Source organism: Streptomyces sp. NBC_00328, assembly GCF_036139655.1.
In the GTDB taxonomy this organism is placed as follows: domain Bacteria; phylum Actinomycetota; class Actinomycetes; order Streptomycetales; family Streptomycetaceae; genus Streptomyces.
The window spans coordinates 5,568,950-5,683,734 of the sequence record NZ_CP108013.1 but is presented as its reverse complement, the minus strand read 5'-3'; the positions used below and the strand labels follow the sequence as shown (position 1 = coordinate 5,683,734).

General features: G+C 70.2%; 100 protein-coding genes, 3 rRNA genes and 1 pseudogene (2 of these 104 running past the window's edge). 40 read left to right on the top strand and 64 right to left on the bottom strand.

The genetic code is table 11. The annotated features are described in order from the left end of the window. Both OG485_RS24925 and OG485_RS24920 read left to right on the top strand, forming a co-directional pair. Positions 1-119, top strand: partial view of an RNA polymerase sigma factor gene (locus OG485_RS24925; RefSeq protein WP_328670778.1) — the end only. Its footprint begins 580 nt before the window's first position; only the last 119 of its 699 coding nucleotides appear in the window; its start codon lies beyond the left edge, outside the window; its stop codon occupies positions 117-119. Beyond that, positions 116-1,213, top strand: a complete 1,098-nt coding sequence (locus tag OG485_RS24920; RefSeq protein ID WP_328670777.1) for a CU044_5270 family protein — start codon at positions 116-118, stop codon at positions 1,211-1,213. The genes OG485_RS24925 and OG485_RS24920 overlap by 4 nt, the downstream gene beginning before the upstream one ends. A gap of 160 nt (positions 1,214-1,373) precedes the next feature. Here OG485_RS24920 and OG485_RS24915 read toward each other — a convergent pair whose 3' ends face one another. After that, positions 1,374-3,221, bottom strand: coding sequence for a serine/threonine-protein kinase (locus OG485_RS24915; protein ID WP_328674616.1), 1,848 nt, complete (start codon positions 3,219-3,221; stop codon positions 1,374-1,376). Positions 3,222-3,305: 84 nt separating this feature from the next. Continuing rightward, positions 3,306-4,154 carry a menaquinone biosynthetic enzyme MqnA/MqnD family protein gene (locus OG485_RS24910; protein ID WP_328449533.1) on the bottom strand — a complete coding sequence of 283 codons (849 nt, stop codon included), beginning with the start codon at positions 4,152-4,154 and terminating at the stop codon, positions 3,306-3,308. Between the two features lie 343 nt (positions 4,155-4,497). On the opposite strand from OG485_RS24910, the gene OG485_RS24905 reads away from it, so the two are divergent. After that, complete coding sequence (locus OG485_RS24905; protein ID WP_037627265.1) at positions 4,498-4,701, top strand: cold-shock protein; 204 nt, start codon at positions 4,498-4,500, stop codon at positions 4,699-4,701. 147 nt (positions 4,702-4,848) lie between these two features. Here the strand turns inward: OG485_RS24905 and OG485_RS24900 are convergent, their stop codons facing one another. Continuing rightward, the gene (locus tag OG485_RS24900) at positions 4,849-6,753 is read right to left on the bottom strand and encodes an AMP-dependent synthetase/ligase (RefSeq protein WP_328670776.1); all 1,905 of its coding nucleotides are present in this window, start codon (positions 6,751-6,753) and stop codon (positions 4,849-4,851) included. 494 nt (positions 6,754-7,247) lie between these two features. On the opposite strand from OG485_RS24900, the gene OG485_RS24895 reads away from it, so the two are divergent. Together OG485_RS24895 and OG485_RS24890 are read left to right on the top strand one after the other, a co-directional pair. After that, positions 7,248-8,453, top strand: coding sequence for a MaoC/PaaZ C-terminal domain-containing protein (locus OG485_RS24895; protein WP_328670775.1), 1,206 nt, complete (start codon positions 7,248-7,250; stop codon positions 8,451-8,453). Between the two features lie 216 nt (positions 8,454-8,669). Continuing rightward, entirely contained in the window at positions 8,670-9,962 is a 1,293-nt protein-coding gene (locus tag OG485_RS24890; RefSeq protein WP_328670774.1) for a DUF6716 putative glycosyltransferase, read from the top strand. A gap of 39 nt (positions 9,963-10,001) precedes the next feature. On the opposite strand, the gene OG485_RS24885 is transcribed toward OG485_RS24890, so the two are convergent. The 8 genes and pseudogenes from OG485_RS24885 to OG485_RS24850 form a co-directional block, all read right to left on the bottom strand. After that, positions 10,002-10,676, bottom strand: a complete 675-nt coding sequence (locus OG485_RS24885) for a TetR/AcrR family transcriptional regulator (RefSeq protein ID WP_328670773.1) — start codon at positions 10,674-10,676, stop codon at positions 10,002-10,004. Positions 10,677-10,723: 47 nt separating this feature from the next. Then, positions 10,724-11,029: a DUF4229 domain-containing protein gene (locus OG485_RS24880; RefSeq protein WP_328670772.1), complete on the bottom strand. Its 306-nt coding sequence runs from the start codon at positions 11,027-11,029 to the stop codon at positions 10,724-10,726. Positions 11,030-11,150: 121 nt separating this feature from the next. Beyond that, positions 11,151-11,669, bottom strand: a pseudogene (locus tag OG485_RS24875) (GNAT family N-acetyltransferase); the annotation flags it as partial. A gap of 1 nt (position 11,670) precedes the next feature. Beyond that, positions 11,671-12,834 carry an aminofutalosine synthase MqnE gene (gene mqnE, locus OG485_RS24870; RefSeq protein ID WP_326786220.1) on the bottom strand — a complete coding sequence of 388 codons (1,164 nt, stop codon included), beginning with the start codon at positions 12,832-12,834 and terminating at the stop codon, positions 11,671-11,673. Positions 12,835-12,918: 84 nt separating this feature from the next. Then, positions 12,919-13,374: an Lrp/AsnC family transcriptional regulator gene (locus tag OG485_RS24865; protein WP_266761447.1), complete on the bottom strand. Its 456-nt coding sequence runs from the start codon at positions 13,372-13,374 to the stop codon at positions 12,919-12,921. Between the two features lie 96 nt (positions 13,375-13,470). Continuing rightward, positions 13,471-14,160 carry a UbiX family flavin prenyltransferase gene (locus OG485_RS24860; RefSeq protein WP_328670771.1) on the bottom strand — a complete coding sequence of 230 codons (690 nt, stop codon included), beginning with the start codon at positions 14,158-14,160 and terminating at the stop codon, positions 13,471-13,473. A gap of 31 nt (positions 14,161-14,191) precedes the next feature. Next, positions 14,192-15,094: a menaquinone biosynthesis prenyltransferase MqnP gene (mqnP, locus tag OG485_RS24855; RefSeq protein ID WP_328670770.1), complete on the bottom strand. Its 903-nt coding sequence runs from the start codon at positions 15,092-15,094 to the stop codon at positions 14,192-14,194. Then, entirely contained in the window at positions 15,091-16,542 is a 1,452-nt protein-coding gene (locus tag OG485_RS24850; protein WP_328670769.1) for a menaquinone biosynthesis decarboxylase, read from the bottom strand. Before OG485_RS24850 ends, mqnP begins: the two co-directional genes overlap by 4 nt. Before the next feature lie 89 nt (positions 16,543-16,631). Between OG485_RS24850 and OG485_RS24845 the strand changes: the two genes are divergently transcribed. Together OG485_RS24845 and OG485_RS24840 are read left to right on the top strand one after the other, a co-directional pair. After that, on the top strand, positions 16,632-17,030 hold the full coding sequence (locus OG485_RS24845; protein WP_328670768.1) for a PLD nuclease N-terminal domain-containing protein: 399 nt from the start codon (positions 16,632-16,634) through the stop codon (positions 17,028-17,030). Between the two features lies 1 nt (position 17,031). Further along, positions 17,032-17,937, top strand: coding sequence for a LysR family transcriptional regulator (locus OG485_RS24840; RefSeq protein WP_328670767.1), 906 nt, complete (start codon positions 17,032-17,034; stop codon positions 17,935-17,937). Here the strand turns inward: OG485_RS24840 and OG485_RS24835 are convergent. Next, positions 17,822-18,862 (bottom strand): DMT family transporter, encoded by a 1,041-nt coding sequence (locus tag OG485_RS24835; protein WP_328670766.1) that lies wholly within the window; start codon positions 18,860-18,862, stop codon positions 17,822-17,824. The two genes, OG485_RS24840 and OG485_RS24835, sit on opposite strands and share 116 nt — an antisense overlap. Before the next feature lie 98 nt (positions 18,863-18,960). Continuing rightward, on the bottom strand, positions 18,961-19,608 hold the full coding sequence (locus OG485_RS24830; protein ID WP_328674615.1) for a TetR/AcrR family transcriptional regulator: 648 nt from the start codon (positions 19,606-19,608) through the stop codon (positions 18,961-18,963). A gap of 180 nt (positions 19,609-19,788) precedes the next feature. On the opposite strand from OG485_RS24830, the gene OG485_RS24825 reads away from it, so the two are divergent. Next, the gene (locus OG485_RS24825; protein ID WP_328670765.1) at positions 19,789-21,246 is read left to right on the top strand and encodes an MFS transporter; all 1,458 of its coding nucleotides are present in this window, start codon (positions 19,789-19,791) and stop codon (positions 21,244-21,246) included. A 61-nt stretch (positions 21,247-21,307) separates the two neighbouring features. Here OG485_RS24825 and OG485_RS24820 read toward each other — a convergent pair whose 3' ends face one another. Further along, positions 21,308-21,643 (bottom strand): ArsR/SmtB family transcription factor, encoded by a 336-nt coding sequence (locus tag OG485_RS24820; RefSeq protein ID WP_328670764.1) that lies wholly within the window; start codon positions 21,641-21,643, stop codon positions 21,308-21,310. Between the two features lie 134 nt (positions 21,644-21,777). On the opposite strand from OG485_RS24820, the gene OG485_RS24815 reads away from it, so the two are divergent. The 5 genes from OG485_RS24815 (at position 21,778) to OG485_RS24795 (ending at position 28,260) form a co-directional block, all read left to right on the top strand. Then, on the top strand, positions 21,778-22,764 hold the full coding sequence (locus tag OG485_RS24815) for a quinone oxidoreductase family protein (RefSeq protein ID WP_328670763.1): 987 nt from the start codon (positions 21,778-21,780) through the stop codon (positions 22,762-22,764). 149 nt (positions 22,765-22,913) lie between these two features. Continuing rightward, positions 22,914-23,372: a nucleoside deaminase gene (locus tag OG485_RS24810; RefSeq protein ID WP_328670762.1), complete on the top strand. Its 459-nt coding sequence runs from the start codon at positions 22,914-22,916 to the stop codon at positions 23,370-23,372. A gap of 91 nt (positions 23,373-23,463) precedes the next feature. Then, positions 23,464-24,459, top strand: coding sequence for an isopenicillin N synthase family dioxygenase (locus OG485_RS24805; protein ID WP_328674614.1), 996 nt, complete (start codon positions 23,464-23,466; stop codon positions 24,457-24,459). A 136-nt stretch (positions 24,460-24,595) separates the two neighbouring features. Beyond that, positions 24,596-26,716: a hypothetical protein gene (locus OG485_RS24800; RefSeq protein WP_328670761.1), complete on the top strand. Its 2,121-nt coding sequence runs from the start codon at positions 24,596-24,598 to the stop codon at positions 26,714-26,716. Then, a complete protein-coding gene (locus tag OG485_RS24795; protein ID WP_328670760.1) occupies positions 26,716-28,260 on the top strand; it encodes an ABC transporter substrate-binding protein in 1,545 nt (514 codons plus the stop codon). The genes OG485_RS24800 and OG485_RS24795 overlap by 1 nt, the downstream gene beginning before the upstream one ends. Here OG485_RS24795 and ccsB read toward each other — a convergent pair. The 7 genes from ccsB to hemL all read right to left on the bottom strand — a co-directional run bounded on the left by ccsB (position 28,257) and on the right by hemL (position 36,105). After that, a complete protein-coding gene (gene ccsB / locus OG485_RS24790; RefSeq protein WP_328670759.1) occupies positions 28,257-29,378 on the bottom strand; it encodes a c-type cytochrome biogenesis protein CcsB in 1,122 nt (373 codons plus the stop codon). The two genes, OG485_RS24795 and ccsB, sit on opposite strands and share 4 nt — an antisense overlap. Further along, complete coding sequence (gene resB / locus OG485_RS24785) at positions 29,375-31,201, bottom strand: cytochrome c biogenesis protein ResB (RefSeq protein WP_328670758.1); 1,827 nt, start codon at positions 31,199-31,201, stop codon at positions 29,375-29,377. The genes ccsB and resB overlap by 4 nt, the downstream gene beginning before the upstream one ends. 3 nt (positions 31,202-31,204) lie before the next feature. Continuing rightward, positions 31,205-31,942 (bottom strand): cytochrome c biogenesis CcdA family protein, encoded by a 738-nt coding sequence (locus tag OG485_RS24780; protein WP_328674613.1) that lies wholly within the window; start codon positions 31,940-31,942, stop codon positions 31,205-31,207. A 50-nt stretch (positions 31,943-31,992) separates the two neighbouring features. Continuing rightward, a complete protein-coding gene (locus OG485_RS24775; protein WP_328670757.1) occupies positions 31,993-32,610 on the bottom strand; it encodes a TlpA family protein disulfide reductase in 618 nt (205 codons plus the stop codon). A 66-nt stretch (positions 32,611-32,676) separates the two neighbouring features. Beyond that, entirely contained in the window at positions 32,677-33,939 is a 1,263-nt protein-coding gene (locus OG485_RS24770) for a hypothetical protein (protein ID WP_328670756.1), read from the bottom strand. A gap of 151 nt (positions 33,940-34,090) precedes the next feature. Further along, positions 34,091-34,792, bottom strand: a complete 702-nt coding sequence (locus tag OG485_RS24765) for a histidine phosphatase family protein (RefSeq protein ID WP_326786237.1) — start codon at positions 34,790-34,792, stop codon at positions 34,091-34,093. Then, positions 34,789-36,105 (bottom strand): glutamate-1-semialdehyde 2,1-aminomutase, encoded by a 1,317-nt coding sequence (gene hemL, locus OG485_RS24760; protein WP_326786238.1) that lies wholly within the window; start codon positions 36,103-36,105, stop codon positions 34,789-34,791. Before hemL ends, OG485_RS24765 begins: the two co-directional genes overlap by 4 nt. A 578-nt stretch (positions 36,106-36,683) precedes the next feature. Here hemL and OG485_RS24755 point away from each other — a divergent pair. Beyond that, positions 36,684-37,121, top strand: a complete 438-nt coding sequence (locus OG485_RS24755; protein WP_326790851.1) for a hypothetical protein — start codon at positions 36,684-36,686, stop codon at positions 37,119-37,121. Between the two features lie 164 nt (positions 37,122-37,285). On the opposite strand, the gene OG485_RS24750 is transcribed toward OG485_RS24755, so the two are convergent. After that, positions 37,286-38,023 carry an SDR family NAD(P)-dependent oxidoreductase gene (locus tag OG485_RS24750; protein ID WP_328670755.1) on the bottom strand — a complete coding sequence of 246 codons (738 nt, stop codon included), beginning with the start codon at positions 38,021-38,023 and terminating at the stop codon, positions 37,286-37,288. A gap of 463 nt (positions 38,024-38,486) precedes the next feature. Here OG485_RS24750 and OG485_RS24745 point away from each other — a divergent pair, with 463 nt between their 5' ends. From OG485_RS24745 to OG485_RS24725, 5 genes are all read left to right on the top strand, one after another. Further along, complete coding sequence (locus tag OG485_RS24745; protein WP_328670754.1) at positions 38,487-39,113, top strand: hypothetical protein; 627 nt, start codon at positions 38,487-38,489, stop codon at positions 39,111-39,113. A 317-nt stretch (positions 39,114-39,430) separates the two neighbouring features. Beyond that, on the top strand, positions 39,431-40,153 hold the full coding sequence (locus OG485_RS24740; RefSeq protein ID WP_328670753.1) for a class F sortase: 723 nt from the start codon (positions 39,431-39,433) through the stop codon (positions 40,151-40,153). 212 nt (positions 40,154-40,365) lie between these two features. Continuing rightward, positions 40,366-42,327 carry an amino acid transporter gene (locus OG485_RS24735; RefSeq protein ID WP_328670752.1) on the top strand — a complete coding sequence of 654 codons (1,962 nt, stop codon included), beginning with the start codon at positions 40,366-40,368 and terminating at the stop codon, positions 42,325-42,327. A 138-nt stretch (positions 42,328-42,465) separates the two neighbouring features. Further along, a complete protein-coding gene (locus OG485_RS24730) occupies positions 42,466-43,191 on the top strand; it encodes a response regulator transcription factor (RefSeq protein ID WP_328670751.1) in 726 nt (241 codons plus the stop codon). Continuing rightward, positions 43,192-44,685, top strand: a complete 1,494-nt coding sequence (locus OG485_RS24725) for a sensor histidine kinase (RefSeq protein WP_328670750.1) — start codon at positions 43,192-43,194, stop codon at positions 44,683-44,685. A 168-nt stretch (positions 44,686-44,853) separates the two neighbouring features. Here the strand turns inward: OG485_RS24725 and OG485_RS24720 are convergent, their stop codons facing one another. Both OG485_RS24720 and OG485_RS24715 read right to left on the bottom strand, forming a co-directional pair. Then, positions 44,854-45,513 carry an FMN reductase gene (locus tag OG485_RS24720; RefSeq protein ID WP_328670749.1) on the bottom strand — a complete coding sequence of 220 codons (660 nt, stop codon included), beginning with the start codon at positions 45,511-45,513 and terminating at the stop codon, positions 44,854-44,856. Then, positions 45,510-46,601: an LLM class flavin-dependent oxidoreductase gene (locus tag OG485_RS24715; RefSeq protein ID WP_328674612.1), complete on the bottom strand. Its 1,092-nt coding sequence runs from the start codon at positions 46,599-46,601 to the stop codon at positions 45,510-45,512. Before OG485_RS24715 ends, OG485_RS24720 begins: the two co-directional genes overlap by 4 nt. A gap of 264 nt (positions 46,602-46,865) precedes the next feature. Between OG485_RS24715 and OG485_RS24710 the strand changes: the two genes are divergently transcribed. After that, a complete protein-coding gene (locus tag OG485_RS24710) occupies positions 46,866-48,287 on the top strand; it encodes an MFS transporter (protein ID WP_328670748.1) in 1,422 nt (473 codons plus the stop codon). A 30-nt stretch (positions 48,288-48,317) separates the two neighbouring features. Here OG485_RS24710 and OG485_RS24705 read toward each other — a convergent pair whose 3' ends face one another. Further along, positions 48,318-49,208, bottom strand: a complete 891-nt coding sequence (locus tag OG485_RS24705) for an NADP-dependent oxidoreductase (RefSeq protein WP_328670747.1) — start codon at positions 49,206-49,208, stop codon at positions 48,318-48,320. Between the two features lie 122 nt (positions 49,209-49,330). On the opposite strand from OG485_RS24705, the gene OG485_RS24700 reads away from it, so the two are divergent. Further along, positions 49,331-49,744: a winged helix-turn-helix transcriptional regulator gene (locus OG485_RS24700; protein WP_328670746.1), complete on the top strand. Its 414-nt coding sequence runs from the start codon at positions 49,331-49,333 to the stop codon at positions 49,742-49,744. Here the strand turns inward: OG485_RS24700 and OG485_RS24695 are convergent. Then, the gene (locus tag OG485_RS24695) at positions 49,741-50,220 is read right to left on the bottom strand and encodes a MarR family winged helix-turn-helix transcriptional regulator (RefSeq protein WP_328670745.1); all 480 of its coding nucleotides are present in this window, start codon (positions 50,218-50,220) and stop codon (positions 49,741-49,743) included. The two genes, OG485_RS24700 and OG485_RS24695, sit on opposite strands and share 4 nt — an antisense overlap. Before the next feature lie 396 nt (positions 50,221-50,616). Between OG485_RS24695 and OG485_RS24690 the strand changes: the two genes are divergently transcribed. From OG485_RS24690 to OG485_RS24680, 3 genes are all read left to right on the top strand, one after another. Beyond that, positions 50,617-50,955 (top strand): YnfA family protein, encoded by a 339-nt coding sequence (locus OG485_RS24690; protein ID WP_328670744.1) that lies wholly within the window; start codon positions 50,617-50,619, stop codon positions 50,953-50,955. 78 nt (positions 50,956-51,033) lie between these two features. Then, complete coding sequence (locus OG485_RS24685) at positions 51,034-51,801, top strand: SDR family oxidoreductase (RefSeq protein ID WP_326786252.1); 768 nt, start codon at positions 51,034-51,036, stop codon at positions 51,799-51,801. Further along, complete coding sequence (locus tag OG485_RS24680; RefSeq protein ID WP_328670743.1) at positions 51,798-51,980, top strand: hypothetical protein; 183 nt, start codon at positions 51,798-51,800, stop codon at positions 51,978-51,980. The genes OG485_RS24685 and OG485_RS24680 overlap by 4 nt, the downstream gene beginning before the upstream one ends. Before the next feature lie 79 nt (positions 51,981-52,059). On the opposite strand, the gene OG485_RS24675 is transcribed toward OG485_RS24680, so the two are convergent. After that, a complete protein-coding gene (locus OG485_RS24675) occupies positions 52,060-53,253 on the bottom strand; it encodes an RtcB family protein (protein ID WP_328670742.1) in 1,194 nt (397 codons plus the stop codon). 202 nt (positions 53,254-53,455) lie between these two features. Here OG485_RS24675 and OG485_RS24670 point away from each other — a divergent pair, with 202 nt between their 5' ends. The 3 genes from OG485_RS24670 (at position 53,456) to OG485_RS24660 (ending at position 56,933) form a co-directional block, all read left to right on the top strand. After that, positions 53,456-54,307 carry a DUF3558 domain-containing protein gene (locus tag OG485_RS24670; protein WP_328670741.1) on the top strand — a complete coding sequence of 284 codons (852 nt, stop codon included), beginning with the start codon at positions 53,456-53,458 and terminating at the stop codon, positions 54,305-54,307. A 147-nt stretch (positions 54,308-54,454) separates the two neighbouring features. Continuing rightward, on the top strand, positions 54,455-55,360 hold the full coding sequence (locus tag OG485_RS24665; RefSeq protein ID WP_328670740.1) for a DUF3558 domain-containing protein: 906 nt from the start codon (positions 54,455-54,457) through the stop codon (positions 55,358-55,360). 163 nt (positions 55,361-55,523) lie between these two features. Beyond that, a complete protein-coding gene (locus OG485_RS24660) occupies positions 55,524-56,933 on the top strand; it encodes a DUF2637 domain-containing protein (protein WP_328670739.1) in 1,410 nt (469 codons plus the stop codon). Positions 56,934-57,045: 112 nt separating this feature from the next. On the opposite strand, the gene lysS is transcribed toward OG485_RS24660, so the two are convergent. Beyond that, positions 57,046-58,812 (bottom strand): lysine--tRNA ligase, encoded by a 1,767-nt coding sequence (gene lysS, locus OG485_RS24655; protein WP_328670738.1) that lies wholly within the window; start codon positions 58,810-58,812, stop codon positions 57,046-57,048. Positions 58,813-58,973: 161 nt separating this feature from the next. Between lysS and argS the strand changes: the two genes are divergently transcribed. Next, positions 58,974-60,743 (top strand): arginine--tRNA ligase, encoded by a 1,770-nt coding sequence (gene argS / locus OG485_RS24650; RefSeq protein WP_328670737.1) that lies wholly within the window; start codon positions 58,974-58,976, stop codon positions 60,741-60,743. Between the two features lie 63 nt (positions 60,744-60,806). Here argS and OG485_RS24645 read toward each other — a convergent pair whose 3' ends face one another. Then, positions 60,807-62,999, bottom strand: coding sequence for a hypothetical protein (locus OG485_RS24645; protein ID WP_328670736.1), 2,193 nt, complete (start codon positions 62,997-62,999; stop codon positions 60,807-60,809). A 142-nt stretch (positions 63,000-63,141) separates the two neighbouring features. Here OG485_RS24645 and OG485_RS24640 point away from each other — a divergent pair, with 142 nt between their 5' ends. The 3 genes from OG485_RS24640 (at position 63,142) to OG485_RS24630 (ending at position 65,985) form a co-directional block, all read left to right on the top strand. Beyond that, positions 63,142-64,020 (top strand): DUF4253 domain-containing protein, encoded by an 879-nt coding sequence (locus OG485_RS24640; RefSeq protein ID WP_328670735.1) that lies wholly within the window; start codon positions 63,142-63,144, stop codon positions 64,018-64,020. A gap of 167 nt (positions 64,021-64,187) precedes the next feature. Then, on the top strand, positions 64,188-64,835 hold the full coding sequence (locus OG485_RS24635) for an RNA polymerase sigma factor (RefSeq protein ID WP_443048754.1): 648 nt from the start codon (positions 64,188-64,190) through the stop codon (positions 64,833-64,835). Beyond that, positions 64,828-65,985, top strand: coding sequence for a CU044_5270 family protein (locus OG485_RS24630; protein ID WP_328670733.1), 1,158 nt, complete (start codon positions 64,828-64,830; stop codon positions 65,983-65,985). Before OG485_RS24635 ends, OG485_RS24630 begins: the two co-directional genes overlap by 8 nt. Here OG485_RS24630 and OG485_RS24625 read toward each other — a convergent pair. The 3 genes from OG485_RS24625 to OG485_RS24615 form a co-directional block, all read right to left on the bottom strand. Then, positions 65,936-67,150, bottom strand: coding sequence for an aminotransferase-like domain-containing protein (locus OG485_RS24625; RefSeq protein WP_328670732.1), 1,215 nt, complete (start codon positions 67,148-67,150; stop codon positions 65,936-65,938). The two genes, OG485_RS24630 and OG485_RS24625, sit on opposite strands and share 50 nt — an antisense overlap. A 202-nt stretch (positions 67,151-67,352) precedes the next feature. Beyond that, entirely contained in the window at positions 67,353-68,255 is a 903-nt protein-coding gene (locus OG485_RS24620; protein WP_328670731.1) for an SAM-dependent methyltransferase, read from the bottom strand. 73 nt (positions 68,256-68,328) lie between these two features. Continuing rightward, the gene (locus tag OG485_RS24615; RefSeq protein ID WP_328670730.1) at positions 68,329-69,693 is read right to left on the bottom strand and encodes a helix-turn-helix domain-containing protein; all 1,365 of its coding nucleotides are present in this window, start codon (positions 69,691-69,693) and stop codon (positions 68,329-68,331) included. A gap of 209 nt (positions 69,694-69,902) precedes the next feature. Between OG485_RS24615 and OG485_RS24610 the strand changes: the two genes are divergently transcribed. After that, positions 69,903-70,664 carry a DUF4232 domain-containing protein gene (locus OG485_RS24610; RefSeq protein ID WP_328670729.1) on the top strand — a complete coding sequence of 254 codons (762 nt, stop codon included), beginning with the start codon at positions 69,903-69,905 and terminating at the stop codon, positions 70,662-70,664. Between the two features lie 47 nt (positions 70,665-70,711). Here OG485_RS24610 and hemB read toward each other — a convergent pair whose 3' ends face one another. The 5 genes from hemB to OG485_RS24585 form a co-directional block, all read right to left on the bottom strand. Further along, positions 70,712-71,704 (bottom strand): porphobilinogen synthase, encoded by a 993-nt coding sequence (hemB, locus tag OG485_RS24605; RefSeq protein WP_328670728.1) that lies wholly within the window; start codon positions 71,702-71,704, stop codon positions 70,712-70,714. Between the two features lie 99 nt (positions 71,705-71,803). Then, positions 71,804-72,553, bottom strand: a complete 750-nt coding sequence (locus OG485_RS24600) for a hypothetical protein (protein ID WP_328670727.1) — start codon at positions 72,551-72,553, stop codon at positions 71,804-71,806. Positions 72,554-72,566: 13 nt separating this feature from the next. Continuing rightward, positions 72,567-73,451 (bottom strand): DNA-processing protein DprA, encoded by an 885-nt coding sequence (dprA, locus tag OG485_RS24595; protein WP_328670726.1) that lies wholly within the window; start codon positions 73,449-73,451, stop codon positions 72,567-72,569. Between the two features lie 134 nt (positions 73,452-73,585). Continuing rightward, positions 73,586-74,638 carry a helix-turn-helix domain-containing protein gene (locus OG485_RS24590; RefSeq protein WP_328670725.1) on the bottom strand — a complete coding sequence of 351 codons (1,053 nt, stop codon included), beginning with the start codon at positions 74,636-74,638 and terminating at the stop codon, positions 73,586-73,588. Between the two features lie 288 nt (positions 74,639-74,926). Beyond that, positions 74,927-75,361: an ATP-binding protein gene (locus OG485_RS24585; RefSeq protein WP_443048939.1), complete on the bottom strand. Its 435-nt coding sequence runs from the start codon at positions 75,359-75,361 to the stop codon at positions 74,927-74,929. Positions 75,362-75,521: 160 nt separating this feature from the next. On the opposite strand from OG485_RS24585, the gene OG485_RS24580 reads away from it, so the two are divergent. Both OG485_RS24580 and OG485_RS24575 read left to right on the top strand, forming a co-directional pair. Beyond that, a complete protein-coding gene (locus OG485_RS24580) occupies positions 75,522-76,364 on the top strand; it encodes a helix-turn-helix domain-containing protein (RefSeq protein ID WP_328670723.1) in 843 nt (280 codons plus the stop codon). Further along, a complete protein-coding gene (locus OG485_RS24575; protein ID WP_328670722.1) occupies positions 76,355-76,552 on the top strand; it encodes a DUF397 domain-containing protein in 198 nt (65 codons plus the stop codon). The genes OG485_RS24580 and OG485_RS24575 overlap by 10 nt, the downstream gene beginning before the upstream one ends. A 64-nt stretch (positions 76,553-76,616) precedes the next feature. Here OG485_RS24575 and OG485_RS24570 read toward each other — a convergent pair whose 3' ends face one another. The 5 genes from OG485_RS24570 to OG485_RS24550 form a co-directional block, all read right to left on the bottom strand. After that, positions 76,617-78,320: a bifunctional uroporphyrinogen-III C-methyltransferase/uroporphyrinogen-III synthase gene (locus OG485_RS24570; RefSeq protein ID WP_328670721.1), complete on the bottom strand. Its 1,704-nt coding sequence runs from the start codon at positions 78,318-78,320 to the stop codon at positions 76,617-76,619. Beyond that, positions 78,317-79,276 carry a hydroxymethylbilane synthase gene (gene hemC, locus OG485_RS24565; protein ID WP_328670720.1) on the bottom strand — a complete coding sequence of 320 codons (960 nt, stop codon included), beginning with the start codon at positions 79,274-79,276 and terminating at the stop codon, positions 78,317-78,319. Before hemC ends, OG485_RS24570 begins: the two co-directional genes overlap by 4 nt. Beyond that, positions 79,273-80,988, bottom strand: coding sequence for a glutamyl-tRNA reductase (locus tag OG485_RS24560; RefSeq protein WP_328670719.1), 1,716 nt, complete (start codon positions 80,986-80,988; stop codon positions 79,273-79,275). The genes hemC and OG485_RS24560 overlap by 4 nt, the downstream gene beginning before the upstream one ends. Further along, positions 80,985-81,743, bottom strand: coding sequence for a redox-sensing transcriptional repressor Rex (locus OG485_RS24555; protein ID WP_328670718.1), 759 nt, complete (start codon positions 81,741-81,743; stop codon positions 80,985-80,987). Before OG485_RS24555 ends, OG485_RS24560 begins: the two co-directional genes overlap by 4 nt. 342 nt (positions 81,744-82,085) lie before the next feature. Continuing rightward, complete coding sequence (locus tag OG485_RS24550; RefSeq protein WP_328449656.1) at positions 82,086-82,385, bottom strand: glutaredoxin family protein; 300 nt, start codon at positions 82,383-82,385, stop codon at positions 82,086-82,088. A gap of 184 nt (positions 82,386-82,569) precedes the next feature. On the opposite strand from OG485_RS24550, the gene OG485_RS24545 reads away from it, so the two are divergent. The 3 genes from OG485_RS24545 to OG485_RS24535 all read left to right on the top strand — a co-directional run bounded on the left by OG485_RS24545 (position 82,570) and on the right by OG485_RS24535 (position 86,387). Next, positions 82,570-83,511 (top strand): HAD family hydrolase, encoded by a 942-nt coding sequence (locus OG485_RS24545; RefSeq protein WP_326786274.1) that lies wholly within the window; start codon positions 82,570-82,572, stop codon positions 83,509-83,511. 621 nt (positions 83,512-84,132) lie between these two features. Further along, positions 84,133-84,903, top strand: coding sequence for an ECF subfamily RNA polymerase sigma factor, BldN family (locus OG485_RS24540; protein ID WP_326786275.1), 771 nt, complete (start codon positions 84,133-84,135; stop codon positions 84,901-84,903). 254 nt (positions 84,904-85,157) lie between these two features. Then, positions 85,158-86,387, top strand: coding sequence for a DUF5667 domain-containing protein (locus OG485_RS24535; protein ID WP_328670717.1), 1,230 nt, complete (start codon positions 85,158-85,160; stop codon positions 86,385-86,387). A gap of 107 nt (positions 86,388-86,494) precedes the next feature. On the opposite strand, the gene OG485_RS24530 is transcribed toward OG485_RS24535, so the two are convergent. The 12 genes from OG485_RS24530 to OG485_RS24475 form a co-directional block, all read right to left on the bottom strand. Then, positions 86,495-87,553, bottom strand: coding sequence for a lysophospholipid acyltransferase family protein (locus OG485_RS24530; protein ID WP_328670716.1), 1,059 nt, complete (start codon positions 87,551-87,553; stop codon positions 86,495-86,497). A gap of 14 nt (positions 87,554-87,567) precedes the next feature. After that, entirely contained in the window at positions 87,568-88,629 is a 1,062-nt protein-coding gene (locus tag OG485_RS24525; protein ID WP_328670715.1) for an NAD-dependent epimerase/dehydratase family protein, read from the bottom strand. 399 nt (positions 88,630-89,028) lie between these two features. Then, positions 89,029-89,127, bottom strand: coding sequence for a 30S ribosomal protein bS22 (locus OG485_RS24520; protein WP_003948845.1), 99 nt, complete (start codon positions 89,125-89,127; stop codon positions 89,029-89,031). Between the two features lie 142 nt (positions 89,128-89,269). Further along, a complete protein-coding gene (locus OG485_RS24515) occupies positions 89,270-89,479 on the bottom strand; it encodes a helix-turn-helix domain-containing protein (RefSeq protein ID WP_093781815.1) in 210 nt (69 codons plus the stop codon). Between the two features lie 129 nt (positions 89,480-89,608). Beyond that, complete coding sequence (locus OG485_RS24510) at positions 89,609-90,424, bottom strand: phosphatase (RefSeq protein ID WP_328674611.1); 816 nt, start codon at positions 90,422-90,424, stop codon at positions 89,609-89,611. Positions 90,425-90,577: 153 nt separating this feature from the next. Next, on the bottom strand, positions 90,578-91,750 hold the full coding sequence (locus tag OG485_RS24505) for an acetoin utilization protein AcuC (RefSeq protein WP_328670714.1): 1,173 nt from the start codon (positions 91,748-91,750) through the stop codon (positions 90,578-90,580). Further along, positions 91,701-92,930 carry an MFS transporter gene (locus OG485_RS24500; RefSeq protein ID WP_328670713.1) on the bottom strand — a complete coding sequence of 410 codons (1,230 nt, stop codon included), beginning with the start codon at positions 92,928-92,930 and terminating at the stop codon, positions 91,701-91,703. The genes OG485_RS24505 and OG485_RS24500 overlap by 50 nt, the downstream gene beginning before the upstream one ends. A 129-nt stretch (positions 92,931-93,059) precedes the next feature. Continuing rightward, positions 93,060-93,791, bottom strand: a complete 732-nt coding sequence (locus tag OG485_RS24495; RefSeq protein ID WP_328670712.1) for a VC0807 family protein — start codon at positions 93,789-93,791, stop codon at positions 93,060-93,062. 134 nt (positions 93,792-93,925) lie between these two features. After that, entirely contained in the window at positions 93,926-94,570 is a 645-nt protein-coding gene (locus OG485_RS24490) for an HAD family hydrolase (protein WP_328670711.1), read from the bottom strand. A gap of 85 nt (positions 94,571-94,655) precedes the next feature. Then, a 5S ribosomal RNA gene (gene rrf, locus OG485_RS24485) occupies positions 94,656-94,772 on the bottom strand. Positions 94,773-94,861: 89 nt separating this feature from the next. Continuing rightward, a 23S ribosomal RNA gene (locus tag OG485_RS24480) occupies positions 94,862-97,983 on the bottom strand. A gap of 309 nt (positions 97,984-98,292) precedes the next feature. Further along, a 16S ribosomal RNA gene (locus OG485_RS24475) occupies positions 98,293-99,818 on the bottom strand. The 16S, 23S and 5S rRNA genes sit together here, the layout of an rRNA operon. An 840-nt stretch (positions 99,819-100,658) precedes the next feature. Between OG485_RS24475 and trpS the strand changes: the two genes are divergently transcribed. Beyond that, a complete protein-coding gene (trpS, locus tag OG485_RS24470) occupies positions 100,659-101,663 on the top strand; it encodes a tryptophan--tRNA ligase (protein WP_328670710.1) in 1,005 nt (334 codons plus the stop codon). Between the two features lie 91 nt (positions 101,664-101,754). Here trpS and proC read toward each other — a convergent pair whose 3' ends face one another. The 3 genes from proC to OG485_RS24455 form a co-directional block, all read right to left on the bottom strand. Beyond that, on the bottom strand, positions 101,755-102,564 hold the full coding sequence (proC, locus tag OG485_RS24465) for a pyrroline-5-carboxylate reductase (protein ID WP_328449681.1): 810 nt from the start codon (positions 102,562-102,564) through the stop codon (positions 101,755-101,757). A gap of 186 nt (positions 102,565-102,750) precedes the next feature. Further along, the gene (locus OG485_RS24460; protein WP_328670709.1) at positions 102,751-103,584 is read right to left on the bottom strand and encodes an ABC transporter permease; all 834 of its coding nucleotides are present in this window, start codon (positions 103,582-103,584) and stop codon (positions 102,751-102,753) included. Next, a complete protein-coding gene (locus OG485_RS24455) occupies positions 103,581-104,447 on the bottom strand; it encodes an ABC transporter ATP-binding protein (protein ID WP_328670708.1) in 867 nt (288 codons plus the stop codon). The genes OG485_RS24460 and OG485_RS24455 overlap by 4 nt, the downstream gene beginning before the upstream one ends. A 328-nt stretch (positions 104,448-104,775) precedes the next feature. Here OG485_RS24455 and OG485_RS24450 point away from each other — a divergent pair, with 328 nt between their 5' ends. Then, a complete protein-coding gene (locus OG485_RS24450) occupies positions 104,776-106,197 on the top strand; it encodes a SulP family inorganic anion transporter (RefSeq protein ID WP_328670707.1) in 1,422 nt (473 codons plus the stop codon). Here the strand turns inward: OG485_RS24450 and OG485_RS24445 are convergent. From OG485_RS24445 to OG485_RS24435, 3 genes are all read right to left on the bottom strand, one after another. Beyond that, positions 106,161-106,991: a class I SAM-dependent methyltransferase gene (locus OG485_RS24445; protein ID WP_328670706.1), complete on the bottom strand. Its 831-nt coding sequence runs from the start codon at positions 106,989-106,991 to the stop codon at positions 106,161-106,163. The genes OG485_RS24450 and OG485_RS24445 overlap by 37 nt on opposite strands. Before the next feature lie 255 nt (positions 106,992-107,246). Continuing rightward, complete coding sequence (locus OG485_RS24440) at positions 107,247-107,762, bottom strand: EamA/RhaT family transporter (protein ID WP_328670705.1); 516 nt, start codon at positions 107,760-107,762, stop codon at positions 107,247-107,249. Between the two features lie 67 nt (positions 107,763-107,829). Further along, positions 107,830-108,150 carry a peptidase gene (locus OG485_RS24435; RefSeq protein ID WP_328670704.1) on the bottom strand — a complete coding sequence of 107 codons (321 nt, stop codon included), beginning with the start codon at positions 108,148-108,150 and terminating at the stop codon, positions 107,830-107,832. 134 nt (positions 108,151-108,284) lie between these two features. Between OG485_RS24435 and OG485_RS24430 the strand changes: the two genes are divergently transcribed. Next, positions 108,285-110,444, top strand: a complete 2,160-nt coding sequence (locus OG485_RS24430) for a serine/threonine-protein kinase (protein ID WP_328670703.1) — start codon at positions 108,285-108,287, stop codon at positions 110,442-110,444. A 70-nt stretch (positions 110,445-110,514) separates the two neighbouring features. On the opposite strand, the gene ilvD is transcribed toward OG485_RS24430, so the two are convergent. The 4 genes from ilvD to OG485_RS24410 form a co-directional block, all read right to left on the bottom strand. Then, complete coding sequence (gene ilvD / locus OG485_RS24425) at positions 110,515-112,368, bottom strand: dihydroxy-acid dehydratase (RefSeq protein WP_328670702.1); 1,854 nt, start codon at positions 112,366-112,368, stop codon at positions 110,515-110,517. Between the two features lie 192 nt (positions 112,369-112,560). Then, positions 112,561-113,178: a TetR/AcrR family transcriptional regulator gene (locus tag OG485_RS24420; protein WP_328670701.1), complete on the bottom strand. Its 618-nt coding sequence runs from the start codon at positions 113,176-113,178 to the stop codon at positions 112,561-112,563. After that, positions 113,175-113,999 carry a sugar phosphate isomerase/epimerase family protein gene (locus OG485_RS24415; RefSeq protein WP_261704640.1) on the bottom strand — a complete coding sequence of 275 codons (825 nt, stop codon included), beginning with the start codon at positions 113,997-113,999 and terminating at the stop codon, positions 113,175-113,177. The genes OG485_RS24420 and OG485_RS24415 overlap by 4 nt, the downstream gene beginning before the upstream one ends. A 620-nt stretch (positions 114,000-114,619) precedes the next feature. Then, positions 114,620-114,785: the 3' portion of a Ppx/GppA phosphatase family protein gene (locus tag OG485_RS24410; protein ID WP_328670700.1), read on the bottom strand. The gene runs 767 nt beyond the window's last position; only the last 166 of its 933 coding nucleotides appear in the window; the start codon falls outside the window, past its right edge; the stop codon is at positions 114,620-114,622.

The following is a 114,785-nucleotide window of genomic DNA, read 5'->3' as shown; positions in this document are numbered from 1 at the left end:
ACGCCGAAGAACGCGCGGGAAAACCCGTACGAGGAAATCGGGAACTCGGCCGGCCGGATCGACAGACAAGAGGAGAACACATCCACTCGATCCGGCCCGTATCGGAAGGAAATCGATGAAAGCGACCCAGTCCCGGCAGAGTCCGGCCGAGTGGGAGGAGAGCGCGCCTCTCCTCCCGCAGACTGCGCGCGATCTCCCGGCGGGCCGTCACCAGTTCCACAAGGAGCGTTTGATGGCCCACATCCAGCAGGACACCCAGCGGGACGCGAACACCACCATGGCCGCCCCCGCCCTGCCGAAGCCCCGAGGGCTGCGCCTGCTGCGCCCGGCTTTCGTGCTGCCCGCGATGGCACTGACCGCCGCGGTCGTGGCCGGAACGCTGCTGATCGACAGCGGCGTGCACAACGATGGTCTCGCCACCGGACCCGCGGCGGTCATCCCCGTCGGCGCCACGACCACCAAGGGCCTGCCGCAGCTGATCGACCAGGTCTCACTGGCGGCGGCCGAGGAGACCCACCCCACGGTCAAGCCCGGTCAGTACGTCTACGTCGAGTCCCAGGATTCCGGCACCTTCGTGAAGACGGACGGCGACGACAGCAGCCTCGCCAGCTACGCGCTGCACCGGCGACAGATCTGGCGGTCCGCCGACGGCACCAAGGGCTGGCTGATCGACGCGGCCGTCAACGACAGCGCCGAGGGCGAGACGCTGAGCCTGCCCGACGAGCAGGGCAACACTCCCGAGGCCGGCCTGAACCACCCGTCGTACGACCTCCTGGCCGGGCTGACCACGGACCCCGACGAGCTGCTGAAGCTGATCTACAAGGAGACCGCGACGCAGGGCAACACCCCCGACCAGGAGGCGTTCACCACGATCGGTGACCTGCTCGTCGAGAGCTACCCGCCCGCGAAGCTCTATTCGGCCCTGTTCAAGGCCGCCGCGAAGATCCCGGGCGTGGTCGTGGTGAACGACGCCAAGGACGCGCTCGGCCGCTCGGGCGTCGCGGTGGCGCGGCTGGACGAGACCAGCGGCGAACGCGAGGAGTGGATCTTCGACAAGAAGACCCACGTCTTCCTCGGCGAGCGGACCGTGCAGGTCAAGTCGGTCACGCAGGACGGGGTCGTCATCAAGCCCGGCACCGTCCGCGGCATCAGCGCCATCACCAAGCGCGCGGTCGTCGACGGCATGAAGCAGACGCCCGGGCAGAAGGGCTGAGACCCCGCCGCCGCAGGCTGAGGCCCACCGCCGGCCATCCGTTCCGTGGCCGCCGTCCCAGGACGGCGGCCACGGGGCGGTGCAGCCTCGGTAGTTGTCGTGCCCCGCCACTGGTCCTTCCTCGCGCGGCGCACTGCGAGGGGACCGCCGAGGCGGGGCGTCAGCCGACCTTCGTCATCCGGGCCACCGGGTCCCCCGCCTCGGCGTTGTCCGTGTCGTAGGTGAGGACGCTGCCGGCGGGAGTCAGCCGGACCTCGTGCCGGCCCTTGGTGCAGACGTCCCGATTGGACTCCGACGCCACGCTCGTGGCGACGAGCTGCTTCTTCGTGACCTTCTTGAGGACGAGGACGTCGTCGCAGATGCCGCCGATCTGGTCGGTCTGCCGGAAGGTGCCCAACTCCTCGCCCACGGCCGCCTGGTGGAGGGTGACACGGAACGTGCCCATGGGGAGGGTGCCGCCGAGGGCGAGGCCGTCGCCCTCCCAGGTGCCGAGGTAGGAGGCCGGGATCGCGGACTGCTGCCCGCCGGGGTCGGGCGCGCTCGCCGTGGGCCCCGGTCCGGAGGCGCTCGTCGACGGACGCGTGCCGGAAGGGGGCCGGCTCGCCGTGGCCGTCGGGCTGCTGCCCGAAGCGCTGCTCCGGTCGCCGCCGCCCGGCAGCAGGTCGAAGAGGAACGCCGAGCCCACGGTCACCGCCGCCAGCGCGCCCGCGACCGCCAGCGCGACCGTGCAACTCATCCTGCGCCCCCGCCCGTCGGCCCCGGGCGCGGAGGTCGCCGCCACGCTGACGGAGACCTTGCCCGGCCGGTCGTACGGCTGCTGTCGCGGTGCCCCCTCGCGGTGGACGGCGTCCTGGGGCCCGGCGGCCCGGCTCTCGCGCTGACCGGGTACGTACGTGGGCATCTGAGGCGGTGGCCCGAAGCCCTGCGGCGGCGGCCCGAAACCCCCGCCCGTCCCCGGCACCCCGGCCGCCTCACCGAAGGCGGCATCCCCGGACGTCACCTCGCCGGACGTGCCCGGTCCTGCTCCGGCCCCGCTCCCGGCGCCCCGCCCGTCCTCCACCGACGGACTGCTGAACCCCACCGGCCCGGACGGCACGGCCTCCGCGGCCCCCGTCGCCTCAAGGTTCAGCAGTTGTACGGCACTTCGGCTCACCCGTTCGACCAGGGCGCCCGGCAGCCAGCCCGCCGACACCAGCCGGGCGGCGCCCTGCGGCGCGAGCCGGACGGCCACCTCTCCCGGAGTGGGCCGCGCCGCGGGCGACTTGGCCAGGCAGGCCGCCACCAGCTCGCGCAACTCGCCCTCCAGGGAGCCGAGTCGCGGTTCCTCGTGGACCACCTTGTAGAGGAGGGAGGCGGAGGAGTCGCCGGGGAAGGGAGGTTCGCCGGTGGCCGCGTACGCGAGGACCGCACCGAGCGAGAAGACGTCCGCGGCTCCGGTGACGCCCTTGCCGAGGATCTGCTCGGGGGACATGTAGCCGGGCGAGCCGACCGAGACCCCCGTCGAGGTCAGGGAGGCGGTGCCGTCCGTGGCCCGTGCGATGCCGAAGTCGATGAGGAGCGGGCCGTCGAGGGTGAGCAGCACGTTGGAGGGTTTGACGTCGCGGTGGACGAGGCCCAGCGCGTGGACCGCGGTGAGCGCCTCGGCGAGACCGGCGCCGAGGACGCGCGCGGAGTGGACCGGGAGCGGTCCGCCGTCCGCGACGGCGGCCGTCAGTGAGGGACCGGCCGCGTAGCCGGTGGCGACCCAGGGGACCGGCGCCTCCGGGTCCGCGTCCAGGACGGGGGCCGTCCACGCGCCGCCCACCCGCCGTGCGGCCTCGACCTCGCGGCGGAAGCGGGCGCGGAACTCCTCGTCGAGCGCGAAGTGCGGATGCACGATCTTGACCGCGACCGTACGTCCGCCGGCGCTGCGTCCCAGGTACACACGCCCCATGCCGCCGGACCCCAGCCGGCCGAGCAGCCGGTAGGGCCCCACGACCGTGGGTTCGTCGGCTCCGAGCGGCTGCATGGCACTCACGGTTCCCCCTCCCCCGTACACACTGCCCAGCAGCGTAGTGCCGTGCGCGCCCGGAGCCGCCCGACTATCGGCGCCTCACGGCTGGAGGAGCCGTACGCTCACGTCCTCCGGGAACCCGGTGGTCGAGCCGACCCGGCGCGCGAACTCCCGTACGGCCTCCAGCTGCGGGCCGCCGAAGCGGAAGTCGAGCGTAGTGAAGTACTGCTCCAGGACGGACTGGTCGAACGCCTCCCACCGGGCCGCCTGCTCGGCGACCTTGGAGACCTCGTCGAGGGAGAGGTCGCGGGAGGAGAGGAATGCCTGGTGCACCTTGCGGGTGACGAGCGGTTCGCGCTCCAGGTAGTCGCGCCGGGCCGCCCACACGGCGAAGACGAACGGCAGGCCCGTCCATTCCTTCCACAGCGCGCCGAGGTCGTGCACCTGGAGCCCGAACTTCGGTCCGTCGAGCAGGTTGGCGCGCAGCGCCGCGTCGCCGATGAGGACGGCGGCGTCGGCCTCCTGCATCATCAGGCTCAGATCGGGCGGGCACGTGTAGTACGAGGGCTGGACCCCGACCTTCTCGGCCAGCAGGAGCTGGGCGAGCCGCACGGAGGTGCGCGAGGTCGAGCCGAGGGCGACGCGGGCACCGTCGAGCTGGTCGAGGGGAACCTGCGAGACGATCACGCAGGACATCACGGGGCCGTCGCAGCCGACCGCGATGTCCGGAAAGGCGACAAGGTCGTCGGCGTGCTTGAGGAACTCGACGAGCGTGATGGGCCCGATGTCGAGATCCCCTCGCACCAGCTTCTCGCTGAGCTTCTCGGGGGTGTCCTTGGTGAGCTCGAAGTCGAGGAGCGTGCCCGTTCTCGCGAGCCCCCAGTACAGGGGCAGGCAGTTCAGGAACTGGATGTGGCCGACGCGCGGCCGGGTGCGAGAATTGTCCACATCGTGAGGCTAGACCCCATGCGTCGGCGCGCAGGTCTCAGGGTCGGCGTGTGCTGGTGGAAACCATCCCGACTCCCCGTGTCAACTGTTGTGACACCTCGAAGTCAACGCACGTCAGGCCCCTGACCCCATGTGGACACCCGTCCGGATGACGTGATCTTTCCCTCTATTGCTTTCGGCTGCCTGCGTGCTAGGCTCGCCGCAAGTTGCAGTTTGGTTTCCCTTGCAGTACAGAGCCTGCGGAGCATGTGACCGCGGGCTCTCGTCGTTTTCAGACGTATGCAGTTGTTTACACAATCGCAGGTTCTGGAGCAGGGCAACCCTTTGGGCCCAAGGAGGGCTTATGGCTACCGGAACCGTGAAGTGGTTCAACGCCGAAAAGGGCTTTGGTTTCATTGCCCAGGAAGGCGGCGGCCCGGACGTCTTCGTCCACTACTCCGCGATCAACGCGAACGGTTTCCGTTCGCTCGAAGAGAACCAGTCGGTTTCCTTCGACGTCACGCAGGGTCCGAAGGGCCCGCAGGCGGAGAACGTCACTCCGCTCTAAGCCTTCGGCTCCATGAGCCCAATGCTTTGATCCGGAACGGATAGCAGTACCCAAGGAGCCCCGCGCCAGCCGGTCGCGGGGCTCCTGCCTTTTCCGCCCGGGGACCACGCCGTCCCCGCCCGGGGATTCCGCCGGCCCGCCCGGGGACTACGTCGCGTACAGGGCCTCTATCTCCCTGCTGAAGTCCTTCTCGATCGCCGTGCGCCGCAGCTTCATCGAGGGGGTGAGGTGGCCGGCCTCCTCGGTGAAGTCGACGGGCAGGACGATGAAGCGGCGGATGGATTCGGGGCGCGAGACGAGCCGGTTGGCCTCGTCGACGGCGCGCTGCAGGATGGCCAGCAGCTCCGGGTCGTCCATGACGAGTTCCGGGGGAACCGGGTGCTTGCCGTTCATCCGGCGCCAGTGGGCGATGCCCTCGGGGTCGAGGGTGATGAGGGCGGAGACGAACGGGCGGCGGTCCCCCAGGACGATGCACTGGGCGATCAGCGGATGGGCGCGCAGCCAGTCCTGAAGGGGCGCCGGGGCGACGTTCTTGCCGCCCGCGGTGATCAGGATCTCCTTCTTGCGGCCGGTGATGGCGAGGTAGCCGCCGTCGTCCAGTTCGCCGATGTCGCCGGTCGCGAACCAGCCGTCCGGGGCCGCGTCGACGACACCGCCCGCGTGCGGGTCCCAGTAGCCGCGGAAGACCTGCGCGCCGCACAGCAGCACCTCCCCGTCGGCGGCGATCCGTACCCGGGTGCCCGGCAGGGGCCGGCCCACCGTGCCGAGGCGCGGTTTCTGCGGAGGTGTGACGGTCGCGGCGGCCGTGGTCTCCGTGAGGCCGTACCCCTCGAAGATCTCGATGCCTGCTCCCGCGTAGAAGGCGGCGAGCCGGCGGCCGAGCGGGGACCCGCCGCAGATGGCGTGCCGGACCCTGCCGCCGAGGGCGTTGCGGATACGCCGGTAGACCAGGGGGTCGTAGAGGGCCCGGGCCGCGCGCAGGCCCCGGCCCGGGCCAGGACCGGTGCCGTGCTGTTCGGCCTCGACGGCCTCGCCGTACTTCTGGGCGATCCGGGCCGCCCGGTCGAAGGACGAACCGCGGCCCATCCGTTCCGCCGTGGCGCGGCCGGTGTTGAAGACCTTCTCCAGGACGTACGGGATGGCGAGCAGGAAGGTCGGCTTGAACGAGGCCAGGTCCGCGAGGAGTTCCTCGGTCTGGAGGCTCGGGGCGTGGCCGAGTCTGACCCGCGCGCGCAGACAGGCCACGGCCACCATGCGGCCGAAGACGTGCGAGAGGGGGAGGAAGAGAAGGGTGGAGGCGGGATCCCGGGTGCGGGCCTTGAAGATCGGGTAGAGCAGTTCGACGGCGTTGTCGACCTCGGCGAAGAAGTTGCCGTGGGTCAGGACGCAGCCCTTGGGGCGGCCGGTGGTGCCCGAGGTGTAGATGAGGGTGGCGAGCGTGTCCGGGCCCAGCACCCCGCGCCGTACGGCCACTTCCTGGTCCGGGACATCGCGGCCGAGCTCCGCGAGACGCTCCACATGGCCCTTCTCGAAGATCCACATGTGCCGCAGGTCGGGGATGTGTCCGCGCTCGGGGCCGAGCGCGGCGGCCTGCGCCACGGACTCCACGGCGAGCGCGACGGCTCCCGAGTCCTGGAGGATCCAGCGGGTCTGGAAGACGGAGGAGGTCGGGTACACCGGCACGGTGACCAGGCCCGCGGCCCAGGCGGCGAAGTCGAGGAGCGTCCACTCGTACGTCGTCCGGGCCATGATGGCGATCCGGTCGCCCGGCACCAGCCCCTCCGCGATCAGCCCCTTGGCCACCGCCAGGACCTGCTCGGCGAACTCGGCGGCGGTCACGTCCGTCCAGCCCTCGCCGTCCGGGGTCTTCCGGCTGAGGACCGGCTCCAGCGGGGCGGCGGCCGCGTTGTCGAACGGGATGTCCGCGAGGGAGCCGTGCGTCACCTGGCCCGCGATCGGCGGCACCGAGACCTCGCGCACGACACCGTCCAGCCGCCTGATCTCGGGCTCCGGGAGCGGCGGGGCGGAGTCGGGGGAGTACGGGCTGGACACGGGGCGGCTCCTTGTCGGCCGGAGGCCGGGGCGGGTGCAAGGCGTGTGCGGGCTCGGAGGAGCGCGGGGCGCGAATCCTCGTACGGCCGTGGGGAGTGGGGCTCAGGGGTCTCTGCTACCCGGTGAGACGGGGATCCTACGGCGCCGAAGTGTGGGGTTTGTGACGCTTTGCCGCAGGCCAGGTGCGGGTTACCCGGGGTAGCTGTGCCCTTTTCGGCCCCGCGGCCGACGACGCCGAACGCCCTGGTGACCTCGGCGCCGGAGCACCCGGCGGCGATACGCCGAAGCCTTCGCGGCCCGCCCCCGAACGCCCCGCCTCCAGGAGGCCGCCGCAGTCCACTCGACCCCCGCCCCCTCCCCGACATAGCCTTACCCTCGGTAACTTACTCCAGAGTCACCTCATGCCCGCCCCCACGCCGGACAATCCCGCTCGCCGAACCCCGCGCCGCCCCGCCCGCCGAGAGCCGCACCTTTCCGCCCGCCTGGAGACTCCGATGCGCGTTCAGCCTCCCGTCCGCCCCGAGCCGGGGACCCGCACCCTCGCCGCTCCCCCCTCGCTCGTCCCGCTGCTGGCCCGCGGCGCCCTGCTCTCCCCCTTCAAGCGGCCCCGCCCGGACGCTCCCGTCCCCGCCACCCGGTTCGTCCTCCCCGGCGTGCGGATCGACCTCGCCCACCTCGCCGCGTACGAGCGGGTGTGCGGGTTCCCGACCGGCGCCGACGCCCTTCCGGTCACGTATCCGCATGTGCTCGCCTTTCCGCTGGCCATGCGGATCCTCGCGGGGCGCGCGTTCCCGCTTCCGCTGCTCGGGCTCGTGCACACCTCGATCGAGATCACCGCACGCCAGGAGTGCGCCCCGAGCGCGGAGTACGAACTCGCGGTGCTGGTGGAGAAGCTGGCGCCGCACCGCAGGGGCACGGAGGCGACCGTGCTGACCGAGGCGAGGGTCCACGGCCGGCTCGTATGGGAGTCGAGGAGCACCTACCTCGCCCGGCACACACCCCGAAACCCGGACAAGAACCCCGACCGGAACCACGGGCACGACCGGGACCTGAACCTGGACCTGGACCGGAACCGGGGCCTGGACCTGGACCGGGAGCGGGGCCTGGGTCGGGACCGGGAGCGAGAGCGGGGCGAGGATCGGGACCTAGAGCGGGAGCGGGACCAGGACCGGGACCAGGACTGGGAGCGGGAGCGGGAGCGGGACCGGGACCTAGAGCGGGAGCGGGACGGGGAGCGGGACTGGGACGAGGAGCGGAAGCGGGGCGAGGATCGGGACCTGGACCGGGACCTGGACCGGGGCGGGGACCTGGGCGGGGGCCGGGGCGGGGGCCGGGAGCGGCCCGAGGGGCTGGGGGGCCGACAGGGCTCCGAGCCGCTGCCCGCCCTCGCCGAGTGGCGCCTCGCCCCGGACGTCGGCCGCCGCTACGGCGCCGTCTCCGGCGACCGCAACCCCATCCACCTGCACCCTCTCACCGCCCGCCTCTTCGGCTTCCCCCGTGCCATCGCGCACGGCATGTGGACGGTAGCCCGCTGCCTCGCCGAGTACGGGCCGGGGCAACCGGCTGAGGTGCGGGCCGAGTTCAGGGCGCCGGTACTGCTGCCCGGGGCGGTGACGTACGCCGCGCGAGGGACGTCGTTCGAGCTCCGCTCGGGCGGGCGGCTGCATCTGACCGGCGACGTACGGCCACCGCGCGCGTGAGACGGAATGAACTTCGGGCGAACACCGCATGACGGAAGACACCCGCCGCGCACTCCCGCCGCCGACAACTCCCAGGTGGGACAGCTTTGCCGAGAAAGCTCTCACAGTGTTCACCCAGCGCGCCAAGGCGCCGTCAAGCAGCCCCTCATCCCGTCCTCAGACAGCGTTCCTAGCCTCGGTCCACCCCCGGCCGCCGCCAGGAAAGGCTCCCGAACCATGCCCCCCAGACGTATCGCCGTCATCGCCGACTCCGACACCCGCTGGAAGTGGGGCGCGTCCGTCGCCCGGCAGATCGCCCCCGGGCACGCCCTCGACGCGCTCTTCCTGCGCACCCGGGCCACCCCGACGGAGCGCCAGCTCACGGAGATCGGGATCGTGCCGGACACCCGGCGCGACGTCACGGTCGCCGAACTGGTCGACGACCAGGAGCTCGCCGCCGCCGACGTGCTCGTCCTGGCCACCGCGGGAGGAACGACCCTCGCGCTCACCCACGGCCTGGGCATCGCCTGGCAGGGGCGGGAGCGGCGGCCGGTCACGGTCACGGGATATGTCGGGGTCGTGTACGAGAAGATGGTCGACGGGCTGATGACCCGGGCCGGCACCGACCTCGTCCTCGCCAACAGCGGGTACGACGCCGACCGTTTCCGTGCCGCGTTCGCGAGCGTCGGCGTCGACCCCGGCTCGGTCGTGGAGTGCGCCCTGCCCTTCCTCGGCGGGGAGCCGTACGCGCCGTCCGCGGAACGGCCCTTCACGCTCACCTTCGCCGTCCAGCCGTCGGTGCCCAAGGGCCGGGCGTCCCGGCTCCAGCTGCTGGAGCGGGCGGCGGCCCACGCGCGACGGCATCCCGACCGGCTGGTGCTGATGAAGCTGCGCAGTCTGCCGGGCGAGCACACCACGCACGTCGAGGCCGATCCGTACCAGCTCCTCGTCGAGAAGATGGCCGGGCCGGCCCCGGCCAACCTGCGTCTCGTCTACGGCAACATGGGCGAAGTCCTGGACCGCACCGACCTGTTGGTGACGGTCAGCTCCACGGCCGCCCTGGAGTCGATGCACCGCGGCATCCCGACCGCGATCCTCACCGACTTCGGGGTCCGCGAGGCACACGGCAACCACTACTTCGTGCACTCGGGCTGCCTCGCCTCCTGGGACGACCTGGACGCGGGCGCGGCGCCCCGTGTCGACCCGGCCTGGGCGGCACGGCAGGGCGTCGGCATGAGCGATCCGTACGCCGCCGCCCGTGCCCGCGTCGCCGCGCTGGAAGCGGCGGGGCGGCTGCCGACGCTGCGGCCGTACTACTCGCCGCAGCGGGCGGGGGCGTATCTCGGCGGCATCCTGGAGCGCAACGGCCTCGACGACAAGGGCAGGCCGTCGGCGCTCGCGCCGGCCGGGAGCGAAGCGGGACCGCTGCGGACGGTGATCCGCCGGGCCGCGCGCGGCAGCGCCAAGTCGCTCTACCGCGTGGGCCGGGAGCGGGTCGCCCCCGCGCTGCGCCGCTGGGGCCAGAGCTGACCCCGCCCGGCACGGACGGGTACCGCCCGGCCCGGGGTGTCAGGTCTCCGCGGCGGTCTGGGACGGGATCCCCGTGGCCGGCGGGGACCAGGGCCGGCCCTGCATGAGGGTGCCGAGTCCCGTCCAGGCGAAGTTCATCAGGGTGGCGGCGGCCTGCCGGGCCGAGACGCCGGGGGTGGCGTTGGCCCACGCGGCCATCGACTCGGCGGCGCCGACCAGTGCCTCCGCGAGCCCGGCGACCTCGCGTGCGGGCAGCGACGGGTCACGGTGTGCCTCGCGTGCGGCGACGACGATCAACTGCGTGACGAAGTGGACCAGTTCCTCGCGCATCGCGAAGACCTCGGCGGCGAAGGGCTCGCCGTGCGTACGTGCCTGGAGGTGCAGGACCGCCCAGCCGTCCGGGTTCTCGGCGGTGTGGGTGAAGAACGCCCGCAGCCCTTCCCAGAGTTGCCGGTCGGCGGGCAGTTCGGGACGGACTCCGGCGCGGACCGCCACCGTCAGCGCCTTGGCCTCACGCCGGATGCACGCGGTGAACAGGTCTTCCTTCGAGTTCAGGTACAGGTACACCAACGGCTTGGACACGCCCGCCAGTTCGGCGATCTCGTCCATCGACGCGGCGCGGTACCCACGCTGCCCGAAGGTCCGTACAGCCGCGTCCAGCATCTGCTGTTCGCGTACCGCACGCGGCATCCGCTTGCTCTTCACAGCACCCATGCGCCCAGCCTACGAGGGACCGCCGGGCAGCCGGACGCACAGAGGTTTCAGGACGCCTGGTTCGGGGTGCCCTGGGCGGTCTCGTCCAGGAGGGCGTCCTCCTGGCTGCGGTTGCGGTCCAGGTTCGCCCGGGCGCGGTCCACGCGCGCGACGACCTCGGCCGAGGCGCGGTCGCGCGCGCCGCGCAGGACGACGAAGCTGATCGGCGCGGAGATCACCAGGGCCAGCAGGACGACCCACATGTAGTTGGAGTCGCCGAGGCCGCGCGGGGCGATGCCCGAGTAGACGAGGCCCCAGACGACCACGAGGCAGCCCACGAAGATACCGAGGCGCATCAGTGTGTAGCGGAGCATCTCAATCCACTCTTCCGTTCCGAACGTTCCCAAAGGACCCTGTCCAGTGAAGCACGCCGGAACAGCGATCTTGCAGGGGGTCCTCGGTCACGGAGCGGGAGGGTGGCCAGGCGCGGCGCGGGAGGGGAAGCAGCATCGTGATGTCGTCCCGTTCGTCGCCGGGCGCGACGCGGATCGCGGCCGGCACCCGCCCGACCTCCTTGTAACCGCAGGAGGAGTAGAAGCGTTCGAGGCCCTCGCCGCCCCGGCAGGTCAGCCGTATCGCCTCGATGCCGTCGAGGCGGCCCGCGGCCTCCTCGGCGGCGGCGAGCAGGTCCCGGCCGTAGCCCTTGCCCTGGTGCCGCGGGTGCACCATCACGGTGTACAGCCAGACCCAGTGCCGCATCAGCCGGTGGGTGTTGTGCGTGAGGAAGGCGGTCGCGGCGACGCCGCCCTCCTCGTCCCGGCCGACCAGCAGCCGGGTGCGGCCCTCCGCCATGGCGACGAAGTGCTTCACGAGTTCGGGGCGTACGTCGCCGGCGGCCACCGGCGGGACGAAGCCGACGGAGCCGCCCGCGTTCGAGACGTCCACCCACAGGGCGACCACCCCGTCCCGCAGGGCAGGGGTGACCGCCGGGTCCAGTTCGAAGACCAGCGCCACGTCAGACCCGCATGGCCTGCGGCGACTCGCGGCGCTCCGCGTCCGGTCCCTCGTACTCGCGGATGATCTCGTAGCGCGTGTTGCGCTCCACCGGGCGGAAGCCCGCGTCCCGGATGAGGTCCAGCAGGTCCTCGCGGGTGAGCTTGTTCGGCGTGCCGTAGTTGTCCGCGTCGTGCGTGATCTTGTACTCGACGACCGAGCCGTCCATGTCGTCGGCGCCGTGCTGGAGCGCGAGCTGGGCGGTCTGGACTCCGTGCATGACCCAGAAGACCTTGACGTGCGGGACGTTGTCGAAGAGCAGCCGGGAGACGGCGAAGGTCTTCAGCGCCTCGGCGCCGGTCGCCATCTGGGTGCGCGCCTGGAGGCGGTTCCTGACCTTGCCGTCCTTCATGTCCACGAAGTCGTGCTGGTAGCGCAGCGGGATGAAGACCTGGAAGCCGCCGGTCTCGTCCTGGAGCTCACGCAGCCTGAGCACGTGGTCGACCCGGTGACGGGGCTCCTCGATGTGCCCGTAGAGCATCGTGCACGGGGTCTTGAGACCCTTCTCGTGCGCGAGGCGGTGGATGCGCGACCAGTCCTCCCAGTGGGTGCGGTGGTCGACGATGTGCTGGCGGACCTCCCAGTCGAAGATCTCCGCGCCGCCGCCGGTCAGCGACTCCAGACCGGCCTCGATCAGCTCGTCGAGGATCTCCGAGGCCGACAGCCCGGAGATGGTCTCGAAGTGGTGGATCTCGGTGGCCGTGAACGCCTTCAGCGAGACGTCCGGCAGGGCCTTCTTCAGTTCGCTGAGCGAGCGCGGGTAGTAGCGCCAGGGCAGGCTCGGGTGCAGGCCGTTGACGATGTGCAGCTCGGTGAGGTTCTCGCCCTCCATCGACTTGGCGAGGCGGACGGCCTCCTCGATGCGCATCGTGTACGCGTCCTTCTCGCCCGGCTTGCGCTGGAACGAGCAGTACGCGCAGGACGCGGTGCACACGTTCGTCATGTTGAGGTGACGGTTGACGTTGAAGTGGACGACGTCGCCGTTCTTCCGCGTGCGCACCTCGTGCGCGAGCCCTCCGAGCCAGGCCAGGTCGTCCGACTCGTACAGCGCGATGCCGTCCTCGCGGCTGAGCCGCTCACCGGCCCGGACCTTGTCCTCCAGCTCGCGCTTGAGCCCGACATCCATGCGATTACCTCTCCCTGTGACGAAACGCTGCCAACCGTACTCCCCCGCCTTTCCGGCGAAGGGCCCCCACCAGGGGGTTCGCGCCTACTCCTCCTCGGGCAGCTCTCCGACCCGGTTCTCCCACTTCGTGGAGAGCACGATCGTCGTACGGGTGCGGGAGACGCCCTTGGTCCCGGACAGCCGCCGGATGGTCTTCTCCAGTCCGTCGACGTCGCTGGAGCGCACCTTGAGCATGAACGAGTCGTCGCCCGCGATGAACCAGCAGTCCTCGATCTCGCTGAGGTCGCGCAGCCGCCGGGCCACGTCCTCGTGGTCGGCGGCGTCGGAGAGCGAGATGCCGATCAGGGCGGTGACGCCGAGACCGAGCGAGGCCGAGTCGACCGTCGCGCGGTATCCGGTGATGACGCCGGCCGCCTCCAGCCGGTTGATGCGGTCGGTGACACTGGGTCCCGACAGTCCGACGAGACGCCCCAGCTCCGCGTAGGAGGCCCGGCCGTTCTCCCTCAGGGCCTGGATGAGCTGCCTGTCCACCGCGTCCATGCGATCGAAGCCTTCCGCTGAAAAGGTCTGAGAAGTCGTGAGAGTTCGGTCGTGAGAGTTCGAGAGGTCTTGAGAGGTCTTGAAAGTCCTGCGAGGTCAGGTGGTGGCGTCCCGGGAACCGCTCCCGAGTTCGCCCTTCCACCGGCGGTAGAGGCCGTGTTCGACGCCCGCCGCGTCGAGGGCCCGTCCGGCGACGAAGTCCACCAGGTCCTGGATGTGCGTGGCTCCCGCGTAGAACGCCGGCGAGGCGGGCAGCACGGTGGCGCCCGCGTCGTCCAGGGAGACCAGGTGACGCAGTGTCTGCCCGTTCAGCGGGGTCTCCCGCACGGCGACGACCAGCTTGCGCCCCTCCTTGAGGGTGACACTCGCGGCCCGTTGCAGCAGGTCCTTGGAGAGACCGAGGGCGACTCCGGCCACGCAGGCGGTGGACGCGGGCACGATCAGCATGCCCTTGGCCGGGTACGAGCCGGACGAGGGGCCCGCCGCCAGGTCGCCGGCGCTCCAGTGCCGTACGCCGTCGAGATGTTCCTCGGGGACGTCGAAGGTGCCGGGCTTGCCGTCGGCGCCCCGTTCCAGCCACGCGCGAAGGTCGCCCCGCCAGTGGGCGTCGCGGAACGGGAGGCCGGTCTCGTCGAGCAGCGTGAGCCGTGAGGCCCTGCTGACGACCAGGTCGACGCTCTCCCCCGCTTCCAGCAGCGAACGCAGCACCGCGGCCGCGTACGGCGTACCGGACGCGCCGGAGACCCCCACGATCCAAGGCCGGCGCTGCGTCTGTCCTGGCTTCATGATGTCGAGCCTATCCGGCCACCGCCCATGGTCAGACCGTCAGCCCGCGCACCAGCAGGTCGAGCAGGGCGCACACGAACAGGGCGATCCCGATGAAGCCGTTGACCTGGAAGAACGCCCTGTTCAGACGGCTGAGGTCGTGCGGCTTCACGATGGAGTGCTCGTAGAGGAAGGCACCCGCGACGATCACCAGGCCCAGCCAGAAGAAGGCGCCGGCGCCGGTGGCCACCCCGTACCAGACGAACAGCGCCGTCGTCACCGCGTGGCAGCCGCGCGCGCCGCGGATGGCGGCCGGGATGCCGAAGCGCGCCGGGACCGACATCACGCCGATCTCCCGGTCGGTCTCGACGTCCTGGCAGGCGTAGATCAGGTCGAAGCCGCCGATCCAGACGCCGACCGCGAGGCCGAGGACGACCGCGTCCCAGGACCAGGTGCCGGTGACGGCGATCCAGGCGCCGACCGGGCCCATCGCCTGGGCGAGACCCAGGATGGCCTGCGGGAAGTTCGTGAACCGCTTGCCGTACGGGTAGACGACCATGGGGATGACCGCGATGGGCGCGAGCGCGAGACACAGCGGGTTGAGCAGGGCCGCGGCGCCGAGGAAGACGACCAGGGCGACCAGCGCGCCCGTCCAGGCGTGCTTCACGCTCATCGCGCCGGTGACCAGTTCACGATGGGCCGTACGGGGGTTGCGGGCGTCGATCTCGCGGTCGATGATCCGGTTCGCCGCCATGGCGAAGGTGCGCAGGCCCACCATCGCGACGGTGACCAGGAGCAGCTTCGCCCAGTGGATGTTCTGGTCGACCTCGAACATCGCCGTCAGCGCGGCGATGTACGCGAAGGGCAGCGCGAACACCGAGTGCTCGATCATGACGAGGCGCAGGAACGCCTTGGTGCGGCCCGGCTGCGGAAGCGCCGCGGAAGCTGAACTCACAGCCCGTACTCCTTCCAACGGCGGTCGACCTTCGCCGCCATCTGCGGGTCGGACAGCACCATCTCGGGCCAGCCGCCGTCCCGGGTGTAGCCCTCCTCGGGCCACTTCTTCGTCGCGTCGATGCCCGCCTTGCCGCCCCAGAACTGCTGGTAGGAGGCGTGGTCGAGGTGGTCGACCGGGCCTTCGACGACGGTGAGGTCACGTGCGTAGTCCGTGTTGCCGAGCGCGCGCCAGGCCACCTCGTGCAGATCGTGGACGTCGCAGTCCGCGTCGACGACCACGATGAGCTTCGTCAGGGACATCATGTGGGCGCCCCAGACGGCGTGCATCACCTTCTGGGCGTGCTTGGGGTACTTCTTGTCGATCGAGACGATCGCGCAGTTGTGGAAACCGCCCGCCTCCGGCAGGTGGTAGTCCACGATGTCCGGCACGATGATCTTCAGCAGGGGGAGGAAGAACCGCTCCGTCGCCCGGCCGAGGGGCCCGTCCTCCGTCGGGGGCCGCCCGACCACGATGGACTGGAGCAGCGGCCGCCTGCGCATCGTCACGCAGTCGATGGTCAGCGCCGGGAACGGCTCCTGCGGGGTGTAGAACCCGGTGTGGTCGCCGAACGGCCCCTCGGGCAGCGTCTCGCCCGGCTCCAGCCAGCCCTCCAGGACGACCTCGGCGTTCGCGGGCACCTGGAGCGGAACGGTCTTGCAGTCGACCATCTCGATCCGCTTGCCCTGGATGAACCCGGCGAAGAGGTACTCGTCGATGTCACCGGGCAGCGGGGCGGTGGAGGCGTACGTCACGGCGGGCGGGCAGCCGAAGGCGATCGCCACGGGCAGCCGTTCGCCCCGGCGGGCCGCGACCTGGTAGTGGTTCCGGCTGTCCTTGTGGATCTGCCAGTGCATGCCGATGGTGCGCTTGTCGTGCCGCTGGAGCCGGTACAGACCGAGGTTGCGGATGCCGGACTCGGGGTCCTTGGTGTGGGTGAGGCCCAGGTTGAAGAAGGAGCCGCCGTCGTCGGGCCAGGTGAACAGGGCGGGCAGGGCGTCGAGGTCGACGTCCTCGCCGCGCAGCACCACTTCCTGCACCGGCGCGTCCTTGACCTTCTTCGGCGGAACGTGCGCCATCGCGCCGAGCTTCCCGAAGGCCTCGCGCACTCCCACGAAGCCGTGCGGCAGCTCCGGCCGGAGCAGTCCGCCGATCTTCTCGGAGATCTCGGCGTACGACTTCAGGCCAAGGGCCTTCAGCAGTCGCCGGTCGGTGCCGAAGACGTTCATCGCGAGCGGCATCGCCGACCCGCGCACGTTCTCGAAGAGCAGCGCGGGGCCGCCCGCCTTCTGCACCCGGTCGACGATCTCCCCGACCTCCAGGTACGGATCCACCTCGGCCTTGATGCGCTTGAGGTCTCCCTCGCGCTCCAGCGCCCTCAGCAGGGAGCGAAGATCGTCGTAAGCCATGTGTCCAAGTATCGGCCACCCGCTACCCTGTGCCCGTCACCGGGGGGCCCGTGCCGCCCCGCCGCCGCTCACTGGGGGATCGTTCGGCCATGCTCAGGTATCTGCCCTTCCTGCTGGTCCTGGCGCTGTGGATCTACGCCTTCGTCGACTGCCTGAACACGCCGGAGGAGGAGGTCAGAGGCCTGCCCAAGGTCATCTGGGTCATCATCATCCTGCTCTTCGGCGAGGTGCTGGTCGGTCCGGTCGCCTGGCTGGTCGCGGGCCGCAACCGCCGGGGTCCGGCAGGCGGCTCCACGCCCTCCGAGTGGCACCGCAACCACCGCACGCAGTTCGTCGCGCCCGACGACAACCCCGAGTTCCTCAATTCGCTCAAGGCCGAGAACCGCAAGGACGAGTCCCTCCTGAAGGACTGGGAGGCCGACCTGCGGCGCCGCGAGGAGGAACTGAAGCGGCGCGAGGAGCAGACCAGGTCCGACGAAGAGTCCTGACGTGGAACTGCGCCTGCTGGTGACCTTCGAGAAGGTCGCGACCGTCCTGAGCTTCACCCGGGCCGCGGCCGAGCTGGCGTACGCGCAGTCCAGTGTGACCGGCCAGATCCGCGCCCTGGAGACCTCGCTCGGTACGGAGCTCTTCGACCGGCTGGGCAGCAGGATCCGGCTGACCGAGGCGGGCGAACGGCTGCTGCCCTACGCCCGGCAGATCATCGAGCTGACGGAGGAGGCGCGGGCCGCGGTCGTCGGCGCCGAGGAGCCCTCCGGCACCCTCACGGTCGGCACGATGGAGTCCCTCACGTCGTACCGGCTGCTGCCGCTCCTGGAGTTCTTCCACCACCGCCACCCCCGGGTGCGGCTGTCGCTGCGCACGACCATCGGCGACGAGACCCGTCAGGCACTGCGCCAGGGCACGTACGACGTCGGCTTCCTGATGGAGGCGGAGACCGAGCACGCGGGTCTGGAGGTCGCGGTGCTCGCGGAGGAACCCCTCGCGCTGGTCGCCGCACCCGGCGATCCGCTCGCCGGCACGGCACCGGCCACCGCCGACCTCACCGGCCACTCCCTGCTCGCCACCGAACCCGGCTGCGCCTACCGGGACTTGTTCGAGCGGGAGCTCAACTCCCTTGCCCCGGAGGCTTCTCCCGTCGACTTCACGGAGTTCGGCACGATCGAGGCGACCAAACGGGCCGCGGCGGCCGGCCTCGGGATCGCGTTGCTTCCCGAGGTGACGGTCGCCGCGGAACTGGAGCGGGGCGAGCTCGTACGGCTGGACTGGGAGCCGCCGTTCACGCTTTGGACGCAACTGGCCTGGCGAGCCGGGAAGCGGCTCCCGTCCCATGCGCGGCTGTTCGTGGAGCGGGCCCGGCAACTGGTGTCCGAGGAGTCCGGTCCGCGGGGGTGACCGAAGCGGCCTCGGCGATCCGGCGGGCCATGATGCTCCTGGCGCTCCCGGTGTTCCTGGGAAGCGTCACCTTCAGGCTGGCGGTCACGATCAGCGGGACGCCGAGGGCCTGGACGAGGCCGATGTGGTGGCCGTACACCGCCCAGTCCATGACCATCGCGACGGCCGGGTAGGTGAAGGCGAGCACGGCGATCTTCGCGGTCGGGAGCTTGGCGTACGCGGCGTACATCAGGACGTACATCAGCCCGGTGTGGACGACTCCGAGCCCGACCAGCCAGCCCCAGTCCGCGCCGGTCCCGCGCATCGCGCCGAAGTCGGCGAAGGGGAGCAGCAGCGGGATGCCGACGAGGACCTGGACGAGCGCGATGAGGTGGGGCCGTACGCCCGTGATGCGCTTGGTGACCAGGGTGGACAGCCCGTAGAGGAGCGCGGCGAGGAGTGCCTGCCCGAGGCCGGTGAGGTACGAGCCGCCGTTCGCGAAGTCGGCCGGGGAGACGCCCGAGACGAGGACGAGACCGGCGAAGGCGAGGGCGATCCAGCCGACCTTGGCGGCGGTGAGCCGTTCACGGAAGAGCAGGGCGCCCAGCAGCACCACGTAGAACGGCTGCGTGTGGTAGACGACGGTCGCGACGGAGATCGAGGTGTTCTCGTACGACTGGAAGAGCAGGACCCAGTTGAAGACGATGAACACCCCGCCGAGCGCGGCGAGTCCGAGCGTGCGCGGGGTGAAGCCGTGGCCCCGGAAGTAGCCCCGGGCCAGCGCGTAGCCGCCGAGGGCGAGCGCGCCGAACAGGACGCGGAAGAACACGACATTGAAGGGCGATGCCCCGGACTCGACGACGAAGACGCCGAGGGTGCCGGAGAGCATCATGGCGGCGGTGAGCTGGGCGATGCCCTTGTTCTCGACTGCGGTGGCTGAGGTCATGTGCCGAAGGTAGGAGCGGGACCCCCTGCCGGACCACGGCCCACTGGGGCGTCCTGCCGATGCCCCCATCGGCACCGCCGATGCGTACGGGCAGGCGGTCAGGCTCCGGCCTGGAGGCGGAGGCCCGCCAGGGTCAGGTCCAGCGCGGCGAGGAACTGCTCCTTGTCGTCGTGCCCGTCGAACTCGTCGACGATGTCGCGCACGAACGGGTACTCCTCGGCGTCGAGAGCACGCCACGTCTCGGTGTAGCGACCGAGGAACTCGTCGCGGTCCACGTAGCCGTCGAGCACCTCCTGGGGCGGCTCCTGCCCCAGGTCGGCGGCGTTGCCGACCACGACGCCCACGATGGCCGACACGGCGTAGAACCGCTGCTGCGGTGTGAGGTCGAGCCGAAGGGTCTGCTGTCCCAGCTTCTCGTAGAGCCGCAACGAGTTGCCCTGGACGTCGGTGCCGCGCATGAAGTGCGGACCCAGCCACGGCCGGTCCACGATCGCGTCGAACAGCGTGACGGCCATCACGCGCAGGTCGTCGATCGGGTCGCCGCTGCCGGTCTGCCCCTCGACGGCGGTCAGCACCCCGCCGAGTACGTGGTCGATGGCGCGGTCGAGCAGGTCGTCCTTGCCCGAGACGTACCAGTAGATGCTGCCGACGCCGGTGCCGAGCCGGGTCGCGAGGGCGCGGAGGGTCAGCGCCGGCTCGCCCGCCTCGTCGAGCAGGGCCACGGCCGCGCCGAGAACGGCCTCGATGGAGTGTGAGGCCCGTTGACGTCCCCGGGAAGGGCGATCGGCGGGTCGTGGTCGCGGGCCTGTCATGGCGTCCATCCAATCACAGCTTGCGCAATTATCGAACCTCGTTCTATTCTCGAACAACGTTCCATTGTCGAACGTCGTTCCATAGTCGAACGTCGTTCCGAGAGGAGGCCCGCCATGACCACGACCGCCATAGCGCCCGCCGCGTCGCGCACCTATCCGTCCCTGCGCGCGGCGTGGATTCCCCTGGCCGCGCTCTGCCTGGCCTTCTTCGTCGAGATGGTCGACAACACACTGCTCTCGATCGCGCTGCCCACGATCGGCCGGGACCTCGACAGCAGCACGACCGCGCTGCAGTGGGTCACCGGCGGGTACTCGCTGACGTTCGGCGGCCTGCTGCTGACGGCGGGATCGATGGCCGACCGGCTCGGGCGCCGACGTGTGCTGCTGGCCGGCCTGGCGGTGTTCGGCCTGCTGAGCCTGGCCGTCGTCGCGGTCACCACCGCGGGGCAGCTCATCACCTTGCGGGCCGGCCTCGGCATCGCCGCGGCGGCGATGGCCCCCATCACCAACTCGCTGGTCTTCCGGCTGTTCGACGACAAGGCGCTGCGGATGCGCGCGATGACCCTGATGATCGTCGTCGGCATGTCCGGCTTCGTCCTCGGCCCGCTGCTGGGCGGCACCGCCCTGGCCCACTTCCAGTGGCAGTGGCTCCTGGTCGTCAACGCCCCGATCGCGTTGATCGCGGCCATCGGCGTCCGTCTCGGCGTCCCGGCCGACCGGCCCGAGGACCTGACCCACGACAAGCTCGATCTGCCGGGCGCCTTCCTCAGCGTCACCGCCATCGGCCTCGCCTGCTACTCGCTGACCAGCGGCGTCGAGCACGGCTGGCTCTCCACGACCACACTCGCGTCGGTCCTCGGTGCCGTCATCGCGGGGATCGCGTTCGTGTGGCACGAGCACCGCAGCGCCTCGCCGATGCTGGACCTCCGCCTCTTCTCCGACGGCACCGTCCGCGGCGCCGCCATCGCGCAGATCGGCACGGCCATCGCGATGGCCGCCGTGATGTTCGGGCTGATCCTCCACTTCCAGTACGCCTACGGGTGGAGCCCCGTACGGGCCGGCCTGGCGAACCTGCCGATCATCGTGACCATGATCGTCGCAACCCCCCTGTCCGAGTGGCTCGCGGGAAGGTTCGGCCACCGCGTCGCCTGCCTGGTCGGCGCGGCCTGCCTGGCCGGCTCACTGGCCGGCCTGTCCTGGGGCGTCGACCGCGGCTACGGCGCCATCGCGGTCTGCATGGTCGTGATGACCGTCGGACTGCGGACCGTCATGACGATCTGCGCCATCGCGCTCGTCGACGCGATGCCGGGCAACCGCACGTCGATCGGCACGGCGCTCAACGACACCGCCCAGGAGGTCGGAAGCAGCATCGGCACCGCCGTGGTCGGCACCCTCATCGCCGCGCTGGTCACCACCCGGCTGCCCGCGGGCACCTGGAGCGACTCCCTGGTGGCGTCGTTCTTCCACGGCGAGCGGATCACCTACGCCGTGCTGGCGGTCGTCGTCGGCCTGATCGCGGCCGGCGGCGCACTCACCCTCACCGACTCCCACGTCACCGAAGAGCCCGCCTGAGACCTCCGCGCCGGGGCTGCCGAGTGCCACCACGCACGGCCGGGACCGCCGCCGAGACCGCTCAGCGGGGCGGCTCCTCGCGCAGGACGAGCGCGAGGAGGCCCGGGAAACGGGCGTCGAACTCCGCCCGGCGCAGCCGGTTGACCCGCTTGGGCCCCTCGTCGCGCTGCTCGACGAGACCGGCGCCGCGCAGCACGGCGAAGTGATGACTGAGAGCCGCCTTGCCGACCGGCACGTCGAAGCTTCCGCAGCTGCGGCTCCACTCGGCGGACCCCGCCAGTTCCCTGACGATCCGGATGCGCACGGGATCGGCGAGGGCGGTGAGGGCGGCCGGCACGGGGACCTCGTCGGGGTGGGTGTGCTCGGGCGCCGCCCGGTGACTGGTGCGCTCCGCCACGCCGGCCTCCCTGGCTCCCCTGGTCCGCTTGCAGAGTGTTCGATGAAAACCATACACTCCCGAGTGTTCGCTTTTCGTTGAACAGTCCACGGCGGGCGTGGGCTGTTCCGCCGGGCGTCAGCCGGAGGTGTGCCATGCGTACGGTCGAATTCCAGGAGTACGGCGGTCCCGAGGTCCTGCGGGTCACCGAGGCGAAGGCCCCCGGTCCGGGCCCGGGGCAGGTGAGCATCGACGTGGTCTACGCGGGCGTCAACTTCGCCGACCTCAAGGCGAGGTCGGAGGGCTACCGCGTACCCGGCCTCCCGTACGTGCCCGGTCTTGAGGTCTCGGGCCGGATCCGGGCGGTCGGCCCGGACGTCACGGGACTGCGGGTGGGCCAGGAGGTCGCGGCGCTGACGGAGGGCGGGGCGTACGCGGAGGTGACCGTGGCCGACGCCGTGACGGTCTTCCCGTTGCCCGACGGCGTCGGACTGCGCACCGGCGCCACACTCCCCACCGTCCTGCCCACGGCGTACGCGCTCCTGCACACCGTGGGCCGGCTCCAGCCCGGCGAGACGGTGCTCGTCCAGGGTGCGGCGGGCGGCGTGGGCACGGTGCTGGGCCAGCTCGCGAAGGCGGCCGGGGCGGGCGCGGTGTACGGCGTCGTGTCCAGCGCGCCGAAGGCCGAGTACGCCCTCGCCCACGGCTACGACGAGGTGTTCGTGGGCTCCTTCGAGGACGAGGTCCGCGCGGCGACCGCCGGCCGCGGAGTCGACCTGGCCCTGGACCCGGTGGGAGGCGAGACCCTCCGAGGCGGCCTCGCCTCCCTCGCCCCCTTCGGACGCCTGGTCTCCTTCGGCAACGCGAGCTCGGCACAGCCCTGGACGGTGGGCCAGCCGGAGCTCTACCCGACCGGCCTGTCGGTCGCCGGGTTCTCGATCCTCGGCCTGGCCCGAACGGCCCCGGCGGCCCTCCGCGACATCGCCGCGCGCGCGTTCGAAACGGTGGCCGACGGCACGGTGACCCTGCCGGTGACGGCGGAGTTCGGCCTGGAAGCGGCCGCGGCGGCGCACGCGCTGATGGGCTCACGAACCAGCACGGGCAAGCTGCTGCTGCGGGTGGCCACCGACGAGCGATCGTGACCCTGACTGCCGGACCCCGGCCCCAGGGCCTTCGTCCTGGCCCGCAGGACCGGAGATCCGCTGTCGGCCGCGGCGGTTCTCCGAGTGCTTCCTCGACGCGCCCTCGTGTTCCGGCGACGCGGGAGGGGCGCCCGGGGGACAGTGGATTCATGGAGCGCATCGATCAGGTACAGGCCCGCGCGTGGCTCGGGACCGCTCTGGCGGAGGCACGTGCCGGGCTCGCCGAGGGCGGTATCCCCATCGGGGCGGCGCTGTACGGCGCGGACGGCACCCTGCTCGGCCGCGGCCACAACCGCCGCGTCCAGGACGGCGACCCTTCGGCGCACGGCGAGACGGCCGCGTTCCGCGACGCGGGACGGCAGCGGACGTATCGCGGCACGACCATGGTGACCACCCTGTCGCCGTGCTGGTACTGCAGTGGGCTGGTCCGGCAGTTCGGGATCTCCCGGGTGGTCGTCGGCGAGGCGGCCACCTTCCACGGCGGCCACGACTGGCTCGCCGAGCACGGCGTGCAGATCGTGCTGCTCGACGATCCCGAGTGCACCGCGCTGATGCGCGACTTCATCGGGAAGAACCCGGCCCTGTGGAACGAGGACATCGGTGAATGACCCGGCGAACACCCAGGCGGACACCCCGGCGGATCCCCCGGGGACGGCGGCGGCCGGTACCACCGGACCCGCACACCCGGCGGCTCCCGGCATCCCCGGCGCCACCGCCGACCCCGCACACCCGGCGGCTCCCGGCATCCCCACCGTCGATCTGCGGCCCTGGTCCTCCGGGGACCGTGCCGCCCGTGCCGTGCTCGCCCGCACCGTCGACGACGCCCTGCGAACCGCCGGGTTCCTGCTCGTCACCGGCCACGGCGTGGACCCGGAGCTGCGCCGCGGCCTGCGGGAAGCCGCCCGCGCCTTCTTCGCACTGCCCGCCGGGACCAAGCAGCCGTACGCCGCCCGGGTCGGCGGGCGCGGCTGGCTCGGGCCCGGCGCCGAGGCCAACGGCTACGCGGAGGGCACGAAGACCCCGCCGGACCTCAAGGAGTCGCTGACGTTCGCGACGCACGAGCCGTTCGAGGACCCGGAGATCAACGCGCAGTGGTACGCGCCGAACGTCTGGCCCGCCGAGGCCCCTCGGCTGCGGGCGCTCTGCGAGGAGTACCTGGCCGCGATGGCCCGGCTGGAGAACGAACTTCTGGAACTGCTCGGCGAGGCGCTCGGCCTCGGACCGGACTTCTTCACCCGCCACATGGACCATCCGACGTACGGCTTCAACATCAACTGGTATCCGGGGACGGAGGTCGTCGGCGAGCCCGAGCCGGGCCAGTTCCGCATCGGGCCCCACACCGACTTCGGCACCGTCACCATCCTCGACCGGCAGGCCGGAAAGGGCGGGCTCCAGGTGTTCACGGACACGGACGGCTGGCAGGACGCTCCGTTCGACCCGGCGGCGCTGACGATCAACATCGGTGATCTCATGGCCCGTTGGACCGGCGACCGCTGGCGCTCGGGACGGCACCGGGTGCTGCCGCCGCCGGCCGACGCGCCCGCCGAGGAGCTGATCTCGCTCGTGTACTTCGGTGAGTGCACTCCGGGAACGCTGGTCGAGTCGGTGCCCGCCCCGGTCGGCCGGGTCGTGTACGAACCGGTGGATTCCCACGTATACCTACGCCGGAAACTCGATTCGATCACTGTCGGTTGAACGGTTGAACGTTTTCGTAACTGAACGGACACCGCATGGCCTATCCCGAACCAACCCCCCCTTCTTAAACTGTTGTTGATACACCTCACAGCAGCACATACGGAATGAGCCGGACCGCGGACCAGGGGGAGATGCGGTGCACACAGGGCTGCACGGCCGGGGGGCGCTGTTCGACACCGATCCGCCCGGACTCGCGTCACGACTGGTCGGCCTGCGTCCGTACCAGCTGCGCGCCACACCGTACGAACACCCCGGGGAACCGCCCTTCGTGATCTTCACGGGCGGCCGGGGACTGGGCAAGACCGCCGTGCTCCTCGCCCTGCGCGAGGCCTACCGCGGGCACACCCCGGTCGCCCTGATCGACGGCGAGGAACGGCAGTTCGCCGCGCCGCCCCCGGACCGTCCGGCCGAGTCCTGGTCACCGGTGGCGCAGGCGCTCACCACGGCCGCGGAACAGCTCGCCGAACCGGTGAAGGGAGCCGGACGCATCGGCTTCCCGCGGCTGTCGTCCGGCCTGCTGGCCGTGGCGGCGGGCGGCTGGAGCGACCGCGACGTGCCCCGCATCCGGCAGGAGGCGGAGCGCATCCTGCTGCTGAGCGAGACCGAGTCCTGGCTGTCGGGATTCGCGGGACGCTGGGTGAACAAGGTGATCTCCAAGCTCGTCGCGTCCATGAGCGGGACCGGCCCCGTGGTGGAGCCCATCATCGAGGCGACCCTGGAGGCCTTCACGGAAGGCGTCTCCCCGGCCCACCGCCGGCTGCGCAGGGCCGCCACCTGGTACCGGGACTACCCGAACGCGGGCGGCAGCCCCAAGCTCGCGCTGATCCTGCTCTCCCGGCACTTCCGGGCGGGCGGCGACTCCCGCAGACACGCCGAACGCCATCTCGTACGCGCCCTGCTGGCCGACCTCGACGACGCCTACGCGGGCGTCGTCCAGCGCTCGCACCGGCGGGGACGCCCGGTCCTGCTGATCGACAACGTCCAGGAGCCCGCGGGCCTCGGACTCCTGGAGCCGGTCCTGCGCGACCGCGCCGACGGCATCAAGGACCAGGCCGTCTTCTTCGCCACGCTACGGGGCGACTCGCATCCGGCGCTGCGCAACGCGGGCCGCCGCACCCTGCCCGAGACGGCCCGGGCCACCGGCTGGCAACCCGGCACCTCACCGTCCTCGCGCGCCCTGCTCGTCCCGCTGCCGCCGCTGACCCCCGACGACACCCTGCACATCATGGACACCGCGTCCGGCGGCCTCGGCGCCGGACCCTCGGGCCCGGCCGCCGTACCGTCCCAACTCCCCCACGCCACGCATCGGTTGACGGGAGGCAGCCCGCTCGGCATCACCCTGCTGGCCGCCTCGGTCCGGCAGAACCTGCCCGAAGGCGCCGACTCGCTCGGCACCTTGCTGACCGCCGACATCGCCCCGCACGAGGACCAGGCCGGCCGCCCTGCCTATCAGGAACTCCTCGGCCGGCTCGTCCCCGGCGGCCGCCTCGACGAGCTGACCGTGCTGGCCGCGGCCCACGACCGCGACTCGGCCTGCTCGCTCGCCCAGTCGCGGCTTCCGGAGGACTTCGGCGCGTCCGGCGTCCTCGACCTGGAGGAACGGCTCGCGTCGGAGGGCTGGGCGACGGCGGTGGGACAGTTCGTCGGCGACCCGTTCCTGCGCGCGCTCCTGCTGCTCAGGCTGCACCACGACGACGCGGACCACGCAGGATGGCAGGCGGTGCACCGCACCCTCGTCGACCACTACCAGGACCTGGGCATGACGGCCCCGGCGGACAGCGACCGCTACCGGCTGCACCACGAACTCGCCCTCGGGAAAGCGGACTTCGCGGTGGCGCACCTGCGCGACACCTTCCCCCGCGCCGACACCCGCGGCTGGCTGTCCGCACTGCTCTTCATCGCCTCCGCGCCCTACTACCACGCCCATGATCCGGACGGCCGCGACTTCGAGGGCCACGACCACCGCGCCTCCGTCGCCCTCGGCCGCACGGACGCCGCGCACCGGCCGCCGGAGGGCGTGGACCCTGTACTGCACCTGCGGGTACGGCGGTTGCTGCACGCGGTGTGGCAGCTCACCGACCCCTTGGTGCTGCCCGACCCGAGGGTGGCCGAGCGGCTGCGCTTCGAGCTGGAGCAGCTCTCGAACCTGCGGCCCGCGGGCAACGCCCTGCTGTGGCGGGCCTCGCGGGACTGGCCCGCCGACGCCCTGGCCGGCCGGCCGCTGGGCGTCCCGGACGACGAGGACGGAGGACGGTGATGGCTCGCTTATGGGCGTGGCTGCGCGAGGACATCTGGGAGATTCGTTTCCGCAGGTATGTCGCGCTGACCCTCGCCGCCGCCCTCGTGGGCCTCGGTGTCTGGGGCGGCATGACGGCGGCGAAGGTGGACCGGTCGTGCGCGCCGGGGGTCGTCCAGCCGAAGGACGGTGACGAGTGCGTGGGCGTCTCCTGGACGGCTTACACCTTCGGGCGGTCGCGGTTCACCGAGACCGTGCGGGCGATCGACCGCGAGAACCACCGTCTGGCTCCCGGCAGTTACGTCACCGTCGCCCTGCTCGAACCCTTCACCGCGACCGACGCCGACAACCTCGCCGACGTCCTTCACGAACTCCAGGGCGCCTACCTGGCGCAGTACCAGGCCAACCACGACACGACCGGGCTGAAGCCGAAGATACGGCTCGTGCTCGCCAACCCCGGTGCCACCGGCGCCTCCTGGCGGCACACCGTCGACCAGCTCGACCGGATGACCAAGGGCCCGGACCGGCTGCGCGCGGTCACCGGGGTCGGGGTGAGCACCGACAACAACAAGAAGGCGGTCGCGGAGCTCACCCGGCGGGGCATCCCGGTGATAGGGAGTTCGATCACCGCCGACAGCCTCGCCAACGGGCAGGGCGGCAAGGACCCCTTCCCCGGGCTCGCCCGTGTCTCCCCCACCAACACCGACGAGGCACGCGCCCTCGCCTCCTTCGCCAAGGTGTCGGCGGTCAACGCCTTCCTGGTCTACGACCGGACCGGCGATCCCTACACGCGCACGCTCCAGGCGTCGTTCGAGCAGATGCTCAAGGGCGCGCGTTCCGAGGCCCAGCCGTTCACCCCGCCCGCCGACCGCAGCAAGGAGGGAAGCACCGCCAACGTCTTCGCGCAGATCGCCAACATCCTGTGCAACACGCCGAAGACCACGAACACCGTCCTGTTCGCCGGCCGGCACACCCAGCTGCGGCAGTTCATCAACGCGCTGGGCGCCCGGGGCTGCTCCGACCGCCGCTTCACCGTGCTCACCGGCGACGAGGGCTCGTACCTCGCGGGTGACAAGGACCTCGACCCGGCCGCTCTGAAGGACCCGCTGCTGACCGTGCGCTACACGGCCCTCGCCCATCCGGACGCCTGGCCCAAGGACGGCGCGCGGACCGGCGGCAGCGCGGCCGACGCGAAGGTGCTCGAGCGGCTGGTGGCCGACGCGGCGCGGGAGCCGGCCGGCCCCATCGGCAAGGTCGCCCTCGACGACGGCCAGCTGATCATCGCGTACGACGCCATGCGGCTCGCGGTGCGCGGTATCCGCGGGGCCTCACCGACCGGGCGGATCCCCGCGCTCACCGACGTCGGCCACCAGTGGCCCCAGGTGAAGGGCGCCCAGCTCCGGGTGAACGGAGCGAGCGGGTGGATCTGTCTGGACGTCCACGGGAACCCGTACGACAAGGCCGTGCCGATCGTGGAACTGACCGACGACAGCCGCGCCCGCTTCGTGAAGATCGGCTGGCCGGACGGCAGGCCACCGGCTGCCCAGTGCCTGCCGCCGTCCTAGCCGACGTGGGCGTAGGAGTGCTTGCCGCTGACGAAGATGTTGACGCCGTAGTAGTTGAACAGCCAGCAGCCGAAGGCGACCAGGGCGATGTAGGCGGCCTTGCGGCCCTTCCAGCCGGCCGTGGCCCGCGCGTGCAGGTGGCAGGCGTAGGCGACCCAGGTGATGAACGCCCAGGTCTCCTTGGGGTCCCAGCCCCAGTAGCGGCCCCAGGCGTCGCCCGCCCAGATCGCGCCCGCGATGATCGTGAACGTCCACAGCGGGAAGACGGCGGCGTTCACGCGGTAGGAGAACTTGTCGAGCGAGGCCGCGGAGGGCAGCCGCTCCATGACGGAGGTGGCGAAGCTGCCGGGCTGTCCGCCGTTCACCAGCTTGTTCTCGTACGAGTCCTTGAAGAGGTACAGAATCGTGCCGACGGCGCCCACGTAGAAGACGGCTCCGCACAGGATCGCGGTCGAGACGTGGATGTACAGCCAGTACGAGTGCAGCGCGGGGACCAGCTGGTCGCTCGCGGTGTACAGGACGGTGACCGCGAGACCGAGGTCGAGCAGGACCGTGGTGATCAGCGGGAGGCCGAGCCAGCGGACGTTCTTCTTCAGCGCGAGCAGGACGAGGAAGACCCCGACGGCGACGGTGGAGAAGGTGATGTTGAACTCGTACATGTTGCCCCAGGGGGCACGCCGCACCGACATGGCGCGGGCGAGCACTCCGGCCGCCTCGACGCCCCAGGCCAGCACGCTCAGGGAGACGGCGATCCGCCCGTAGAGGTCGCCCTGCTCGTCCCCGCCGTGAGCGCCGGGCCCGTCGGGCACGTCCCGCGAGCCCGCCGCGGACCGGGTGACGACCGTCGGCCGTTCCAGCACGGTGGTCCCGCCGGCCTTGCGCACGGTGACCTCGGGGGCCGCGGCCGCCTTCGCGCCGTCGGCGGTGAGCGCGCTCGCGGTGCGGGAGACCTTGCTGCGGCTGCCGAAGAGCCACTCGGCGATGAAGGCGAAGAAGGCCAGGGTGTAGACGGCCATCGCGGAGTAGATCAGCGTGTTGCTGATGTTGGCGAGGTGTTCGTTGGTCGCGGTGGCCAGTTCGGTCACGGCGCCCAGGTCGTGTGCGGTGGCGAGCGTCACTGCTTCTTGGACCCTTCAGCGGCGGGTACGGGGGGTTCGGCGTCGGCGTCGGTGGGTGCCGCGTCTTCGTCGGGCTTGGTGGGTGCCTGTTCGTGCACGAGCGCGGCCAGGTCGCCGAGCTCCTCGGGAAGCTTCGCGGACTCGCTGCGGCCGAGCCCGGCCATCTCGACGACGGTGACACCGTCGTCGCCGGTGGTCGCCCGCACCCAGACGCGGCGGCGCTGGATGAAGAGCGAACCGGCGAGTCCGAGGATCGCGGTGAACGCCCCGGCCAGCGCCCAGTCACTGCCGGGCTGCTGGGTGACCTGGAAGTTCGCCCACTCCTTGATGTCCTTGTCGAAGGTGATCGAACCGGCGCCGTCCGGCAGCTTCATCGTCTCGCCGGGCCGCAGCCGCGACTTGAGGATCTCGCCCTTGGCGTCCTTGAACTGCTTCATGTGGGCGGTCTCGAGCTGGTACACGTTCTGCGGCAGGCCCGCGTCGACCCCCAGGCTGCCGTGGAAGCCGCTCAGCGCGAGCACGGGGTAGTCGAGCGCGGGGAACTGGGAGAACATGTCGCCCTTGCCCGCCCCGGCGAAGGTCGGCACGAAGAAGGCGGAGAAGCCGAGCTGTTCGCTCTTGCCCTGTGCGTTCCTGTAGCCGTCCATGACCTTGACGGCGCCCTGCGAGGTGACGTTGGAGTCCAGCGGCAGCAGGGGCACGGCGTCGTGGAAGACGACGTCGCCCTTGCCGTCCCGGACGGTCACGGTGGGCGCGTAGCCGTGGGCGGTCAGATAGACCTTCGTGTCGCCGATCACGAGCGGCTCGTTGACCTTGACGAGCCCCTCGCGCTCCTTGCCGTAGGCGCCCTCGCTGTAGGTGATCGCCGCCTGGTACGTGCGGGGCGTGCCCTTGTTGGGACCGTTCCGCTCGTAGGTGCCGGTGAAGTCCTTCAGGTCGAAGCTGAACGGTGTCAGGTCGTCGGTGCTGAAGAGGTTGCCGGACTTGAAGTCGTCGTAGGACAGGAGCGTGTTGGAGAAGCCGTCGCCCTCGACGATCAGCTTGTCGCCCTCGGACTTGAAGAGCTGGCCCCAGGCGAAGGCGACGAGCATCACGATCAGCGCGATGTGGAAGAGCAGGTTGCCGGTCTCGCGGAGGTAGCCCTTCTCGGCGGCGACGGCGTCCTTGTCGACGTGCGCCCGGAACCGCTTCTGCTTGAGTACCTTCAGCGCGATCTCGCGGACCTGCTCGGGCTCCGCCGCGGTGCGCCAGGTCGTGTACGCGGGCAGCCGGGTCAGCCGCCTCGGGGCGCCCGGCGGACGGCCGCGCAGCTGTCCGACGAACTGCCAGGTGCGGGGCACGATGCAGCCGATGAGCGAGACGAACAGCAGGATGTAGATCGCGGAGAACCACACCGAGCTGTACACGTGGAACAGGCCGAGCCGGTCGTAGAGCGGACCGAGGACACTGTGCGCGTCCTTGAACTCCTGCACCTTCGCCGCGTCCGTGCCGGACTGCGGGATCAGCGATCCGGGGATGGCGCCGAGCGACAGCAGGAAGAGCAGGATCAGCGCGACCCGCATCGACGTGAGCTGGCGCCAGATCCAGCGGACCCAGCCGGTGACCTCGCGGCCGGTCCAGGCGATCCATCCCAGGGCGCCGGGGGTGCGCGCGCCGCCGAAGGAGCCGGGCACCGCCGTCTCCACGGGCGCGGTGGACAGCTGGGAGGCGGCCTCGCCGAGCTCTCGGGCGTCCCGCGTCTCCCGGGAGGCCGGCGTGTCCTCGCCGGCCGAATCCCCGGCGCCGGCCGGTCCGGCGGTCTTGCCGGTGTCAGTGCTGCTCATGGGTCAGATCCCTACCGTGAAGCCGTCGGACCAGGTCTGCGCCTGCTGCACGATGCCGTCCCAGGCACCGGTGAGCAGGAGCAGGCCGGTCACGATCATCATTCCGCCACCGATCCGCATCACCCAGGCGTAGTGACGCTTCACCCAGCCGAACGCGCCGAGCGCCTTGCGGAAGGCGACCGCGGCGAGGACGAAGGGCACTCCCAGTCCGAGGCAGTAGGCGACCGTCAGTATGGCCCCGCGCCCGGCGCTCGCCTGGTCCATGGAAAGCAGGTTGACGGAGGTGAGTGTCGGGCCCAGGCACGGCGTCCAGCCGATGCCGAAGAGCGCGCCCAGTACCGGCGCTCCCGCGAGTCCGGTCACCGGGCGCCGGTGGAAGCGGAACTCGCGCTGGGTGAGCCAGGGCATCAGCCCCATGAAGAACACGCCCATCGCGATCATCAGCGCGCCGAGGATCTTGCTGAGGATGCCGTTGTACTCGTGCAGCGTCGAGCCGAAGTACCCGAACAGGGCCCCGCCGGAGACGAACACGGCGGTGAAGCCGAGCACGAACAGACTGGCCCCCGCGACCATCCGCCCCCGTCTGGCCTCCGCCAGGTCCGTGCCGCTGACCCCGGTGACGTACGACAGATAGCCGGGCACCAGCGGCAGGACGCAGGGCGAGAAGAAGGAGACGAGCCCGCCGAGCACGGCGATGGGCAGCGCGAGCAGCAGGGCGCCGCTGTAGACCGTGGTGTTCATGCCGGTCGGGGCGGCGAGGTTCGTGGACGCCAGGAGTAGGGACACGCCGGTCACTTCTCCGCGAGGACGGGGTCGAGCATCTCGTGCAGTTTGTCCTCGCTGAGCGCCTGCAGCGTGCGGGCCGCGATCTTCCCGTCCCGGTCGATGACGAGCGTGGAGGGGATCGTCTGCGGGTTGAGCGTGCCCTTCTTGAACCGGAGCATCAGCTTGCCCGTCGGGTCGTACAGACTGGGGTACGTGACCTTCTGCTCCGTCTCGAAGGCCTTCGCCAGTGAGGTGCTGGCGTCACGCGTGTTGATGCCGACGAACTGCACGCCCTGCCCGGCGGTCTCCTTGGCGACCTTGACGAAGTTCGGCGTCTCGGCCCGGCACGGCGGGCACCAGGAGCCCCACACGTTGAGGACGACGACCTTGCCCTTGTAGTCCGCGATGTCGAGCTGCTTGCCGTCGACGGTCTTTCCGGAGAGGTCCGGGACGGCGTCCCTCGACCCCTTGGCGACGGTGGAGATGCCGTCCTTGCCGGAGACGTAGTTGCTGTTGCCCGCGCCGCCGGAGGTACCGCCGGAGGTGCACGCGGACAGCACGAGCGCGGCGACGGCGGCCCCCGCGGCGTACAGGGCGGCGCGGGGGCGGTTCGGGCGCTGGTCTGCGCGGCAGGCGGCACTCATGTGAAAAGTTTCGCATGCCCGTTTCGGGGATCTTCCGCACCCCCCTTGCGGGTGGAAACCCGCATTTCAGGCGGCCTGTCCCCGAAGGTAGCGGTGCCAGCCCCCGCCGGGCTCCTCGGCCACGTCCATGGCCTGGAGTTTCGCCAGTACTTCGGGCCGCTGGACGTCGAGCCAGTCCACGAACTGCCGGAAGGAGACCATGCGCACGTCGGAGCCCTTCTGCTTCTCCCGGGCGATGTGGGTGAAGACGTGTTCGACGGCGTCCATGTAGATACCGCCGTTCCACTCCTCGAAGTGGTTGCCGATGAAGAAGGGCGCCCGGTTCGTCTCGAATGCCCGCTTGAATCCCGCCACGTACGACGCGGAGGCCTGCGTGCGCCAGCCCGGGTAGTTGTACGAGGGCGCCCGGGTGGTGGCGACCGACTGGTTGGCGAGGATGTTGTAGTCCATCGAGAGGACCTCGAAGCGGTGCCCGGGGAAGGGCATCGCCTGGAGGGGCAGGTCCCACAGCCCTTCCTTCTTCTGCGGCCAGCGCTGGACACCGCCGGGCGAGGAGGCGTCGTAGCGCCAGCCGAGCTCCTTGGCGGCGGGCAGCAGGCTGTTCTGGCCGAGCAGGCACGGGGTGCGGGCGCCGATCAGCTCCTTCTCGTAGTCGAAGGGCAGCGGGGGCAGATCGGTCCAGCCGGTGTTGGTGCGCCACTCGGTGACGAAGGACTTGGCCTGCTCGATCTCGCTGGCCCACTGCCGGGACGTCCAGTTGCCGACCGAGCCGGAGCCGCCGCAGAAGTGGCCGTTGAAGTGGGTGCCGATCTCGTGGCCGTCGAGCCAGGCCTGACGGACCAGCTTCAGGGTGGAGCGGACGTGATCGTCGCTCAGATAACCGATGTCCGAGGCGCCGCGGGGGTTGTTCGGCGGGTCGTAGAGGCGCTTCTTCGACTCGGGCAGGAGATACAGCCCGGAGAGGAAGAACGTCATGTGCGCGTCGTTCTCCCTGGCGAGCCGGAGGAAGCGGTCGAAGAGGCCGGTGCCGACCTCTCCGGCTCCGTCCCAGGAGAAGACCACGAACTGCGGCGGGGTCTCGCCGGGTTCGAGCGGCACGGGAGCCAGCGGCTGGCGCGGCTGCTTGCCGGTGTAGGCGGTGGACCCGTCGCCGATGAGACGTACGGCCGGCTTCTTCGGGGCGCCCGGACGGCCGGTGCCGCCGGTGGGGGAAGGGTCAGGATGCCGCTTGGCCTCCTTGCCCGAGGTGGTGCCGCACGCGGCGAGTCCGAGCGCGGTCGCCGCACCCGCACCGAGGCCGATCATTCCCCTTCGGCTGACGTCGCGCATACGGTCCTCTTTTCATCGCACCCTCTCAGCTGACTCTCAGCTTGTATCCCATGAGAGGGCGCGATGAAGTCGCGGGTTCCCTTTAACGCGCGCGGATTTATATGATTTTACGAAGATGCGCCCATTTGGCCCGACTCTTCGCTTTCGACTGTCAGGCCCCGAATGCCTTGTCCTTGCCCTTCACCGGCTTGGCGCCCGCGAGGAGATGAGCCGGCACCAGATCGCGCGCGGGCTCCGTGTAGCCCACGGACACGATCTTGTCGCCGCGGTAGGTGAAGGTGGTCAGGGACGCCAGGGTGCACTGCCGCTTGCGCGGGTCGTGCCACAGCCGCCGCTTCTCCGCGTAGCTGCGGACGATCCAGATCGGCAGCTGATGACTCACCAGCACCGCCTCGTGGCCGCGCGCGGCGTCCTTGGCGGCGTCCAGCGCACCCATCATGCGGACGACCTGGTCCACGTACGGCTCACCCCAGGACGGCTTGAAGGGGTTGACCAGGTGCTTCCAGTTCTCCGGCCGCCGCAGCGCGCCGTCCCCGACCCCGAAGGTCTTGCCCTGGAAGACGTTGTCGGCCTCGATGAGCCGCCCGTCCGTCGCCAGGTCGAGCCCGTGGGCCTTCGCGATCGGCGTGGCCGTCTCCTGCGCCCGCTCCAGCGGCGAGGCCACGACATGCGTGACATCGCGCGAGCCGAGGTGCTCGGCCACCCGGTCGGCCATCTGCCGCCCGAGCTCGGACAGGTGGTACCCGGGCAGCCGCCCGTAGAGCACCCCGTCCGGGTTGGCGACCTCGCCGTGGCGCATCAGATGGACGACGGTGATGTCCCCCGCGCCGTTCTTGTCGCTGGTCCCGCTCATGCCGTGGCCTCCGCCGCTGCCCGCGCCGCCGCCGGAAGGGCGTCGGCGATCCTCTGAACCGCCTGGTCGTCATGGGCCGTCGACACGAACCACGACTCGAACGAGGACGGCGGCAGGTAGACACCCTGCGCCAGCATCGAGTGGAAGAACGCGGTGTAGCGGAAGGACTCCTGCGCCTTCGCGTCCTCGTAGTCGCGCACCTCACGTCCCGTGAAGAAGACGGAGAACATGTTGGAGGCGCTCTGCAGACGGTGGGTCACACCCTCCTTGGTGAGCGCCTCGGTCACCAGCGCCTGGATCCGCCCCGACACCGCGTCGATCCTGTCGTACGCGGCCTGGTCGAGCAGCCGCAGCTGCGCGAGCCCGGCGGCGGTGGCGACGGGATTGCCCGAGAGCGTGCCCGCCTGGTACACCGGCCCGGCCGGCGCGAGGTGCGCCATCACGTCCGCGCGGCCACCGAACGCGGCGGCCGGGAAGCCGCCGCCCATCACCTTGCCGAAGGTCATCAGGTCCGGACGCACACCGTCGATCCCGTACCAGCCCGCCCTGCTGGTGCGGAAGCCGGTCATGACCTCGTCCGAGATGTACAGGGCGCCGTTCTTCGCGCAGGCGTCCTTGAGGCCCTGGTTGAAACCGGGCGCCGGCGGCACCACACCCATGTTGCCGGGCGAGGCCTCCGTGATCACACAGGCGATCTCGCCGGGGTGCGCGTGGAACGCGGCCTGCACGGCTTCGAGGTCGTTGTAGGGCAGGACGATGGTGTCGGCGGCCTGGGCACCGGTGACACCGGGCGTGTCGGGCAGCGCGAAGGTCGCGACCCCGCTGCCCGCCGCGGCGAGCAGCGAGTCGACGTGGCCGTGGTAGCAGCCGGCGAACTTGATCACCTTCGTGCGCCGGGTGAACCCGCGGGCCAGCCGGATGGCCGACATGGTCGCCTCGGTGCCGCTGGAGACGAGCCGGACCTGCTCGACGGGCTCGACGCGGGCGACGATCTCCTCGGCGAGGGTGACCTCCCCCTCACCGGGCGTACCGAAGGACGTACCGCGCGCGACGGCCTCCTGAGCGGCGGCGACCACCTCGGGGCGGGAGTGCCCGAGAATCATCGGACCCCAGGAACAGACGAGGTCGACGTACTCACGGCCGTCGGCGTCGGTCAGATACGGACCGGTACCGGACACCATGAACCGGGGCGTACCGCCCACGGCCCGGAAGGCGCGCACCGGAGAATTCACGCCACCTGGTGTGACGGCCGCCGCACGGTCGAACAGCGACTGCGAGGCTGGGGCTTCGTAGGGATAAGGCAGTTCGGTCATGACCTGCGACGTCTCCGACTCCGGGGGGCTAGTGACCTCCTCAGGGTAGGCCAGGGGCTCCGGTGGGCCGCGCGGGGAAGACCGGGGCGCCATGAACGGACGGCCCCGGCCCGACGTAAGGCTCTCCACAGAGGAATGATCCCGGCCATCGCCGGGCCGGTGTGACGCAGCCCGGTATGACAACCGGGTCGCTTCGCCCGGCCATCTGCGAAACTGGGACCAGAACGGACAGCTCACATGAACGACGGTGTTCAGGGGCCGCGAAGATCCCGCGGACAGGTGTTTCGGCGTACGTTTCGGCGTGCGACCGTGGGGGAGGTCACTGTCACGATGATCGGGTTGCGTGGCGGGGGTCGCGCGACTTAGAAAAGCAGTCGGGTGGAGATATGCATCGCGGTGGACTGGGCGAGGGGACCGACGACCTCAACCCTCGGCGTGCCCGGCGGGGGAAGCACCGGCGTGAGGCGGAGGAAGCGGCCGGCAGAGCGGGACAGGCACAGGGATCGCAGGGTGACCCCGACGAGCGGATCGATCGCGCGGTCGAACGACTGCGGGCGGAGAGCGGGAATGGTGGCCGAGTGGGGGTGACGTACAAATACTTCGGCGCGCCCGACGGCGCTACGGCCGCCAGGGTCCCGATCTCGATGCGCCCCGAAGAACTCGGCGGCGACGAACTCGGCATGAACGGCATGTTCACCAAGATCAAGCCGGAGACGATGGCCGCGATGGTCCTCACCGGCATAGAAGGCGTCCCCCTGAACAAGGTTCCGCCTCTGGAGCTTGTCGTCCTGCACCCCGACTACGCCGTGGTCAAGCTCCCGATGACCGTCGTCGACCCGCTGCGCGGCCTGGGCGAGGAGGCCGTGGGCGCGGCCGCCTTCATCTGGTCCACCGTCCCGGACCGGGGCGGCCCACGGGACGCCTTCAACGTCTACCAGCTCCTGCACGAGTGGCAGGACTTCTCGCACCGCCTGCACGAGGCGGGACATCAGCCGTACTGCCTGGTGTGGCCCTGATCCGGGCTTCCTGAGCAGCGGGCGGGGTTTCCGGACCCCGCCTTCTTCATGCCCCGGGGACGGTCGCGGACGATCACCGGGCCGGGGCACGGACCACGGGGGCTGTCCCCCGACGCGGAGGAGGTGGCGACGCCGCTCGGGCCGCTGCCGTTCGGGAAACCCCGCTACAGCCCGCCCGCCACCCGCAGGATCGCACCCGTCGTGTACGAGGCGTCGTCCGACAGGAGCCAGGCCACCGCACCGGAGATCTCCTCCGGCCGGCCCGCGCGGCCCATGGGGATGACGTCGGCCATCCAGGCCGGGCGCTGCGGGTCCTCGTGGAAGTCGGTCCAGACCACACCCGGAGCGACACCGTTCACGCGGATGCCGTCCGCCGCCACCTCCTTGGACAGGCCGACGGTCAGGGCGTCGACGGCCGCCTTCGTCGCCGCGTAGTGGACGTACTGCCCCGGACTGCCGAGGGTCGCCGCCGACGACGAGATGTTGACGATCGCACCCCCGCCGGACGCGGTCATGTCCCGTACGGCACGGCGCGCGCACAGCAGATAGCCGAGGACGTTGACCGCGAGGGCGCCCCGCATGCCGTCGGGGTCGGCCTCGGCCAGTGGCCCGTTGGGGCCGCTGACGCCCGCGTTGTTCACCAGCCCGGTGACCGGGCCGAGTTCGGCGGCCGCCGCGTCGAAGAGCCCGTCGACCGCGGCGGCGTCGGAGGTGTCCACGGCCACCGTCAGACAGCGCCGGCCCGCGTCCACGACGGCGTCCGCCACTTTCTCGGCCGCCGCGCGGTCGGACCGGTAGCCGATGACGACGTCATGGCCCTCCAGGGCCAGCCGCCGGCAGACGGCGGCGCCGATCCCGCGGCTGCCGCCGGTCACCACCGTGATCCTCCGCCCGTTCCGCACGATCGCCTCTCCTCACGACACGAACCATCAGTGTGACGGCAGAGGGGGCCACTCCCGCTCTCCCGCGCCTACGGCACCCTCGGTCGCCGCCAGGACATGACTCGCCCAAGAATCTCCCACGGCTCGCTCGGGACAAGAGCCTTCAGGACAACGGGAACTGACGGTGAGCACCTCGCACGGCTCATCCGGCGAAGCAGACGTGTCGCCGCCGATCGGGTCATCCGAAGAACGCCGCTCAGGACGGCTCTCCTCCGGGCGAACCCGACGAATCGGCAGGTCAGAGAAGCCGGACCGCCCTCGGGCGATCGCCAGGGCGGCCGCAGGACGGGGCCCCGGCCATGGGCCGGGCGTGCTCCCCGGGTGGTGCGCTCGCCCCATCGGATTGACGGTGGATCACGTCGCACCGGGTTTTTGCCTGCTGACAAGAGGTCAGCTGCCTGGTTCTGACGGAAGGACTCCCACAATGCGATCTGCCCGCATGCTCCTGGCCGCTGCGACGGCCACCGCCGCTCTCGCAATCGCCGCCCCCGGCGCGTACGCCGTCTCGGCCGGCGACTGGGACCACAGCGACTCCTCTTCCTCCTCGTCCTCCTCCAGCAAGGAGAAGGAGGACTCCGGCTACGGCAAGGAGAAGGAAGACTCCGGCTACGGCAAGGAGAAGGAGGACTCCGGCTACGGCACCGAGCACGAGAGCGACCACGGCAAGCCCACCTGGCACCACCAGAAGCCGGAAGGCGGCGTGCACACCGGCGGCGGTGCGCTGACGTCCGTCACGACGGACGACTCCGCCAAGGGCGACAAGAAGTACGACCCGGAGACCTACAAGGACAAGGACTCCTCGAGCTCCGACCACAGCAGCGGATCCTGGGACTCCGGGACGGACAAGGGCTCGTGGGACTCGGGCAGCAAGGGCTCGTGGGACTCGGGCAGCAAGGAGTCCGGCGACAAGCCGCACGGCGGCGTGCACACCGGCGGCGGCGGTCTCGCCACGTCCTCCGGTGTCACGGCCGGCGGAATCGGCGTCCTGGGCCTCGCGGCCGCGGGCGTGTACATGCTGCGCCGTAGGAACGCCGCGGGTGGTGTGGCCTGACCATGCCTGACGACATAGCGGTCCGGGCCGCCACCCGCTCCCCCCGTGGCGGCCCGGCCGGTCTCTCCTCCGGCTTCTGACGACGTTGCCGTTCCTGCCGGTCTTGCGCCCGCTTCTGGGCCTCCTGCTGCTTCTGCGTCTCCTGCTGTTTCTGCCGACCTTGCCGTTCCTGCCGGCTCTACTGCTGTTGCCGGTCCTGCCGGACCTGCCGGACCTTCCCGGTCCTGCTTCTGCCGCTGCTTCCGTTGCCCGTCCTGCTGTTCCCGCCGCTCCCGCCCAGTCCGCTCCGCTGCCCCGACCCGATGAGGTGGTGCCCGATGGCAGCCCGGTTGTCCTCTCCCGCCGAGACCCCGCACCCGTCACCCGAGCGGACCTTCAGACGTCGTGCCACATGGGTCGTGTGGTGCGCCGGTCTCGCGGTCCTGGTGGCCACGAACGTGCTCCACCGCCAGGACCAGCCGTCCGGTCCCGCCTCCCCTGCCGCGGCGGCCCCCGCGCACTCGCACGCGCCCGTGTCCTCGCCCTCGCCCTCGCCCGTGTCCTCGGCCTCGGCCTCGCCCTCGAACGACCGCCCGGCGGCGAAGCATCTCCCACGGGCCGAGCCGATCCGGCTGCACATCCCGAAGATCTCGGTGGACGCGCCCTTCACCGACCTCACCATCGACGCCACGGGCAAGCTCGAGGCCCCGCCCGCGAACGACACGAACCTGGTCGGCTGGTACGCCAAGGGCGTCTCCCCCGGTGAGGCGGGGACGGCGATCATCGCCGGGCACGTCGACACGAAGACCTCCGCCGCCGTGTTCGCCGGTCTCGGAGACCTGGAGAAGGGCGACAAGTTCAGCGTCGAACGGTCCGACGGCCGGACGGCGTCCTTCGTCGTCGACAGCGCCGAGACCTTCGCGAAGGACGCCTTCCCCGACGACAGGGTGTACGCCGACGCTCCCGACGCCGAGGTCCGCCTGATCACCTGCGCCGGCAACTACGACCGCACCGTCAAGGACTACACCGACAACCTGGTGGTCTTCGCCCATCTCGTCTGAGCGGGCGGGCGGTCCGGCTACCGCCCTGAACGGGCGACGAACACCTGCCACTCGGCGCTCTCGTGATGCGCGACCAGCAGGTCTTAACGCAAGCTTGACGCCTGAGGCCCATGGACGCTTGGGCCCGTGGATCACTCTCTGCATACGCTGATGGGCGCCGTCTCCTCGATGGCCGGAACCGTTCGAAGAGACGTACGTCAGGAGAGCCACCGATGGCCAGCACCGAGCCCGTCCCGCCGAGTCGCTTGCGGGCTTGGATGCTGGAGGGCCTGTCCGACATGGGCAAGGGCAAGGGCCGCCAGCTGCCGCAGCCGGCCGCCGAGCCCGCGCCCGTGCACAAGGGACAGCGCTGGTGGCGCGTCATGTGCCTGACCGGCGTCGACTACTTCTCCACCCTCGGTTACCAGCCCGGCATCGCCGCCCTCGCGGCCGGACTCCTGTCCCCCATCGCGACCATCGTGCTCGTCATCGTCACTCTGGCGGGGGCGCTGCCCGTCTACCGCCGCGTCGCGGAGGAGAGCCCGCACGGCGAGGGCTCCATCGCGATGCTGGAACGCCTGCTCTCCTTCTGGAAGGGCAAGCTGTTCGTCCTCACCCTGCTCGGCTTCGCCGCCACCGACTTCCTGATCACCATCACCCTCTCGGCGGCCGACGCCTCCACCCACCTGGTGGAGAACCCCCATCTGAACAGCGCCCTGCACGACAAGCAGATGGTGATCACCCTGTTCCTGGTGGCCCTGCTGGGCGCGGTCTTCCTCAAGGGCTTCCTGGAGGCGATCGGCGTCGCGGTGGTCCTGGTGGCCATCTACCTCGCGCTCAACGTCGTGGTCGCGGCGTCCGGAGTCTGGCAGGTGATCACCCACGAGTACGTCGTCACCGACTGGACCACCGCCCTGACCGCCGAACACGGGAACGTCTTCGCGATGATCGGGGTGTCCCTGCTGGTCTTCCCCAAGCTCGCGCTCGGCCTGTCCGGCTTCGAGACCGGTGTGGCGGTCATGCCGCATGTGGAGGGCGACCCCGGCGACACCGAACAGAAGCCGGCCGGCCGGATCCGCGGCGCGAAGAAGCTGCTCACGACGTCCGCCGCGATCATGAGCGTCTTCCTGATCGTGACCAGCTTCATCACCACCGTGCTGATCCCGGAGAAGGAGTTCGAGCCGGGCGGCCAGGCCAACGGCCGCGCCCTCGCCTATCTGGCCCACGAGTACCTCGGCAACGCCTTCGGCACGGTCTACGACGTCTCCACGATCTGCATCCTGTGGTTCGCCGGCGCCTCCGCCATGGCCGGGCTGCTCAACCTCATGCCGCGCTATCTCCCGCGCTACGGCATGGCCCCGCACTGGGCCCGCGCCGTCCGCCCCATGGTGATCGTCTTCACCCTGATCGCGTTCCTGGTCACCTGGATCTTCGACGCCGACGTCGACGCGCAGGGCGGCGCGTACGCCACCGGTGTCCTCGTCCTGATCAGCTCCGCCGCCATCGCCGTCACCATCGCCGCCCGCAAGGCCCGCCAGAAACACTGGACCACCGCCTTCGCCGTCATCTCGGCGGTATTCCTCTACACGACCGTCGTGAACGTCATCGAACGCCCCGACGGTGTGAAGATCGGCGCCTGCTTCATCGCCGGAATCATGCTCGTCTCCTTCCTCTCCCGGCTCGCCCGCGCGTTCGAACTGCGCGTGACCAGCATGTCCATGGACGACATGGCCGAGCGGTTCGTACGGGACATCGCGAGCCGGCGGATCCGTTTCATCGCCAACGAGCCCGACAAGCGCGACATCACCGAGTACCGCGAGAAGATCGAGCAGATCCGCGCCGACCACGACCTCCCGCCCCAGGAGGACTTCGTCTTCCTGGAGGTCACCGTCGGCGACCCCTCCGAGTTCGAGTCCGTCATGAACGTACGCGGCGAAGTGCTGCACGGCCGCTACCGCGTCATCACCCTGGAATCCGCCTCCATCCCCAACGCCCTCGCAGCCCTGCTGCTCTACGTCCGCGACACCACGGGCAGCATTCCGCACATCTACTTCGAGTGGACCGAGGGCAGCCCCTTCACCAACTTCCTGCGCTTCTTCCTCTTCGGCCAGGGTGAGGTCGCCCCCGTCACCAGGGAAGTCCTGCGCGAGGCCGAACCCGACCGCGCGCGCCGGCCACGGGTGCACGTCGGCTGACCCGCCCGGGGCCGGGCCCGGTGAAGTCCGGAGCAGCCACGTCCGACACACCGCGAAGAGGTGAGAGGCCGGTATGAAGGCCCGTCGCGGGCCCGCTCACCAGGTCGCACGCCGCCCCCGGCTTGGCAGACTGGTCAGGTGCCCCAGAACGTACTGCTCGCCGAGGACGACCGCGCCATCCGCCATGCCCTGGAAAGGGCACTGACACTGGAGGGCTACACGGTGACAGCCGTGGCCGACGGGGTGGAAGCGCTGGCCCAGGCCCACCGCACCCCGCCGGACGTCCTCGTCCTCGACGTCATGATGCCCGGCATCGACGGCCTCCAGGTCTGCCGCGTGCTGCGCGCCGAAGGCGACCGCACCCCGATCCTGATGCTCACCGCGCTCGTCGAGACCGCCGACCGCATCGCCGGCCTCGACGCCGGCGCCGACGACTACGTCGTCAAGCCGTTCGATGTCGAGGAGGTCTTCGCCCGGCTGCGCGCCCTGCTGCGCCGCACCGGGAACGGCGCCCTCGACGACGACGCGCCGGCCCCCGCGCCCCGGGAACCCCGGACGTCCGGTGCGCAGATCTCCGCGGCCGGGCTGCGCATGGACATCCAGGCCCGCCGCGTCTGGCGCGGCCGGCGCGAGCTGGAACTGACCCGCACCGAGTTCGAGCTCCTCGAACTGCTCGTCCGCAACGCGGGCATCGTCCTCGACCACTCCACCATCTACGACCGGATCTGGGGCTACGACTTCGGCCCCGGCTCCAAGAACCTCGCCGTGTACGTGGGCTATCTGCGGCGCAAGCTCGACGAGCCGGGCGCCCCGGCGCTGATCCACACCGTGCGGGGCGTGGGATACGTCCTGAGGGAGGACTGAGTGCGCCGACGGCTGCGGCAGGTGTCCTCGCTGCGGGCCACCTTCACCGTGTCCTTCGCGGCCGTCGCCGCCGCCGTCACCGTCCTGGTCGGCTTCCTGAGCTACGACGCCGCCGCGCGGCTGGTGCGGGTCGACCAGCAGACCGTCTTCGCCGAGGTGGTGCAGGACCTGCGCGACCAGGTCCGTGAACATCCCTTGCACCCGGGCGACTTCGCCCCCTCGGACCCGGACCGCGACGGGCCCCTCGACGACATCATCCGGCCCAGCCGCACCGACGTGCAGGTGCTCGGGCCCGGCGGCGTGATCGTCGACCACGGCGTTCCGCCCCTGCCCGTGAACGGCCAGGACCGGGCGGTCGCAGGCGCCGCCGAGGCGGGCGGGCTGATGGAGCACAAGGACGTCGACGTCACCGGCGACCGCTACCGGCTGGCGACCGTCTCGCTCGGCGGCGGACGGGGTGCGGTGCAGGTCGCCCAGCAGTTCAGCGACACCGAGGATCTGCTCCGGGAGCTCCAGCAGCGCACGGTGCTGCTCGTCGGGGCCGTCGTGATCGCCGCGGGGCTGTTCGGCTGGTGGCTGGCCCGGCGCATCACCCGGCGTCTGGTGCGGCTCGCCGGGGCCGCGGAGGACGTGGCGCGCACCGGACGTCTCGGCATCCAGGTGCCGGTCACCGGGTACGACGAGGTGGCCCGGCTCGGCCGCTCCTTCGACCGGATGCTCGGCCGTCTCGCCCAGTCCGAGGAGGACCAGCGCCGCCTGGTCCAGGACGCGGGACACGAACTCCGTACGCCGCTGACCTCCCTGCGTACGAACATCTCGATGCTCCGCCGGATCGACGAACTGCCGCCCGGCGCCCGTGAGGAACTCGTCGCCGATCTGGCGCTGGAGTCCCGGGAACTGACCGACCTGGTCAACGAACTGGTCGCCCTCGCGGCCGGCCGGTCGGACACCGAGCCCGTACGGCGGCTCGACCTCGCCGAACTCGCCGAGGACGTCGCGGTCGTCGCGCGCCGCCGCACCGGCCGGGACATCACCGTCCGGGCCACCGGCGACACCGCGGTCGACGGCCGCCCGACCGCCCTCCAGCGCGCGGTCTCCAACCTCGTGGAGAACGCCACCAAGTTCGACCGGGGCGGAACGGCGCCGATCGAGGTCGTGGTGACAGGCCCGGCCCCCACCGACATCCCCGCACCCTTTACGAGCCCCACGAGTTCAGCCGCCTCAGCCGCCCCTGCCGCCTCCACGGGCGGTCACGCACCGGTCCGCGTCGAGGTGCTCGACCGCGGTCCCGGCATCGGCGACGACGACCTCGTACGCGTCTTCGACCGCTTCTACCGGGCCGCCGACGCCCGCAGCCTCCCCGGCTCGGGCCTGGGCCTGTCGATCGTCCGCGAGATCTCCGCAGCCCACGGAGGCACCCCGTTCGCCCACCCGCGAGAGGGCGGCGGCACGGTGATCGGCTTCACAGTGGAAAGCGCCGAGGCGCCCGCCTGACCGAAGCACCCGCGGGTCCGGTGCAGCCCTTCACGCGCGTGAAAATCCAGCCCCTCCGGCGTTCGAGGAGCTGGGCCAAGTCCCAGCCCCTCCGGCGTTCGAGGAGCGGGGTCTGGGGCGGAGCCCCGGGTACGGGTCGGGCAGGGGCGGAGGGGGCGAGGAAACCCGTTACACCCGAAGCGCCGCGAGCTGTTCCTCGAACGGCACCACGTGGAAACCGTCCGCCCGGCCAGGCGCAGGCTGAGCGGGGACAGCCACTTCGGGCCCGGCCTGAACCGCGACGGAGGCGGAAGCCGAGGCCGAGGCGACGGTCAGCGCTGTCATCAGGGCAAGAAGCTCACCGGCCGCCCGCTCGATCCGCTCGGAGAGCCCCTCCGCCCCCCAGTCCTCCGAAGCCGCGTACACCCCGGTAGGCACGACCACCGCCCGCAGATACGCGAACAGCGGCCGCAGCGCGTGTTCGAGGACGAGCGAGTGCCGCCCGGTCCCCCCGGTGGCCCCGATCAGCACCGGCTTGCCCGCCAGCGCGTCCTTGTCGAGCACGTCGAAGAAGGACTTGAACAGCCCGCTGTACGAGGCGGAGAACACCGGCGTGACGACGATCAGCCCGTCCGCCGAGGTCACGTCGTCGATCGCGGCGGACAGCGCCCGTCCGGGGAAGCCGTTGGTGAAGTTGTGGGCGATCTCGACGGCGAGGTCGCGCAGTTCGACGACCCGCAGGTCCACCGGACCGGGCGCCCGGCCGGCGGTCGCGGCCGCCAGCCGGTCGGCCAGCAGCCGCGTGGACGACGGGACACTCAGCCCCGCCGAGACGACGACGAGCTTCATACGGCGGTCACCTCTTCCTTGGCGGCGGCCACCCGGGCCGCGTGGGTCGGCGCGTCCGGCACCTCGGCCGGCCGCCCCTTGGCGAACTCCTCGCGCAGCACCGGCACGACCTGCTCGCCGAGGAGGTCGAGCTGCTCCAGGACGGTCTTGAGCGGCAGCCCGGCGTGGTCCATCAGGAAGAGCTGGCGCTGGTAGTCACCGGCGTACTCGCGGAAGGCCAGCGTCTTCTCGATGACCTGCTGCGGCGAGCCGACGGTCAACGGCGTCTGCTCGGTGAAGTCCTCCAGCGACGGCCCGTGCCCGTAGACCGGCGCGTTGTCGAAGTACGGCCGGAACTCCCTTACGGCGTCCTGCGAGTTGGCCCGCATGAACACCTGGCCGCCGAGGCCGACGATCGCCTGCTCGGCTGTTCCGTGCCCGTAGTGCGCGTACCGCTCGCGGTAGAGCTCGACCATCTTCTTGGTGTGGTCGGCGGGCCAGAAGATGTTGTTGTGGAAGAAGCCGTCGCCGTAGTACGCGGCCTGCTCGGCGATCTCCGGCGAGCGGATGGAGCCGTGCCAGACGAACGGCGCGACACCGTCCAGCGGGCGCGGGGTCGACGTGAACGACTGGAGCGGCGTACGGAACTTGCCCTCCCACGTCACCACGTCCTCGCGCCACAGGCGGTGCAGCAGCGCGTAGTTCTCGACGGCGAGGTTGATGCCCTGCCGGATGTCCTGCCCGAACCAGGGATAGACCGGCCCCGTGTTGCCGCGCCCCATCATCAGGTCGACCCGTCCGTCCGCGAGGTGCTGGAGCATCGCGAAGTCCTCGGCGATCTTCACCGGGTCGTTGGTGGTGATCAGCGTCGTGGACGTGGACAGAACGAGCTTCTCGGTGCGTGCCGCGATGTAGCCGAGCATCGTGGTCGGGGACGACGGCACGAACGGCGGGTTGTGGTGCTCGCCGGTCGCGAAGACGTCGAGGCCGACCTCCTCGGCCTTCAGCGCGATGGCGACCATGGCCTTGATGCGCTCGTGCTCGCTCGGCTCCCGGCCCGTGGTCGGGTCCGGTGTCACATCGCCGACGCTGAAGATCCCGAACTGCATGGTCACTCACCCTCCACCTTGTTGATTGTTCAACTATACCGTCGAACCACCACCCCACCTCAGGTATTCCGGCCCCGCCGGAAGCCCGTCCCGGAGAACCGCGACGCGGCCCGCACCGCGCAGCCCACCCCAAAGGGCCACGACGTCGGCCGCACCACACGGCCCGCCCCCAAGGCCCACGGCGCCCGCCGCACCACGACCGCCGGCACACCCGTCCTATATCCCACTTGACCGCACCGCGCCCCATGCCCGACATTTGTCTGCGTGACACAGATACTGCATGACGCTCACAAAAAGACGGAGCACCCGCCCGCTCCCATCCGCTGGGCGATCCTCGGCGTCGTCCTCGCCGCCGACGTCCTGGACCTCCTCGACGGCACCATCACCAACATCGCCGCCCCGACCATCGCCCGCGACCTCGGCGGCGGCACCGCCCTCATCCAGTGGCTCGGCGCGTCCTACGCCCTCGCGCTCGGCGTCCTGCTCGTGCTCGGCGGACGGCTCGGCGACAAGTACGGCCGCCGCCGGCTCTTCCTGACCGGCCTCGCGGGCTTCACCGCGGCCTCGGTCGCCTGCGGCCTCGCACCCACGCCGGGAACCCTCGTCGCCGCCCGCCTCCTCCAGGGCGCGTTCGGCGCGCTCGTCATCCCCCAGGGCTTCGGCATCCTCGGCGCGACCTGGCCCCGGGACCAGATCGGCAAGGCCTACAGCCTGTTCGGACCGGTGATGGGCCTGTCCGCCGTCGGCGGCCCGGTCCTCGCCGGATTCCTCATCGACGCCGACCTCGCCGGTCTCGGCTGGCGCCCGATGTTCCTCATCAACCTCGTCCTCGGCGGCGCCGCACTCCTCGCCGCCGCCCGCCTGCTCCCCCGCGACACCGGCGACCGTGCCACCACCGTCGACATCCCCGGCTCCGCCCTCCTCGCCGCCACCATGCTCGCCCTGCTCACCGGCCTCATCGAGGGCTCCGCCCGCGGCTGGAACGCGCTCCCCGTCCTGCTCCTGCTCGCCGGCCTCGCGCTCTTCGCGGCGTTCTGCCACCGCCAGCGGACCGCACCCACCCCCCTGATCCAGCCCTCCCTCCTGCACAACCGCGGCTTCACCTCGGGACTGGTCCTCGGCGTCGTCTTCTTCGCCGCGGTCGCCGGCCTCCTCTACGTCGTCTCCCTCTTCCTCCAACAGGGCCTCGGCCGCTCCCCCGCGGCTGCCGCGCTCGCCCTGACCCCCCTGTCCGCGGGCATCGTCATCGCCTCGATCGCCTGCTACCGCCTGATCGCCCGCCTGGGCCGCCGCCTCGTCCTCATCGGCTTCCTCGTCACCCTCGCCGGGACGGCCCATCTGCTCGCCCTGATCACCATCTCCGGCACGGACACCGGCGGCTGGGCCCTGGTCCCCCCGCTGTTCGTCATCGGCCTCGGCATGGGCGCCTGCTTCGGCTCGCTGTACGACGTCACCATCGGCGACATCGCACCCGCGGAGGCCGGCAGCGCGGGCGGCTCACTCGGCGCGGTCCAGCAGCTCGCCAACGCGATCGGAGCCGCCGCCGTCACCACCGTCTACTTCCGGACCGACGGCGGCGGGACCCACGCCACCACCGTGAGCCTCACCGTCGTGGCCGCCATCACCCTCCTGTGCTGCCCCCTCGTAGCCCTGCTCCCCCTCAAGGCACCGGAGCAGCACCACTAGGACCTGTCCGGTCGATCACCGGGCCGCCGGCTAGGGCACGAGGACCAGCCGGCCCCGCAGTCCGCCCTCCGCCAGCCGCGCGTGCGCCTTGACGGCCTCGTCGAGCGCGTACGTCCCGGCGACACGGGTCGTCAGCGCCCCCTCGTCGACGAGCGCCACCAGCTCCGCGAGCCGGGCCCCGTCGGCGGCGACCTCCACGGCACTCGTCCGCACCCCGCGCACGGACGCCGGGTGGGCCCCCGGGATGACACCCATGAAGGCGCCCCCGTCCCGCACCCAGTCCAGGGCGTCCGCGCCCAGGATCGCCGCGTCCAGCACGGCGTCCACGCTCCGCGGAGCCACCCCGCCCGAGACGAACCGGTCCGCCCCCAGGGACCGTACGAGCTCCTCGTCGCCCGCGCGGGCCAGCGCGGTCACGCTCACCCCGAGCCGGGCGGCGAGCTGCACGGCATACCCGCCGACCGCTCCCGCGGCACCGGTGATCAGCAGGTTCTGCCCCGGCTCCAGGCCCAGCCGGTCCAGGGCCTGGGCCGCGGTCAGCGCGTTGAGCGGCAGGCTCGCCGCGTGCACCACGTCGACCGAGCGGGGCGCCGCGGCCACCGCGTCGGCGTCGACGACCACGAGATCGGCGTGCGTGCCGAGGTTCTTGGCGGTCCCGTACGCCAGCGCCACCACCTCGTCACCCACGTTCCACCCCGAGGCGACCCCGACCGCCTCCACCACACCCGCCACGTCCCAGCCGAGCCCCAGTCGCTTCCCGGCACCCCCGAAGACACCGGCGCGCACCCCGGCGTCCACGGGGTTGACCCCGGCCGCCGCCACCTTGATCCGCACCTGCCGGGCCCCCGGCTCCGGCAGGGCGACCTCGACGATCTCCACGGCCTCCGGACCACCGAACGACGACACAACCGCTGCACGCATCACAGCTCACCCCATCTGTAGGTCATCCACGGGTCTCTCACCCGCCACAACAACCCTAGGAAGAGCTACTATCCATTGGTAAGTAGGCACCTGAAGGTGCGTACGTCACCCGGAGGTGAGTCATGGCGACCACGACGGCGGCCCAGCGGCGCCACCAGGCCCGCGTCGAGTACGACGCGTTCCTCAAGGGCTGCCCCACCAACCAGCTCCTGGACCGCATCAGCGACAAGTGGGTCAGCCTGATCGTGAGCGCGCTCGCCCAAGCGGGCGGCCCGATGCGCTACAGCGACCTCGGCCGCAAGATCGCCGGAGTGAGCCCCAAGATGCTGACGCAGACCCTGCGCTCCCTGGAGCGCGACGGCATCCTCTCCCGCACGGTCACCCCGGCGGTGCCGGTCCGCGTCGACTACGAACTCACGCCGCTGGGCACGCATCTGAGCTGCCTGCTCACCGCCGTCAAGGACTGGGCGGAGCACCACATCGAGGAGGTCGTCGAGGCCCGCGAGCGTTACGACGCCTCGTCCGAGGCGTCCTAAAAGTCCCCGGACCTCAGCCGCGCGACCTGTTCGGCACTGAGGTCGACCGTGCGCCGCATGTGCCCGATGATCAGGGCCACCTCGTCGTCGTCGAGCCCGTCGAACAGGCCGTACCACCCGGCGCCCAGCCGGTCCCACATCCGCCCGAACTCGGCGATCTTCTCCGGCACGGTCGCCACCAGCACCCGCCGCCGGTCGACCACATCGCGCTCCCGCACGACATAGCCCGCCTTCTCCAACCGGTCCACCAGCCGCGTGGCCGACCCGGTCGTGAGCCCCGTCATCTCGGCGATCCGCCCGGTGGTCACGGGCCCGTCCTCCAGGCTGAGCAGGTTCACGCACTGCACGTCCGTCGGATGCAGCCCGACGTGGTCGGCGAGAGCCTGGTTGAACAGCGCGTACGAGGCCATGTACCGGCGCGACACGACCGCCAGCTCCCCCAGCAGCCGCCCTCGCGGTTCCCCAGCCGTGGCCATACGGCCCCCTTCCACCAGCCCAGCCAAAATCGTACGCCGCACCGCCCCCGCCCCTGGCAACCAGCGTTCCCGCCGGCCTTCCTTCGCCCCCTCCGCCCCTACCCGACCCACCCCGGGGCTCCGCCCCAGACCCCGCTCCTCAAACGCCGGAGGGGCTGAATCTTGCCCCGCAGCCAAAAAACGGCCCGGCCGGACTGGATCTCGCACCCGCAGCCGGGATCCGACGGAAGGGGCCGTGCCGGTACATCGATGCCCGTCGCCACCGACGGCCACGCCTCATCCAACGGCGACGGGCTGATGCACCGGCACGGCCCCGACCCACCCACCGAACCCGCACCGCACCGCACCGCACCCGCGAACGCCAGCGCAGCGACATCGTCCTGACACAGTGACCCCATGCTCATCGCCCGCTCCGCCCTCCTCTTCGTCCTGGCCGCCCTCCTGGAGATCGGCGGCGCCTGGCTCGTCTGGCAGGGCGTACGCGAACACCGCGGCGGACTCTGGATCGGCGCCGGGATCATGGCCCTGGGCCTGTACGGCTTCGTGGCCACCCTCCAGCCCGACGCCGAGTTCGGCCGCGTCCTGGCCGCGTACGGCGGAGTCTTCGTGGCCGGCTCCCTCGCCTGGGGCGTGGTCGCCGACGGCTACCGCCCCGACCGCTGGGACATCACCGGCGCCCTGATCTGCCTGGCCGGAGCAGCGGTGATCATGTACGCCCCACGGGGCGGCAACTGACCCCCACCTATCCTGGCCGGAGACACCACAGAGACCGAAGACACGCAGACACCGCAGACACCGCCAAGGAGCAGCCGTATGACCCCCGCCGCCGCGTCCCGTATCGCCGTCATCACCGGTGCAAGCAGCGGAATCGGCGCCGCGACGGCCCGGCAGCTCGCGGCCGAGGGCTACCGCGTCGTCCTCACGGCCCGCCGCAAGGACCGCATCGAGGCGCTGGCGGAGGAGATCACCGCGGCGGGCGGCCAGGCGACCGCGTACGCCCTGGACGTCACGGACCGCACCGCGGTCGACGAGTTCGCGTCGGCGTTCAAGACGATCGGCGTACTGGTCAACAACGCGGGCGGCGCACTCGGCGCCGACCCGATCGCGACGAGCGACCCGGCCCAGTGGCGCCAGATGTACGAGACGAACGTCATCGGCACCCTGAACATCACCCAGGCCCTCCTCCCGGCGCTCACCGCCAGCGGCGACGGCACGGTCGTCGTCCTGTCCTCCACGGCGGGCCACGGCACGTACGAGGGCGGCGGCGGCTACGTGGCCGCCAAGCACGCCGAGCACGTGCTCGCGGAGACGCTGCGCCTGGAGATCGTCGGCACGCCGGTCCGGGTCATCGAGGTGGCCCCCGGCATGGTCAAGACCGAGGAGTTCGCCCTCACGCGCTTCGGCGGCGACACCGAGAAGGCGGCCAAGGTCTACGCCGGCGTCGCCCAGCCCCTCACCGCCGACGACGTCGCCGAGACCATCACGTGGGCCGTCACCCGCCCCAGCCACGTGAACATCGACCTGCTCGTCGTCCGCCCCCGCGCCCAGGCGTCGAACACGAAGGTCCACCGGGAACTGTGACCACGAACGAGTCACCTTCGCCCCAGCCCCCGAAGCCACCGCCCCCGGCCGGCGAACAGGCCCGCCTGGCCCTGGAGAAGAAGCGCGAACGCTACGTCTGGTACTACCTGGCGTACTTCCTCTTCGGCATCCACATCGTGGCCTTCGTCATGATCTACGCGGTCCTGAGCACGAAGTGACGCGAAGGGCCCGAGCCGTCAACGGCTCGGGCCCTCAAGGCGGTTGGACGGCGAGCGACCTGACGTCGCGCGCCGCGCCTCAACCCTTCACGCAGACAACCTGCTTCAGCTTCGCCACGACCTGTACGAGGTCGCGCTGCTGCTCGATGACCTGCTCGATCGGCTTGTACGCACCCGGGATCTCGTCCACGACGCCGGAGTCCTTGCGGCACTCCACGCCCCGCGTCTGCTCCTCGAGGTCCTTCGTCGTGAACCGGCGCTTCGCGGCGTTCCGGCTCATGCGCCGACCCGCCCCGTGCGAAGCCGAGTTGAAGGCCTTCTCGTTCCCGAGCCCCTTCACGATGTACGAGCTGGTGCCCATCGAGCCCGGAATGATCCCGTACTCGCCGGAGCCTGCACGAATCGCGCCCTTGCGCGTGACGAGCAGGTCCATTCCCTCGTACCGCTCCTCCGCAACGTAGTTGTGGTGGCAGGAGATCTCCGTGTCGAAGGTCGGCTTCGCCTTCTTGAACTCCCTGCGAATCACGTCCTTGAGGAGCGCCATCATGAGCGTGCGGTTGTACTTGGCGTACTCCTGGGCCCAGTAGAGGTCGCTCCGGTAGGCCGCCATCTGGGGCGTGTCGGAAACGAAGACAGCGAGGTCGCGGTCGACCAGTCCCTGGTTGTGCGGGAGCTTCTGCGCGACACCGATGTGGTACTCGGCGAGTTCCTTGCCGATGTTCCGCGAACCGGAGTGCAGCATCAGCCAAACCGAACCTGACTCATCAAGACAGGTTTCGATCATATGATTTCCGGATCCAAGCGTTCCCATCTGTTTCACAGCCCGGTCCTGGCGGAACTTCACCGCATCCGCCACCCCGTCGAACCGCCCCCAGAAGTCGTCCCACCCGGCGGTGGGCAGGCCGTGGAAGCCGTCCGGGGTGACCGGGGAGTCGTGCATCCCCCGGCCCACCGGGATCGCCTGCTCGATCTTCGAGCGGAGCCGCGAGAGGTCGCCGGGCAGGTCGTTGGCCGTGAGGGAGGTCTTGACCGCGGACATTCCGCAGCCGATGTCGACACCCACCGCCGCCGGGCACACCGCGTCCTGCATCGCGATCACGGAGCCGACCGTCGCGCCCTTGCCGTAGTGAACGTCCGGCATGACGGCGAGGCCCTTGATCCAGGGAAGGGTCGCCACGTTCTGGAGCTGGCGGAGCGCGACGTCCTCGACCGAGGCGGGGTCGGCCCACATGCGGATGGGTACCTGCGCCCCCGGCATCTCTACGTACGGCATATCGTCCTCTATCCCCAGAAAAACAGCAGAAGTCTTAAATCGCAAAACCGGTGCCTAGGTCGACGTATGGGACAACGGACCGGCGTCCACGGCTGTGCGTGCGATACACATTGTCTCCAGGGGTCGCCCCCGTGCGGCAACCGAATAACCACAGGACACCCGGGCCGAAGGGCCGTCGGGAACCGTCGAGAGGAGCCTGACCGTGCAGCGGAAGGCGTATGTATCTGGCGCCGCCGTGCTCCTCGCGGCAGTGCTGGCGGGCTGCACGGGCGGTTCCGGCGTGGGGAGTTCGGCTCCGGACTCCAAGGGCGGCGACACGGGCACGACGGCCGCGGTGGCCCAGCCCGGCAAGTACCGCACCCTCCCGGAGGCGTGCGGCGCGGCCGATCACGACACGCTCGACGCACTGCTGCCCGGCATCCAGGAGACGACCGACGAGACCCAGCAGGAGAAGGCGTACGCGGGCGAGGCCACGCTCACGTACGACACGGACCGGCGCGACGGCTGCGACTGGAAGGTGGCCTCCGCCACCGCCACCGATCACCTCTTCGTCGACTTCGAGCGCGTGGTCTCGTACGACAACACGGTGAGCGACGAGAGCAAGGCCGAGGAGCTCTACGCCGCCAGACAGACGGCGGCCGACCTCCCGGAGCCCACCGCGTCCGCGTCCGGCGACGCCTCCCCGAGCCCGAGCCCGAGCCCGAGCGGCAGCACCGTCGGCCCGGCCGACGCCGGCAACGGCGCCGTCGGCGACGACGTCTCCGGCGCCCCTTCCTCCCCCGCCTCCCCCTCCGCCTCGCAGCCCCCGGCCGATCTCCAGCCGCGCGTGCTGGACGATCTCGGCGACGAGGCGTTCCTCGACGACAAGCCGAGCACCGGCTCGTCGACGGCTCAGCAGCGCACGGTGGCTGTGGTGTTCCGCACGTCCAACGTGATCGTGACGATCGAATACTCCGAGCAGCCGACGGCTTCCGCGAACACCCCCGACAGCAAGGAAATGCAGGACAACGCGCGGAAACTGGCCCAGGAGCTGGCCTCCCGGCTCAACGGCTAGCGGCCCCGCGGGTGCTGGGGGCACCCCGGCGCAAACCCCCCGAACGGGAACCGCCCTGGCGCCCCACCGCGTACCGTGGCCCCTCGGACCCGAGCGGTCGCACGCCCCATGTGCGGCCGTACCACGAGCGCCACGAGTGAAGGAACCATGCACCGACCAGTACAGCGAGCAGGCCGAGCACAGCGACTCACCCGCATCCTTGTCAGCGCGGCCGCCGTCCCGGTGATACTCGTCGTCGCGGGCTGTTCCTCGGACTCCGGCTCCGGTGACGACGCGCAGAAGGACGCGAGCGCGGCTCCGGGAGCGACGGTGTCCGAGAGCCCCTCGACCCCCGCCGTCCAGCCCGCCGCGTACACGACGTTGCCCAAGGCGTGCTCGGTGCTGTCGAAGAAGACGCTGGACGAACTCATACCCAAGGGCTCCAAGTCGGGCAAGTCCGGCAAGCTGGACGAGCCGAAGCAGCGCGGCAACTGCAACTGGACCAGCCTCGACAACAACGGGGTGAAGGGCTCTCAGTTCCGCTGGCTGAACGTGGCGCTGCTGCGCTTCGACTCGGACGCGCGCGGCTCGGCCGACGAACAGGCTCACGCGTACTTCCAGAAGCAGGTCGCGGCCGCCCAGACGGTGACGGGGGCGCTGGACAGCAAGTCCGCGCCGGTCGCCGGTACGGGCGACGAGGCGACGGCCGTGCGGTACGGCCTGAAGAAGAAGGAAGGCTCCTTCAAGCAGCAGACGATCGTGGCGCGCGTCGAGAACGTGGTCGTGACGCTCGACTACAACGGCGCCGGACTCGCGGGTGAGAAGACCCCGGACCCGGCCACACTGCTGAAGGCGGCCGAGAAGGCCGCGAAGGAGGCGGTGGCCTCGGTGGCCGCCGCGAACGGGGACGGCGCCGCGGCGGGCACGGGCTCGCCGGATCCGGCCTCCTCGTCGAAGGCTCCGTCCTCCTCGAAGGCGCCGTCGGCCTCGCCGTCCAAGAGCGCCGCCGGGAGCACGTCCACGACCGGCTCCAAGATCGCCTCGCCGTCACAGTCGGCGGCGAAGAAGAGCTGACCCGGCCACGACCGGAGACGGGGACCGATTCGGGGCCCCGGCAGACAAGTTCACGGGGCCCGGTTCCCTCCGGAACCGGGCTCCTTCCATACCGCGCATCCGTACGCCACACACATGTGCCACTCTGTTGCGCGCAACAACATGCAAGGGGAGGGGAGTACAGGTGGCCGCGCCCATACAGCTCACACGGATGCACAAGATTCTCATCAGCGTGGTCGTCGCCGGTGCGCTCGTCATCGCCGGAATCGGCTTCGCCGGTTCGTACGCGGCGGTCCGTGAGCTGGCGCTCCAGAAGGGGTTCGGGAACTTCTCGTACGTCTTCCCGATCGGCATCGACGCGGGTATCGGCGTCCTGCTCGCCCTCGACCTGCTGCTGACCTGGATCCGCATCCCGTTCCCGATGCTGCGCCAGACGGCCTGGCTGCTGACGATGGCGACGATCGCTTTCAACGGCGCGGCGGCCTGGCCGGACCCGCTGGGTGTCGGCATGCACGCCGTCATCCCGGTCCTGTTCGTGGTCTCGGTCGAGGCGGCCCGCCACGCGATCGGCCGCATAGCCGACATCACGGCCGACAAGCACATGGAGGGTGTCCGCCTCACCCGCTGGCTGCTCTCCCCCATCCCGACGTTCCTGCTGTGGCGCCGGATGAAGCTGTGGGAGCTGCGCTCCTACGAGCAGGTCATCAAGCTGGAGCAGGACCGTCTGGTCTACCAGGCCCGCCTGCACTCCCGCTTCGGCCGCGCCTGGCGCCGCAAGGCCCCCGTCGAGTCGCTGATGCCGCTGCGCCTGGCCCGCTACGGCGTGCCCCTCGCGGAGACGGCCCCGGCGGGTCTCGCCGCGGCCGGCATCGAGCCCGCGCTGCTGCCTCCGGCGCCCGCGCCCGCACCGGTCCAGGTGTCCGTCCCGGCCGCCGCCCCGCCGGCTCCCGAGCTTCTGAAGCTGGAGTCGAACGGAGGCGGCGAGCGGCAGCCGCAGGCCGCGTACATCCAGCAGGGCCAGGGACCGGGTCAGGGCCAAGGTCAGGATCAGGGTCCGTATCAGGGCCAGGGGCAGGGACAGGGACAAGGCCAGTACCAGGGCCAGGGCCAGTACCCGGGGCAGGCGCAGGAGCCGGAGTTGAACCCCTGGTTCGCCCCCCCGGTCGATCCCCAGGAGATCCCGTACGACGGCGGCTACGACCCGTCGTACGCGGCGGAGGTGCAGTACCAGCAGTGGTTCGCCGAGCAGGAGGCGCAGGCCTACGAGCCCGGCCCCGAGGAGACGGGCACCTTCCCCATCCCGGCGGGTCCCGGCCGTACGCGCCAGCTCGGTGAGGGCGGCGGCCCTGAGCAGCTGCCGATCCCGTCCCCGCGGGAGGAGCAGTCGCCGGTCCTGGACGAGAAGGCCCGGGAGGAGCAGTACTACCAGGTGTTCCGTCAGTCGATAGACGGCAGTTTCCCCACGCCTCGGGTGCTGGGCGACAACATCGAGGCCACGTACGGGACGACGCTCGGCAGCGCCGTGCTCAAGAACCTCACGGAGCGCTTCCAGAACCGTTTCAGCGCGGAGCTGGAGGAAGACCACATCGCGTAGGCGGGTCGGCGCACAAGCGCGGCACGCACAAGGCGATACAAGGCTGTACGAGGAAGGGGCGCCCGGTGATCACCGGGCGCCCCTTCCTCGTACCCCGTGGGGCCGTGTGCCGTTACGCGCTGAGCAGCTTGCGCACCCGGTCCTGTCCCACGGCCAGCAGCAGCGTGGGCAGGCGCGGCCCGGTGTCGCGGCCGACGAGCAGGTGGTAGAGCCGGGCGAAGAAGGTGCGCTGGGCGACCTTGATCTCGGCGGGGAGTTCCTTGGCGGTGGCGTCGGCGGGGAAGCCCGCCTGCACCTTGGGAACGCCGTAGACGAGGTGGGTCAGGCCGTCCAGGGACCAGTTCGCCTCCAGTCCTTCGAGGAGCAGGCGCAGCGATTCGCGGCCCTGGTCGTCGAGGGACTTCAGGAGCTCGGCGTCGGGCTCGTCGCGGACGACGGTGCGCTCCTCGGCGGGGACCTGGGTGTTGATCCAGGTCTCGGCCTTGTCGAGCCGGGGCCGGACCTCGTCCAGGGACGTGAGCGGGTTCTCGGGGTCGAGTTCGCTCAGGATGCGCAGGGTCTGGTCCTCGGCGCCGGCGGTGATGTCGGCGACGGAGGCGAGGGTGCGGTACGCCATCGGGCGGGGGGTCCTGGGCAGGTCCCCGGCGGCGGTGCCGACGGCACGGCTGTACGCGGCGGCGTCGGCCGGGAGGACCGAGCCGTCGGCGACCTTGCCGGCGAGCTTGTCCCACTCGTCGTAGAGCCGCTGGATCTCCTGGTCGAAGGCGATCTTGAACGACTGGTTGGGGCGACGGCGGGCGTACAGCCAGCGCAGCAGCTGCGGCTCCATGATCTGGAGCGCGTCGGCCGGGGTGGGGACCCCGCCCTTGCTGCTGGACATCTTGGCCATGCCGGAGATGCCGACGAAGGCGTACATCGGGCCGATGGGCTGCTTGCCGCCGAAGAGCCCGACGATCTGGCCGCCGACCTGGAAGGAGGATCCCGGGGAGGAGTGGTCGACGCCGCTCGGCTCGAAGACGACGCCTTCGTAGGCCCAGCGCATGGGCCAGTCGACCTTCCAGACGAGCTTGCCGCGGTTGAACTCGCTGAGCTGGACGGTCTCGGCGAAGCCGCAGGCGGAGCAGGTGTACGACAGTTCCGTCGTGGTGTCGTCGTAGGCCGTGACGGTGGTCAGGTCCTTCTCGCAACTCCCGCAGTAGGGCTTGTACGGGTAGTACCCGGAGGCGGAGCTGCCGTCGTCCTCGGCGGCGGCGCCCGAGCCCTCGGCGGCTTCGAGTTCGGCCTCGTCGACCGGCTTCTGGCCCTGCTGCTTCTTGGCGGGGGCCTTCTTGGTGCGGTACTGGTCGAGGATCGCGTCGATGTCGCCGCGGTGCTTCATCGCGAACAGGATCTGCTCGCGGTAGGTGCCCGCGGTGTACTGCTCGGTCTGGCTGATCCCGTCGTACTCGACGCCGAGTTCGGCCAGCGCCGCGGTCATGGCGGCCTTGAAGTGCTCGGCCCAGTTCGGGTAGGCGGAGCCGGCGGGGGCCGGGACGGAGGTCAGCGGCTTGCCGATGTGCTCGGCCCAGGACTCGTCGACGCCCGCGACGCCCGCCGGGACCTTGCGGTAGCGGTCGTAGTCGTCCCAGGAGATCAGGTGGCGCACGGTGTGCCCGCGGCGGCGGATCTCGTCGGCGACGAGGTGCGGGGTCATGACCTCGCGGAGGTTGCCGAGGTGGATCGGGCCGGACGGGGAGAGCCCGGACGCGACGACGACAACCGGTGCGGTGGCGCCAGAGTCTTTCGCGCCCGGGGCCCGCCGCTCCGACTCCTCGATGACCTCATCCGCGAAACGGGAGACCCAGTCGGTGGTCTCGGTGCTCTGAGCCACGATGCGCACGTCCTTCTTTCTCATACGCCGGTACAGCTGACGCGACCATTCTCCCAGCTCGGCCCTCAACCGCGAAAACGGCTTTTCACCGCGTGGGATACTGGCTTTCCTTGTACTCAGAGTCTCCGTATTCAGAGTCTCCGGAACCCGAGCAGAACGGCAGCCACTCCATGGCCTCGGTCACGTCCCTCACCGCTTCCGTCCATCAGCGCCTCGCGGACGCCCTCTCGGCAGCTCTGCCCGAGGCCGGCTCCGCGGACCCGCTGCTGCGCCGAAGCGACCGGGCCGACTTCCAGGCCAACGGGATCCTGGCCCTCGCCAAGAAGGCGAAGGCGAACCCGCGCGAGCTGGCGACGCAGGTCGTGGCCCGGGTCGAGTCGGGTGAGGTGATCAAGGACATCGAGGTCTCCGGGCCCGGCTTCCTGAACATCACGATCACCGACCGGGCGATCGTCGAGAACCTGGCGGAGCGGTACGCGGACGGTGAGCGCCTCGGGGTGCCCCTCGCGGAGCACCCGGGCACGACGGTGATCGACTACGCGCAGCCGAACGTGGCGAAGGAGATGCACGTCGGTCATCTGCGGTCCGCGGTGATCGGTGACGCGGTGGTGCAGATCCTGGAGTTCACCGGCGAGTCCGTCGTGCGCCGGCACCACATCGGCGACTGGGGCACGCAGTTCGGCATGCTCATCCAGTATCTGATCGAGCACCCGCACGAGCTGGACCACAAGGGCGGCGAGGTCTCCGGCGAGGAGGCCATGTCGAACCTGAACCGGCTCTACAAGGCGGCGCGGACCTTCTTCGACTCCGACGAGGAGTTCAAGACGCGGGCGCGGCGCCGGGTGGTGGACCTCCAGGCGGGTGAGCCCGAGACGCTGGCCATGTGGCAGAAGTTCGTGGACGAGTCGAAGATCTACTTCTACTCGGTCTTCGACAAGCTGGACATGGAGATCCACGACGCCGACGTGGTGGGCGAGTCGGGCTACAACGACATGCTGGACGAGACGTGCCGCCTCCTGGAGGAGTCGGGCGTGGCGGTCCGTTCGGACGGCGCGCTGTGCGTGTTCTTCGACGACGTGAAGGGCCCGGACGGCAACCCGGTGCCGCTGATCGTGAAGAAGTCGGACGGCGGCTACGGCTACGCGGCGACCGACCTGTCCGCGATCCGGGACCGTGTCGTCAACCTGAAGGCCGACAGCCTGATCTACGTGGTGGACGCCCGGCAGTCCCTGCACTTCAAGATGGTCTTCGAGACCGCGCGCAGGGCCGGCTGGCTGAACGACGACGTCGAGGCCCACCAGCTCGCCTTCGGCACGGTGCTGGGCAAGGACGGCAAGCCGTTCAAGACCCGTGAGGGCGAGACGGTCCGGCTGGTCGACCTGCTCGACGAGGCGATCGACCGGGCGACGGCCGTCGTGCGGGAGAAGGCCGAGAAGGTGGGCCTGAGCGAGCGGGAGATCGAGGAGAACGGCCGGTACGTCGGCATCGGTGCCGTGAAGTACGCGGACCTCTCCACGTCCGCCGTGCGGGACTACAAGTTCGACCTGGACCAGATGGTGTCGCTGAACGGCGACACGTCCGTGTACCTCCAGTACGCGTACGCCCGTATCCGGTCGATCTTCGGCAAGGCCGGCGAGCGTACGCCGCTGGCGCACCCGGAGCTCGAACTGGCCCCGGCGGAGCGGGCGCTCGGTCTGCACCTGGACCGGTTCGGCGAGACGCTGGAGGAGGTCGCCGCCGAGTACGCCCCGCACAAGCTGGCGGCGTACCTGTACCAACTGGCCTCGCTGTACACGACGTTCTACGACCAGTGCCCGGTCATCAAGCCGGCTCCGGAGCAAGAGGTCGCGGAGAACCGCCTGTTCCTCTGCGACCTGACGGCCCGCACGCTCCACCAGGGCATGGCCCTGCTGGGCATCAGGACGCCCGAGCGCCTCTGACACGCCGCGGGGGGCCTGGTTCAATCGGGGGGCCTGGTTCAGGCCCCCCGTGCCCAGGCCCGTTCACAGAGCGCCGGCACCGTCGGGCGGGGCCGCCTCGTCCTCGGGTGTGAACCGCCGGACCAGACGCGCCAGCGCGATCCGGCAGTTGACGGCCGTCTGGAGGGTGTTGCCGACCTGCCACGACTCCAGGGGCTTGTCGGGCCACCGCGGGGCCACCACTTCCATCTCGGGCCACAGCCGGGCCACCACGTCCATGACGACGGACCCGGGCCGTACGCCCACCCGATCCGCGGGCAGATCGGCGATCAGCTTCTCCACATCCGCGCGCCCCGTCCCCTCCGGCAGGTCCGGCAGCTCGGGCATCAACAGCCCGATCACGTCCACGGCGGCGAACTCGGCCGCCGCGTCGGCGTCCTTGAGCAGGGCGTCCACCGTGCCGCCGACGTGCACCAACCGACTCAGGAGCAGGACCAGCCCGGCCAGGTCGACACCGGAGCGGAGCATGGTGCGCTCCTGCGCGCACCACTCCCGGAGCACCGCCAGGCCCTGGCCGTGTGTGAACAAGGGATGCGGTTCGATCCATTCCCACGTGCTGAGCGAGGAGTACGAGCGGCCGTGGTTGCTGACGCGGCCCGACGTCTGGTCGAGCACGTCGCGCAGCAGCGCGCGTACTTCGGGCCCGAAGCGCGGGTCGGCCCACACATGCCGCATCTCGGGGCGGTGCACGACGGCCAGATCCTTCAGCTGGGCGGGCAGCAGCCGCTCAGGGGGATCGGCGAGCGGGACCCCGCATTCCAGGAAGAGGTCGATCAGATCGAACGGCAGGATTCTGCGGCAGCCGAGCCTGTCGGGCTCGTAGCGGATCTCCACCGGAACCTGCTCGGCGGCCAGCCTGGGTGCGATGCGGGACGCGATGTCGAGGAACGTCCGGTCCGGCCTGAAGTCCTGATCCGCGCAGAGACAGTCGGTCAGCCAGCGCGCGGCCTCCGCGGCCGTCACCCCGGGGAGTTCACCGCACAGCTGCGCCAGGGTGCCACTGCGCTCCAGCATGTCGAGCCACAGCCGGTTCTCCAGCTCACCGGCGTACGGCCGCTGCCGCAGCAGATCCGCGCGCACGGACTCCGGCTCTCGCTCGCACAGCAGGTCGAGGGCTCGGTCCGCGAGCGCGTCCAGCCAGAAGAGGTCGCCGTGCGACAGTCTCTTCCGCACCATCCGGGCCTCGCCCAGCACCGTGGCCAGTTCCTCCTCGGGGTCCAGCCCGGCGGCCTTGGCCACATTGCGCACGTCCAGCGCCATCTGCGAGTACAAACCGCCCCGCGCGTCCGCGGCGGCGGCCCACTTGATCATGACGGTGCGGAAGGCCACGGCCCGCTCGGGCGTGATCGCGCCCCCGCGGCTCAGTTCCCTCGCCCGCGCGCGCAGTGCGGGCACACCGATCGCCCCGGCCTCGGCGAACACGGCGTAGCGCGCGTCCAGCCAGTCCTGGTCCATCCCCGGGGTGTATTGCCGCTCGGCCTTGCGGGCGCGGCCGAAGTAGGCGATGGCCGTCCCCCGGGCGCGGTCGCGGCCGGGGGACAGATGCCTCTCGGCGACCTCGTCGAGGAACAGGGCGAGCAGCTTCGGCCGGGACTTCTCCAGCTCCTTGAAGAAACGGTCGGTGTTCGTCTTCCGCAGACCGGCCTCCCGCAGCCGGTCGACCTCCCCCAGGACCGCGTCCTCCTGGCCCGGAAACGCGGCGAGCGCCCTTTCGGGGAAGGGGAGTTCGCGTGAGCGGGCGTCTTCGCCGGTCTCGGGCACGCCGGTGCGGAATCCGCCGACCCGCTCCCACTCCTCGTGCGCCATCACCTTGTCCCGGTACGGCGCCACCTCCTCCGGCATGACCCGCACGATCCGGCGCCCGGTCACGGCGTGCGCGTACACCCGGGCGACCAGCCCGTCGTCCGGGGCCGGTCCGTCGGCGAGCGCGACTGCGGCTTCGGCGAGCGCGTCCCGCCACACGGGATCGCTCTCTCCCAGCTCCGCCGGCACCGCGACCCCGGCGAGCGCCCACTCCCGGGCCAGCTCGGCGCATTCGCTCCTGTGCTGCCCGAGCCGGCGCCTCAGCCTGCGCATCCGCTCCAGCTCGGGGTGTCCCTCCAGCGCCGCCGGCAGTTTCTTGAGCGCCCGCCCCCGCGGATCGCGCCACGCCACGAACTCCAGGTCCTCGTCCAGCCCGCCCGAGTACCCGTCCGCCTCAACACGCCACACCGGCACGGCAGTCCTCCCGTTTCCCTCACCCGCCGCCACTGTAGGGGCCGCCACCGACAGCGGGTCCCTGCCGCTCGGCGGACCGCGGGCACGCGAACGGGCACCCGCGGCCCGCGCGTTGTCAGTGGCGGCCCCTACAGTCACCGGCATGGCGACTCTTCCCAATCCGCTGCCGCGGCTGGCGGCAGACCCGAGCGGGCGCGCGCTCGGGCTTCAGCTCCCCGCCGGGAGACTCATCGACACGACCCACGACGGGACGTGGCACGAGCCGCTGCTGTGGCATGCCGAGGAGCGGGCGGTTCCCGGCGGCTGGGCGGTCCTGTCCGCCGCCCGGACCGCGGGGCTGCTGCCGGTGCTGCTGGACGTGGGCGGCCCGCAGAACGGCCCGGAGGACTGGGAGTTGATGCCCGACGAGATGTCGTATCCCGGGGATCACCACGCCGAGGAGGTGCTGGCGGAGTTCTGGGAGGAGTACGCGGCGGACGAACCCGAACCGGGCCGGGACTACCCCGGCAAGGAGAAGGTCGTCGAGGTCTTCGGGGAGCAGCCGGCCTTCGACGAGACGATCGCGCCGTACGGGCCCGTCTGGCCGGGCCAGGCCGCCGCGACCCCGCTCGACGCGGATCCGGACGCCCGCGCCGCCGAGATCGCCGACGCCCTGGCGCAGTCCGGCTCCTGGCTGAAGCAGCCCCGGCTCGCCCTGGTCCCGGCGCGCCGCAGCGCCGACATCCCGGCGGCCATCGGCTGGCCCGGCCCTCTGAACTACGAGAACGACGTGGCGCGCCTGTGCGCCGTGCTCCGCTCGTGGGAGGACCGCTTCGGGATACGCGTGGTGGCCCTGACCTTCGACCAGTTGGTGGTGTCCGTCGCGGCGCCGCCGACGACCGTGGCGGAGGCCGAGGCGGTCGCCGCCGAGCACTTCGCCTTCTGCCCGGACAACATCACCCAGGGCCACCACACGACCCTGCGCGAGTACGCCGACCAGGAGGTGCTGAACGAACGGGTGTGGTCCTTCTGGTGGGACTGACCGGTTCGTCCGGCCGTCGGGAAATTCCTCGGTCCGAAACGGGAACTCGAAAGCGGGCTTCGGCGGACAACGGGTGACCCTGCCCCCTCTTCGAGGAGATCCATGAGCCTGAGAGGCGACCGATGACCGTCTCACCGAGCGTCGGAGTCCACCGTCCGGCCAGGGCCTTGGCCACCGACACCGGCTCGGACTCCGGCGCCGGTGCGGGCGCGGACGGCGACTCCGACGCCTCGGTGATCGAACGGTCCTGGGACGAACCCGAGTTGTTCGCCGAGCTGTTCCACCGCTACGCCGACGACATCCACCGGTACGCGGCCAGACGGCTCGGCACCGAGGCCGCCGACGATCTGATGGCCGAGACCTTCGTGATCGCCTTCCAGCGGCGCCGCCGTTACGACCTGTCGAAGCCGCACGCGCGCCCTTGGCTGTACGGCATCGTCACGCGTCTGATCGGCGGGCACCGGCGGGCCGAGGCACGGCGTCTGCGGGCGGTGTCGCGGGTTGTCTCCACGGCTCCCGCCGAAGAGGGCGGCGGCGAGCCGCTGGCGGAGCGGGTGGCCGCCCGGATCAGTGCCGAGAGCACGCGCGGCGCCCTGTCGGCGGCCCTGGCGAAGCTGCCCGCGCGCCACCGGGACGTCCTGCTGGTGATCGCCTGGGGAGATCTCGACTACGCGGAGGCCGCCGAGGCCCTGGGCATACCGGTGGGCACGGTGCGCTCACGGCTGCACCGGGCCCGGAAGAAGCTGCGCGAAGCACTGGGCGGGTCGGATCCCACAGCCTTTCGAGAGGAACAGGAGGAACCCCGCCGTGGATGACCTCAGCCTTGTACGCGACCTCGCGGCCGAGCAGGCCGCACCGACCGACCGGGCGCGCGCCGTCGCCTTCGCCCGGCTGCAGACCGCCATCGGCGAGGAGACCGGCGACGGGAGCGGAGCCCTCGCGCGGCAGCGTCCGCTGTCCCGGCGGCTGGTGTTCCGCGCGGCGGTCGCGGCCACCGGCACCGCGGCGGTGGCCGGCACGACGCTCCTCGCCGTCCGCGCCGGGGGACCGCAGTTGACCGCGCTCAACGCCGCCCAGGTGCTGCGCAGGGCCGCGGACCGGTCGCGTGCGGACGACAACGGTATGCCGATCCCTCGCGACGACCAGTACATGTACTCGAAGGAGATCACCCATCGGACCTACGACCGGCGCGGGCGGAAGATGCGGCTCGTCGACGAGTACTGGTTGTCGGTGGACGGCTCCAAGACCAGCCGGTCCATCTACAACGGCAGGATCCAGGACGAACCGCCTCTGACCAAGCACCAGATGCAGTCGATCCCCCTCCAGTACGCGAAGCTGAAGAAGTGGCCGACCGACCCGGACGAGCTCCTCAAGTGGTTCCGGGGCGGCGGGGACCCTGCGAAGGATCCGCAGGTGGACCTGGGGGCGTACTTCGAAGCGTGCATGTTCCTGCGGGGTCCCCGGGTCCTGCCTCCGGGACTGCGGGCCGCCGCGTTCGAGGCCCTCTCGAAGATGACCGCCATCAGGATCGACCACGACCGGGTGAACGCGCTCGGCCGGCACGGCATAGGGGTCTCCTACCCCGGGGCGGCGATAGGTTTCGTCTTCGACTCGAAGACCTACGCGTACCTCGGGATATTCGAGCGGGGACACTCTGACAAGAACGGGGGGTTCTCACAGGTCAGAGGCGTCGTGGTGCAAGGGGTGGTGGACAGGATCGGCCAGCAGCCGGCCGGCCGGGACGCGGTACGGACGACTCCCTCCACCTCCGCGTCCCCGAGCGACGCGTCCCCGTCCCCGAGCGAGGCGACCCCGTCCACGTCCCCCGGCTCCGCGACCCCGTCTCCCGCCTCCCCGTCCCCGTCCCCTACCTCGGCAACCCCGACCCCGTCGCCCACCTCCGCCACCCCGTCCCCTACCTCTCCTTCCGCAACCCCGTCCCCAACCTCCGCAACCCCTCGGTGATCTCCTCCGGCGTCTGGGTGACGAAGCACAGGCGCAGGGTCGATGTCTCCGGTGTGCCCGCGTAGAAGGGCGCGCCGGGGACGTAGGCCACGCCCTGGTCCACCACCGGGCGGAGCAGAGCCGTGGTGTCGTAGCGCTCGGGCAGGCGGGCCCAGAGGAACATGCCGCCTTCCGGGCGGGTCCAGGTGGATCCGGCCGGGAGGGCGGCGGCAATGCCCGCGAGCATGGCGTCACGCCGTTCGCGGTAGACGGCCGCGACCTGGACCACGTGGGAGTCCAGGTCGCGGTCGGCCAGATAGCGGGCGGCGGCGAGCTGGTTGACGGTCGGGGTGTGCAGGTCGGCGGCCTGCTTGGCGACGGCGCACGCGCGCCGCAGTGCCGCGGGTGCCCGCAGCCAGCCCAGCCGCAGGCCGGGTGCCATCACCTTGGAGAACGAGCCGAGGAGGACCGTCCGGTCCGCGGCGCCGTCGTGGGAGGCGATCCACGGGACCCGCTCGCCCTCGAAGCGCAGTTCTCCGTACGGGTCGTCCTCGACGATCCACAGGCCGTGCGCGGCGGCGGCGCGGGCGACGGCGGCCCGTCTGTCGGCCGGCAGGGTGCGTCCGGTCGGGTTCTGGAAGGTGGGGACGGTGTAGAGCAGCTTCGGGCGCTCGCGGGCCACGAGTTCACCGAGGGCGTCGGGGTCGATGCCCTCGTCGTCGCCCGGCACGGCCAGCACGCGCGCCCCCGCGAAGGCGAACGCCTGAAGTGCCGCCAGATAGCAGGGGCTTTCGACCAGGACGGTGTCGCCGGGTTCGAGAAGGGCGGTGGCGAGCAGCGACAGGGCCTGCTGAGAGCCGGTGGTGACGAGGATGTCGTCGGGCCCGGTGGGCAGTCCCCGGGCGCTCGTGCGGTCGGCGAGGGCCGTCCGCAGCGATGGTTCGCCCTCGGTCGTCGAGTACTGGAGGGCCCGTTCGGGTTCCTCGGCGAGGACGTCCCGGAACGCGGCCGCGATGCCGTCCGCGTCGAACAGTTCCGGAGCGGGCAGCCCGCCCGCGAAGTTGATCACCTCGGGGCGTGCGGTGACCGCGAGGATGTCCCGTACCGGCGAGCCGCCGATCGCGGTGGCTCTCGCGGCGAGCGGGGGCACGGGTGCGGTCGTGGCGGCGGGTTCGGTGACGGTCACGGTGACGGCTCCTTGTCCTTGGCGACGGCGTCCTTACGGGCGGCAGCCTCGGGGAGGGCACCCTCGGGGACGGCGTCCTTGCGGGCGCGCTTGCGGGCGGCCCCGTCGTGCCGGGGCCGCCCCTGACCGACCCTAGGCAGGTACGTGGCCTCTACACCCGCCGGTTCCGCGATGCGGACGGATCACAACTCGCCCATGGCGCCTAGGGTTTGACTCCCGTGGCGACGTACACGTTGATGTCCGCGTCCGTGACGTCGTTGATGTCGAGGTAGCGGACCTTGTCGACGGCGTCGAGCGTGGCGAGGAAGGCGGGTTCGGCGGTCTCGGGGGCCGGGGTGCCGCCGTCGGGGCGCCAGTGGTGGGCGGGGACGATGCCGGGCTCGTCCAGGACCAGGCCGTTGTCGGTGAAGAAGCGCTCGACCTCCGCCTTCGAGCGCAGGACGAAGGTGAATCCCCGCTCGGTGAAGGTCCGTTGGACCGCGCGGATGTTCTCCGCGTTCAGGTCCTCGGTGAGGTGGCTCAGGACCAGGCGGCTGCCGGACGGCAGCGCGTCGACGAGCCCGCGCACGATGGGGTAGGCGTCCGCGTCCTCGACGAAGTGCAGGATGGCGACCAGGACCAGGGCGACGGGCTGCGCGAAGTCGAGGGTCTCGGCGGCCTGTTCGAGGATCTGCTTGGGTTCCTTGAGGTCCGCGTCGATGTAGTCCGTACGGCCCTCGGGTCCGCTGGTGAGCAGGGCTCGCGCGTGGGCGAGGACCACCGGGTCGTTGTCGACGTACACGACCCGCGAATCCGGGGTGATCCGCTGGGCGATCTGGTGGACGTTCTCCTGCGTGGGCAGGCCGGTGCCGATGTCCAGGAACTGCCGGATGCCGTCCTGCGTCGCGAGCGCGGTCACGGCGCGGCGCAGGAAGTCGCGGTTGTGCCGGACGTCGAGGTAGCCGCGCGGGTTGGCGGCGAGCGCGGCGGCGGCCGCGTTCCGGTCGACGGGGTAGTTGTCCTTGCCGCCGAGGAAGACGTCGTAGACCCGGGCGGGGTGCGCCTTGCTGGTGTCGATCCTCCTTCTCAGCTCGGCGGGGTCCTGGCTGAGGGCGTCACCTGACATGGGCATCTCCCTGGAGAGTCGCGTCGTCCAACGGCCAACAACCTAACTCCTGAAGGGACTTGATCACGCCCGATCACTCGGAGGGAGCCGACACCCACTCGCTGCCGCCCAGCGGGTGGTTGTACGCGGGCCGGCCTGTGTTCCCGCTCGTCCGGAACGGCTTCCCGTGGTCGTCGACGCGCACCGTGCCGCTCTTCGTCCCGCTGGTCCAGTCGAGTTCCAGGTACCAGCTCACGTCGTGCGCCCGTGCGTCCGCGAACACGTAGAAGACCTCGGGGTCGGACTCGCTGACCTTGTACGGGAAGTCCCGCTGTCCGCCCTTGAGCGCGGTCACGGGCTGCCCCGCGTCGAGGTCCACGGTGAACGACTTCGTCTCGACACCTCCGCCACAGCCCACGCCCATCGCGTAGTCGTTCCAAGCGAGTGGAACGTCCTTCCGCACCACCCGCACGTGCAGTGCTTCCACGACGACGGTCGCTCTGCCCGTGCCCTGCACCGTCAGGGCGAGCATCTGCTCCCCGCTCGCGACCCCGCCGAGCGCGGTGACCCAGCCGCGCGCGTCCGACTCGTTCGGCGGTGGCGGCGGCACCTGCGGGGCGTCCCGGTTCACCAGGTAGTGCTGGCTGCACGGGCTGTCCCACTTGTACGCGTCGGCGACGACGGCCGGTGCGCCTGCGCCGTCCTCGGCCGCGCCGCCCTTCCCGGCCGCACCGCTCTCGACCACACCGTTCTCGTCGACGGCCCCGCCGATCGTCGAGCTGGACACCTTGGGCCTGCCGCTGTGCGAGGCGGACGGCGAGGCCGACCCGTGGTGGGCGTCAGGTGTCGTGCCGGTGCCACGCGGGCCCGTCGTGGGCGGTATGCCGAGGGGCACGGCCTCTCCCTTGGAGTCGCCGTCACCTCCGCCGGACCCGAAGTTCAGGGCCAGCGTGGTGGACACGATCGCGGTCACCACGACAGCGACGGCGCCGGCGAGCAGCAGAGCCCGCCGGCTCCGCGTCACCGGCCCCGGTTTCGGCACCGGCTCGGGCGCCGAACTCGGCAGGTTCCCGGCCTCCGTTGGGCTCCCGGCCGCCCCGCCACCCGGGGCAGAGTCCGCCTCCGCGCTCCCGCCCGCCGTCTCGGTGCCGTCCCCCTCGCCTTCCGCGACCGCGACCGTCACCGCTCCCGGCGGGGACCCCGCGCCCGGGGTTTTCTGCCTCCGCAGCGCGTCCGCGAGGACCCAGCTCCGGTGCAGCTCGATCAGCTCCTCCGGAGTTGCCCGGCACATACGCGCGAGGCGCTCCACGGGCGCGTAATCCGTCGGTACGGCATCCCCGTTGACGTACCGGTGCAACGTGGACGTACTCACGTGCAGCCGTTTGGCGAGCGCCCCGTAACTGAGCCCGGACCGCGCCTTCAGCTCCCGCAGTAATCCCGCGAACTCGTCCCCCGCCATACGTTCCTCCATCCCCCGCGTCCCGGACCGTGTTCCAGGGCGACACCGTTTTCCCAGCTCAGACCCTGCGCGAACGTTCCGGCGTCCCGAATACCCCGGCGATGGTGGTGGCCGGGACGGAACACCGCACAAGCTTCGGTCATCCAAGCACGCCGCTCCCGCCGACCGGTCGAGCGGCCGACCCACCAGCAACACCCAGGGGGATCACCATGTCCGTACGCACCGCACACACCGCCCGTACCGCCCGTACCCGCTTCCTCGCCGCCACGGCGGTCGCACTCGCCGCGCTGACTCTGACGGCGTGCAACGACGGCAACGGCGTACGCGCCGAGGGCCCGTCCGACACGTCCGCGTCCTCGGCGCAGCCGAGCGGACCGGCAACCGACGCGGGTTCGACGGCGAAGCCCGCGGGCAACGGCACCGCGAGCTCGACGGGCGGCTCGACGACGGGCGGCTCGGGCGGCTCGAAGAGCACGTCCACGGCCGCCGGCTCCACACAGGGCTCCGGCAAGAAGACCGGGACCGGCTCCAAGACCGGCTCCACCGGGCAGGCCGGCGGCAACAGGAACGTCGCCTGCGACGGCTCCACGACGAAGACCACCGCGACCGCGGTGTCCCGTCCGCTCAACCACCTGCTGCTCACCGTCACCAACACCGGCACGAGGAACTGCGACCTGACCGGCTATCCGATCGCCCGGTTCGCCGAGGCCCAGTCCGTCCCGCCGGTCGCGGAGGAGACCCACCCGCAGGCGGTCGTGACCCTCGCCCCCGGCGAGTCCGGCTACGCGGGTGTGCTGCTGTCGGCCGCCGACGGCAGCGGGGGCAACGGCTACACCGCCAAGACCCTGGAGGTCGGCTTCGACAAGGGCCGCAGCGCCACTCCGGTCCTCCCCGCGAAGGGCGTCTACATCGACGACAAGCTCACCGTGACGTACTGGCAGCAGGACCTGGACGACGCGCTCGCGTACTGAGCGGAGCGCGCCCCCGATCGTGTCGCCGGAACCGCCCCGCCGGGAGGTCAGCGCAGCTTCAGCGCGGCCTCGGTCGCCCAGTACGTGAGGATGTTCTGGGCGCCGGCGCGCTTGATGCCGGTCAGGGTCTCCATGATCGCCTTGTCCCGGTCGATCCAGCCCTTCTCGGCGGCGGCCTCGATCATCGAGTACTCGCCGGAGATCTGGTAGGCGGCGACCGGCACGTCCACCGCGTCGGCGACGCGGGCGAGGATGTCGAGGTAGGGGCCCGCGGGCTTCACCATGACCATGTCGGCGCCCTCCTCCAGGTCGAGCGCCAACTCCCGCAGGGACTCCCGCGCGTTGGCGGGGTCCTGCTGGTACGTCTTGCGGTCGCCCTTGAGCGAGGAGCCGACGGCCTCCCGGAAGGGGCCGAAGAAGGCGGAGGAGTACTTGACGGTGTAGGCCAGGATGGCGACGTCCTCGCGGCCGATCTGGTCGAGGGCGTCACGGATGACGCCGATCTGGCCGTCCATCATCCCGCTGGGGCCCACGATGTGGGCGCCGGCGTCGGCCTGCACCTGGGCCATCTCGGCGTAGCGCTCCAGGGTCGCGTCGTTGTCGACGCGGCCCTGGTCGTCGAGGACACCGCAGTGCCCGTGGTCGGTGGTCTCGTCCAGGCACAGGTCTGACATCACGAGCAGCTCGTCGCCGACCTCGGCGCGCACATCGCGCAGCGCGACCTGGAGGATCCCGTCCGGGTCGGTACCGGGCGTCCCGAAGGCGTCCTTCTTCTCCTCCTCGGGAACCCCGAACAGCATGATCCCGGAGACCCCGGCCTCCAGCGCCTCGACGGCCGCCTTCTTCAGGCTGTCCCGCGTGTGCTGCACGACCCCGGGCATCGACGCGATCGGCACCGGCTCGCTCACGCCCTCGCGGACGAACGCGGGGAGGATGAAGTCGGCCGGGTGCAGCCGGGTCTCGGCGACCATCCGGCGCAGGGCGGGCGTGGTGCGCAGCCGCCGGGGACGGGTACCGGGAAAGGATCCGTACTTCGTCATGACAACTACGCTACGCCCGTCACAGGGGCACCTTTACCGACTCCGCGTCGGAGCCCGAGGGGCTCTGGGGCGGGGAGGCGGACGGACGTTCGGAGCCCGTCAGTCGTGGCTCCAGGGTCGCGGCAGGCAGATATCCCAGGCGAATCGCCGAAGCCGCGCCTGCTCGATGTGGACGGCCGTGTCCCCGTAGCTCTTGTTGAGATGACGCCCCAGGACCACGACGGCGACGCTCCCGGCGCCGGCTGCTCTGAGCGCGGCGGCCGCAGACTGTGCATGGTTTCCGGTGACCCAGGTGTCGTCGATCAGCAGCACGTTCTCACCCCACAGCGCTGACGAGGTATAACGCGCAAGCGATACCTCGCGGCCCAGATCAGCTGCCTTCGGTGCCGGTACGAGAAGGTCGCGGTAGCGCTCGCGCGTGACACCGACCATGTCTGCGGCCATGGCACGCAGGGGATGATCCGCACGGTCGCTCGTGCTGGGCACTGTCGTAACGGTGTCGAAGCCAAGGACCCTGCATTGATGGGCGATACAGCGTTCGTGCCGGGCGAGGAAGCGCCACAGAACAGCCGCGAGTCCCGTACTGAAGTATCGCTGCTGGGCGCCTGGAGCATTTTTGTAGCGCCAGAGTTCGTTGGCGTACTGCTCCCCTTTCAAGGCCAAACTGATCGGGACCACGGTGTCGGCGACGCCCGCCCCGAGCACCGTGCCCGCCTGGTGGCACCGCCAGCAGGTCGGAAATCCGAATCTGGCCGGGCCCCGGCAGATCTGGCACACGCCTGGGCCCGGCGGCAGCGGGTGAATGAGGAAGTTGGCATAACGGTCCGACAGTCCGACGACGGTCGCCATCCCGGCAGCGCCCCTATGTCCAGGTCAGCTCGCCCGTGACCGGGACGAGGGAGTCCAGTCGACGGAATACGTCCTCGGGCCCGTCGATAACGGTGGTATTGGGCCGTGCCGCGTACTCCCTCGCCCATTCGTGTGTCATGAGGGAGCGCATGAGGAAGACCCGTCGACCGTGTTCCAGCGCGAGGCGGGCCTGCATTCGGGCGCCACTGCGGTAGGCCGCCTCGATGACGACGGTGGCCAGGCTGTAGCCGCTCATCACCGCGTTTCGCATGGGGAAGGACGTCTTGGACGGGAGCGTGTCCGGCCAGAACTGGGAGATCAGCAGTCCACGCTCGGCGATCTCCTGCTGAAGGCGTGCGTTCTGCGCGGGGTAGGCGTGACGCAGGCCGGTGCCGATGACGGCGACGGTACGCCCGTCCACGGCGAGAGCGGACCCGTGGGCGGCTGTGTCGATTCCGGCGGCAAGCCCACTCACCACGGTGACGCCACGCTCGGCAAGGCCACCCGCGATCGCACGAGCGTGGGCGACACCCTCGGGGCTGGGGGTGCGGGTTCCGACCACGGCGACCCGCAGGTCCTCCTCAGCAGAGTTACCGCGCATGAACAGGAACGGCGGACGCTGGTGGACCAGTCTGAGATAGAGCGGGTAGTCCTCGTCGAGGATCGTGACCAACCGCATGCCCTCGCGCTCCCAGGCGGCGATCTCGGCTGCGACTTCGTCGAGATCCGCCGGGGGACCTGTGTCGAAGAGCGCGCCCTGCCCCGAGGCGTCCAGCGCGTTCTCCAGGACTTCGAGGGCGCTGCCGACGGTCTCGATCTGATCCGTGAGGTCAGGCCAAGGGCGATCGCCGCGCCGCAGCAGGGCGACAAGGGCGGCGCGCTCCAGCTCCTGGTCCATGCGCCAAGTATAGGAAGGGGGAACCAGCCGGGCGGCTGAACATGAGCGGTCTCTTCAGGACAGGACAATCCCCTGGCGGCCGGTCGCAACACGATGTCCGGGCTTCATCACAGAGCCATTTCCTCTCGGGAAACTCAAACGAGGGCCGGTACATCCACCGGAGCCGCGGGAGCTTCGCCGGGCCGGGCGGTGCGGCAGTCGCGGCACCACGCTCCCCGGAACGGTGCTCTGAATCCCCTGTCGCAGCCGCCTTCGCAGGTCGCCATGGCGGGTGGAGGGGGCAGGGGCCGGCTCGGGAGCGGCTCGGCCTCGCCTGCCCCCGGAAGGGATGGCAGTGCCGGTGGAAGCAGGTCCAGCAGGCGGTTGCGGAGGAAGCCGGCCGGGTGTCGCACATGGAGGGGAAGGCCGTCGGTCAGGGCGTGGATCACCGACGCTCTGCCGAGACCGTTCTCGAACCAGGCGACGACCAGGGGAGCCAGCCGCCGCACCTCGCGCCCGGACAGCGTCAACCGGATGTCGGTCCGACGCAGCCCGGCGAGAAGCGCTTCGGCCTTGTCGTGGTGCCCGTCCTTGTCCCGGTGCTCGTCGCGGGACGGCTTCGGGGGCTCGGCGGTCTCGGTCTCGGTGGCCGATGTGCCGACGTGTACGGCGTCGGGTGCCATGACCGGCTCGGGCACCACGTCGCAGGGCAAGCCGCCGGAGGCGGGGAGGTCCGGGGCCGTGGGATACGGGGCCGCTCGGTTCGGGGGCGGGGCGGCCTTCATCGGCGGGGCTACCGGGGCGACGGCCGTTTCCTGCTCTCCCTCCCGGCGAGCCCGGGTGAGCGCGGGGGCGTGGAAGGCGTACGTACGCGTGACCATCTGCCCGGAGGGGAGCCGTTCCCGGACCCGCTCGACATAGCCCCGCGCCTCCAACTCCCGCAGCGCGCAGGCGATTCGGGCCCGCCCCTCGGGGAACCACTCGGCGAGGCTGCGGATGTCCACCCGCGCGCCCTCGGGCAGCGACAGGATGTGCACGGCGATCCCGATCGCGGTCGCGGAGAGTCCTCGGTGCTGGGCGAGATGGTTGCCGACGATCGTGTACCGGTCGGGCTGGTACTCACGTACGTGCGAGACACCGGAGTGGGTGGCGTTGCGGCGTACTCCCTGACTCGGGCGCAGGGCATCGATAAGCTTGGTGACAGCCATGGGGAAGTTGGGTTCTTCCTCTTTGGTCAGGCCCTCGCACTGGGATTGCCGTCCCGGCGGGGGCCGAAGCATGTGTGGGCATGTGGAGTTGTGGGTGGTGCCTGCGGTGAGCGTGCACGTCCGGACCGCCCGCGCGCCACCCGTACCAGCCTGTTTCACCCGCTCGTGTGACATGAGCCGGGTTTGGTTGGTCGGTCGGTTTTCCCCCCGGGTTCTTTGGTCTTTTACCGCCCGCCGCCCCGGAGCACCCGCCACCGAAGTACTCCTCGCCGGGCTCCGGTTCGGGCGTCACCGGCGAGGCCCGAGATCGAGTTCCGCCCACACCGTCTTGCACGGCACAGGCCCCGACCGCACACCCCAGCGGTCCGCGAACTCCTCCACGAGCAGCAGCCCGTAGCCGGACTCGGCTTGCCCTCCGGCGCCGTCCCGCACCCGGGTGGGCCACCGTTCGCCCCGGGCGTCCGCGATCTCCACGCGCAGTGTCCGGGGAGTGAGGACGGACAGGGTGAGACGGAAACTCCGGCCGGGGACGCGGCCGTGCAGGACGGCGTTCGAGGCGAGTTCGGCGACGACGAGCCGGGCCGGGTCCAACGACAGTCCCCAGTCGTGCAGTTGCTCCGCCGCGAGCAGCCGGGCGAGGCGGGCACCGCGCCGGGTGGCGGAGAGCGGCACCGAGAAATGGCGGAGCGGAGAGTGCGCGGTTCGCTGATTCACGTGACTCAGCGTGTTCTCGCGTACGTAATCTGTGAAGGACGGCAGCCCGTGCGGACGGTGTGTGTCCGGGTGGCGTCCGGTTCTGTCCGGGGTGACCGGGGTGACCGGGGTGACCGGGGAGCGGGTGTCGGGGTTGGGCAGGGAAGCGCGTGGCGGGAGGTCGGCGGGCGTGAGCGACGGGGACGCGGGGCTGGAGGACGACGAAGAGGCCGGGGCCGTGATGAGGACCGTCCAGCGTCAGCTGAAGCTGTGGCGGGAGTCGGCCGGGCTCACCCAGGCCGAGTTCGGGGCGGCCATCGGGTACGGGGAGGAGCAGGTCTCCTCGGTGGAACGGGGTCGGCGCATCCCCCGGCCCGAGTACCTGGACCGCGCGGACGAGATCCTGTCGGCGGGCGGCAGACTCGCGGCGCTGAAGGAGGACTTGGCCGAGGTCCGGTACCCGAAGAAGGTACGGGACCTGAAGAGGCTGGAGTCGGACGCGATCGAGCTCTGCGCGTACAACAACTCCGTGATTCATGGGTTGTTGCAGACCGTGGAGTACGCGACTTCCGTCTTCGGTGCACGCCGACCGCCGTTCAGCGCGGACGAGTTGGAGCAGAGGCTGGCGGCCCGAGTGTCCCGTCAGAAGATCGTCGACGGCACGGTGGCCCGGCCGTTCTTCAGTTTCGTCCAGTGCGAGTCGACTCTTCGACGGCCCATCGGAGGCGGCACGGTCATGCGGCGCCAGCTCGAAACCCTGTTGGAGATCGCCGAGTTCCGGAACGTCGACCTCCAGGTGCTCCCGCTGAGTCGCGAGGTGAACTCCGGCCTGGCCGGTTCCTTCAGACTGCTCAGGCTCAAGGACGGCGGCACCGTCGGGCACGTCGAAGTGCAGCACATCAGCCGCGTGATCACCGATCCGAGAGAGGTCCAACTGCTCGACATGCGCTATGGGACCATCCGGGCACAAGCTCTCGACCCGCGAGAGTCAACAGCCTTCATCGAGAGAGTGCTTGGAGAGACATGCCCCTGAAGCCAGGCAGCGAAGCGAGCATCGCACCGGAGTGGATAAGGAGCAGCTACAGCACGGACGAGGGCCCCGACTGCGTAGAGGTGGCCGCCCACCCGGACGGGATCCTCGTCCGGGACTCCAAGAACCCCGGCGGCCCCCGCCTCACCCTCGCCCCGGGCGCCTGGGCGGCCTTCCTGCCGTCCGTCTGACCGGCCGCACAACGAAGAACGCCCCGCCGTCTCCGTAAGAGACGGCGGGGCGTTCTCACCTGTGTCAGGTGGTCCGGCGCCTGCGCGAGCCCGGGCGGCGCTCGCTCGGCCGGGTCACCGGGTCACCGGCGTCCAGCGCGGCGGCACGGCGGCGCAGGCCGAACTCGGCCAGTGCCTCCGCCAGCTTGTGCACGGAGGGCTCGGGAGCCATCACGTCCACCCGCAGCCCGTGCTCCTCGGCCGTCTTGGCCGTAGCCGGACCGATACAGGCGATCACGGTCACGTTGTGCGGCTTGCCGGCGATGCCGACCAGGTTCCGCACGGTCGACGACGAGGTGAAGAGCACCGCGTCGAAGCCGCCGCTCTTGATCGCCTCACGGGTGTCGGCCGGCGGCGGCGACGCGCGCACGGTGCGGTACGCCGTGACGTCGTCGACCTCCCAGCCCAGCTCGATGAGCCCGGCGACGAGGGTCTCCGTGGCGATGTCGGCCCGGGGCAGGAAGACACGGTCGATCGGGTCGAAGACCGGGTCGTAGGGCGGCCAGTCCTCCAGCAGGCCCGCGGCCGACTGCTCACCGCTCGGCACCAGGTCCGGCTTCACGCCGAAGGCGACGAGCGCGTTCGCGGTCTGTTCGCCGACCGCCGCGACCTTGATGCCCGCGAAAGCACGGGCGTCGAGCCCGTACTCCTCGAACTTCTCCCGGACCGCCTTGACGGCGTTGACCGAGGTGAAGGCGATCCACTCGTAGCGGCCCGTCACCAGGCCCTTGACCGCGCGCTCCATCTGCTGGGGCGTGCGCGGAGGCTCGACGGCGATCGTCGGCACCTCGTAGGGCACGGCCCCGTACGACCGCAGCTGGTCGGAGAGCGACGCCGCCTGCTCCTTGGTACGCGGCACGAGCACCTTCCAGCCGAACAGCGGCTTGGACTCGAACCACGACAGCTGGTCGCGCTGGGCGGCGGCGGAACGCTCACCGACCACGGCTATCACCGGGCGGCCACCGTCCGGGGACGGCAGCACCTTCGCCTGTTTCAGCGTCTGCGCGATCGTGCCGAGGGTGGCCGACCAGGTGCGCTGGCGGGTCGTCGTACCGGCGATCGTCACGGACATCGGGGTGTCGGGCTTGCGGCCGGAGGCCACCAGCTCACCCGCGGCCGCGGCCACCGAGTCGAGCGTCGACGACACCACGACGGTGCCGTCGGAGGCGCCGACCTCGGTCCAGCAGCGGTTCGAGGCGGTCCGCGCGTCGACGAACCGTACGTCCGCGCCCTGCGCGTCCCGCAGTGGCACACCCGCGTACGCGGGCACACCGACGGCGGCCGCGATGCCGGGCACCACCTCGAACGGAACACCCGCGGCGACGCAGGCCAGCATCTCCTCGGCGGCGTAGGTGTCGAGCCCGGGGTCACCGGACACCGCACGCACGACCCGCTTGCCGCCCCGCGCGGCCGTCATGACAAGATTGGCAGCGTCCCTCGACGCGGGGTCACCAACGGTCGTTGACGCGCCGTCAACAACCGTCAGCTGAGGCGTGCCTGTGCCCGGGTACGGAACCGGCGAAGTGTCCGGATCCGTATGCAGAACGGCGACGCCGGGTCTGGTGTGACCGCGTACCACGTCGAGCACGTCGTGCTCGGCGACGAGGACGTCCGCGTTCGCCAGCGCCTCGACGGCGCGCAGTGTCAGCAGCCCTGGATCTCCGGGTCCGGCACCCAGGAAGGTGACGTGCCCGTGGACCGGACCGGTGGGAAATTTGGTGGGGCTCACAGTGCTCGCTCCCCCATCAGACCGGCCGCGCCCTTGGCAAGCATCTCGGCAGCGAGTTCACGGCCGAGCGACATCGCTTGGTCATGTGTCTCGGGCACGGGACCGGTGGTGGACAGCTGCACCAGCGTCGAGCCGTCGGTCATGCCGACGACGCCGCGCAGGCGCATCTCCTTGACAATCTGCCCGTCGGCCAGCAGGTCGGCGTACGCGCCCACGGGAGCGCTGCAGCCGGCCTCCAGGGCGGCAAGCAGAGATCGCTCGGCGGTCACGGCGGCCCGGGTGAACGGGTCGTCGAGCTCGGCGAGCGCGGCGACGAGGTCCGCGTTGTCCGCGGCGCACTCGATCGCCAGTGCCCCCTGGCCGGGGGCGGGCAGAACGGTGTCGACCGGCAGGAAGTCGGTGACCTCGTCTATTCGGCCGATCCGGTTGAGTCCGGCCGCGGCGAGGACGACGGCGTCGAGCTCCCCGGAGTGGACGTACCCGATTCGGGTGTCGACGTTGCCTCGGATGGCGACCGTCTCGATCGACATGCCGTGACTGCGCGCGTACGCGTTGAGCTGGGCCATACGACGCGGCGAACCGGTGCCGACGCGCGCGCCGTCCGGAAGCCGCTCGAAGGTCAGTCCGTCGCGGGCGACGAGCACGTCGCGGACGTCCTCACGCACCGGCACGGCGGCCAGCGCGAGGTTCTCGGGCTGCGCCGTCGGCAGATCCTTGAGGGAGTGCACGGCGAAGTCGACCTCCCCGCGCACCAGTGCCTCGCGCAGCGCGGTCACGAAGACGCCCGTGCCGCCGATCTGCGCGAGGTTCTCGCGGGAGACATCGCCGTACGTCGTGATCTCAACGAGCTCGACGGGCCGTCCGGTCACCCGGCTCACGGCATCCGCCACCTGCCCGGACTGGGCCATGGCGAGTTTGCTGCGCCTCGTCCCCAGTCTCAAAGCCTGCTCACTCATGCTCGCCCTCGGTTCTTGGCGTTCTCGGTGTTGTTCTCGGCCCGCGAGACGGCGGCGACCGTCTCCGGGTCCAGGTCGAACAGGGTCCGCAGCGCGTCCGCGTACCCGGCGCCGCCGGGTTCGGCGGCGAGTTGCTTGACCCGTACGGTCGGCGCGTGCAGCAGTTTGTCGACGACGCGCCGCACGGTCTGGGTGATCTCGCCTCGCTGCTTGTCGTCAAGGTCCGGCAGCCGTCCGTCGAGCCGCGAGATCTCGTTCGCGACGACGTCGGCGGCCATGGCGCGCAGCGCGACGACGGTGGGCGTGATGTGCGCCGCCCGCTGGGCGGCGCCGAACGCGGCCACCTCGTCGGAGACGATCCGGCGCACCTGGTCCACATCGGCGGCCATCGGCGCGTCCGCGGAGGCCTCGGCGAGCGTCTCCAGGTCGACGAACCGTACACCGAGCAGCCGGTGCACGACAGCGTCGATGTCACGGGGCATCGCGAGGTCGAGCAGCGCGAGCACCGGCGCGGGGCGGGGTGCCTCGGCGACGGGTTCGGGCCTGCGGCGCTCGGGGATGCGGCCGGCCGTCGCCGCGGAGGCGGCCAGCGCGGCGATGATCTCGGCGTCGGCTTCGGCGTCCTCCGCGGGCGTACGACGGCTGTCGCGGCGCTCGACGGTTCCGGTGCCCTTGTCCACCCAGGCGGCGTGCTGCTCCAGGGTGGCCGCGTCCATGCCGGCGACGGCGGCCTCGCCCATGACGGAGAAGCCGGTGGCGCCCTGCACGGCGGACAGGTCCAGCGGGCAGGCGTCCTCGGCTCCGGCGTCGGCGGGAGCGAGGTGACCGGCCGGGCCGGCCGCCGTCTCGCGCCGCGCCGCGGGCGTTCCCGTACGTCCTTCGACGGCGGCCGCGACGGTCTCGGCCGTCAGGACGAGCCCGGTCGCCCCGGTGCACGAGACGGCGATGTCGGCACGTGTCAGCTCGACCGGCACCGAGTCCATCGGTACCGCGCGGGCCAGCACGTCCGTGTCGTCGCCGCCGGTGAGGATCTCGGCGAGCCGCTCGGCGCGGTCGGGGGTGCGGTTGGCGATCACGATCTCGCCGACGCCGATGCGCGCGAGCGTCGCGGCGGCCAGCGAGGACATCGATCCCGCGCCGATGACCAGGGCCTTCTTGTCCTTGGCCCAGAGCTCGACGGGCCGTCCGCCGGACAGCTGCTCCAGGCCGAAAGTGACCAGGGACTGTCCGGCGCGGTCGATGCCGGTCTCGGAGTGGGCGCGCTTGCCGACCCGCAGGGCCTGCTGGAACAGGTCGTTCAGGAGGCGGCCCGCGGTGTGCAGTTCCTGCGCGGTGGCGAGCGCGTCCTTGATCTGGCCGAGGATCTGGCCCTCGCCGACGACCATCGAGTCCAGGCCGCAGGCCACCGAGAAGAGGTGGTGGACGGCCCGGTCCTCGTAGTGCACGTACAGGTGGGGAGTGAGCTCCTCCAGGCCGACGCCGCTGTGCTGGGCGAGGAGCGTGGACAGCTCGGCGACGCCCGCGTGGAACTTGTCCACGTCGGCGTACAGCTCGATGCGGTTGCAGGTCGCGAGGACCGCGCCCTCGGTGGCCGGCTCGGTGGCGAGGGTGTCCTGGAGCAGCTTGACCTGCGCGTCCGCGGACAGCGCGGCCCGTTCGAGGACGCTGACCGGAGCGCTGCGATGGCTCAGCCCGACGACGAGGAGACTCATGCCGGCATCACGGCGGGAAAGTCCCCGTCGGGCCCTTTGCCGTTGTTCTCCCGCTCGGCCTGGGCGGCGGCACCGGCCTGCGCCTCGGCCTCCTCGCCGGCCTTGCGCTGCTCGTGGAACGCGAGGATCTGCAGCTCGATGGAGAGATCGACCTTGCGCACGTCGACGCCGTCCGGGACGGACAGGACGGTCGGCGCGAAGTTCAGGATGGAGGTGACTCCGGCGGCGACCAGACGGTCGCAGACGGGCTGGGCGGCCCCGGCCGGGGTGGCGATGACACCGATCGAGACACCGTTCTCGTCGATGATCTTTTCCAGGTCGTCCGTGTGCTGCACCGGGATCCCGGCGACGGGCTTGCCGGCCATCGCGGGATCGGCGTCGATGAGCGCGGCCACGCGGAATCCGCGGGAGGCGAACCCTCCGTAGTTGGCCAGTGCCGCACCGAGGTTGCCGATGCCGACGATCACGACCGGCCAGTCCTGGGTCAGGCCCAGTTCGCGGGAGATCTGGTAAACGAGATACTCGACGTCGTACCCCACACCACGGGTCCCGTAGGAGCCGAGGTAGGAGAAGTCCTTGCGCAGCTTCGCGGAGTTGACCCCCGCCGCGGCCGCGAGTTCCTCGGATGAGACCGTGGGTACCGAGCGCTCCGACAGTGCGGTGAGGGCTCGGAGGTACAGCGGAAGCCGGGCGACGGTGGCCTCGGGAATTCCTCGGCTGCGGGTCGCCGGTCGGTGAGTTCGGCCAGTTGCCACGGTGCTCCTGCGGGTAGAGCGGGGCTGCAGGCGGTCACACGTTCCCAGACCGCCCCGTCGAATGCAGGCTATGTCTTTGTGAACGCGTGCACAAAGACGGTGTCCGATTTGCCCGGCCAACGTGACCGGGGTCACGCATGCCCGGCACGCCCGTATGCAACCGGCGCGCGGACGACTCCGCTCCGCACCTGAAGGGGGCAAAACCGCACACTCTCCTCAACGAATCCCGCCCCCGAGACCAATCGCCGTCGATCCTAGGCGACTTTCCGGACGCCTTGGGCTGCTCGGGCAGGTCACAAGTCGGGATACATCACGGGCACCCCCGGCCTCCCCGCTCACGGCTCACCGCGTCAGGGCTTTGCGAAGGCGTTCCTCGTTCACGCGCCAGAAGGTGTGCTGCGCGCCGTCCACCAGCACGACCGGGATCTGCTCCCAGTACCGGCGGTGCAGCTCCTCGTCCTCGGTGATGTCCTTCCCCTCCCAGGGGACCCCGAGATCGGAACACACCTTCTCGATCACTTCCTGTGCGTCATCACACAGATGACACCCGGGCTTCCTGATCAGCGTGACCAGGTGCTCCGCGGGCGCCTTCGTCTCCGTACGGCGGTCACTGCGCCGGAACATGGGGCTCATGCGTGCCATTCTCCCGCCCCGGACGCCCGGCGGACACGCCCGGCGCCTCGCGCGGCGGCGGACCCGCGCACGAGTCCGGCGCACCGGCCGGCGGCGCGCCGGACCGCTCGTTTAACGGCACGGCCTCGGAGAGTTCACAGCACCGAATCCTGTCGACTCCGGAAGCGCCGAACAGACTGGCTATGCTCACGACATGGCCGCTCTCGGATGGCTCACTCCCCGTAGGCGCTCCGCAACCGCGCGGAGCGTGTTGGCAGGCGAGGCCTCTGCGGAGGCAGCGCGCAAGTCCTCGCAGGAACTGCAGGAACTGGAAGAACTGGCACCACCGGACGCCGTGGAGGAACCCGACTTCCCGGTGCTCGGCGACGACAAGGCCGCCGCGTTCTTCGATCTCGACAACACCGTGATGCAAGGTGCTGCCCTCTTCCACTTCGGACGCGGGCTGTACAAGCGGAAGTTCTTCGAGACCCGCGACCTCGCGAAGTTCGCCTGGCAGCAGGCGTGGTTCAGGCTGGCCGGTGTCGAGGACCCCGAGCACATGCAGGAAGCGCGTGACTCCGCGCTGTCGATCGTGAAGGGCCACCGGGTCTCCGAGCTGATGTCGATCGGCGAGGAGATCTACGACGAGTACATGGCCGAGCGGATCTGGCCCGGTACCCGCGCGCTCGCCCAGGCGCACCTGGACGCAGGACAGAAGGTGTGGCTCGTCACGGCGGCGCCGGTGGAGATCGCCACGGTGATCGCACGGCGGCTCGGCCTCACGGGTGCGCTGGGCACGGTCGCGGAATCGGTGGACGGGATCTATACGGGCAAGCTGGTCGGCGAGCCCCTGCACGGTCCGGCGAAGGCGGAGGCCGTACGGGCGCTGGCGTCCGCGGAGGACCTGGACCTGTCCCGCTGCGCGGCCTACAGCGACTCGCACAACGACATTCCGATGCTCTCGCTGGTCGGACACCCGTACGCGATCAACCCGGACTCGAAACTGCGCAAGCACGCGCGGGACTTCGACTGGCGGCTGCGGGACTACCGCACCGCGCGCAAGGCCGCGAAGGTCGGGATTCCCGCCGCGGCCGGGGTCGGCGCGGTGGCCGGCGGCACGGCCGCCGCGATCGCGCTGCACCGGCGCCGTCGGTAGCTCGCCTCTGGCGTTTGCGGGCGCGGCCCCGGCCGGTGGGTGGGTCGGGGCCGCGCCGGTGCATCAGCCCGTCGCCGTCGGATGAGGCGTGGCCGTCGGTGGCGACGGGCATCGATATACCGGCACGGCCCCTTCCGCCGGATCCCGGCTGCGGGTGCGAGATCCAGTCCGTCCGGGCCGTTTTTTGGCTGCGGGGGCAAGATTCAGCCCCTCCGGCGTTTGAGGAGCGGGGTCCGGGGCGGAGCCCCGGGTACGGGACGGGTAGGGGCGGAGGGGGCGAAAACCTGTCCGGACCTGGGGTGGGGCCGTCGGCCGCGAGGGCAATCACATCGTCATACCCACGCAGTGGGCTACTCAGTCGCGTGTTCCACAGGCGGGCACAACACGCCCTGCACTCAGACGGAACACGAACCGATGCGATCAACAAGCGGTCACCGATCGGCACTTGAACAGGCATCGATCCGTGCCAAAACCGTCGTAATCGATGATTTTAGCAACTGGGTGTAGTGCTGCCTGTACGAAGCGTTATTCTCCTCAGACGCAAACCGGTGCCCTTCCGTCGCCACGACGGGTGAAAGGTCCCGCACTGCACGTGATGGAAGCTCTGCCTCTGGGAGTCCCGTGTACTCACACGTCGGGGTTGACGCCTCGGGCCTGGCTACGCTGCGCGCAACGGTCCTGGACCGTCTGCGCGGCTTCGTCCCCACCGCGTACGCCGTCCCCGCCTTCGCCCTCCCCGCGCCCGTCGGACCTTGCTATGCCCTGGCCGACGGCAACGCGGCGGTCGGCAGGCGGGGCCGCTCAGGCTCGGCCACCACCGCACGCCGTCCGGCCGCGGACAGTGACAGCGCCCGGATGATGGATCTCGTGGAGCGCGCCCAGGCCGGCGAGGCCGACGCCTTCGGACGGCTCTACGACCAGTACAGCGACACCGTGTACCGCTACATCTACTACCGGGTTGGAGGTAAGGCGACCGCCGAGGACCTCACCAGTGAGACCTTTCTGCGGGCGCTGCGACGGATCGGCACCTTCACCTGGCAGGGGCGTGACTTCGGCGCCTGGCTCGTGACCATCGCCCGGAACCTGGTGGCCGACCATTTCAAGTCCAGCCGCTTCCGGCTGGAAGTGACCACCGGCGAGATGCTCGACGCCAACGAGGTCGAGCGTTCCCCCGAGGACTCCGTCCTGGAGTCCCTGTCGAACGCCGCACTGCTCGACGCCGTGAAGCGGCTCAACCCTCAGCAGCAGGAGTGCGTGACACTCCGCTTCCTCCAGGGGCTCTCGGTCGCCGAGACCGCCCGGGTGATGGGCAAGAACGAGGGCGCCATCAAGACCCTCCAGTACCGGGCCGTCCGCACACTGGCCCGGCTCCTGCCCGAAGACGTCCGCTGAGCCCGCTTTCGACCACAGTGGCCCCGCACGCTCAGCGACGTCCAACTCACCTTCTGTAAAAGTCTGTTGACTTCGCGGTCCGCACATCCGTCGTCCGTAACCCAAGTGCCGTGACGCTCGTTGTGCGGGATACAGGCTCCCTGTGGTCACGCCTTGGCCGTCGCCGATCACCCGATCGTGTGGACACGGCCAGGGGGTGCAACCCTCAGGACCCCCTGGGGAGTCGACCGTCATGACGAGAGGAGGTGCCGCCAGTGATCGCGAACGTATCAACGCACCGGCGGGCGAACGCCTTCGCCCAGGCCCTGGAGGAGATCGACCAGGGCACGGCGGCCGAGCAGCCCGATGGGTCGGCACCGTCCCGGGCTGCTGCGGAACAGACCGGGCAAGGGCTGCTGTTGGCCCTCGCCACCGGTCTCGGCGAGCTGCCCCAACCGGAGCTGGACCCGGAGGTCAAGATCGTGCAGCGAGCTCAGCTCGTCGCCGCGATGGAGGCCATGCTGCAGGAAGGCACCGCCGCCGGAGGCGAGGGTCCGGGCCGTGGCCTGCCCGAACAGCGGTCCCATAGGGCCAAGGGCTCGCACCGGGCGACCGGACTGGGGAAGCTGCGGCCCCGGTCCCGGTTGTCCAAAGGACTGGCCGCGGGCGGGCTCACCGTCGGTGTGGCCGCCGGAGCCTTCGGCGGTGTGGCCGCCGCGAGCTCCGACGCCCTGCCCGGTGACTCGCTCTACGGGCTCAAACGCGGCATGGAAGACATCAAGCTGGATCTGGCCGACGGCGACAGCGACCGGGGCGAGCTCTACCTCGACCAGGCCGCGAACCGCCTGAGCGAGGCCCGTCGGCTGATGGAGCGGGGCCGTTCGGGACAACTCGACCACGAGTCCCTGGGCGATATCCGCCGCGCTCTGTCCGGCATGCAGCACGACGCCTCCGAGGGGCACCGGCTGCTGCACGAGGCGTACGAACGGGACGGCTCACTGGGCCCCATCCAGACCCTGTCCGCGTTCTCCCAGTCGCACCGCGAGGCCTGGGGCACACTGCGCGACCGACTGCCCGTGCAGCTCGGTGACGTCAGTGACCAGGTCTCGTCGGTCTTCGAGGCCATAGACGACGAGGTCGACCCGCTGCGCTCGCTGCTGCCCAAGACGCCCGCCCCCGAGGGCACCGGCCGTCACCGGGGCAAGAGCGAGGAGTCCACCGCCTCGCCGGGTACGGAGACTCCGGCACCCAGCGCCAGCAGCGGATCGACGGGCGAGAGCCACAGCAGCGGCAAGCCCAAGCCGTCCAGTTCGGGCAGCAGCGGCGAAGGCCTGCTCGGCGGAAGCACCGGCGGTCTGCTCGACCCGCCGCCGGACGACACCAGCACCTCCCCGTCGTCCGGCAGCAGCAAGAGCAGCACGACGAGCGAACCCGATGTCACCCTGCCGCCGCTGCTCCCCGGCCTCCTGCCGGGCCTCGGCATCGACACGCAGGACAGCGACTGACCGGGCCGCCACCGCGGTACGTCGATGGGGGCGCCCTCCTCGGGGAGGGCGCCCCCATCGACGTACCGGCATATCAGTACATGATCAACAGAATCGTAACTGCATGATCAGAAGAACACGGACCTGCGCTGGACCAGCAGCTTGTACAGGGTGTGCTGGATCTGCTCCCTGACCTGGTCGGTCAGGTTGAACATCAGCATCGGATCGTCCGCCGCCTCCGGCGGATATCCGTCCGTGCGGATCGGCTCGCCGAACTGGATCGTCCACTTGGTGGGCAGCGGGACCGCGCCGAGCGGGCCCAGCCACGGGAAGGTCGGCGTGATCGGGAAGTACGGGAATCCCAGCAGCCGCGCGAGGGTCTTCGCGTTGCCGATCATCGGGTAGATCTCCTCCGCCCCGACGATCGAGCACGGAATGATCGGGGTGCCGGCGCGCAGCGCCGTCGAGACGAAGCCGCCCCGGCCGAACCGCTGGAGCTTGTAGCGCTCGCTGAACGGCTTACCGATGCCCTTGAAGCCCTCCGGCATCACACCGACCAGTTCACCGCGCTCCAGCAGCCGCTCGGCGTCCTCCGCGCAGGCCAGGGTGTGACCGGCCTTGCGGGCCAGCTCGTTGACGACCGGCAGCATGAACACCAGGTCGGCGGCGAGCAGACGCAGATGACGGTTCGCGGGGTGGTTGTCGTGGACGGCGACCTGCATCATCAGGCCGTCCAGCGGAAGCGTGCCCGAGTGGTTGGCGACGATCAGGGCGCCACCGTCGGACGGGATGTTCTCGATGCCCTTCACCTCGACGCGGAAGTACTTCTCGTACACCGGCCGGATCAGTGACATCAGGACCTGGTCGGTCAGCTCCTGGTCGTACCCGAACTCGTCGATCTCGTAGTCGCCGGTGAGCCTGCGGCGCAGGAAGGACAGGCCTCCCGCGATGCGCTGCTCCAGGCTCGTACCGCCCTGCTGGGGCTGCTGGGGCTGCCGGGGCTGTTCCTCCTGCGTCACGGGAACATCATCCTGCGGAAGGGTCCGCCCGGGCATGGGCTGGACCTCGCGCACGACCACGGGCTCACCCTTGCGCCGGCCTCCCGCGGCCCGGCGCCTCGCCGGGCGCTGCGCCGCAGCCCCGCGCGAGCGGTCGTCGTCGAACGGAATGACCTTGGCGTCCGCCATCGTTGATGCGCTCCTCAGTTGGCGCTCTGCGTCGGGCGGTGGCCGCCGCCCAGAGCAGGCAGCGCGGCGATCTTGTCCACGGCCCCCGCAAGGGCCTCCGGGGGCAGGAGGCCAGGACCCCTGCTCTGGGCGAAGTCCGCGAAGGCCTCCGCCGTCGTGTACTTCGGCTGGTAGCCCAGGGTTTCGCGCATCTGGACCGTCGCGACCACCCTGCCGTGCGTGAGCAGCCGCAGCTGCTCGGGCGAGAAGTCCGTCACCCCCAGGGTACGCACGGCCGTACCGACCCAGCTGAGGGCCGGCAGCAGGAGCGGGACCGTGGGCCGGCCAAGCCGCCGCGCGCACTGCGAGAGCAGCAGGACGCCGTCCCCGGCGATGTTGAACGTGCCGCTGTTGAGCGTGCCCCGCCGCGGGTCGTGCGCGGCGAGCCGCAGCACCTCGATGACGTCGCTCTCGTGGACGAACTGGAGCCGCGGGTCGTAGCCGAACACCGTCGGCAGCACCGGCAGCGAGAAGTACGAGGCGAGCGGCGAATCCGCGCTCGGGCCGAGGATGTTGGCGAACCGCAGCACGCACACGGCGACATCGGGCCTGCGGCGCGCGAAGCCGCGTACGTAGCCCTCGACCTCGACCGTGTCCTTCGCGAAGCCGCCGCTGGGCAGTGACTTGGGCGAGGTGGTCTCGGTGAAGACGGCGGGGTCGCGCGGCGCCGAGCCGTAGACGTTCGTGCTGGACTTCACGACGAGCCGCTTGACCGTCGGGGACTTCTGGCAGGCACCGAGGAGCTGCATGGTGCCGATGACGTTGGTCTCCTTGACCGTGGTCCGGCTGCCGGAGCCCAGCGCCGTGCCCGTCACGTCCATGTGGACGACCGTGTCGACGGAGTACTCGGCGAGCAGCCGGGCGATGGTGGGCTGGCGGATGTCGGCCTGCACGAAGTCGGCGCCACCGATGTGGTGCTCGGGAGGCACCGCGTCCACGGCGATCACCCGGTCCACCTGCGGGTCACGCTGGATCTGTCGTACGAACCGGCCCCCGAGCCGCCGGGCCACCCCGGTCACGAGCACGACCTTCCCCAAGATCAGCGCCTTCCTTCCAGAACTGGACGTAGCTCCGCTCGTACCTGCCGAGTTCCCCGTGTGCGGCCAACTTAGCGGGTTGATGTTGCGCTGTGATGACCGCCCGATGCACGAAGTGACGACAGCCATGAGCCTGTGACCAGACCCAGCCATTCGGCCCACAGACGGACATGGCGCACATGGCCGAAGATGTTCGACGGTCGAGCGGTTTTTCGGGGTTCCTCTTCCCGGGCCACCGCCGCGCCGGGAGTACCCGGCCGCCGCACAGAAGCCTCAGCCGGCCGCCGCGCGGCCTTCACCGACCCTTCTCCGGCCCTTGAGCCGCTTTCCCCGGCCGGATACGCCTGTGGCCCCCCACCTGCTGGTGAGAGGCCACAGTACGCGTTTCCGCGGCGTCGCTTACTTCTTGTTGCGACGCTGAACGCGAGTGCGCTTGAGCAGCTTGCGGTGCTTCTTCTTCGCCATCCGCTTGCGCCGCTTCTTGATAACAGAGCCCACGACTACCCTCGCTCACTTCTCTTTACTCGGTGCTGGGCTGCATGGGCCCACACGACCTATGAGGGGCCAGCCTACCCGCCCGAGAGCCGAGGTAGTAATCGAGGTGTTTCCGGGAGATCGCGAACGGTCTCCCGGAACGCCGTCAGGCCGTCTCCACCCCCACGTAGCTCTCGCGGAGGTACTCGTGAACCGCTTGCTCCGGCACCCGGAAGGACCTCCCCACCCGGATCGCCGGCAGATGACCGCTGTGCACCAAGCGGTACACGGTCATCTTCGACACTCGCATCACCGAGGCGACTTCCGCCACGGTAAGGAACTGGACCTCGTTCAGAGGCCTCTCGCCTGCAGCCATGTCACACCTGAACCTTCCGCACTCGACGGCCACCGGCTTCCCCTTCCGGTGACTCTTCGTCGTTGCGCACTCACTCCCCAATGTAGGGGCGGGTGATGCGAGTGGGGAAGAGGAGATGCCATCGGCCGCCTACTGTGACAGACACGCTCGATTGAGTACATAGCGAGTAAGCGGTCGGTAGTAATCAGACCGCACAGCGTCATCTAGGGGAACGGCGACGGACACCCGCCCCTCTGCCTCTCCGACGAACAGCGCGGGATCGTCCGTATCGGCCAGGCCGATGGCCTCGAACCCCAGCTGACCTGCCCCGCAGACCCATCCGTGGTCCCCGATGACCAGCTCCGGGAGGGGCCCTCCGCCCGCCGCGGCGGCCGCCAGAACCGTCCGGACCGGGAGGGGTGAATGGGTGTGTGCGCCGGTCGCACGACCGGCGGCTCCCCCCTCGGGTTCGCGCACCAGCGCGACGCCCTGTACGTAGTCGAGGCTGTACGTGCGTAGACCGAACCGGGTCGTTATGTCGATAGAGCTACCCTGCGCGGGGGTGAGGACGGCACACCCCGCCGCTGACAGGGCGTCCGCGAGTGCGGCGTAGAAATCGATCAGGCGGTGCGGGTGACCCGTACCGAGAAGCACAGGGTGACGACGCCGGGCCGCTTCGCCGAGCCGTTCCGCGAAGGCGTCGAGGGCCGCCAGCGTCCGCTCCGGGTCGATCACATCATGCCCCGAAGTATGTAATGGATCAGCCGAAACTCCGCATTTGTCGGCCATCAACTCGATCAAATCCCGCTGACACCACGTCCATTCAGGATCAAGTCCAAGCATCAGACGGGGGTCGCGGGCGGCGAAGAGCCGGTAGCTGCGCAGGCTCTCCTCGCGCGAGGTGGCCACGGGCCCGGCGAGCCGGGCGGCCAGAAGATGGGCACGCAAAGCGCCGGTGCTCAACACGTCACGATGCTGGCGCATCCGCCGGTGCCGGATGCGCGACATGGGCCATATGCCCCACAGTTGGCCTAAAGGTCCACCCATGATGGCGGCGAAGGGACGGTACCGGCCCGACACGGAGACCCCGGCCGGCGGGGACCCCCGGCCGGACAGGTCCTAAGGAAGCATCCCCCGCAGCGGGAACACGGCCTTGCGTGTCGCCACGACCGCCTGGTCGAGACGGTCCGCCGGGTCGTACCCCGACTCCCAGTCCTTCCAGGACACCGGCCACCGTCCGTCCGTCATCCGCATCGGCGCCAACTGCCGGGTGCGGGCGAAGACCTGCTGCCGCCAGCTCTCCGGGATCACCGTCTCGGGCTCGACGGGACGGCCCGCCGCCACGGCCACCAGATGCGTCCACGAGCGCGGCACCACCTCCACGACCGCGTATCCGCCACCCCCCAGCGCGACCCAGCGTCCGTCGGCGTACGTGTGCGCCAGGTCGTGACAGGCGACCTGCACGGCCCGCTGCGCGTCGAGCGAGACGGCCAGGTGCGCGAGCGGGTCCTCGAAGTGGGTGTCCGCGCCGTGCTGGGTGACCAGCACCTGCGGCCGGAAGTCGGCGATCAGCTCCGGCACCACGGCGTGGAACGCCCGCAGCCAGCCCGCGTCCCCGGTACCCGCCGGCAGCGCGACATTGACGGCCGTACCCTCCGCACTGCCCGCCCCGGTCTCCTCGGGCCACCCGGTCTGCGGGAACAGCGTCCGCGGGTGCTCGTGCAGCGAGATCGTCAGAACCCGCGGATCCTCCCAGAAGGCCGCCTGGACACCGTCACCGTGGTGCACGTCGACATCGATGTACGCCACCCGCTCGGCACCCAGCTCCAGAAGGCGGGCGATGGCGAGAGCGGCGTCGTTGTAGATGCAGAACCCGGAGGCGGCGCCGGGCATCGCGTGGTGCAGCCCGCCCGCGAAGTTCACCGCGTGCAGCGCCTCCCCGCGCCACACGGCCTCCGCGGCGCCCACGGACTGCCCGGCGATCATCGCGGACACCTCGTGCATCCCGGTGAACGCGGGATCGTCCATGGTCCCGAGGCCGTACGACGCGTCGGCGGAAACGGGGTCGGCGGACGCGGACCTGACCGCCGCCACATAGTCCTCGCGATGCACCAGCCGCAGGGTCGAATCCCCGGCGGGCTTCGCCGCGACGACCTCGACGGCCCGGTCGAGCCCGAAGGCGTCGACGAGCCCCTTGGTCAGACGGAGCCGGACCGGATCCATCGGATGCTCCGGACCGAAGTCATACCCCGTTACTGCCTCGTCCCACATCAGCTGTGCGCGGCCGCTCATGCATCTCACCGTATCGGTCCGGTTGAGGTTCGAACGAGCGGGCATACCCCAAGGTCGCGAGGACCAGCACCATCGGCACGAGCATGGCTCCGCGGTAGTTCCAGGCGTCGCCCAGCGCGCCCACCAACGGAGAACCGATCAGGAACCCCACGTAATTGAAGATGTTCAGCCGCGCGATCGCCGTGTCCGACGCCCCCGGGAAGAGCCGCCCTGCGGCCGCGAAGGTCTGCGGCACGATCACACACAGCCCGAGCCCCAGCAGCGTGAACCCCAGCATGCCCACCCCGGCACCCGGCGCGAGGGCCACCACCCCGAACCCGAGCGCGGCGACCACGGCACCCAGCCGCACCACCGCCACCGCCCCGAACCGCCGCACCCCGAAGTCCCCGACAGCACGCCCCACCAGCGTCATCACCATGTAGACGTTGTACGGAACGGTCGCCGTCTGCTCCGAACTGCCCAGCACGTCCTTGAGGTACTTCGCGCTCCAGTTGGAGACGGTCGAGTCCCCGATGTAGGCGAACGTCATCACCAGACACAGCGGCAGCAGCAGCCGGAAGACGAGCGGACCGGCACCCGCGCCGGCCACCGCATCCTCCTTCCCCTCCGTGTCCGCGCCCGCGCCCGCGTCGACGTACCACCGGCTCCCCACCAGGGCGAGCGGCAGCAGCATCAGCACGACCGGCAGATACGACACGAAGAGCGACTGATGCCAGTGCGCCCCGGCCCACGCGAGCGAGGCGCCCACGATCCCGCCCAGGCTGTACGTGGCATGGAAACCGAGCATGATGCTGCGCCCGTACGACCGCTGGAGACTCACGCCGAGCATGTTCATCGAGGCGTCGAGACCGCCGACCGCCAGACCGAAGGCGCCGAGGGCGACCGCCACCTCGACGAGCTGGTCACCGGCACCGACACCCAGCAGGGCCAGCAGCACGACCGGCTGCGACCACCGCAGGACGCGGCTGGGGCGTATGCGCTTGACCAGATGCTCGGTGGCGACGCTGCCCAGCCCGGCGAGGACCGGGACGGCCGCCAGGAACGCCGGCAGCAGCGCGTCGGAGATCCCGTAGCGGTCCTGGATGGCCGGGATACGCGTCACGAGCAGCGCGAAGGCGGCACCCTGAGCGAAAAAGCTGAACGCCAAAGAGGCCCTACCGCGCCGCAGCACATCTGTCATGGCGGCGAGCGTAGAGCCCCGGCTTACCGGTGGGTAGATCAAGCCGAAGGTGAATTTTGCTCAGCTCTTCGGGGAGGGACTGTCGAGGTCTTCGTCACGGACCCGTCCGGGCCCTCGGCGCGGGGCTGTTCAGCGGTGCGTCCCGGCCCCGGCGGCGAGCTCGCGCTCCAGCATCTTCTCCATCGGGACGACCGCGAAGCGCCCGCTGAGCAGGAAGGCCAGGACCATCGAGGCGATCATGACGACCGTGCCGAGCCAGACCATCGTGTCGATCGGCAGCGTGTAGGCACCCACGACCCGCGCGACGCACTCACCGAGCAGGACCGTGCCCCACACCAGCGAGAACGTCCGCTCCGCCTTCCGGAACGGCTCGGAGCCGGCCGTCAGCCGGTCCCAGGCCGCGGCCCGCGCCGCGTCGCCCTTCACGAGGAACGGCTTCATGCCCTGCGTCATCATCGGCCGCCCGAGCCTCACGGACACCAGGACACCGATCCCGATCGCGCTGCTGACCCCGCTGTCCTTCGCCAGCATCAGCCGCGGGTCACCGGCGACCAGGCTGAGCGCGAGCCCGACCACGTTGACGAAGAGGATCAGCCCGGCCAGGGCGTTGGCCTTGCGCTCCTTCACCACGCTCCACACGGTCCGCACGGCCGGCACGACGCTGCTCCAGCCGAGGGCCGCCATCGTGCTCATCCCGAACCCGTTCCTGAGCAGGTAGTACGACCCGACCGGCACCGCCACGTCCACGATCAGCGGCAGGAAGCTCGGCCGGGCACCGGCGGTCTCCGGGGTGGTGGCCGTTTCCGCCAGGGCAGCGCGGGTGGTCTCTCCGGTGCTGATCTCGGTGGCGGTGATGCTCATGATCGGGTCCCTCCGTCGTCACTGTGTACGTCCCGTTTCGATGTACTCAGCTTCGCGGTCGGACCCCACCCGCCGACAGAAACGATCGTCCGGAGCTCGGCATGACAAATGTCAGCGCCCGACGATGGGTGCCGTCATACCAGCAGGTCAGCCAACTCCCCCATGTCGGAGAAGAGTTGAGTGGCGCCGGTCAGTCTGTCGGCCGGTGTCATGGCGGTGAACCCGTACACGTCCATCCCCGCCGCGTTGGCCGCCTGTACGCCCAGGGGGCTGTCCTCGACGACAGCGCACTTCTCGGGCCGTACGCCCATGCACTCGGCGGCATGGAGAAACAGATCGGGGGCCGGCTTGCCCCGCCCGACGTCCTGGGAGCTGAAGACCCGTCCCTCGTCGAACCATCGGTCGAGCCCTGTCGTCCGGTGCCCGACCCGGATCCGCTCATGGCTCCCGGAGGAGGCCACGCAGTACGGCACGCCGTCCGCGGCCAGCTTCTCCAGCACCTGGCCGGCTCCGGGAACGGGCTTCAGCTCCCGCTCGAAGGCGGCGAAGACGCGGGCGTGGAACACGTCGTCGAAGTCGTCCGGCAGCCGCCGCCCGGTGCGCTCCAGGACCAGGTCGTGGATGCGGTGCATCGCGGATCCCATGTAGTCACGCAGGGAGTCCTCGTACGTGGTGGGGTGCCCCAGCTCGGTGAGGTAGGCGGCCAAGTGGGTATTGGAGATCGGTTCGCTGTCCACGAGGACACCGTCATTGTCGAAAATGATCAGGTCATAGCGCATGGCAAAGACCCTAAACGCAGAAGCCCCCTGAACGCAGAAAACCCCCGGACCGGTATCCCCGGTCCGGGGGTTTTCTTCAAAATTTGTTCGGCGGCGTCCTACTCTCCCACAGGGTCCCCCCTGCAGTACCATCGGCGCTGTGAGGCTTAGCTTCCGGGTTCGGAATGTAACCGGGCGTTTCCCTCACGCTATGACCACCGAAACACTATGAAACTGTCAACCGCACCACGCTCTGTGACAAACGTGGGGTTGTTCGTGGTTTCAGAACCAACACAGTGGACGCGAGCAACTGAGGACAAGCCCTCGGCCTATTAGTACCAGTCACCTCCACCCGTTGCCGGGCTTCCAGATCTGGCCTATCAACCCAGTCGTCTACTGGGAGCCTTAACCCCTCAAGGGGTGGGAATACTCATCTCGAAGCAGGCTTCCCGCTTAGATGCTTTCAGCGGTTATCCCTCCCGAACGTAGCCAACCAGCCATGCCCTTGGCAGGACAACTGGCACACCAGAGGTTCGTCCGTCCCGGTCCTCTCGTACTAGGGACAGCCCTTCTCAATATTCCTACGCGCACAGCGGATAGGGACCGAACTGTCTCACGACGTTCTAAACCCAGCTCGCGTACCGCTTTAATGGGCGAACAGCCCAACCCTTGGGACCGACTCCAGCCCCAGGATGCGACGAGCCGACATCGAGGTGCCAAACCATCCCGTCGATATGGACTCTTGGGGAAGATCAGCCTGTTATCCCCGGGGTACCTTTTATCCGTTGAGCGACGGCGCTTCCACAAGCCACCGCCGGATCACTAGTCCCGACTTTCGTCCCTGCTCGACCCGTCGGTCTCACAGTCAAGCTCCCTTGTGCACTTACACTCAACACCTGATTGCCAACCAGGCTGAGGGAACCTTTGGGCGCCTCCGTTACTCTTTAGGAGGCAACCGCCCCAGTTAAACTACCCATCAGACACTGTCCCTGATCCGGATCACGGACCCAGGTTAGACATCCAGCACGACCAGACTGGTATTTCAACGACGACTCCACCTGAACTGGCGTCCAAGCTTCACAGTCTCCCAGCTATCCTACACAAGCCGAACCGAACACCAATATCAAACTGTAGTAAAGGTCCCGGGGTCTTTCCGTCCTGCTGCGCGAAACGAGCATCTTTACTCGTAGTGCAATTTCACCGGGCCTATGGTTGAGACAGTCGAGAAGTCGTTACGCCATTCGTGCAGGTCGGAACTTACCCGACAAGGAATTTCGCTACCTTAGGATGGTTATAGTTACCACCGCCGTTTACTGGCGCTTAAGTTCTCAGCTTCGCCACAACGAATTGTGACTAACCGGTCCCCTTAACGTTCCAGCACCGGGCAGGCGTCAGTCCGTATACATCGCCTTACGGCTTCGCACGGACCTGTGTTTTTAGTAAACAGTCGCTTCTCGCTGGTCTCTGCGGCCACCCCCAGCTCACCGAGTAAATCGGATCACCAGTGATGGCCCCCTTCTCCCGAAGTTACGGGGGCATTTTGCCGAGTTCCTTAACCATAGTTCACCCGAACGCCTCGGTATTCTCTACCTGACCACCTGAGTCGGTTTAGGGTACGGGCCGCCATGAAACTCGCTAGAGGCTTTTCTCGACAGCATAGGATCATCCACTTCACCACAATCGGCTCGGCATCAGGTCTCAGCCTTAATGTGTGACGGATTTGCCTATCACACGGCCTACACCCTTACCCCGGGACAACCACCGCCCGGGATGGACTACCTTCCTGCGTCACCCCATCACTCACCTACTACAGGTCTGGTCCGTCGGCTCCACCACTCCCCTTTGCCCGAAGGCTCCGGGGCGGCTTCACGGACTTAGCATCGCCTGGTTCGATGTTTGACGCTTCACAGCGGGTACCGGAATATCAACCGGTTATCCATCGACTACGCCTGTCGGCCTCGCCTTAGGTCCCGACTTACCCTGGGCAGATCAGCTTGACCCAGGAACCCTTAGTCAATCGGCGCACACGTTTCTCACGTGTGTATCGCTACTCATGCCTGCATTCTCACTCGTGAACCGTCCACCACTGCCTTCCGGCGCGGCTTCACCCGGCACACGACGCTCCCCTACCCATCACAACACCCGTTGGGGCTATACGCTGCAATGACACGACTTCGGCGGTACGCTTGAGCCCCGCTACATTGTCGGCGCGGAATCACTAGACCAGTGAGCTATTACGCACTCTTTCAAGGGTGGCTGCTTCTAAGCCAACCTCCTGGTTGTCTGTGCGACTCCACATCCTTTCCCACTTAGCGTACGCTTAGGGGCCTTAGTCGATGCTCTGGGCTGTTTCCCTCTCGACCATGGAGCTTATCCCCCACAGTCTCACTGCCGCGCTCTCACTTACCGGCATTCGGAGTTTGGCTAAGGTCAGTAACCCGGTAGGGCCCATCGCCTATCCAGTGCTCTACCTCCGGCAAGAAACACACGACGCTGCACCTAAATGCATTTCGGGGAGAACCAGCTATCACGGAGTTTGATTGGCCTTTCACCCCTAACCACAGGTCATCCCCCAGGTTTTCAACCCTGGTGGGTTCGGTCCTCCACGACCTCTTACAGCCGCTTCAACCTGCCCATGGCTAGATCACTCCGCTTCGGGTCTTGAGCGCGCTACTGAATCGCCCTATTCGGACTCGCTTTCGCTACGGCTTCCCCACACGGGTTAACCTCGCAACGCACCGCAAACTCGCAGGCTCATTCTTCAAAAGGCACGCAGTCACGACGCATTGAGTAAACTCAATGCGCGACGCTCCCACGGCTTGTAGGCACACGGTTTCAGGTACTATTTCACTCCGCTCCCGCGGTACTTTTCACCATTCCCTCACGGTACTATCCGCTATCGGTCACCAGGGAATATTTAGGCTTAGCGGGTGGTCCCGCCAGATTCACACGGGATTTCTCGGGCCCCGTGCTACTTGGGTGTCTCTCAAACGAGCCGTTGATGTTTCGACTACGGGGGTCTTACCCTCTACGCCGGACCTTTCGCATGTCCTTCGCCTACATCAACGGTTTCTGACTCGTCTCACAGCCGGCAGACTGTGAAAGAGAGATCCCACAACCCCCCAAGCGCAACCCCTGCCGGGTCTCACACGCTTGAGGTTTGGCCTCATCCGGTTTCGCTCGCCACTACTCCCGGAATCACGGTTGTTTTCTCTTCCTGCGGGTACTGAGATGTTTCACTTCCCCGCGTTCCCTCCACATACCCTATGTGTTCAGGTATGGGTGACAGCCCATGACGACTGCCGGGTTTCCCCATTCGGAAACCCCCGGATCAAAGCCTGGTTGACGGCTCCCCGGGGACTATCGTGGCCTCCCACGTCCTTCATCGGTTCCTGGTGCCAAGGCATCCACCGTGCGCCCTTAAAAACTTGGCCACAGATGCTCGCGTCCACTGTGCAGTTCTCAAACAACGACCAACCACCCATCACCCCGAACCAGTAGTTCGAGTGCACTGGGGCCGGCACTGAAGGCAGCCACACGGGCCGTACCTTCAGACACCCAACAGCGTGCCCGACACCCTCGCCACTCATGATCAGCTTTCCACGCTCCGAAGAGCAGTACTTGCAGCCCGAGATGACTGAGAGTGCCGAATAATCAACGTTCCACCCATGAGCAACCAGCATCGAACATTCGCCGATGTACTGGCCTCTGACTCGGCGGACCGAGTAAGAAGTGCTCCTTAGAAAGGAGGTGATCCAGCCGCACCTTCCGGTACGGCTACCTTGTTACGACTTCGTCCCAATCGCCAGTCCCACCTTCGACAGCTCCCTCCCACAAGGGGTTGGGCCACCGGCTTCGGGTGTTACCGACTTTCGTGACGTGACGGGCGGTGTGTACAAGGCCCGGGAACGTATTCACCGCAGCAATGCTGATCTGCGATTACTAGCAACTCCGACTTCATGGGGTCGAGTTGCAGACCCCAATCCGAACTGAGACAGGCTTTTTGAGATTCGCTCCGCCTCACGGCTTCGCAGCTCTTTGTACCTGCCATTGTAGCACGTGTGCAGCCCAAGACATAAGGGGCATGATGACTTGACGTCGTCCCCACCTTCCTCCGAGTTGACCCCGGCAGTCTCCTGTGAGTCCCCATCACCCCGAAGGGCATGCTGGCAACACAGAACAAGGGTTGCGCTCGTTGCGGGACTTAACCCAACATCTCACGACACGAGCTGACGACAGCCATGCACCACCTGTACACCGACCACAAGGGGGGCACTATCTCTAATGCTTTCCGGTGTATGTCAAGCCTTGGTAAGGTTCTTCGCGTTGCGTCGAATTAAGCCACATGCTCCGCTGCTTGTGCGGGCCCCCGTCAATTCCTTTGAGTTTTAGCCTTGCGGCCGTACTCCCCAGGCGGGGAACTTAATGCGTTAGCTGCGGCACCGACGACGTGGAATGTCGCCAACACCTAGTTCCCACCGTTTACGGCGTGGACTACCAGGGTATCTAATCCTGTTCGCTCCCCACGCTTTCGCTCCTCAGCGTCAGTAATGGCCCAGAGATCCGCCTTCGCCACCGGTGTTCCTCCTGATATCTGCGCATTTCACCGCTACACCAGGAATTCCGATCTCCCCTACCACACTCTAGCTAGCCCGTATCGAATGCAGACCCGGGGTTAAGCCCCGGGCTTTCACACCCGACGTGACAAGCCGCCTACGAGCTCTTTACGCCCAATAATTCCGGACAACGCTTGCGCCCTACGTATTACCGCGGCTGCTGGCACGTAGTTAGCCGGCGCTTCTTCTGCAGGTACCGTCACTCTCGCTTCTTCCCTGCTGAAAGAGGTTTACAACCCGAAGGCCGTCATCCCTCACGCGGCGTCGCTGCATCAGGCTTTCGCCCATTGTGCAATATTCCCCACTGCTGCCTCCCGTAGGAGTCTGGGCCGTGTCTCAGTCCCAGTGTGGCCGGTCGCCCTCTCAGGCCGGCTACCCGTCGTCGCCTTGGTGAGCCACTACCTCACCAACAAGCTGATAGGCCGCGGGCTCATCCTTCACCGCCGGAGCTTTTAACCCCCACCCATGCGGGCAGGAGTGTTATCCGGTATTAGACCCCGTTTCCAGGGCTTGTCCCAGAGTGAAGGGCAGATTGCCCACGTGTTACTCACCCGTTCGCCACTAATCCACCCCGAAAGGCTTCATCGTTCGACTTGCATGTGTTAAGCACGCCGCCAGCGTTCGTCCTGAGCCAGGATCAAACTCTCCGTGAATGTTTTCCCGTAATCGGGACGACATCACGAGAGCGGAACCAAGGGGAGGAATAATCCCCCGGTTCACAGCGTCCTCGCTGATGCGCCTGCCGGAACAATGCCCGGCAGGACTTTTTCAAAGGAACCTCGTCCCGACCGAACGGCCGGAGACGGGGTATCAACAAATCTGGCGTTGATTTTTGGCACGCTGTTGAGTTCTCAAGGAACGGACGCTTCCTTTGTACTCACCCTCTCGGGCTTTCCTCCGGGCGCTTCCCTTCGGTCTTGCGTTTCCGACTCTATCAGACCGTTTCCGTATCCGATTTCCTCGGCGCTTTCCAGGTTTCCGCTTGCGCGTTTCCCTTTCCGGCGAGTCCGACTCTATCAGAACCTTTCGGGCCTGACCCCCAGTCAGCGGGGCTTGTCCTCGCGGCCGTTGGGCCGTTCCGACGAGTGAGACATTAGCGGATTCCTGGCTCCCGAGCTAATCGGGGTGGCGCCCTTTCGAACGCGGAATCCTCATTTCGCAAACACGCATGAAAACGAGCCGACGACGAGTCGTCGATCGTTGAATGGTGGTGCGGAATGGCTGTCCGGGGACCGACCGGAGTCGACGCTCACGTCGGACAACTCGGAGAACACTACGGACGGGCCCGGGTCGTGTCAACTGCGGTCCGGAGGGACCCTCCGAGGCGTACTCTGCGTCCATGACTACGCGTACGTGCACCCAGCAGTGGTGGGCCGCCTGACGGCGGCCGTACACACGTATGTACCCAACGGCCGCCGCCTCGGCGGCCGTTTTTGTGTCCCTCCTGGGGCGCCGGCCGGCGAACGCGGCGGCCTCGACCAGGAGGTTGAGTGATGACGCGGATCTTCAGTGGGGTCAAGCCGACCGGGCATCTGACGCTGGGGAACTATCTGGGCGCCGTACGCCGCTGGGCCGAGGTCGACCAGCACCGGGCCGAGGCCCTGTTCTGCATCGTCGATCTGCACGCGCTGACCGTGGACCACGATCCGGGGCGGGTCCGCAGGCTCAGCAGGCAGGCGGCGACCTTGTTGCTGGCCTCGGGACTCGATCCAGAGCTGTGCACCGTATTCGTACAGAGTCATGTGGACGAGCACGCTCGGCTGTCGTACGTGCTGGAGTGCGTCGCGACCGACGGCGAGATGCGTCGGATGATCCAGTACAAGGAGAAGGCCGCGCTGGAGCGGAAGCGCGGGGGGAGCGTGCGGCTGTCCCTGCTGACGTATCCCGTGCTGATGGCAGCCGACATCCTGGCGTACGGGAGCGATGAGGTGCCGGTCGGGGACGACCAGTCGCAGCATGTCGAACTGACCCGGGATCTGGCCGTGCGGTTCAACCAGCGGTACGGGCACACGTTCGTGGTACCCCGGGCGACCCGGCCGGAGGTCGCGGCACGGGTCATGAATCTTCAGGAGCCGACGTCGAAGATGGGCAAGAGTGACGATGTCGGACCGGGCGTCGTCTATCTGCTCGATGAGCCGGACGCCGTACGGAAGAAGATCATGCGCGCGGTGACGGACAGCGGGCAGGACGTCGCGTACGACCCGGAGACGCGGCCCGGGGTCTCGAATCTGCTGGAGATCCTCGCGGCGTGCGAGGGCGGCGACCCCGAAACCCTGAGCGGTGGGTACGCCTCGTACGGGGCTCTGAAGAAGGACACCGCCGACGCCGTGGTCGAGCTCCTCAGGCCCGTGCAGGAGAGGCACAAGGAGTTGTGCACGGATCCCGCCTACGTGGAGGGGGTCCTGCGGGACGGTGCGCGGCGGGCCAGGGAGATCGCGCGACCGACGGTGGACTCGGCGTACGAGGCCATCGGGTTGCTCCCGCCCTCGGCCGGGTGACTCGGCCGGGCGCCCGGGCCTCGGGCTCAAGGGCTCGGCAACCGCCGAGTCCGAGAACCGAGGCCGAGGGCCGGCCGGGCAGGGGCGCGCGTCAGCTGTTGCCGGAGGCGAGTTCGCGGCTGCGGTCACGGGCCGCTTCCAGGGCCGCGATGAGTGCGGCGCGTACGCCGTGGTTCTCGAGTTCGCGGATCGCGTTGATCGTGGTGCCCGCGGGAGACGTGACGTTCTCGCGGAGCTTCACGGGGTGCTCGCCGCTGTCGCGGAGCATCACGGCGGCGCCGATCGCGGACTGCACGATCAGGTCGTGCGCCTTGTCGCGGGGCAGGCCGAGCAGGATGCCCGCGTCCGTCATGGCCTCGACCAGGTAGAAGAAGTACGCCGGTCCCGAACCGGAGAGGGCGGTGCAGGCGTCCTGCTGCGACTCGGGGACGAGGAGGGTCTTGCCGACGGCGCCGAAGACCTCCTCGGCGTACGCCACGTGCTCCGCGGTGGCGTGGCTCCCGGCGGAGATGACGGACATGGCCTCGTCGACGAGGGCGGGGGTGTTCGTCATGACGCGGACGACAGGGGTGCCGGCGGCCAGGCGCTCCTCGAAGAAGGAGGTCGGGATACCCGCCGCGCCGCTGATGATCAGGCGGTCGGCGGGGATGTGCGGGGCGAGTTCGTCGAGAAGGGCGCCCATGTCCTGGGGCTTGACCGTGAGGATCAGGGTGTCGGCGGTCTTCGCCGCTTCCGCGTTGCCGACCGGGGTGACGCCGTGGCGTTCCTGGAGTTCCCTGGCCCGCTCCGGGCGGCGGGCGGTGACCAGGAGATCGGTGGGGGCCCAGCCGGCTCGGATCATTCCGCTGAGCAGGGCTTCGCCGATCTTGCCGGTGCCGAGGACTGCGACTTTCTGAGGCATGGTTGCGGGTGCCCTCCGGGGGTTGAGTCGTCCGCGTTCATCCTCCCACCGGGGTCATGGGTGCGGGTGGGATGTCCGGTGGGCGGACGGAGCCCGTGCCGCCCGCCCACCGGACATCCCACCCGTCTGCCCGTCCGTACGGTCGCCCGGTCGCGGGTTCGTACGGTCGCGGGCTCGTACGGCGTCCTACGGCGTCCTACGGCGCAGGGTCGCCGCTCCGAGGCCCAGCACCAGCAGCGCGGTCCCGGCGACGATCAGCGCGTCGCGTACGAAGGTCGCGGTCATGTCGGTGTGCTTGAGGACCTCGTTCATGGCATCGACCGCGTACGACATGGGGAGGACGTCGGAGATGGCCTCCAGGACGGGGTGCATGTTCGAGCGCGGGGTGAACAGGCCGCAGAGGAGAAGCTGCGGGAAGATCACCGCCGGCATGAACTGGACGGCCTGGAACTCGGAGGCGGCGAACGCCGAGACGAAGAGGCCGAGGGCCGTTCCGAGGAGGGCGTCGAGCAGGGCGACCAGCAGGAGGAGCCAGGGGGAGCCCGTGACGTCCAGGCCGAGGAGCCAGACCGCGAGTCCGGTGGCCAGGGCCGACTGGACGATGGCGATCGCGCCGAAGGCGAGGGCGTAGCCGGCGATCAGGTCGCCTTTGCCCAGGGGCATGGCGAGGAGGCGTTCGAGGGTGCCGGAGGTGCGCTCGCGCAGGGTCGCGATCGAGGTCACCAGGAACATCGTGATCAGCGGGAAGATCCCGAGGAGGGACGCGCCGATGGAGTCGAAGGTCCCCGGGCTGCCGTCGAAGACGTAGCGGAGCAGGACCAGCATCACGCAGGGGACGAGGATCATCAGCGCGATGGTGCGCGGGTCGTGCCGCAGCTGGCGCAGGGCGCGGGCCGCGGTGGCCGTCGTACGGGAGAGGTTGAGCGGGCTCGGGCGGGACGCGGGTGCGGGCTGCCCAGGGGCGTCCGGGCCCTCGGGCGCGGTGGGCGGAGTGGGGCTCGTGGCCGCGGTGGAACTCATCGGGCGGTCTCCTCGCGGGAGTCGGGGCCGGTGGCCGTGGCCTTCGCGGCCTGGGTCGGCGCGGGCAGGTGCGCGGCCGCGACCGCCTCGTCCACGAGGTGCAGGAACGCGGTTTCGACGGTGTCCGAGCCGGTCCGTTCGCGGAGGGCGTCGGGGGTGTCGTCGGCGAGGATCCCGCCCTCGCGCATCAGGAGGAGCCGGTGGCAGCGCTCGGCCTCGTCCATGACGTGGGAGGAGACCAGGAGGGTCGTACCGCGCTGTTCGGCGATGGAGTGGAAGAGGTTCCACAGGTCGCGGCGCAGGACGGGGTCGAGGCCGACCGTCGGTTCGTCGAGGACCAGGAGTTCCGGGGCTCCGAGGAGGGCGACGGCGAGCGAGACGCGGCTGCGCTGGCCGCCCGAGAGGTTCCCGGCGAGGGAGTCGGCGTGCGAGGCGAGGTCGACGTCGGCGATGACCCGGGTGACGTCCGCGTGCCGGCGTTCGGCGGCGGCCCGGCCGGGGTCGAGGATCGCGGCGAAGTAGCCGAGGTTCTGGCGGACGGTCAGGTCGTCGTAGACGGAGGGCGCCTGGGTGACGTAACCGATGCGGGAGCGCAGTGCGGCGTCGCCTGCGGGACGGCCGAGGACTTCGAGGGTGCCGCCGACCTTGGCCTGGGTGCCGACGGTCGCGCGCATCAGGGTGGATTTCCCGCAGCCGGAGGGGCCGAGCAGGCCGGTGATCTGGCCGCGCGGGACGGTGAAGTCGAGTCCGTGCAGAACGGTGCGGGTGCCGCGGACGACCGTGAGGCCTTCGGCGCGGACGGCGGGCGGGGAGAGGGACACGGGCGTTCCTGTGGGGTCGGGCGGACGCGGACGAATAATCATCGTGTGATGAATATTGCTCTCGCCGGGTGCGCCGGTCAAGGGCCGGGCGGTACCGGCCGAACGGCCGGAGCGCCGGGCGGCGCAGGCGCGCGTCGGCGCACGTCGGCGCACGTCAGCGTGAACGGAACGGGATCGTCCGCGGCATCGCCGAGCCATGCGCTCCCGCGTTCGCGTGACAGCGGCGCGGAAGGGCTGTGCGATCAACGGGCTTACCTGACAATGGATTTCACTGCGCGAAACGGCTCCGTGCCGAGTCGCCAGGTCCGCCGTGCCCTCCCCCGGCACGGCACCCACGCATCTCCCACCGTCGACCGGAGGTGCTGTCGTGATGCGCAAAGCCGATCTGTTCGCGTCCCTCGTCGTCTTTCTGGTGGCGCTGCCCCTGTGTGTCGGGGTCGCCATAGCGTCCGGTGTGCCGGCCGAGCTGGGGCTGGTGACCGGAATCGTCGGTGGGCTGGTCGCCGGGATACTGCCCGGAAGCAGCCTCCAGGTGAGCGGGCCGGCGGCCGGGCTGACCGTGCTGGTGTACGAAGCCGTGCAGGCGTACGGGGTCCAGGCGCTCGGCGTGCTGGTGCTCGGCGCCGGCCTCCTACAGCTCGGGCTCGGGGTTCTCCGGCTCGGGCGGTGGTTCCGGGCCGTGTCCGTGGCCGTCGTGCAGGGGATGCTCGCCGGTATCGGGCTCGTGCTGATCGCCGGCCAGGTGTACGCGATGGGCGACACGGCCGCGCCCTCCGGCGGGCTCGGGAAGATCGCCGGGATCGTGTCGCTGGCCGGTGCCGCCGACCCCGTGGCGCTGGCGATCGGCGCGGCCACCGTGGCCGTACTCCTGCTGTGGCCGCGGTGGCGGCGGGGGGCCCGGCTGGTCCCGGCCCCGCTGCTGGCGGTGGCGCTCGCCTCGGCCGTGACCGGGGTCTTCGACCTCGCGGTGCGACGGGTCGAGGTCCAGGGGCTGTTCGATGCCGTACGGCCGCCGGCCGTCGCGGACCTGGGGCGGCTCACGGAAGTGAGCGTGATCGGGACCGTCCTGGCGTTCGCGCTGATCGCGTCGGCGGAGTCGTTGTTCAGTGCGGCGGCGGTGGACCGGCTGCACCGGGGCCCGCGTACCGACTACGACCGGGAGCTCATCGCGCAGGGCGCCGGGAACACCGTGTGCGGCATGCTCGGGGCGCTGCCCATGACCGCCGTGATCGTGCGGAGCGCGGCCAACGTGCAGGCGGGGGCGCAGACCAAGGTGTCGCGGGTGCTGCACGGGGTGTGGCTACTGCTCTTCACGGCCGTGGTGCCCGCGGTGCTCGGGCTGATTCCGGTGGCGGCGCTGGCGGGGCTGCTGGTGCACGCGGGGTGCAAGCTCGTGCCGGTGCGGGAGGTACGGACGCTGTGGCGCGGGCATCGCGGTGAGGTGGCCGTCCTCGTGGTGACCGCGGTGGCGATCGTGGTCGGGAACCTGTTCGAGGGAGTGCTGGTCGGGCTCGCGCTCGCCGTGGCCAAGACCGCCTGGGACATCAGTCATGTGCACGTGGAGACCGAGGACCGGGGCGCCGCGGGCATGGTCGTCCGGGTGGTCGGCAACGCCACCTTCCTGAGGCTGCCGAAGCTGCTGGACGCCTTGGAGGCCTTGCCTCACGACCGTGTCGTACGGCTGGAGCTGGGCGGACTGCGGCATGTGGACCACGCGTGCGCGGCGGCCCTCGACACGTGGGCCGCCGGGCGGGATCACGAACGGATCGCCACCAGCAGCCGCACGACGTAGGTCTCCTCCACGAACCCTTCCGGGAAGGCCTGGAGGAGGTGGTTCCGTTCCTCGGCGAAGAACGCCTCGGTGGCCTCCTCGCCGAGGACCAGGAACTGCGAGTGGCTGCCGACGTTGGCGAGGTGGGTGTCCACCGGGACGCGCCGGCTCCAGCGGACCTGGCGGTGGTCGAAGGAGAGGCTGCCGCTGGGGTCGGCGGCCAGGGGGTGCTCGGGGGTGGCGGAGCTGGGGCTCTTCTCGGCCTTCCGGTCCTTCTCGTCCAGGCCGAGGAAGCGTTCGGCGCGCCGGGCCGCCGCCTCGATCCACGGGACGTCGAGCGCCTCGGTGTTCCACCACAGGGCGAGCGCCCCGCCGGGACGCAGCACGCGCAACGCCTCCGGCACCGAGCGGCTCGGCTCGGTCCAGTGCCAGGACTGGGCGTAGGTGAGGAAGTCCATGGAGGCGGCGGCGAGGGGCAGGGCGTCGCCGCTGCCCCGCACGATCGGGATGCGGGGGTGGACGCGGCGGAACTCGTCGGCCATGCCGGGGCCGGGTTCCACGGCCAGGACGTCCGCGCCGCGGCTGTGCAGGAGGCCGGTCGAAATGCCGGTGCCCGCCCCCACGTCCGCCACCTTGGCACCGCTCAGGGACCGGCCCGCGAGTGCTTCGACGGCGTCGAAGAGGGCGGGCGGGTACGAGGGGCGGTTCGCGGCGTACGCCGCCGCGGCGGCGTTGAAGGAGTGGGCGCGCGCGGCTGCGGAGTGTCGGGGGGCTCCGGGAGGAGCGGAAGGGGAGGGCGACGAGGAAGGCGTCATGGGTTCATGATCGCGGGTGCGTGCGGGGCCGGGATAGAGGGTTTCCTGCCGCACCTTGGGTTTGCGGTGTCGGCCGGTGGGCGGGGCGGGGACGCGCCGGTACATCCGTCCGCATCCGAACGGATCCCAGCGGCCTTGCGAAGGGGACGTGGGTTCCGATCCGTCCGGCCTGCGGGCATGTGATGTACCGGCACGTCCCCTCACGCCCGATCCCGGCTGCGGGCGCATGGTGGCTTGGGCGCTGCCAGAGGCCGGTCAGGCGCGGCGGCGCTTCTTCGCCGGGTTGCCTGCGCGGCGCGTGGTGCGGCGGGTGTACTGCTCCCTCGCCGCCTCGTACTCCGCGCGGTGGAGCTTCTCGCCCGGGGCCTCGGTGAGCGAGCGGAAGCAGTAGGCGAGGAGGGAGCCGACGAAACCGATGGCGAGCAGACCGCGCAGGGACGCCTGGCGGTCGGGGTCGGGGCGCTTGGAGAAGGCGTCCGAGGTGTGGCGGAACGCGAGCGCGCTGCACACGGCGAACATCACCACGACCATCACGGTCACGGGCGTTCCCACGTCCGCGATGGCCAGGCCCTGGTAGGCGAAACGGAGCACGAAGCAGGCGGCCACGGCGGCGGCGAGCGAGCCGACGGCCACGCCGATCCGGCGGCCGGTGTAGCCGCCGTCGTGCTCCACCCAGGTCGTCCCGAAGAAGCGCAGGGGCTCGGGCTGGGGGCCCGCGGGGGTGCCGGTGCCGTTTCGGGTGCCGGTGCTGGTGCTGGTCTCGTCGCTCACGCGACGATTATCGCTCCGGTCACGGCTCCGGCCGCCGCCGCGGGGTGCCCCTGGGCGAAGGTGTCGGTCAGGAGCACTTCGGCGCGACATAGCCGTCGCTGCCCGTCTGGACGTACGCGTCCGAGACGAACTGGCCGTTCGAGATGTTGTCCCAGACGTTGCTCGTCCCGTACGGGCCGGCCACGGATTCGCCCGGGCACTGGCAGTAGATCGGGACGCGCGAGCCCGCCGGCAGGGTGCGAACGACACTGAAGTGGGTTCCCGGGCCGCTGCGGACATTGACGTTGTGCCCCGGTGCGAGCGGGTAGGTGCGCAGCGCCTGGGCGGTGGGCGACACCTCGTCCGCGGTCTCCGCCACGCCTGTGATCACGATGTCTTCCGTGGCCATATCGATTTCCCCCGTTGCTTGGTTCACGCCAAATTCAAGCTGCGCGCAGAGGCTAGCAAGCCGCCGGGGTTTCGTACGAAGGATCGACTAGGCTCTGCGCGTCGCGCACGCGGTCGAACCCACGGGGGTGAGTGATGCCGCCACAGCGCAGCACCGGTACGGAATCGGAAGCGGAACATCCGCGCTACGCCGGGCAGTACCTGCTGGAGACAAGACTCGGATCCGGTGGCATGGGGATCGTGCATCTGGCGCGGTCCGCCTCAGGGTTGCGGCTGGCCGTCAAGATCGTCCATGCCGAGTTCTCCCAAGACCCCGAGTTCCGGGGCCGGTTCCGTCAGGAGATCGCGGCCGCGCGCAGGGTCAGCGGTGCCTTCACGGCGCCCGTGGTGGACGCCGATCCCGAGGCCGAACGCCCTTGGATGGCAACGCTGTTCATTCCCGGGCCGACGCTCGCCGAGCACGTGAAGCGGAACGGCGCGCTGTCCACGGACCGGCTGCGCCACCTGATGGCCGGGCTCGCCGAGGGCCTGCGGGACATCCACCGGGCCGGTGTCGTCCACCGCGATCTCAAGCCCAGCAACGTCCTGCTGGCGGAGGACGGGCCGAAAATCATCGACTTCGGCATCTCGCGCCCCGCCGACAGTGAACTGCGCACGGAGACGGGGAAGTTGATCGGAACCCCGCCGTTCATGGCGCCGGAGCAGTTCAGCAGGCCGCGGCATGTCGGGCCTGCCGCCGACGTGTTCGCCCTCGGGTCGGTGATCGTGCACGCGGCCACCGGGAGCGGGCCGTTCGACTCGGACAGCCCCTATCTGGTCGCCTATCAAGTCGTGCACGACGAGCCGGACCTGACCGGAGTACCGGAGGAACTGCTCGACCTGGTCGCGCGCTGTCTCGCCAAGGAGCCCGAGGACCGGCCCACTCCGGACGAGCTGATGACCGCGCTGCGTTCGGTCTCGGCCTCGTACGACACCCGGACCTTCATTCCCGAACAGCGCACCGACAGCGAGAAGTCGGGCCCGTCGAGGCTGGAGCCGCGTCCGCGGCACGAGCGGCCGGAGGGCGCCGAAGACCCTACCCACGCGGCCGCCCGGAAGAGGAGCGGGCGACGTCGGCACCTGCCCGCGCTCGTAACGGCCGCCGGGCTCGCCGTCGTCGGCGGTGTCGTCGGCGCCTTCGGTCTCCCCGGCGGGTCGCAGAGTCCGGCAGCGGAACACCACACCGCTCCCCCGTCCAGGAACGCATTCCGGCCCTGGAGCCTCGATCTGAAGGCTTCCGGCTCCAAGGCCGGAAACCAGCCGCAGTGCACGTACACGCCCCGAGCCTTGCTGTGCGTCCGGCCCGGTGTCCTCGCCGCGGCGATCGACCCGGACGACGGCAAGGTGCTGTGGTCCCGGAGCGACACGGGGGACACGAGCACCTACGCCACTCCGGCCCCGGTCCTCTCCGACGGGCTCCTGCTGGTCGGCAGCAGGGACGGGCACCGGCTGACCGCGCTGGACCCCGGCACGGGCGCGACGCGCTGGAGCCGGGACGTCACGCGCTACGACGGCCATATCACCCACGTCGCCGGCATGGTCCTGCTCACCGGCCCCGACTCCGAGGTCACCGCCCTGAGCGCCGCCACCGGCGAGGAGAAGTGGCGTCACTCCGTACCCGGGGTGAAGCTCCCCCAGTTCCACTCGTTCGGGGACGGCGTCGCCTACGTGGTCTCGACACCCACGGCGGCCGAAACCCTGGTGACCGCCGTGGACCCGCAGACCGGTGCCACGACCTGGCAGCGGACCCTGGACGGGGAGCTGAGCGTGGTGGCCGCCCACGACGGAACCGTCTGGCTCGCGTCGGTCACCATCGACCAGTACACGGATGCCGTACTGCGCTACGACGTGACGAACCGCAGGACTCACCGCATCGCGCTGCGCATCCCGCAGGCCCAGGCACAGGTGGCCGTGCGGGGGGACGTCGCCTATCTGCTGGGGAACGACGGTTCGCTGGTCGCCGTGAACACGAAGACGTCGAAGCAACTGTGGCGGGTGGAGACATCCATCAGCAAGGCGTCGGCCCCCACCGTGGCGGGGCGTCGTCTCTATCTCACCGCGGTGGACGGGCGCCTCATCGCCGTCGACACCGGCAAGGGCGCGCTGCTCGGCCAGACAGAGGCCCGACCGGGGAGCGACCGGGGTTCACTCATCAGCGCGCTCCCGGCCCCCGTCGCCGCCGGCACTCACGTCTACGCCACCTCCCCCGACGGCACCCTCTTCGCCGTCGACGGGCGGGATCCCTCGGGCTGGTGAGATGTGAAGGGGGCCGCCCCGGCAGGGACGGCCCCCTTCACGCAGCTTCACCGGCCCGGGGCCGGGCGGGCTAGCCCAGCTTCGAGACGTCGCGCACCGCGCCCTTGTCCGCGCTGGTCGCCATCGCGGCGTACGCGCGCAGGGCGGCCGAGACCTTGCGCTCGCGGTTCGCGGGAGCGTAGACGCCGTTCAGGGCGTCGCGGCGGGTGGCCAACTCCTCTTCGGACACGAGCAGTTCGATCGAGCGGTTCGGGATGTCGATGCGGATGCGGTCGCCGTCACGGACGAGCGCGATGGTGCCGCCGGACGCCGCCTCCGGGGACGCGTGACCGATCGACAGGCCCGAAGTCCCGCCGGAGAAGCGGCCGTCGGTGATCAGCGCGCAGGTCTTGCCGAGGCCACGGCCCTTGAGGAACGAGGTCGGGTAGAGCATCTCCTGCATACCGGGGCCGCCCTTGGGACCCTCGTAGCGGATGACCACGACGTCGCCGTGCGTGATCTCCTTCTTGAGGATCTTGTCGACGGCCTCGTCCTGGGACTCGCAGACGACCGCGGGACCCTCGAAGGTCCAGATGGACTCGTCGACGCCGGCCGTCTTCACGACGCAGCCGTCGACGGCGAGGTTGCCCTTGAGGACCGCGAGGCCGCCGTCCTGGGAGTAGGCGTGCTCGGCGGAGCGGATGCAGCCGCCCTCGGCGTCCTCGTCCAGGGCCTCCCAGCGCTCGGACTGGGAGAAGGCCTCGGACGAGCGGACGCAGCCGGGGGCCGCGTGCCACAGCTCGATCGCCTCGGGAGAGGGGGAGCCGGCCCGCACGTCCCACGTCTTCATCCAGTCGGACAGGGACGGGCTGTGGACGGTGTGGACGTCCTCGTTGAGCAGGCCCGCGCGGTGCAGTTCGCCGAGAAGGGCGGGGATGCCGCCGGCGCGGTGCACGTCCTCCATGTAGTACGTGCGGTCCTTGGCGACGTTCGGGGCGACCTTGGCGAGGCACGGCACCCGGCGCGAGACCTCGTTGATCTCGTCCAGACCGAAGGGGACGCCCGCCTCCTGGGCGGCGGCCAGCAGGTGCAGGATCGTGTTGGTGGAGCCGCCCATGGCGATGTCGAGGGCCATGGCGTTCTCGAAGGCCGCGTGGGTGGCGATGTTGCGCGGCAGGACCGACTCGTCGTCCTGGTCGTAGTAGCGGCGCGTGATGTCGACGACCGTGCGGGCCGCGTCCTCGTACAGGCCCTTGCGGGCGGTGTGGGTGGCGAGGACCGAGCCGTTGCCGGGCAGGCTCAGGCCGATGGCCTCGGTCAGGCAGTTCATCGAGTTGGCGGTGAACATGCCGGAACAGGAGCCGCAGGTCGGACAGGCGTTCTCCTCGATACGGAGGATGTCCTCGTCCGAGATCTTGTCGTTCACGGCGTCGGAGATCGCGTCGACCAGGTCGAGCGTGCGGACCGTGCCGTCGACCAGGGTGGCGCGGCCGGACTCCATCGGGCCGCCGGAGACGAACACGGTCGGGATGTTCAGGCGCAGGGCGGCCATGAGCATGCCGGGCGTGATCTTGTCGCAGTTCGAGATGCAGATCAGGGCGTCGGCGCAGTGGGCCTCGACCATGTACTCCACCGAGTCCGCGATCAGGTCACGGGACGGCAGGGAGTACAGCATGCCGCCGTGGCCCATCGCGATGCCGTCGTCGACCGCGATCGTGTTGAACTCGCGGGCGATGCCGCCGGCGGCCGTGATGGCCTCGCTGACGATCCGGCCGACGGGCTGCAGGTGGGTGTGCCCCGGCACGAACTCCGTGAAGGAGTTGGCGACCGCGATGATCGGCTTCCGTCCGATGTCCGCGCCGGGTACACCGGAGGCGCGCATAAGGGCGCGTGCGCCCGCCATGTTGCGGCCGTGGGTGACTGTGCGGGACCTCAGCTCGGGCATCGTCGCTCGCTCCTTCGGGGAGGTATGAGGAGGGTTATGACTGAAGTCGAGCGTACGCCGGTGCTCCAGGATCCGGACAGGCCGTCCGCATCCCGGGACATACGTCTCGAACAGCGGCCACCTTGGCATGGCATACGCGCACGTCAGCGGCGTACTGGCGGGGTGGAGCCGCCTCGTCGGTGGTTCCCTCGCTCATGGGTTCGTCAGGTGTCCCTGCACCACGGGCGCCACTTTGGCCACGATGCGCTCCAGGTCCACCGAGGCCAGCGGCTCCACCTTGATCACATGCCGGAGCATGGCGACCCCGACCAGCTGGGCCGCCGCCAGCTCCACGCGCAGCTCCGCGTCCGGGACGTCGAGCCGGGCCGCGACGCGGCGCAGCAGCTGGGCCGCGACGAGTCGGCGGAAGACGGCGGCCGCGGTGTCGTTGTTCACCGCCGAGCGGACGATCGCCAGCAGGGGCGTACGGCTCGTGGGGTTCTCCCAGACGCCGAGGAAGAAGCGGGTCAGGCGTTCCCCGACGCCGTCGAGAGGGCCCTCGACGATCGCCTCGGGGGCGCCGAGCGCGGGTGCCATGGCTCCCTCGACGGCCGCCTCGAAGACCTGTTCCTTGGTGCCGAAGTAGTGGTGCACGAGGGCCGAGTCCACGCCGGCGGACCTGGCGATGCCGCGGATCGACGTCTTCTCGTACCCGCGCTCGGAGAACTCCTCGCGGGCCGCCTCCAGGATGCGGTCACGGGTGGCGGGGCCCGCCTCGGTCTGTGTACGGGTGGGGCGTCCCCGACCGCGGCGCGGGGCGGCGTCCGTCATCCGCGGGGCACCTTCACGGCCGAGGCGAGGTGGAGCCGGGTGAAGGCGAGGGCCTCGGCGAGGTCGGCCTCGCGTTCGGCGCTGGACATCGCGCGGCGGGTGTTGACCTCGATGACGACATGACCGTCGAAGCCGGAGAGCGCGAGGCGGTCCAGGAGTTCGGCGCAGGGCTGCGTGCCGCGGCCGGGGACCAGGTGCTCGTCCTTGTTGGATCCGTTGCCGTCGGCGAGGTGGACGTGTCCGAGGCGGTCGCCCATCCGGTCGATCATCTGGAGGGCGTCGGTGCGGGCGGTCGCCGTGTGGCTGAGGTCGATCGTGAAGTGCCGGTAGTCGTCCTTCGTCACGTCCCAGTCGGGGGCGTACGCGAGCATCTCGCGGTCGCGGTAGCGCCACGGGTACATGTTCTCGACGGCGAATCGCACGTCCGTCTCGTCGGCCATGCGCCAGATTCCGGTGACGAAGTCACGGGAGTACTGACGCTGCCAGCGGAACGGGGGGTGGACCACGACGGTGCTCGCGCCGAGCTTCTCGGCGGCCGCCTTCGCGCGCTGGAGCTTGGTCCACGGGTCGGTGGACCAGACGCGCTGGGTGATCAGGAGACAGGGTGCGTGGACGGCGAGGATCGGCATCCGGTGGTAGTCGCTGAGGCGGCGCAGCGCGTCGATGTCCTGGCTGACGGGGTCGGTCCACACCATGACCTCGACGCCGTCGTAGCCGAGGCGCGCGGCGATCTCGAAGGCCGTCGCCGTCGACTCCGGGTACACGGACGCCGTGGACAGCGCGACCTTCGCATCCGGGATCCGCACGACTGGTTCTGCCACGAGGGACAGCGTACGGGGTGCCTCCGGCGGTTGGGCGGGGGTGGCGAGCTCGGCCGAGGGGCTCCTGTCCGGCCCCGGTGGGGCTTTCCCGGGCCTGCCGCCCGGGGGCGTACGGGCTGCCTGCCTGGGACGCTCCGGCCTCCGGCCGGGGGTGGGGTTCGGCTCCCGGCGGGAGGGGGTGGGGGCTCGGGGCGGGGCGCGCTTGTGATCGATGCCACGGCCCTGCCGGGCGTTCCGGGGGGCGCCCCGTCGCCGTTGGGGTCTGTCTTGGTGGGCGGGATCCCCTTGCGGGGGGCTGGGCGCGCCGTTCCCCGCGCCCCTTTCGGGCGCCTGCCGCTCAGGGCGTTCCAGGAGGCGCCGCGTGCGGGCGCCCATCGCCGTAGGGGCGGGGGCTGTCGGCGGCCTCCCCCTTGTGCCGGGCTGGACGCGCCGTTCCCCGCGCCCCTTTCGGGCGCCTGCCGCTCAGGGCGTTCCAGGAGGCGCCGCGTGCGGGCGCCCATCGCCGTAGGGGCGGGGGCTGTCGGCGGCCTCCCCCTTGTGCCGGGCTGGACGCGCCGTTCCCGCGCCCCTTTCGGGCGCCTGGGCGGGCGCCCCGTCGGCCTGGCTGGTGCGGCCCCCTGTTACTCCGAGGCCATCTGGTCCAGGCGGCGCAGGATGACGCCCTCGCGCAGAGCCCAGGGGCAGATCTCCAGGGTTTCGACGCCGAAGAGGTCCATGGCGGCCTCGGCGACCAGGGCGCCGGCGAGGAGCTGGCCGGAGCGGCCCGGAGAGACGCCCGGCAGCTCG

Excerpts from the sequence above, each read along its gene's own strand:
- OG485_RS24920 (WP_328670777.1), top strand. The coding sequence starts at position 116 with ATGAAAGCGACCCAGTCCCGGCAGAGTCCGGCCGAGTGGGAGGAGAGC.
- OG485_RS24915 (WP_328674616.1), bottom strand. The coding sequence starts at position 3,221 with ATGCAGCCGCTCGGAGCCGACGAACCCACGGTCGTGGGGCCCTACCGG.
- OG485_RS24905 (WP_037627265.1), top strand. The coding sequence starts at position 4,498 with ATGGCTACCGGAACCGTGAAGTGGTTCAACGCCGAAAAGGGCTTTGGT.
- OG485_RS24895 (WP_328670775.1), top strand. The coding sequence starts at position 7,248 with ATGCGCGTTCAGCCTCCCGTCCGCCCCGAGCCGGGGACCCGCACCCTC.
- OG485_RS24890 (WP_328670774.1), top strand. The coding sequence starts at position 8,670 with ATGCCCCCCAGACGTATCGCCGTCATCGCCGACTCCGACACCCGCTGG.
- OG485_RS24885 (WP_328670773.1), bottom strand. The coding sequence starts at position 10,676 with ATGGGTGCTGTGAAGAGCAAGCGGATGCCGCGTGCGGTACGCGAACAG.
- OG485_RS24880 (WP_328670772.1), bottom strand. The coding sequence starts at position 11,029 with ATGCTCCGCTACACACTGATGCGCCTCGGTATCTTCGTGGGCTGCCTC.
- mqnE (WP_326786220.1), bottom strand. The coding sequence starts at position 12,834 with ATGGATGTCGGGCTCAAGCGCGAGCTGGAGGACAAGGTCCGGGCCGGT.
- OG485_RS24865 (WP_266761447.1), bottom strand. The coding sequence starts at position 13,374 with ATGGACGCGGTGGACAGGCAGCTCATCCAGGCCCTGAGGGAGAACGGC.
- OG485_RS24860 (WP_328670771.1), bottom strand. The coding sequence starts at position 14,160 with ATGAAGCCAGGACAGACGCAGCGCCGGCCTTGGATCGTGGGGGTCTCC.
- OG485_RS24850 (WP_328670769.1), bottom strand. The coding sequence starts at position 16,542 with ATGGCTTACGACGATCTTCGCTCCCTGCTGAGGGCGCTGGAGCGCGAG.
- OG485_RS24845 (WP_328670768.1), top strand. The coding sequence starts at position 16,632 with ATGCTCAGGTATCTGCCCTTCCTGCTGGTCCTGGCGCTGTGGATCTAC.
- OG485_RS24835 (WP_328670766.1), bottom strand. The coding sequence starts at position 18,862 with ATGACCTCAGCCACCGCAGTCGAGAACAAGGGCATCGCCCAGCTCACC.
- OG485_RS24825 (WP_328670765.1), top strand. The coding sequence starts at position 19,789 with ATGACCACGACCGCCATAGCGCCCGCCGCGTCGCGCACCTATCCGTCC.
- OG485_RS24815 (WP_328670763.1), top strand. The coding sequence starts at position 21,778 with ATGCGTACGGTCGAATTCCAGGAGTACGGCGGTCCCGAGGTCCTGCGG.
- OG485_RS24810 (WP_328670762.1), top strand. The coding sequence starts at position 22,914 with ATGGAGCGCATCGATCAGGTACAGGCCCGCGCGTGGCTCGGGACCGCT.
- OG485_RS24795 (WP_328670760.1), top strand. The coding sequence starts at position 26,716 with ATGGCTCGCTTATGGGCGTGGCTGCGCGAGGACATCTGGGAGATTCGT.
- resB (WP_328670758.1), bottom strand. The coding sequence starts at position 31,201 with ATGAGCAGCACTGACACCGGCAAGACCGCCGGACCGGCCGGCGCCGGG.
- OG485_RS24780 (WP_328674613.1), bottom strand. The coding sequence starts at position 31,942 with ATGAACACCACGGTCTACAGCGGCGCCCTGCTGCTCGCGCTGCCCATC.
- OG485_RS24775 (WP_328670757.1), bottom strand. The coding sequence starts at position 32,610 with ATGAGTGCCGCCTGCCGCGCAGACCAGCGCCCGAACCGCCCCCGCGCC.
- OG485_RS24770 (WP_328670756.1), bottom strand. The coding sequence starts at position 33,939 with ATGCGCGACGTCAGCCGAAGGGGAATGATCGGCCTCGGTGCGGGTGCG.
- OG485_RS24765 (WP_326786237.1), bottom strand. The coding sequence starts at position 34,792 with ATGAGCGGGACCAGCGACAAGAACGGCGCGGGGGACATCACCGTCGTC.
- hemL (WP_326786238.1), bottom strand. The coding sequence starts at position 36,105 with ATGACCGAACTGCCTTATCCCTACGAAGCCCCAGCCTCGCAGTCGCTG.
- OG485_RS24745 (WP_328670754.1), top strand. The coding sequence starts at position 38,487 with ATGCGATCTGCCCGCATGCTCCTGGCCGCTGCGACGGCCACCGCCGCT.
- OG485_RS24740 (WP_328670753.1), top strand. The coding sequence starts at position 39,431 with ATGGCAGCCCGGTTGTCCTCTCCCGCCGAGACCCCGCACCCGTCACCC.
- OG485_RS24735 (WP_328670752.1), top strand. The coding sequence starts at position 40,366 with ATGGCCAGCACCGAGCCCGTCCCGCCGAGTCGCTTGCGGGCTTGGATG.
- OG485_RS24720 (WP_328670749.1), bottom strand. The coding sequence starts at position 45,513 with ATGAAGCTCGTCGTCGTCTCGGCGGGGCTGAGTGTCCCGTCGTCCACG.
- OG485_RS24715 (WP_328674612.1), bottom strand. The coding sequence starts at position 46,601 with ATGCAGTTCGGGATCTTCAGCGTCGGCGATGTGACACCGGACCCGACC.
- OG485_RS24705 (WP_328670747.1), bottom strand. The coding sequence starts at position 49,208 with ATGCGTGCAGCGGTTGTGTCGTCGTTCGGTGGTCCGGAGGCCGTGGAG.
- OG485_RS24700 (WP_328670746.1), top strand. The coding sequence starts at position 49,331 with ATGGCGACCACGACGGCGGCCCAGCGGCGCCACCAGGCCCGCGTCGAG.
- OG485_RS24695 (WP_328670745.1), bottom strand. The coding sequence starts at position 50,220 with ATGGCCACGGCTGGGGAACCGCGAGGGCGGCTGCTGGGGGAGCTGGCG.
- OG485_RS24690 (WP_328670744.1), top strand. The coding sequence starts at position 50,617 with ATGCTCATCGCCCGCTCCGCCCTCCTCTTCGTCCTGGCCGCCCTCCTG.
- OG485_RS24685 (WP_326786252.1), top strand. The coding sequence starts at position 51,034 with ATGACCCCCGCCGCCGCGTCCCGTATCGCCGTCATCACCGGTGCAAGC.
- OG485_RS24675 (WP_328670742.1), bottom strand. The coding sequence starts at position 53,253 with ATGCCGTACGTAGAGATGCCGGGGGCGCAGGTACCCATCCGCATGTGG.
- OG485_RS24665 (WP_328670740.1), top strand. The coding sequence starts at position 54,455 with ATGCACCGACCAGTACAGCGAGCAGGCCGAGCACAGCGACTCACCCGC.
- argS (WP_328670737.1), top strand. The coding sequence starts at position 58,974 with ATGGCCTCGGTCACGTCCCTCACCGCTTCCGTCCATCAGCGCCTCGCG.
- OG485_RS24640 (WP_328670735.1), top strand. The coding sequence starts at position 63,142 with ATGGCGACTCTTCCCAATCCGCTGCCGCGGCTGGCGGCAGACCCGAGC.
- OG485_RS24620 (WP_328670731.1), bottom strand. The coding sequence starts at position 68,255 with ATGTCAGGTGACGCCCTCAGCCAGGACCCCGCCGAGCTGAGAAGGAGG.
- OG485_RS24615 (WP_328670730.1), bottom strand. The coding sequence starts at position 69,693 with ATGGCGGGGGACGAGTTCGCGGGATTACTGCGGGAGCTGAAGGCGCGG.
- OG485_RS24610 (WP_328670729.1), top strand. The coding sequence starts at position 69,903 with ATGTCCGTACGCACCGCACACACCGCCCGTACCGCCCGTACCCGCTTC.
- hemB (WP_328670728.1), bottom strand. The coding sequence starts at position 71,704 with ATGACGAAGTACGGATCCTTTCCCGGTACCCGTCCCCGGCGGCTGCGC.
- OG485_RS24600 (WP_328670727.1), bottom strand. The coding sequence starts at position 72,553 with ATGGCGACCGTCGTCGGACTGTCGGACCGTTATGCCAACTTCCTCATT.
- dprA (WP_328670726.1), bottom strand. The coding sequence starts at position 73,451 with ATGGACCAGGAGCTGGAGCGCGCCGCCCTTGTCGCCCTGCTGCGGCGC.
- OG485_RS24590 (WP_328670725.1), bottom strand. The coding sequence starts at position 74,638 with ATGGCTGTCACCAAGCTTATCGATGCCCTGCGCCCGAGTCAGGGAGTA.
- OG485_RS24575 (WP_328670722.1), top strand. The coding sequence starts at position 76,355 with ATGCCCCTGAAGCCAGGCAGCGAAGCGAGCATCGCACCGGAGTGGATA.
- hemC (WP_328670720.1), bottom strand. The coding sequence starts at position 79,276 with ATGAGTGAGCAGGCTTTGAGACTGGGGACGAGGCGCAGCAAACTCGCC.
- OG485_RS24560 (WP_328670719.1), bottom strand. The coding sequence starts at position 80,988 with ATGAGTCTCCTCGTCGTCGGGCTGAGCCATCGCAGCGCTCCGGTCAGC.
- OG485_RS24550 (WP_328449656.1), bottom strand. The coding sequence starts at position 82,385 with ATGGCACGCATGAGCCCCATGTTCCGGCGCAGTGACCGCCGTACGGAG.
- OG485_RS24545 (WP_326786274.1), top strand. The coding sequence starts at position 82,570 with ATGGCCGCTCTCGGATGGCTCACTCCCCGTAGGCGCTCCGCAACCGCG.
- OG485_RS24530 (WP_328670716.1), bottom strand. The coding sequence starts at position 87,553 with ATGGCGGACGCCAAGGTCATTCCGTTCGACGACGACCGCTCGCGCGGG.
- OG485_RS24515 (WP_093781815.1), bottom strand. The coding sequence starts at position 89,479 with ATGGCTGCAGGCGAGAGGCCTCTGAACGAGGTCCAGTTCCTTACCGTG.
- OG485_RS24505 (WP_328670714.1), bottom strand. The coding sequence starts at position 91,750 with ATGAGCGGCCGCGCACAGCTGATGTGGGACGAGGCAGTAACGGGGTAT.
- OG485_RS24500 (WP_328670713.1), bottom strand. The coding sequence starts at position 92,930 with ATGACAGATGTGCTGCGGCGCGGTAGGGCCTCTTTGGCGTTCAGCTTT.
- OG485_RS24495 (WP_328670712.1), bottom strand. The coding sequence starts at position 93,791 with ATGAGCATCACCGCCACCGAGATCAGCACCGGAGAGACCACCCGCGCT.
- OG485_RS24490 (WP_328670711.1), bottom strand. The coding sequence starts at position 94,570 with ATGCGCTATGACCTGATCATTTTCGACAATGACGGTGTCCTCGTGGAC.
- trpS (WP_328670710.1), top strand. The coding sequence starts at position 100,659 with ATGACGCGGATCTTCAGTGGGGTCAAGCCGACCGGGCATCTGACGCTG.
- proC (WP_328449681.1), bottom strand. The coding sequence starts at position 102,564 with ATGCCTCAGAAAGTCGCAGTCCTCGGCACCGGCAAGATCGGCGAAGCC.
- OG485_RS24460 (WP_328670709.1), bottom strand. The coding sequence starts at position 103,584 with ATGAGTTCCACCGCGGCCACGAGCCCCACTCCGCCCACCGCGCCCGAG.
- OG485_RS24455 (WP_328670708.1), bottom strand. The coding sequence starts at position 104,447 with ATGATTATTCGTCCGCGTCCGCCCGACCCCACAGGAACGCCCGTGTCC.
- OG485_RS24450 (WP_328670707.1), top strand. The coding sequence starts at position 104,776 with ATGCGCAAAGCCGATCTGTTCGCGTCCCTCGTCGTCTTTCTGGTGGCG.
- OG485_RS24445 (WP_328670706.1), bottom strand. The coding sequence starts at position 106,991 with ATGACGCCTTCCTCGTCGCCCTCCCCTTCCGCTCCTCCCGGAGCCCCC.
- OG485_RS24435 (WP_328670704.1), bottom strand. The coding sequence starts at position 108,150 with ATGGCCACGGAAGACATCGTGATCACAGGCGTGGCGGAGACCGCGGAC.
- OG485_RS24430 (WP_328670703.1), top strand. The coding sequence starts at position 108,285 with ATGCCGCCACAGCGCAGCACCGGTACGGAATCGGAAGCGGAACATCCG.
- ilvD (WP_328670702.1), bottom strand. The coding sequence starts at position 112,368 with ATGCCCGAGCTGAGGTCCCGCACAGTCACCCACGGCCGCAACATGGCG.
- OG485_RS24420 (WP_328670701.1), bottom strand. The coding sequence starts at position 113,178 with ATGACGGACGCCGCCCCGCGCCGCGGTCGGGGACGCCCCACCCGTACA.